General features: G+C 71.1%; 118 protein-coding genes, 1 tRNA gene and 2 pseudogenes (2 of these 121 running past the window's edge). 63 read left to right on the top strand and 58 right to left on the bottom strand.

Annotation, left to right across the window (positions count from 1 at the left end):
• The 3 genes from BKA14_RS40695 to BKA14_RS40685 all read right to left on the bottom strand — a co-directional run.
• A protein-coding gene (locus BKA14_RS40695; protein WP_184956047.1) for a VMAP-C domain-containing protein crosses the window boundary here: on the bottom strand, positions 1-1,103 show its 5' portion. 361 nt of this gene lie to the left of the window's left edge; only the first 1,103 of its 1,464 coding nucleotides appear in the window; its start codon is at positions 1,101-1,103; its stop codon lies beyond the left edge, outside the window.
• 152 nt (positions 1,104-1,255) lie between these two features.
• Positions 1,256-3,034, bottom strand: a complete 1,779-nt coding sequence (locus BKA14_RS40690) for an HEXXH motif domain-containing protein (protein ID WP_184956046.1) — start codon at positions 3,032-3,034, stop codon at positions 1,256-1,258.
• Positions 3,035-3,144: 110 nt separating this feature from the next.
• Entirely contained in the window at positions 3,145-3,321 is a 177-nt protein-coding gene (locus BKA14_RS40685) for a hypothetical protein (protein WP_184956045.1), read from the bottom strand.
• A 333-nt stretch (positions 3,322-3,654) separates the two neighbouring features.
• Here BKA14_RS40685 and BKA14_RS40680 point away from each other — a divergent pair, with 333 nt between their 5' ends.
• Both BKA14_RS40680 and BKA14_RS40675 read left to right on the top strand, forming a co-directional pair.
• Positions 3,655-4,581 (top strand): CATRA conflict system CASPASE/TPR repeat-associated protein, encoded by a 927-nt coding sequence (locus tag BKA14_RS40680; protein ID WP_184956044.1) that lies wholly within the window; start codon positions 3,655-3,657, stop codon positions 4,579-4,581.
• Between the two features lie 4 nt (positions 4,582-4,585).
• Complete coding sequence (locus tag BKA14_RS40675) at positions 4,586-5,794, top strand: CATRA conflict system CASPASE/TPR repeat-associated protein (RefSeq protein ID WP_184956043.1); 1,209 nt, start codon at positions 4,586-4,588, stop codon at positions 5,792-5,794.
• A 3-nt stretch (positions 5,795-5,797) separates the two neighbouring features.
• Here the strand turns inward: BKA14_RS40675 and BKA14_RS40670 are convergent, their stop codons facing one another.
• On the bottom strand, positions 5,798-6,310 hold the full coding sequence (locus BKA14_RS40670) for a hypothetical protein (protein ID WP_184956042.1): 513 nt from the start codon (positions 6,308-6,310) through the stop codon (positions 5,798-5,800).
• Between the two features lie 143 nt (positions 6,311-6,453).
• On the opposite strand from BKA14_RS40670, the gene BKA14_RS40665 reads away from it, so the two are divergent.
• The 3 genes from BKA14_RS40665 to BKA14_RS40655 are packed head-to-tail and all read left to right on the top strand — an operon-like array spanning position 6,454 to position 10,402.
• The gene (locus BKA14_RS40665) at positions 6,454-9,117 is read left to right on the top strand and encodes an ATP-binding protein (protein WP_184956041.1); all 2,664 of its coding nucleotides are present in this window, start codon (positions 6,454-6,456) and stop codon (positions 9,115-9,117) included.
• A 60-nt stretch (positions 9,118-9,177) separates the two neighbouring features.
• On the top strand, positions 9,178-9,729 hold the full coding sequence (locus BKA14_RS40660; RefSeq protein WP_184956040.1) for a DUF3558 family protein: 552 nt from the start codon (positions 9,178-9,180) through the stop codon (positions 9,727-9,729).
• A gap of 13 nt (positions 9,730-9,742) precedes the next feature.
• Positions 9,743-10,402, top strand: a complete 660-nt coding sequence (locus BKA14_RS40655) for a polysaccharide deacetylase family protein (RefSeq protein WP_184956039.1) — start codon at positions 9,743-9,745, stop codon at positions 10,400-10,402.
• A 25-nt stretch (positions 10,403-10,427) separates the two neighbouring features.
• On the opposite strand, the gene BKA14_RS40650 is transcribed toward BKA14_RS40655, so the two are convergent.
• Positions 10,428-11,225, bottom strand: a complete 798-nt coding sequence (locus BKA14_RS40650; RefSeq protein ID WP_184956038.1) for a class I SAM-dependent methyltransferase — start codon at positions 11,223-11,225, stop codon at positions 10,428-10,430.
• Positions 11,226-11,287: 62 nt separating this feature from the next.
• Between BKA14_RS40650 and BKA14_RS40645 the strand changes: the two genes are divergently transcribed.
• Positions 11,288-12,247 (top strand): DUF1152 domain-containing protein, encoded by a 960-nt coding sequence (locus BKA14_RS40645; RefSeq protein ID WP_239092654.1) that lies wholly within the window; start codon positions 11,288-11,290, stop codon positions 12,245-12,247.
• Positions 12,248-12,251: 4 nt separating this feature from the next.
• On the opposite strand, the gene BKA14_RS40640 is transcribed toward BKA14_RS40645, so the two are convergent.
• The 7 genes from BKA14_RS40640 to BKA14_RS40610 are packed head-to-tail and all read right to left on the bottom strand — an operon-like array spanning position 12,252 to position 19,087.
• On the bottom strand, positions 12,252-12,968 hold the full coding sequence (locus tag BKA14_RS40640) for a GntR family transcriptional regulator (RefSeq protein ID WP_203722128.1): 717 nt from the start codon (positions 12,966-12,968) through the stop codon (positions 12,252-12,254).
• A gap of 49 nt (positions 12,969-13,017) precedes the next feature.
• Positions 13,018-14,340 carry a M20/M25/M40 family metallo-hydrolase gene (locus tag BKA14_RS40635; protein WP_184956036.1) on the bottom strand — a complete coding sequence of 441 codons (1,323 nt, stop codon included), beginning with the start codon at positions 14,338-14,340 and terminating at the stop codon, positions 13,018-13,020.
• Entirely contained in the window at positions 14,337-15,134 is a 798-nt protein-coding gene (locus tag BKA14_RS45430) for a PfkB family carbohydrate kinase (protein WP_184956035.1), read from the bottom strand. The genes BKA14_RS40635 and BKA14_RS45430 overlap by 4 nt, the downstream gene beginning before the upstream one ends.
• Positions 15,131-15,886: an ATP-binding cassette domain-containing protein gene (locus BKA14_RS40625; protein WP_184956034.1), complete on the bottom strand. Its 756-nt coding sequence runs from the start codon at positions 15,884-15,886 to the stop codon at positions 15,131-15,133. Before BKA14_RS40625 ends, BKA14_RS45430 begins: the two co-directional genes overlap by 4 nt.
• A complete protein-coding gene (locus BKA14_RS40620; protein WP_184956033.1) occupies positions 15,883-16,920 on the bottom strand; it encodes an ABC transporter permease in 1,038 nt (345 codons plus the stop codon). The genes BKA14_RS40625 and BKA14_RS40620 overlap by 4 nt, the downstream gene beginning before the upstream one ends.
• A 58-nt stretch (positions 16,921-16,978) precedes the next feature.
• Positions 16,979-18,055, bottom strand: a complete 1,077-nt coding sequence (locus BKA14_RS40615) for a substrate-binding domain-containing protein (protein WP_184956032.1) — start codon at positions 18,053-18,055, stop codon at positions 16,979-16,981.
• A gap of 18 nt (positions 18,056-18,073) precedes the next feature.
• Complete coding sequence (locus BKA14_RS40610) at positions 18,074-19,087, bottom strand: SIS domain-containing protein (protein WP_184956031.1); 1,014 nt, start codon at positions 19,085-19,087, stop codon at positions 18,074-18,076.
• Positions 19,088-19,288: 201 nt separating this feature from the next.
• On the opposite strand from BKA14_RS40610, the gene BKA14_RS40605 reads away from it, so the two are divergent.
• Together BKA14_RS40605 and BKA14_RS40600 are read left to right on the top strand one after the other, a co-directional pair.
• Positions 19,289-19,951 carry a response regulator transcription factor gene (locus BKA14_RS40605; protein WP_184956030.1) on the top strand — a complete coding sequence of 221 codons (663 nt, stop codon included), beginning with the start codon at positions 19,289-19,291 and terminating at the stop codon, positions 19,949-19,951.
• The gene (locus BKA14_RS40600) at positions 19,948-21,297 is read left to right on the top strand and encodes a sensor histidine kinase (protein WP_184956029.1); all 1,350 of its coding nucleotides are present in this window, start codon (positions 19,948-19,950) and stop codon (positions 21,295-21,297) included. The genes BKA14_RS40605 and BKA14_RS40600 overlap by 4 nt, the downstream gene beginning before the upstream one ends.
• On the opposite strand, the gene BKA14_RS40595 is transcribed toward BKA14_RS40600, so the two are convergent.
• Positions 21,244-22,575 carry a hemolysin family protein gene (locus BKA14_RS40595; protein ID WP_184956028.1) on the bottom strand — a complete coding sequence of 444 codons (1,332 nt, stop codon included), beginning with the start codon at positions 22,573-22,575 and terminating at the stop codon, positions 21,244-21,246. The two genes, BKA14_RS40600 and BKA14_RS40595, sit on opposite strands and share 54 nt — an antisense overlap.
• A 120-nt stretch (positions 22,576-22,695) precedes the next feature.
• On the opposite strand from BKA14_RS40595, the gene BKA14_RS40590 reads away from it, so the two are divergent.
• Positions 22,696-22,962 (top strand): GlsB/YeaQ/YmgE family stress response membrane protein, encoded by a 267-nt coding sequence (locus BKA14_RS40590; RefSeq protein ID WP_184956027.1) that lies wholly within the window; start codon positions 22,696-22,698, stop codon positions 22,960-22,962.
• A 370-nt stretch (positions 22,963-23,332) separates the two neighbouring features.
• Here BKA14_RS40590 and BKA14_RS40585 read toward each other — a convergent pair whose 3' ends face one another.
• Entirely contained in the window at positions 23,333-23,995 is a 663-nt protein-coding gene (locus BKA14_RS40585; protein WP_184956026.1) for a trimeric intracellular cation channel family protein, read from the bottom strand.
• Between the two features lie 11 nt (positions 23,996-24,006).
• Positions 24,007-24,684, bottom strand: a complete 678-nt coding sequence (locus BKA14_RS40580) for an alpha/beta fold hydrolase (RefSeq protein WP_184956025.1) — start codon at positions 24,682-24,684, stop codon at positions 24,007-24,009.
• A 107-nt stretch (positions 24,685-24,791) separates the two neighbouring features.
• Here BKA14_RS40580 and BKA14_RS40575 point away from each other — a divergent pair, with 107 nt between their 5' ends.
• From BKA14_RS40575 to BKA14_RS40525, 11 genes are all read left to right on the top strand, one after another.
• Positions 24,792-25,433, top strand: coding sequence for a GntR family transcriptional regulator (locus tag BKA14_RS40575; protein ID WP_184956024.1), 642 nt, complete (start codon positions 24,792-24,794; stop codon positions 25,431-25,433).
• A gap of 273 nt (positions 25,434-25,706) precedes the next feature.
• The gene (locus tag BKA14_RS40570; RefSeq protein WP_184956023.1) at positions 25,707-26,039 is read left to right on the top strand and encodes a hypothetical protein; all 333 of its coding nucleotides are present in this window, start codon (positions 25,707-25,709) and stop codon (positions 26,037-26,039) included.
• Positions 26,036-28,075, top strand: coding sequence for a M91 family zinc metallopeptidase (locus BKA14_RS40565; RefSeq protein ID WP_184956022.1), 2,040 nt, complete (start codon positions 26,036-26,038; stop codon positions 28,073-28,075). The genes BKA14_RS40570 and BKA14_RS40565 overlap by 4 nt, the downstream gene beginning before the upstream one ends.
• 3 nt (positions 28,076-28,078) lie before the next feature.
• The gene (locus tag BKA14_RS40560) at positions 28,079-28,639 is read left to right on the top strand and encodes a hypothetical protein (protein ID WP_184956021.1); all 561 of its coding nucleotides are present in this window, start codon (positions 28,079-28,081) and stop codon (positions 28,637-28,639) included.
• A 96-nt stretch (positions 28,640-28,735) separates the two neighbouring features.
• A complete protein-coding gene (locus tag BKA14_RS40555) occupies positions 28,736-29,107 on the top strand; it encodes a nuclear transport factor 2 family protein (RefSeq protein ID WP_184956020.1) in 372 nt (123 codons plus the stop codon).
• A 141-nt stretch (positions 29,108-29,248) separates the two neighbouring features.
• Positions 29,249-29,788 carry a hypothetical protein gene (locus BKA14_RS40550; RefSeq protein WP_184956019.1) on the top strand — a complete coding sequence of 180 codons (540 nt, stop codon included), beginning with the start codon at positions 29,249-29,251 and terminating at the stop codon, positions 29,786-29,788.
• On the top strand, positions 29,785-30,579 hold the full coding sequence (locus tag BKA14_RS40545) for a hypothetical protein (protein WP_184956018.1): 795 nt from the start codon (positions 29,785-29,787) through the stop codon (positions 30,577-30,579). The genes BKA14_RS40550 and BKA14_RS40545 overlap by 4 nt, the downstream gene beginning before the upstream one ends.
• Positions 30,580-30,612: 33 nt before the next feature.
• Positions 30,613-31,023 carry a hypothetical protein gene (locus BKA14_RS40540; protein WP_184956017.1) on the top strand — a complete coding sequence of 137 codons (411 nt, stop codon included), beginning with the start codon at positions 30,613-30,615 and terminating at the stop codon, positions 31,021-31,023.
• A complete protein-coding gene (locus tag BKA14_RS40535; RefSeq protein ID WP_184956016.1) occupies positions 31,020-32,105 on the top strand; it encodes a hypothetical protein in 1,086 nt (361 codons plus the stop codon). The genes BKA14_RS40540 and BKA14_RS40535 overlap by 4 nt, the downstream gene beginning before the upstream one ends.
• A 143-nt stretch (positions 32,106-32,248) precedes the next feature.
• Positions 32,249-34,249: a sensor histidine kinase gene (locus BKA14_RS45425; protein ID WP_184956015.1), complete on the top strand. Its 2,001-nt coding sequence runs from the start codon at positions 32,249-32,251 to the stop codon at positions 34,247-34,249.
• The gene (locus tag BKA14_RS40525; protein WP_184956014.1) at positions 34,249-34,884 is read left to right on the top strand and encodes a response regulator transcription factor; all 636 of its coding nucleotides are present in this window, start codon (positions 34,249-34,251) and stop codon (positions 34,882-34,884) included. Before BKA14_RS45425 ends, BKA14_RS40525 begins: the two co-directional genes overlap by 1 nt.
• A gap of 45 nt (positions 34,885-34,929) precedes the next feature.
• Here BKA14_RS40525 and BKA14_RS40520 read toward each other — a convergent pair whose 3' ends face one another.
• Positions 34,930-35,577, bottom strand: coding sequence for a hypothetical protein (locus BKA14_RS40520; RefSeq protein WP_184956013.1), 648 nt, complete (start codon positions 35,575-35,577; stop codon positions 34,930-34,932).
• A 374-nt stretch (positions 35,578-35,951) separates the two neighbouring features.
• On the opposite strand from BKA14_RS40520, the gene BKA14_RS40515 reads away from it, so the two are divergent.
• The 4 genes from BKA14_RS40515 to BKA14_RS40500 all read left to right on the top strand — a co-directional run bounded on the left by BKA14_RS40515 (position 35,952) and on the right by BKA14_RS40500 (position 40,537).
• Positions 35,952-36,401, top strand: a complete 450-nt coding sequence (locus BKA14_RS40515) for a hypothetical protein (RefSeq protein ID WP_184956012.1) — start codon at positions 35,952-35,954, stop codon at positions 36,399-36,401.
• Complete coding sequence (locus BKA14_RS40510) at positions 36,398-36,688, top strand: hypothetical protein (RefSeq protein WP_184956011.1); 291 nt, start codon at positions 36,398-36,400, stop codon at positions 36,686-36,688. The genes BKA14_RS40515 and BKA14_RS40510 overlap by 4 nt, the downstream gene beginning before the upstream one ends.
• Before the next feature lie 208 nt (positions 36,689-36,896).
• On the top strand, positions 36,897-39,914 hold the full coding sequence (locus BKA14_RS40505) for an FG-GAP repeat domain-containing protein (RefSeq protein ID WP_184956010.1): 3,018 nt from the start codon (positions 36,897-36,899) through the stop codon (positions 39,912-39,914).
• 200 nt (positions 39,915-40,114) lie between these two features.
• A complete protein-coding gene (locus BKA14_RS40500; protein ID WP_311776127.1) occupies positions 40,115-40,537 on the top strand; it encodes a TIGR02391 family protein in 423 nt (140 codons plus the stop codon).
• A 50-nt stretch (positions 40,538-40,587) separates the two neighbouring features.
• Here BKA14_RS40500 and BKA14_RS40495 read toward each other — a convergent pair whose 3' ends face one another.
• On the bottom strand, positions 40,588-41,055 hold the full coding sequence (locus BKA14_RS40495) for a hypothetical protein (protein ID WP_184956008.1): 468 nt from the start codon (positions 41,053-41,055) through the stop codon (positions 40,588-40,590).
• Positions 41,056-41,539: 484 nt separating this feature from the next.
• On the opposite strand from BKA14_RS40495, the gene BKA14_RS40490 reads away from it, so the two are divergent.
• The 5 genes and pseudogenes from BKA14_RS40490 (at position 41,540) to BKA14_RS40470 (ending at position 44,608) form a co-directional block, all read left to right on the top strand.
• Positions 41,540-42,334 carry a Shedu anti-phage system protein SduA domain-containing protein gene (locus BKA14_RS40490; protein ID WP_184956007.1) on the top strand — a complete coding sequence of 265 codons (795 nt, stop codon included), beginning with the start codon at positions 41,540-41,542 and terminating at the stop codon, positions 42,332-42,334.
• Between the two features lie 152 nt (positions 42,335-42,486).
• Positions 42,487-42,957, top strand: coding sequence for a hypothetical protein (locus BKA14_RS40485; protein WP_184956006.1), 471 nt, complete (start codon positions 42,487-42,489; stop codon positions 42,955-42,957).
• Positions 42,958-43,285: 328 nt separating this feature from the next.
• Positions 43,286-43,708 (top strand): hypothetical protein, encoded by a 423-nt coding sequence (locus tag BKA14_RS40480; RefSeq protein WP_184956005.1) that lies wholly within the window; start codon positions 43,286-43,288, stop codon positions 43,706-43,708.
• Between the two features lie 64 nt (positions 43,709-43,772).
• Positions 43,773-43,967: pseudogene (locus BKA14_RS45635) on the top strand (recombinase family protein); the annotation flags it as partial.
• 95 nt (positions 43,968-44,062) lie between these two features.
• Entirely contained in the window at positions 44,063-44,608 is a 546-nt protein-coding gene (locus BKA14_RS40470) for a recombinase family protein (protein WP_184957244.1), read from the top strand.
• Between the two features lie 474 nt (positions 44,609-45,082).
• Here BKA14_RS40470 and BKA14_RS40465 read toward each other — a convergent pair.
• Both BKA14_RS40465 and BKA14_RS40460 read right to left on the bottom strand, forming a co-directional pair.
• Positions 45,083-45,157, bottom strand: a tRNA-Val gene (locus BKA14_RS40465).
• Positions 45,158-45,208: 51 nt separating this feature from the next.
• Positions 45,209-45,610 (bottom strand): TIGR02611 family protein, encoded by a 402-nt coding sequence (locus BKA14_RS40460; RefSeq protein WP_184956004.1) that lies wholly within the window; start codon positions 45,608-45,610, stop codon positions 45,209-45,211.
• Positions 45,611-45,887: 277 nt separating this feature from the next.
• Between BKA14_RS40460 and BKA14_RS40455 the strand changes: the two genes are divergently transcribed.
• The 4 genes from BKA14_RS40455 (at position 45,888) to BKA14_RS40440 (ending at position 48,147) form a co-directional block, all read left to right on the top strand.
• Positions 45,888-46,319: an SsgA family sporulation/cell division regulator gene (locus BKA14_RS40455; RefSeq protein ID WP_020514863.1), complete on the top strand. Its 432-nt coding sequence runs from the start codon at positions 45,888-45,890 to the stop codon at positions 46,317-46,319.
• Positions 46,320-46,527: 208 nt separating this feature from the next.
• The gene (locus BKA14_RS40450; RefSeq protein ID WP_184956003.1) at positions 46,528-47,382 is read left to right on the top strand and encodes a helix-turn-helix transcriptional regulator; all 855 of its coding nucleotides are present in this window, start codon (positions 46,528-46,530) and stop codon (positions 47,380-47,382) included.
• Between the two features lie 65 nt (positions 47,383-47,447).
• Positions 47,448-47,903, top strand: a complete 456-nt coding sequence (locus BKA14_RS40445; RefSeq protein WP_184956002.1) for an RrF2 family transcriptional regulator — start codon at positions 47,448-47,450, stop codon at positions 47,901-47,903.
• Between the two features lie 64 nt (positions 47,904-47,967).
• Positions 47,968-48,147 carry a DUF4236 domain-containing protein gene (locus BKA14_RS40440; RefSeq protein WP_184956001.1) on the top strand — a complete coding sequence of 60 codons (180 nt, stop codon included), beginning with the start codon at positions 47,968-47,970 and terminating at the stop codon, positions 48,145-48,147.
• A gap of 62 nt (positions 48,148-48,209) precedes the next feature.
• Here the strand turns inward: BKA14_RS40440 and BKA14_RS40435 are convergent, their stop codons facing one another.
• On the bottom strand, positions 48,210-49,106 hold the full coding sequence (locus tag BKA14_RS40435; protein ID WP_184956000.1) for a hypothetical protein: 897 nt from the start codon (positions 49,104-49,106) through the stop codon (positions 48,210-48,212).
• A 67-nt stretch (positions 49,107-49,173) separates the two neighbouring features.
• Between BKA14_RS40435 and BKA14_RS40430 the strand changes: the two genes are divergently transcribed.
• The 5 genes from BKA14_RS40430 to BKA14_RS40410 all read left to right on the top strand — a co-directional run bounded on the left by BKA14_RS40430 (position 49,174) and on the right by BKA14_RS40410 (position 54,459).
• Positions 49,174-50,748, top strand: a complete 1,575-nt coding sequence (locus BKA14_RS40430; RefSeq protein WP_239092656.1) for a fibronectin type III domain-containing protein — start codon at positions 49,174-49,176, stop codon at positions 50,746-50,748.
• Positions 50,749-50,835: 87 nt separating this feature from the next.
• Complete coding sequence (locus BKA14_RS40425) at positions 50,836-51,696, top strand: hypothetical protein (protein WP_184955999.1); 861 nt, start codon at positions 50,836-50,838, stop codon at positions 51,694-51,696.
• 12 nt (positions 51,697-51,708) lie between these two features.
• The gene (locus tag BKA14_RS40420; RefSeq protein ID WP_184955998.1) at positions 51,709-52,458 is read left to right on the top strand and encodes a vWA domain-containing protein; all 750 of its coding nucleotides are present in this window, start codon (positions 51,709-51,711) and stop codon (positions 52,456-52,458) included.
• Between the two features lies 1 nt (position 52,459).
• Positions 52,460-53,239 carry a PP2C family serine/threonine-protein phosphatase gene (locus tag BKA14_RS40415; RefSeq protein ID WP_184955997.1) on the top strand — a complete coding sequence of 260 codons (780 nt, stop codon included), beginning with the start codon at positions 52,460-52,462 and terminating at the stop codon, positions 53,237-53,239.
• Positions 53,239-54,459, top strand: coding sequence for a protein kinase domain-containing protein (locus BKA14_RS40410; protein WP_184955996.1), 1,221 nt, complete (start codon positions 53,239-53,241; stop codon positions 54,457-54,459). The genes BKA14_RS40415 and BKA14_RS40410 overlap by 1 nt, the downstream gene beginning before the upstream one ends.
• A 10-nt stretch (positions 54,460-54,469) precedes the next feature.
• Here the strand turns inward: BKA14_RS40410 and BKA14_RS40405 are convergent, their stop codons facing one another.
• From BKA14_RS40405 to BKA14_RS40390, 4 genes are read right to left on the bottom strand one after another with little or no spacing between them, the layout of a single operon-like run.
• A complete protein-coding gene (locus BKA14_RS40405) occupies positions 54,470-55,240 on the bottom strand; it encodes a nucleotide exchange factor GrpE (protein ID WP_184955995.1) in 771 nt (256 codons plus the stop codon).
• A gap of 1 nt (position 55,241) precedes the next feature.
• Entirely contained in the window at positions 55,242-55,601 is a 360-nt protein-coding gene (locus tag BKA14_RS40400) for a TerY-C metal binding domain-containing protein (RefSeq protein ID WP_184955994.1), read from the bottom strand.
• A complete protein-coding gene (locus tag BKA14_RS40395) occupies positions 55,598-56,500 on the bottom strand; it encodes a PP2C family serine/threonine-protein phosphatase (protein ID WP_184955993.1) in 903 nt (300 codons plus the stop codon). Before BKA14_RS40395 ends, BKA14_RS40400 begins: the two co-directional genes overlap by 4 nt.
• Before the next feature lie 4 nt (positions 56,501-56,504).
• Positions 56,505-57,200 (bottom strand): vWA domain-containing protein, encoded by a 696-nt coding sequence (locus tag BKA14_RS40390; RefSeq protein WP_184955992.1) that lies wholly within the window; start codon positions 57,198-57,200, stop codon positions 56,505-56,507.
• Positions 57,201-57,343: 143 nt separating this feature from the next.
• Here BKA14_RS40390 and BKA14_RS40385 point away from each other — a divergent pair, with 143 nt between their 5' ends.
• The 5 genes from BKA14_RS40385 (at position 57,344) to msrA (ending at position 63,017) form a co-directional block, all read left to right on the top strand.
• Positions 57,344-58,663 (top strand): protein kinase domain-containing protein, encoded by a 1,320-nt coding sequence (locus tag BKA14_RS40385; RefSeq protein ID WP_184955991.1) that lies wholly within the window; start codon positions 57,344-57,346, stop codon positions 58,661-58,663.
• A complete protein-coding gene (locus BKA14_RS40380) occupies positions 58,660-59,517 on the top strand; it encodes a tetratricopeptide repeat protein (protein WP_184955990.1) in 858 nt (285 codons plus the stop codon). Before BKA14_RS40385 ends, BKA14_RS40380 begins: the two co-directional genes overlap by 4 nt.
• A 305-nt stretch (positions 59,518-59,822) precedes the next feature.
• The gene (locus BKA14_RS40375) at positions 59,823-61,505 is read left to right on the top strand and encodes a DEAD/DEAH box helicase (protein ID WP_184955989.1); all 1,683 of its coding nucleotides are present in this window, start codon (positions 59,823-59,825) and stop codon (positions 61,503-61,505) included.
• A 246-nt stretch (positions 61,506-61,751) separates the two neighbouring features.
• Positions 61,752-62,408, top strand: coding sequence for a tetratricopeptide repeat protein (locus tag BKA14_RS40370; protein WP_239092657.1), 657 nt, complete (start codon positions 61,752-61,754; stop codon positions 62,406-62,408).
• A 102-nt stretch (positions 62,409-62,510) separates the two neighbouring features.
• Positions 62,511-63,017: a peptide-methionine (S)-S-oxide reductase MsrA gene (gene msrA / locus BKA14_RS40365; RefSeq protein ID WP_184955987.1), complete on the top strand. Its 507-nt coding sequence runs from the start codon at positions 62,511-62,513 to the stop codon at positions 63,015-63,017.
• Here msrA and BKA14_RS40360 read toward each other — a convergent pair.
• The 5 genes from BKA14_RS40360 to BKA14_RS40340 form a co-directional block, all read right to left on the bottom strand.
• The gene (locus BKA14_RS40360) at positions 62,998-65,124 is read right to left on the bottom strand and encodes an EAL domain-containing protein (RefSeq protein ID WP_221477428.1); all 2,127 of its coding nucleotides are present in this window, start codon (positions 65,122-65,124) and stop codon (positions 62,998-63,000) included. The genes msrA and BKA14_RS40360 overlap by 20 nt on opposite strands.
• A 70-nt stretch (positions 65,125-65,194) precedes the next feature.
• A complete protein-coding gene (locus BKA14_RS40355; RefSeq protein ID WP_184955986.1) occupies positions 65,195-65,992 on the bottom strand; it encodes an endonuclease/exonuclease/phosphatase family protein in 798 nt (265 codons plus the stop codon).
• On the bottom strand, positions 65,989-67,518 hold the full coding sequence (locus BKA14_RS40350) for a phosphatase PAP2 family protein (protein ID WP_184955985.1): 1,530 nt from the start codon (positions 67,516-67,518) through the stop codon (positions 65,989-65,991). The genes BKA14_RS40355 and BKA14_RS40350 overlap by 4 nt, the downstream gene beginning before the upstream one ends.
• A gap of 10 nt (positions 67,519-67,528) precedes the next feature.
• The gene (locus tag BKA14_RS40345) at positions 67,529-68,572 is read right to left on the bottom strand and encodes a YihY/virulence factor BrkB family protein (protein WP_184955984.1); all 1,044 of its coding nucleotides are present in this window, start codon (positions 68,570-68,572) and stop codon (positions 67,529-67,531) included.
• On the bottom strand, positions 68,565-69,479 hold the full coding sequence (locus BKA14_RS40340; RefSeq protein ID WP_184955983.1) for a diacylglycerol/lipid kinase family protein: 915 nt from the start codon (positions 69,477-69,479) through the stop codon (positions 68,565-68,567). Before BKA14_RS40340 ends, BKA14_RS40345 begins: the two co-directional genes overlap by 8 nt.
• A gap of 115 nt (positions 69,480-69,594) precedes the next feature.
• Between BKA14_RS40340 and BKA14_RS40335 the strand changes: the two genes are divergently transcribed.
• Both BKA14_RS40335 and BKA14_RS40330 read left to right on the top strand, forming a co-directional pair.
• Positions 69,595-70,371 carry an MBL fold metallo-hydrolase gene (locus tag BKA14_RS40335; protein ID WP_184955982.1) on the top strand — a complete coding sequence of 259 codons (777 nt, stop codon included), beginning with the start codon at positions 69,595-69,597 and terminating at the stop codon, positions 70,369-70,371.
• A complete protein-coding gene (locus BKA14_RS40330) occupies positions 70,368-70,970 on the top strand; it encodes a DedA family protein (protein ID WP_184955981.1) in 603 nt (200 codons plus the stop codon). Before BKA14_RS40335 ends, BKA14_RS40330 begins: the two co-directional genes overlap by 4 nt.
• Here BKA14_RS40330 and BKA14_RS40325 read toward each other — a convergent pair.
• A complete protein-coding gene (locus tag BKA14_RS40325) occupies positions 70,945-71,907 on the bottom strand; it encodes a serine hydrolase (protein ID WP_260416690.1) in 963 nt (320 codons plus the stop codon). The two genes, BKA14_RS40330 and BKA14_RS40325, sit on opposite strands and share 26 nt — an antisense overlap.
• 139 nt (positions 71,908-72,046) lie before the next feature.
• On the opposite strand from BKA14_RS40325, the gene BKA14_RS40320 reads away from it, so the two are divergent.
• Entirely contained in the window at positions 72,047-72,985 is a 939-nt protein-coding gene (locus BKA14_RS40320) for a methyl-accepting chemotaxis protein (protein ID WP_184955980.1), read from the top strand.
• On the opposite strand, the gene BKA14_RS40315 is transcribed toward BKA14_RS40320, so the two are convergent.
• The 10 genes and pseudogenes from BKA14_RS40315 to BKA14_RS40280 all read right to left on the bottom strand — a co-directional run bounded on the left by BKA14_RS40315 (position 72,982) and on the right by BKA14_RS40280 (position 82,064).
• Complete coding sequence (locus BKA14_RS40315) at positions 72,982-73,476, bottom strand: DinB family protein (protein WP_184955979.1); 495 nt, start codon at positions 73,474-73,476, stop codon at positions 72,982-72,984. The two genes, BKA14_RS40320 and BKA14_RS40315, sit on opposite strands and share 4 nt — an antisense overlap.
• Entirely contained in the window at positions 73,476-73,607 is a 132-nt protein-coding gene (locus BKA14_RS44730) for a hypothetical protein (protein ID WP_260416689.1), read from the bottom strand. The genes BKA14_RS40315 and BKA14_RS44730 overlap by 1 nt, the downstream gene beginning before the upstream one ends.
• 176 nt (positions 73,608-73,783) lie before the next feature.
• Complete coding sequence (locus BKA14_RS40310; protein ID WP_184955978.1) at positions 73,784-74,392, bottom strand: sensor domain-containing protein; 609 nt, start codon at positions 74,390-74,392, stop codon at positions 73,784-73,786.
• A 145-nt stretch (positions 74,393-74,537) separates the two neighbouring features.
• The gene (locus BKA14_RS40305; RefSeq protein WP_184955977.1) at positions 74,538-75,155 is read right to left on the bottom strand and encodes a carbonic anhydrase; all 618 of its coding nucleotides are present in this window, start codon (positions 75,153-75,155) and stop codon (positions 74,538-74,540) included.
• Positions 75,156-75,172: 17 nt separating this feature from the next.
• Positions 75,173-75,529: a methyl-accepting chemotaxis protein gene (locus tag BKA14_RS45760; RefSeq protein WP_438861955.1), complete on the bottom strand. Its 357-nt coding sequence runs from the start codon at positions 75,527-75,529 to the stop codon at positions 75,173-75,175.
• Positions 75,530-75,679: 150 nt separating this feature from the next.
• Positions 75,680-76,627: pseudogene (locus tag BKA14_RS45755) on the bottom strand (GAF domain-containing protein); the annotation flags it as partial.
• Between the two features lie 234 nt (positions 76,628-76,861).
• Entirely contained in the window at positions 76,862-77,845 is a 984-nt protein-coding gene (locus tag BKA14_RS40295; protein WP_184957239.1) for a S1 family peptidase, read from the bottom strand.
• 211 nt (positions 77,846-78,056) lie between these two features.
• Positions 78,057-79,322, bottom strand: a complete 1,266-nt coding sequence (locus tag BKA14_RS40290; protein WP_184955976.1) for an FAD/NAD(P)-binding protein — start codon at positions 79,320-79,322, stop codon at positions 78,057-78,059.
• Positions 79,319-79,819, bottom strand: coding sequence for a winged helix-turn-helix domain-containing protein (locus BKA14_RS40285; protein ID WP_184955975.1), 501 nt, complete (start codon positions 79,817-79,819; stop codon positions 79,319-79,321). Before BKA14_RS40285 ends, BKA14_RS40290 begins: the two co-directional genes overlap by 4 nt.
• A 55-nt stretch (positions 79,820-79,874) precedes the next feature.
• Positions 79,875-82,064 carry a molybdopterin-dependent oxidoreductase gene (locus BKA14_RS40280; RefSeq protein WP_184955974.1) on the bottom strand — a complete coding sequence of 730 codons (2,190 nt, stop codon included), beginning with the start codon at positions 82,062-82,064 and terminating at the stop codon, positions 79,875-79,877.
• 50 nt (positions 82,065-82,114) lie between these two features.
• Between BKA14_RS40280 and BKA14_RS40275 the strand changes: the two genes are divergently transcribed.
• Positions 82,115-82,597: an NADPH-dependent FMN reductase gene (locus BKA14_RS40275; RefSeq protein ID WP_184955973.1), complete on the top strand. Its 483-nt coding sequence runs from the start codon at positions 82,115-82,117 to the stop codon at positions 82,595-82,597.
• 162 nt (positions 82,598-82,759) lie between these two features.
• Here BKA14_RS40275 and BKA14_RS40270 read toward each other — a convergent pair whose 3' ends face one another.
• Positions 82,760-84,400, bottom strand: a complete 1,641-nt coding sequence (locus tag BKA14_RS40270; protein WP_184955972.1) for a S8 family serine peptidase — start codon at positions 84,398-84,400, stop codon at positions 82,760-82,762.
• Between the two features lie 115 nt (positions 84,401-84,515).
• On the opposite strand from BKA14_RS40270, the gene BKA14_RS40265 reads away from it, so the two are divergent.
• Positions 84,516-84,638 (top strand): ribosomal protein bL36, encoded by a 123-nt coding sequence (locus BKA14_RS40265; protein WP_133875253.1) that lies wholly within the window; start codon positions 84,516-84,518, stop codon positions 84,636-84,638.
• 173 nt (positions 84,639-84,811) lie between these two features.
• On the opposite strand, the gene BKA14_RS40260 is transcribed toward BKA14_RS40265, so the two are convergent.
• From BKA14_RS40260 to BKA14_RS40250, 3 genes are read right to left on the bottom strand one after another with little or no spacing between them, the layout of a single operon-like run.
• Entirely contained in the window at positions 84,812-85,447 is a 636-nt protein-coding gene (locus BKA14_RS40260; RefSeq protein WP_184955971.1) for a response regulator transcription factor, read from the bottom strand.
• Complete coding sequence (locus tag BKA14_RS40255; RefSeq protein ID WP_184955970.1) at positions 85,444-86,598, bottom strand: sensor histidine kinase; 1,155 nt, start codon at positions 86,596-86,598, stop codon at positions 85,444-85,446. Before BKA14_RS40255 ends, BKA14_RS40260 begins: the two co-directional genes overlap by 4 nt.
• A gap of 5 nt (positions 86,599-86,603) precedes the next feature.
• Entirely contained in the window at positions 86,604-87,521 is a 918-nt protein-coding gene (locus BKA14_RS40250) for a hypothetical protein (protein ID WP_184955969.1), read from the bottom strand.
• 108 nt (positions 87,522-87,629) lie between these two features.
• On the opposite strand from BKA14_RS40250, the gene BKA14_RS40245 reads away from it, so the two are divergent.
• Positions 87,630-88,973 (top strand): hypothetical protein, encoded by a 1,344-nt coding sequence (locus BKA14_RS40245; protein WP_203722130.1) that lies wholly within the window; start codon positions 87,630-87,632, stop codon positions 88,971-88,973.
• Here the strand turns inward: BKA14_RS40245 and BKA14_RS40240 are convergent.
• Together BKA14_RS40240 and BKA14_RS40235 are read right to left on the bottom strand one after the other, a co-directional pair.
• Positions 88,960-89,367, bottom strand: coding sequence for a DinB family protein (locus BKA14_RS40240; protein WP_184955968.1), 408 nt, complete (start codon positions 89,365-89,367; stop codon positions 88,960-88,962). The two genes, BKA14_RS40245 and BKA14_RS40240, sit on opposite strands and share 14 nt — an antisense overlap.
• Entirely contained in the window at positions 89,367-89,969 is a 603-nt protein-coding gene (locus BKA14_RS40235) for a class I SAM-dependent methyltransferase (RefSeq protein WP_184955967.1), read from the bottom strand. The genes BKA14_RS40240 and BKA14_RS40235 overlap by 1 nt, the downstream gene beginning before the upstream one ends.
• 65 nt (positions 89,970-90,034) lie before the next feature.
• Between BKA14_RS40235 and BKA14_RS40230 the strand changes: the two genes are divergently transcribed.
• A complete protein-coding gene (locus BKA14_RS40230; protein WP_184955966.1) occupies positions 90,035-90,613 on the top strand; it encodes an XRE family transcriptional regulator in 579 nt (192 codons plus the stop codon).
• Between the two features lie 166 nt (positions 90,614-90,779).
• On the opposite strand, the gene BKA14_RS40225 is transcribed toward BKA14_RS40230, so the two are convergent.
• The gene (locus BKA14_RS40225) at positions 90,780-92,114 is read right to left on the bottom strand and encodes a reverse transcriptase family protein (protein WP_184955965.1); all 1,335 of its coding nucleotides are present in this window, start codon (positions 92,112-92,114) and stop codon (positions 90,780-90,782) included.
• A 187-nt stretch (positions 92,115-92,301) separates the two neighbouring features.
• Between BKA14_RS40225 and BKA14_RS40220 the strand changes: the two genes are divergently transcribed.
• A complete protein-coding gene (locus BKA14_RS40220) occupies positions 92,302-92,946 on the top strand; it encodes a flagellar brake protein (RefSeq protein WP_184955964.1) in 645 nt (214 codons plus the stop codon).
• Position 92,947: 1 nt separating this feature from the next.
• Here the strand turns inward: BKA14_RS40220 and BKA14_RS40215 are convergent, their stop codons facing one another.
• Positions 92,948-93,664 (bottom strand): SDR family oxidoreductase, encoded by a 717-nt coding sequence (locus BKA14_RS40215; protein WP_203722131.1) that lies wholly within the window; start codon positions 93,662-93,664, stop codon positions 92,948-92,950.
• 85 nt (positions 93,665-93,749) lie between these two features.
• On the opposite strand from BKA14_RS40215, the gene BKA14_RS40210 reads away from it, so the two are divergent.
• Positions 93,750-94,580 (top strand): LysR family transcriptional regulator, encoded by an 831-nt coding sequence (locus BKA14_RS40210; RefSeq protein WP_184955962.1) that lies wholly within the window; start codon positions 93,750-93,752, stop codon positions 94,578-94,580.
• On the opposite strand, the gene BKA14_RS40205 is transcribed toward BKA14_RS40210, so the two are convergent.
• Complete coding sequence (locus BKA14_RS40205; RefSeq protein ID WP_184955961.1) at positions 94,572-95,009, bottom strand: nuclear transport factor 2 family protein; 438 nt, start codon at positions 95,007-95,009, stop codon at positions 94,572-94,574. The genes BKA14_RS40210 and BKA14_RS40205 overlap by 9 nt on opposite strands.
• A gap of 288 nt (positions 95,010-95,297) precedes the next feature.
• On the opposite strand from BKA14_RS40205, the gene BKA14_RS40200 reads away from it, so the two are divergent.
• On the top strand, positions 95,298-96,050 hold the full coding sequence (locus BKA14_RS40200) for a class I SAM-dependent methyltransferase (protein ID WP_184955960.1): 753 nt from the start codon (positions 95,298-95,300) through the stop codon (positions 96,048-96,050).
• Positions 96,051-96,059: 9 nt separating this feature from the next.
• Positions 96,060-96,596, top strand: coding sequence for a dihydrofolate reductase family protein (locus BKA14_RS40195; RefSeq protein WP_184955959.1), 537 nt, complete (start codon positions 96,060-96,062; stop codon positions 96,594-96,596).
• On the opposite strand, the gene BKA14_RS40190 is transcribed toward BKA14_RS40195, so the two are convergent.
• The 3 genes from BKA14_RS40190 to BKA14_RS40180 all read right to left on the bottom strand — a co-directional run bounded on the left by BKA14_RS40190 (position 96,584) and on the right by BKA14_RS40180 (position 99,287).
• Entirely contained in the window at positions 96,584-97,681 is a 1,098-nt protein-coding gene (locus BKA14_RS40190) for an XdhC family protein (RefSeq protein ID WP_184955958.1), read from the bottom strand. The genes BKA14_RS40195 and BKA14_RS40190 overlap by 13 nt on opposite strands.
• The gene (locus BKA14_RS40185) at positions 97,674-98,237 is read right to left on the bottom strand and encodes a nucleotidyltransferase family protein (RefSeq protein WP_184955957.1); all 564 of its coding nucleotides are present in this window, start codon (positions 98,235-98,237) and stop codon (positions 97,674-97,676) included. The genes BKA14_RS40190 and BKA14_RS40185 overlap by 8 nt, the downstream gene beginning before the upstream one ends.
• An 81-nt stretch (positions 98,238-98,318) precedes the next feature.
• On the bottom strand, positions 98,319-99,287 hold the full coding sequence (locus BKA14_RS40180; protein WP_184955956.1) for an NAD-dependent epimerase/dehydratase family protein: 969 nt from the start codon (positions 99,285-99,287) through the stop codon (positions 98,319-98,321).
• A 121-nt stretch (positions 99,288-99,408) separates the two neighbouring features.
• Between BKA14_RS40180 and BKA14_RS40175 the strand changes: the two genes are divergently transcribed.
• Both BKA14_RS40175 and BKA14_RS40170 read left to right on the top strand, forming a co-directional pair.
• On the top strand, positions 99,409-100,473 hold the full coding sequence (locus tag BKA14_RS40175) for an RNA ligase RtcB family protein (protein ID WP_184955955.1): 1,065 nt from the start codon (positions 99,409-99,411) through the stop codon (positions 100,471-100,473).
• Positions 100,470-101,111 (top strand): peptide chain release factor-like protein, encoded by a 642-nt coding sequence (locus BKA14_RS40170; RefSeq protein ID WP_184955954.1) that lies wholly within the window; start codon positions 100,470-100,472, stop codon positions 101,109-101,111. Before BKA14_RS40175 ends, BKA14_RS40170 begins: the two co-directional genes overlap by 4 nt.
• Here the strand turns inward: BKA14_RS40170 and BKA14_RS40165 are convergent.
• The gene (locus BKA14_RS40165; RefSeq protein WP_184955953.1) at positions 101,053-101,793 is read right to left on the bottom strand and encodes a dienelactone hydrolase family protein; all 741 of its coding nucleotides are present in this window, start codon (positions 101,791-101,793) and stop codon (positions 101,053-101,055) included. The genes BKA14_RS40170 and BKA14_RS40165 overlap by 59 nt on opposite strands.
• A gap of 278 nt (positions 101,794-102,071) precedes the next feature.
• Positions 102,072-102,755, bottom strand: coding sequence for an HAD family hydrolase (locus tag BKA14_RS40160; protein ID WP_184955952.1), 684 nt, complete (start codon positions 102,753-102,755; stop codon positions 102,072-102,074).
• Positions 102,756-102,932: 177 nt separating this feature from the next.
• Here BKA14_RS40160 and BKA14_RS40155 point away from each other — a divergent pair, with 177 nt between their 5' ends.
• The 3 genes from BKA14_RS40155 to BKA14_RS43390 all read left to right on the top strand — a co-directional run bounded on the left by BKA14_RS40155 (position 102,933) and on the right by BKA14_RS43390 (position 104,357).
• Complete coding sequence (locus BKA14_RS40155) at positions 102,933-103,442, top strand: GNAT family N-acetyltransferase (RefSeq protein WP_184955951.1); 510 nt, start codon at positions 102,933-102,935, stop codon at positions 103,440-103,442.
• A 147-nt stretch (positions 103,443-103,589) separates the two neighbouring features.
• Positions 103,590-104,093 (top strand): phosphotransferase family protein, encoded by a 504-nt coding sequence (locus BKA14_RS40150; RefSeq protein WP_203722133.1) that lies wholly within the window; start codon positions 103,590-103,592, stop codon positions 104,091-104,093.
• A gap of 51 nt (positions 104,094-104,144) precedes the next feature.
• Positions 104,145-104,357: a transposase gene (locus BKA14_RS43390; RefSeq protein ID WP_203722135.1), complete on the top strand. Its 213-nt coding sequence runs from the start codon at positions 104,145-104,147 to the stop codon at positions 104,355-104,357.
• A 12-nt stretch (positions 104,358-104,369) separates the two neighbouring features.
• On the opposite strand, the gene BKA14_RS40140 is transcribed toward BKA14_RS43390, so the two are convergent.
• The 3 genes from BKA14_RS40140 to BKA14_RS40130 all read right to left on the bottom strand — a co-directional run bounded on the left by BKA14_RS40140 (position 104,370) and on the right by BKA14_RS40130 (position 106,109).
• Positions 104,370-104,510: a hypothetical protein gene (locus BKA14_RS40140; protein WP_184955950.1), complete on the bottom strand. Its 141-nt coding sequence runs from the start codon at positions 104,508-104,510 to the stop codon at positions 104,370-104,372.
• Positions 104,511-104,636: 126 nt separating this feature from the next.
• On the bottom strand, positions 104,637-105,452 hold the full coding sequence (locus tag BKA14_RS45420) for a GlxA family transcriptional regulator (protein ID WP_239092660.1): 816 nt from the start codon (positions 105,450-105,452) through the stop codon (positions 104,637-104,639).
• A gap of 72 nt (positions 105,453-105,524) precedes the next feature.
• Entirely contained in the window at positions 105,525-106,109 is a 585-nt protein-coding gene (locus BKA14_RS40130; protein WP_184955949.1) for a cysteine hydrolase family protein, read from the bottom strand.
• Positions 106,110-106,225: 116 nt separating this feature from the next.
• Between BKA14_RS40130 and BKA14_RS40125 the strand changes: the two genes are divergently transcribed.
• The 3 genes from BKA14_RS40125 (at position 106,226) to BKA14_RS40115 (ending at position 108,710) form a co-directional block, all read left to right on the top strand.
• A complete protein-coding gene (locus tag BKA14_RS40125) occupies positions 106,226-107,092 on the top strand; it encodes a S66 peptidase family protein (RefSeq protein ID WP_184955948.1) in 867 nt (288 codons plus the stop codon).
• Positions 107,093-107,163: 71 nt separating this feature from the next.
• Positions 107,164-107,505, top strand: a complete 342-nt coding sequence (locus tag BKA14_RS40120; RefSeq protein ID WP_184955947.1) for a YciI family protein — start codon at positions 107,164-107,166, stop codon at positions 107,503-107,505.
• Positions 107,502-108,710, top strand: coding sequence for an RNA polymerase sigma factor (locus tag BKA14_RS40115; protein WP_184955946.1), 1,209 nt, complete (start codon positions 107,502-107,504; stop codon positions 108,708-108,710). The genes BKA14_RS40120 and BKA14_RS40115 overlap by 4 nt, the downstream gene beginning before the upstream one ends.
• Here BKA14_RS40115 and BKA14_RS40110 read toward each other — a convergent pair.
• A complete protein-coding gene (locus tag BKA14_RS40110) occupies positions 108,690-109,169 on the bottom strand; it encodes a hypothetical protein (RefSeq protein WP_184955945.1) in 480 nt (159 codons plus the stop codon). The two genes, BKA14_RS40115 and BKA14_RS40110, sit on opposite strands and share 21 nt — an antisense overlap.
• 83 nt (positions 109,170-109,252) lie before the next feature.
• Between BKA14_RS40110 and BKA14_RS40105 the strand changes: the two genes are divergently transcribed.
• Positions 109,253-110,638, top strand: the 5' portion of a protein-coding gene (locus BKA14_RS40105) for a M14 family zinc carboxypeptidase (RefSeq protein WP_184955944.1). 666 nt of this gene lie beyond the right edge of the window; 1,386 of the gene's 2,052 nt are visible here — the first part of the coding sequence; its start codon is at positions 109,253-109,255; its stop codon lies off the right edge, out of view.

Genomic DNA, 110,638 nt, shown 5'->3' with positions numbered 1-110,638 from the left:
CCCCGGCTGGCCAGCCATTCCGCGCTGCCCGGACGGTCGCGCAGGGTGCCCCAGCGCTGGTTCCACGCCCGGCGGCGACGCGGATCGCGGATCCGGTCGAGGCTGCGCACCACCACCGGATAGTGCCGGTAGAGCGGCACCGCGCCGTCGTCCGGGTCGTTCTCCTTGCTCCACTGCTCGACCGGCAGGTTGAGCAATTCGAGCGGGAGCAGGAACTCGAGGCGCAGCCCGCCGTCACCGGACGGCCACAGCGTCTCGGCCGAGGCCACGATCTCCGTCACAGCCGCCTCCAGACCGGCCCGGGGCACGAGCCGGCCCGCGCCCCGGTTGAACGGCTGATCCGGCGCCCACTGTGTCCAGTGGACCACCGAGTAGCGCCCCGGCCGATCGAAGTCGATGGCGATCAGCAGGGTCGGATCCCAGCTGTGGCGGACTGCCGGCTGCGTCAGGCCGAAGCTTGCGCGCTGGAACGGGCCGGTGATGCCCCACTGCCGCACGAGCCGGTCGAGCGTGCCCCGCAGGGGGCGGGCCCGGTCACCGGGCAGCTGACCGGTGACCAGCCACAGGAAGATCGTGCAGGGCGGCACCCGTTCGTCGCTCCCGTTGAGACCGGCCAGGTGGACGAACGCGTGCCAGGCGTCCATGCAGTGCGCGGGCAGCGGCAGGAACTCGTTGGGGCGGGAGCGCAGATAGAGGTCACGCAGGTTGGTCAGGACCAGGTCCTGCAGCCCGGATCTCAGCGCCCACCAGTCGTCGGCGTCGAAGTTGGCGGCCGCGTTCCACTCGTCGTGCAGCCGGAACAGCCGCACCCTATCGGCGGTGCCGAGCCGGGCGGCCAGGACGGCCACGAGGTCGCCCAGACATTCCGCGCCGACACAGCCCCGTACCACGTAGGTCAGGTGCACCTGGGTGTCGGCATCGCGCTCCACGGCCAGATCGCCGTAGTAACGCTCGGTCACCGCCGCGACCAGGGCGTCGCGCTCGGCCACGGTGGCGAAGGTGCCGCAATTGCCGAGCAGGGCGATGATCCCGGCCTCGATGCCGGATCGGACGGCAAGCAGGCCGCGGGGCTCCGGCCCCGGGTCACCGAACCCCGCCGTCACCGGCGCTTACTCAGCCAAGCCCGCACCGATATCTCCTCTCGCGTGCCCGAGAGCCCGTCGACGGAGAACTGAGGACGGAAGGACCGGGGATTCCGCCGGGGGACGGTCGGGAGACAGGTCGAAGACTACTGATGGTACTGATATGACGCCACTCAGCAAGACTCGAACCAGTCAACGAGTGATCGCGCCGACGCCGTCCCCCCGCGATCGGCGATCCGCCGGGCCACGGCCCGGACGAGTTCCGGCCGCGCGAGCAGCGTCTTCGGCGCCTCGCCGAGGGCCGCCAGGGTGAGGCCCAGACCGAGCCAACCGTGGGGATCGCCGGGGTTCGCGGCCAGATGCCGGTCGTAGCGGTCCCGCGCGTCGTGGTAATCCCCCGCCACATAGGAGAAGTCGGCCTCGAGTGTCCCGGCGACCACGCGACCGGCCTCGGCGGGCGCGGCCCGGAGCCGCGCAAACTCTTCCGGGTCGCCCAGCCGGATGCGGGTGAGCACGGCCCGGCTGTCGAGCCGCCCGACGCCGATGTCGACCACCGGGTCCGGGTCGGCCGCCTCGGGCACCGCGGGACAGGGCCGCCCGGTCAGCCAGGCCGTCGTCAGGGCGTCGACCGTGTCGTCCGGCACGGGCAGGTGATAGCAGCGCCACTGGCCGAAGTGGTCGGCCGCCGCGGCCTCGCCGAGCGCCCGCAGCCGCGGGTCGATCGGCTCGGACAGCCACTGCTGCACGGTCTCGGCGAGGTTGCCGACGAGCAGCCGGCCCGCCGGGGTGAGCGCGGGATGCTCGCGGAGACCGGCCAGGACCCGGTTCAGCTGGTGCCGCCACAGAGCGACCTCGAACGTAGCCACGGCATGTCCGCGTCCGCGGTAGAAGTCGGTGACGCCGGTGAAGGCGTACACGCCTTGGAGCAGCCCCGGGAGGGGGCGGGGGTCGTCGCGCCAGGGCGCGTACAGGCGTGCTGCGGGCCGGTCGGCCACGAAACGGAACAGATGCAGAACGGCGCCGAGCCGGACGTGCTGGGTCTCGTGCACCAATGTGGAGGCCAGCTGCTCCTCGTCGTCGGGCATTGAGGCCAGCACCGCCGCGAACGCCTCGTCGCAGGACGCGCTCAGCGGCCGCAGCGGTTTGCCTCGCGGGATGGGCACGAGCACCGTCAGCGTCGCCGCCACCGACTCGGCGGCCGTCCTGTCCTGCTCGACCAGGATCCGCCAGGCGCCGGTGAGCAGAGTCCGCCACCGCTCGACGTCGCCGGGGTCGAGCTGGGGCGCCGCCGAATAGCCCTGCAGGTTCCGGTACGGGTCGAAGTCGTCCAGGATCACTTCGAGGTGCGCCCCGTCGGTCTCGGCCACACAGCGCACGGCCGGATGCCAGTCCGATGCGCCCGATGCGACAGGCACCCGGCGGTCGCCGTTCGTCATCGTCACCACGCCGCTACGAGCTTCGACCTGGGCGGTCCCGGCGTCCACAGCGGGGAACGTTGCGTAACCGAGGCCCGGCAATACGGCCAGACCGTCACGCACCGGAATGTCGATAGTGAAGTCGAGACCGGCTCGGACAGCCGACGCTGCGGCCAGCGCGTGCAGATGCCCGAGGTCGAGCCAGAGCGGCGCCGGATCGGCGATCACGCCGCGGAGGCGCCGGAAGACGTGAGCGGCCCAGATCCCGGTCAGCGGATACATCATGGTCTGCTCGGCCGCCGCGCGGTCCGCGCTCTCCGCCTCGGTGATCAGTCGCCACGCCTCGGCCGGGGGTGCGAGGGGACCCACGTCGTGCCGCCCGGCGGCCAAAGTGTGCAGCAGTCCGTAGAGGACGATCATGCGGGCGCTGCGTTCCGAGACCGCCAGGCGCCGTACGGCCTCGGCGGTGCCCCGGCCGTGGGTGAGCTGGGCGAAGTCGACGGCCGGAACGCGGTGGTGAGGGCTCTCGATGATCAACGCTGTCCCCCGGCTACCAGAACATGGGCAGCCGCGATTCTCGTTGCATCCCCTGGGAACGGCAAGGGTGACACGGGCCGGGCCGCCGTCTTCACCCGGGCGGGAGAGCGTCAGTCGAGCCGCTGCGGGTTGTAGCCGTTGATGGACTGGCTGGGCTCGTCGATACGCCGCAGAAAGTCGGCCAGCGACGGCTGGAAGGTGCGCGGATCCTGCTCGGTCAGCTCGCCGAAGCTCAACCCGCTGAGGTCGGGGAGCCCGGTCTCGACGTCTGCTGACTCCTGGGCCATCCCTGCCACCTTCGAATACGGACATTTGCTGCGGACAGCCACACGGACCGGGCTATGGTAGCCCCTCGACTAGGGCGTCACGCGACAAAGGTAGGTCGCCACGCGGGGTGTCGCGACACGACGTAAGCGCGCCGTGACGGCACGCCCCTCACTCTTCGTCATTAGGATGCTAGCCCCGATGCCCCTCGGCCAGGGTCCGAATGACCGAGCCGGTACGAGACGGACGGATGGTTCGTCAGCCGGAACGCGTCACCGGATCGGCCGAGTCCGCGGATGTGCTCGTGCTGGCTACAGTCGTCAGCACAATCGCACCCCGGCGGACGGGAGGTGGCGGTGACCGAGGATCAAGAGCTGGCGGCGCACGCCTTCCTGCCCCTCAGCGGCCCCCAGTCGGCCGGCACGTGGACCGACGCGGGCGCCTTCTGGGCGCGATGCCGCAGCCTGCTCGGCCTCTCCGAGGCCACGGCGCCCGGCGTGCCGGTCGATCTGCCGGCCGCGCCGATCGCCGCCGCGCGCGACCACGCGGGCCGGTACAAGCTGACCGCCCGGTGCGAGCGGGATCTGCTGACCGTGTCGCTGCTGTTCGCCGCGCGCACGCCGGCGTCGGCCCGCCGGGTCCGCATCGGCTCGGCGAACGGGTGGGCCGACTTCACCCGATGGTGGTCGCAGCTGGCCAAGGGTGTCCTGGGCACCGCCATCGGCACCTGTCTCGTCTTCGGCGCCCGGCGCTCCGCGGCCGACACCGACGCGCGTCGCTGGGCCGCCGCGCTGCCGCCCGCGCCGGACGACGCCGACGGATGGTGGCGGCATCCGCGCGAACTGCGGCCGGGCACGCTGATCTGGGACGTCACGGCCGGGCCGCACAGCCGCAACCGGCGACTGGTGGTGCTCACCCGGCCCGGCGACGGCACCGGCCCCAGCACCCGCTCCCTGGCCCTCGCGGCCCGCCTGCGCTACGAGGCCAGGATGCACGGCCTGTCGGCGAGCCTGGTGCGCGAGGTCAGGGAGTCGGCGAGCAAGGTGGCCGGCTGGCGGCTGGCCGAGGCGCGGTGGCAGCGGGTCGACCGCGCGCTCCGGATCGCGCTGGACGCAGCCGAGGCGTCCGACGGCCACGCGCTCGGATCCGCGGCCGGGCAGCTGGAATCGCTCGGGCCCATCCGGCTGGGCCGCGTCGGCGGCAGCCCGGCGTTGCCCTGCCCACCGCCGATCCACGCCCGGTTGCGCCGCCTGTCGATCGCCCTCGACGCCGAGGCCCGGTGATCGCATGCGCGTGGTCGATCCCGAGCTGGTGGTGCACATCTTCGCCCCGTTGACCGGTCCGCGGGCCGCAGCGGCGTACGCGGAGGCGCGCCGGATCTGGCTGAACTGCCGGCTGCAGCTGGGGATGGGCAGCCCCGTGCCCGAGCTGCCGCAGCATCTGCCGGCCGCTGTCGCCGACCTGCCCGGCGGCACCGAGACGGTGCTGGCCGCCCAGGAGCGGATCGGGGCCGACTACCAAGCGGTGGCGCGGCGCGTGGACGACATGCTCAACGTGTCGGTGATCCTGTCGCACCGCGATCCGTCCCACCTGGACTGGTCCGAACTGATCAACAACTGGGTCGGCGTCGCCGCGCCCTGGCCCGACGGGCTGCTCACCCGGGCCCACCTCTATCAAGCCAAGATCGAGGACGGGACCCCGCGCGAGATCGACCCGGTGCTGGCCGGTGAGCTGACCGGTGGGCTCCCGGTCGAGCTGCCCGAACGCTGGTGGGCCGGCGGTACCCGGGTCGGCGAGCACCTGGTGACGTACGACCCGGTGGAGCAGGCCGGCCCGCAGTCGCTGCTCGTGCTGGCCCCGGCCGAACGCTCGGCCGAACTGAACGCGTGGACGTGGTCGGACGGCAGTGCCGCCCTGCCGCCCGTGGCCCGCCTGCTCGGCCGTCCGCCGCCGCCCGCCACCGCTCCTCCCGCCTTCTCGGTGCCGGTGGCGCCGACCTCCGTCAGCGAGACCGCCCGCCGGGTGCTGGTCTGCGCCTCCGACGAGCAGGTGCGCGACCGGATGCACGTCTTCCTGCGCTCGATCGGACTGAAACCGATCGAGCGCGACGAGTGCGTCGAGGCCACGCACAAGCTCATGCCGACCACGCGGGAGATCATGCTGGCCGGGTTGCACCTGGCCGCGGTCACCATCGTGGTGGCCACCCCCGAGGTGACGAACGAGGCCGGGGTGATGCGGCCGAGTCAGGACCTCATGTTCGAGGCCGGTCTGGCCATGGCCCTGGAGCGGCAGACGATCCTGGTGGTGGCGGGCGACCTGGTGCTGCCGGCCGGCATCGGCGACGGCTACATCCGGCTCGCCGACAGCGCCAAGGCCAAACAATCCCTCGTACGGCGTCTCATGCTGGCCGGCAGCGAACCGGACACCAGCGGCGGCAGCTGGCTTGAACCGGGCGTGTTCGAGGGTCTCGACGCCTACACCCGGCGGCCCCGCTGAGGGTTACGGGTTCTTGCAGGTCCACTTGATGCTGCCGGTGACGGCGTCGCCCGGGAGGCCGCCCTCGCCGGTCGTGGCCAGCTTTTTGAACGTCCACGTGCCGCCGCCCTTGTTGTCGGTGGTCACGGAGCTCGACGTGGAGTCGGGCCACGTTCCGTAGATCTTGTTATCGATGGCGATGCTGGGCCGCGAGCCCGGCGCCACCAGCTGGTCCTTGGGATAGGAACCGGGGCCCGCGTAGTCGTCGACCCACAGCTCGACCGTGACCTTGCGGCCCGAGACGTCGCCGTCGAGCAGACCGGCGATGGCGTACAGGGTCTTGCCGTCGTCCTGCCGGGTGCCGCGGGAGTATTCGTCGCAGCTGTCGAGGAACTTGCCGTTGAGCGACGGGGCGAGGGCGGTCTGCCGGCCTGAGAGAGCGGTCGCGCCGTCGAGGTCGAAGGTCAGTGTGACCTTCGGGCCGAGCGAGAAGTCGCCGCCGTTGTCCGCATCGGCCGTGATGGGTGTTTCCTCCATCCCACAAGCGGTCAGTGTCGCCAACACGATCGTGGTCATTATCGCTGCACCGGTCCGCCGTGCACTTAGCATGTCTTCACTCCCTGTCCGACCTGTGCGGGAAGCCTGACCGGCGCCGCCAAAAATCCACCAAAGAGGCGCGGGTGCGGTTCGAGGTTCTGGGGCCGGTTCGGGTGTGCGACGACGACAACGGCGAGGTGGCGGTGCCACCGAAACCGCGCGCGTTGCTGGCCGTGCTGCTGGCGGCCGGTGGCAAACCGGTGACGGTGGACAGGCTGCTTACCGAGTTGTGGCCGGACGGCGCGCCGTCGACGGCCACGGCGACGCTGCAGATGCACGTCTCCGCGTTGCGCAAGGTGGTGGGTGACCGGGTCGGCACGGGCGCCGGCGGCTACCGGCTCGACCTGACCGGGGCGGGTTTCGACGCGGCCGAGTTCGAGCGCACACGGGATCTGGGGCTGTGGCGCGGCGACCCGTACGAGGGGGTGGCCGCGGGGCCGTCCGTCGCGGCGGCTTCGGCCCGGCTGGCCGAGCTGCGGCTGCAGGCCCGGCAGGAGTGGGCGCAGCGGGCCCTGGCCGACGGCCGGCACGTCGAGGCGGCGACCGAGCTGGCCGGGTGGGTGGCCGCTCAGCCCACCGCCGAGGGCCTGGTGCGGCTGCTGATGGTGGCCCTTTATCGCTCGGGCCGGTCCGGCGAGGCCCTTTCCACGTACGACCGGACGGCCGCGGCCCTGGCCGACCTGGGCGCCCATCCCGGCCCCGAACTGGACGCGCTGGCCGCCGCCGTGCGCCGGCAGGACCCGACCCTCGACCGGCCCGCGCCCGGTGTGCCGGCTCAGCGCAACCGGTTCATCGGGCGGCGGGCCGAGCTCGACCGGGTGATCGAGCTGCTGGGCCAGGCCCGGCTGTTGACGATCGCCGGGCCGGGCGGGGCCGGCAAGACCCGGCTCAGTGTCGAACTGGCCCGTGAGGTGGCCGCCGACCACGAGACGGTGCACGTGGTCGAGTTGGCCGAGCACCGGGACGGCCCGTTGGAGATCCGGCTGGCCGCGGCGGCGGGCATCCGCGAGGAACCGGGCACCCCGATCTTGGACACGGTGACGCGGCAGCTCAGCGGGCGGGTCCTGCTGGTGCTCGACAACTGCGAGCACGTGCTGGCCGAGGCCGCGAAGCTGGCGTACACCCTGCTCGCGGCCTGCCCGGGGTTGCGGATCGTGGCCACCAGCCGGGAACAGCTCGGGCTCAGCGGCGAAGTGATCTTCACGTTGGGCGGGCTGGCCACTCCCGCGCCCGGTTCCACCGACCCGCATTCCGACGCCGTACGGCTGCTGGCCGATCGGGTGGCCGCGGCGCGCGGCGGCACCGGGCTGGCCCCGGCCGAACAGGCGGTGGCGGCCGAGCTGTGCCGCCGGTTGGACGGCCTGCCGCTCGCCATCGAACTGGCCGCGGCCCGGCTGCGCGCGCTGCCGCTGTCCGAGGTCGTGTCGCGCCTGGACCGCCAGCTCGACCTGCTCACCGGCCGCTCCCCGGTGGCCCGGCACCAGACGATGCGGGCCGCCATCGACTGGGGGTACGAGCTGCTCGACGTCCCCCAGCAGGAGCTGCTGCGCCGGCTGGGCGTGTTCGCGGGCGGCTTCGAGCTCGCGGCGGCGGCCGCGGTGGCCGGCGGGGACCCGCTCGACCCGCTGACCCAGCTGGTCGACCGGTCCATGGTCGAGTGGCGGGACGGGCGTTACCGGCTGATCGAGACGATCCGCGAGTACGCCCGCGAACGCCTCGGTCCGGCCGAGCGCGCCTCGGCGTACGGGGAACTGGTGGGTTATTGGACGACCAGGCTGGCCACGCCGCCGCCCGTGGACGGGCCCGCGCACACCGCGTGGGTGACCACGATCGGAGCCGAGCACGACACGATCGTGGCCGCCGCCGACTGGGCGCTGCGCGAAGGCGATCCGGCGCGCGGGCTGGAGATCGTGGCCGCGATGTGGTGGTACTGGTGGGTCGCCGGGCGGATGGCCGAGGGGCTGGGGTGGCTGGACCGGGCGCTGGCGGGCTCGGCGGAACCGTCCGCGTTGCGGGCCCGAGCGCTGCGGGCGGCGGCCGCGCTGGCCCGCAACTCAGGTGACCTCGTACGGGCCCGGCAGCTCGGCGAGGAAGGACTGGCCACCTTCCGCACCCTGGACGACCGCAAGGGCGTGATCGCGGCGCTGAACAATCTGCTGATCACCGCGCAGGCCCAGGAGGACTACCCGGCTTCGCTGGCCTTCGGACGGGAGGCGCTGGAGGTGGCCGAGCGCGAGAACGACGCCCGGATGGTGGCCGCGGCCTCCAACAACACCGCGGGCACGCTGCGCTGCATGGGCCGCCTGGACGAGGCCGAGGAGCTGTTCACGAAGGGGCTGACCGGGTTCCGCGCCCTCAACGACCGGCGGGGCGAGGCGGCGGCGCTGAGCAACCTGTCCATGATCGACCGGCGGCGGGGCCGTTACGAACCGGCCCGTACGGCGATGCGCGAGGCTCTGGCCATCTACACCGAGCTGGGCATCACCGAGGGGCAGCTGGACGCCGTGGAAGGCCTGGCCCAGCTGGACGTGCTCGAATCCGCCGCGGAGAACGGGCTGCGGCTGCTCGTGCTGGCCGAGCGGGAACGGTCGGCCCTGGGCGCGCCCAGTTTCACCCCCGACGAGATCGCCGACCGGGACGCCGCCGAGGCCGCCGCCCGCGCCGCGCTGTCACCCGCTCAGGTGGCCCGCGCGTACCGCGCAGCGTCGGAGACGTCGCTGGACCGGGCGGTGGCCGAGCTTCTTTAGGGATTTTTTGGCGGCCTCGCACAAAGTCTTCCCCAACAGCACTTCTCTTGAGGAGACTTCGTGAAGCACCGCCTCGTCGCCCTGGCCGCCCTCGCCGCCGTCTCCCTGACCGGGGGCTGCGGCCTCATCGAGTCCGCCGTCAACGGCACGCCCGCCCCGGCCCAGACCACCCCGGCCAAGGCCAAGCCGACGCCGGCCGGCACCGAGCCCACCGCCGACTCGGGCTTCGGCTCGGTCAAGGACTCCGGCGACATCCCCGACGTGTGCCGGCTGCTCTCCAAGCAGGAGGTCACGTCGCTGACCGGCCGCACGATCACCCAGATCGACGAGGACGGCGCCGAACCCGGCGACGCCACCCGCTTCTGCCAGTGGCAGCAGGAGAGCGGCCAGCTCGCGGTCTTCCTGAGCCGCACCACGGCGTCCGACTTCGACGTGATGATCGCCGAGGCCACCCCGGTCGACGGCGTGGGCGAGGACGCGTTCCTGCTCTCCGGCCACCTCTACGTCCTGTACGGCACGGTCCAGCTCGACATCTACTCCCGCGGTGGCTCCGACGAGCAGAACCTGGCCGAGGCCAAGAAGGTCGCCAAGGTCCTGCTGCCCCGGGTCTGACCTACGATGACTCATGGTTGACGTGTTCTTGCGGTGGCGGGAGCCGGCGGTCCGGCTGCTGTCGCGGGCCGTTCCCGGTGACGTGTTGTGGTTCGTCGAGACCGCGGAGCCCGTGTTCGGGCTGACCTTTGATGACGGGCCACATCCGCAGACGACGCCGGGGCTGCTCGCGGTGTTGCGGCGGCATCGGGCGAAGGCCACCTTCTTCCTGGTCGGCGAGCGGATCAAGGCGAACCCGCACGTGGTCGAGCAGATCGTGGCCGAGGGGCACGAGGTGGCCAACCATCTGATGCGCGACGAGCGGTCGGTGCTGGTGCCCGACGAGCAGTTCGAGCGGGAGCTGGCCGAGACCAGCCGGCTGCTGGCGGCGTACGGGCCGGTCCGGTGGTTCCGCCCGGGGTCGGGGTTCTACAAACCGCGGATGCTGCGGGCGGCGGCCGGGCAGAACCTGCGGGCCGTGCTGGGCACGGTGGTCGCGGCGAACACGGGTGGGCCGGGCGACGCGGCGATCGCCGGCGGGCTGGCCACGTCGGTGCGGAAAGGGTCGATCGTGGTGCTGCACGAGGGCACCGAGAAGCGCCGCGGGGTGGTCGCCACCACCGATGAGCTGCTGACCGCGCTGGCCGGACGCGGGCTGACCGCGGTCACGGTCTCCGAGCTGGTGGCCGGTTAGCGCCCGACGTCGGGCGCGGGTCGATTCACGATTTCTTGTGCCCGATCGCAAGCCGGGTCCGGTACTGCTTGGTGATCGCTCCGCCGTGAACCTCGTCGATCAGGTGCGCGATGCACGCCAACAGGCCGTTGCGCGCCTGCGGGGCCAGGGCTCGAGTGCCGGAGTAGGTCATGAGCAGGTTCAGATATTCACCGGCCGTGTAGGTCTGTTGCCACTCGTAGCGCCGGAAGGCGACCGGCCCGAATCGTGCCGATCGATCGAACTCTGCCGTCTCCTCCGGGGTCTCGTCATCGGTTGTCAGGCGCATGCCGGGCGGCGTCGCGGGGTCGAAACGTTCGTAGCATCGTTGCGCGTCGGCGAAGAAGGCGTTCGTGCCGCCGGCGATGTGGTGAGTCGAGACGATGCCGAGCGATCCGCCGGGCCGCAGCAGGTCAGCGACTTTGCTCATGCGCAGGCCGGGGTCGAGCCAGTGGAAAGCGGTCGCGGAGAGAACCACGTCGAACGGTCCGTCCGGGGGCGGCCAGTCCTCGAAGGCCGCCGCGACGACGGTGACGTTCGGGAACTGCGCGAGGTTCCGTCGGGCGCGGGCGGCCATGTCGGGGCTGAGGTCCATCGCGACGACCTGGCATCCCCGCCGGGCCAGGGGCAGGGTGGCTTGGCCGGTGCCGCAGCCGATCTCCAGGACCCGAGTGTGCGGACCGAGATCGGCCAGCGCGTCGAGGTCGGTGAACAGCCGGGGCGGATAGGCCGGGCGGAACCGGTCGTAGAGTTCGGCGTCCTGGCCGAATGTCGTGCGCAGTGTTTCCCGGTTGGTGTCGGTCATGGTGGCCGGTCATCCCCTCAGGTCGGGCAGCCTCGTTGGCTGACATGGTCGATCATTGGCCGGTGACGTTCTCGTTGGACACCCCGCCGCTGTTCGCTGCGCTGGCCCCCGCCCGCCGCGTGCTGATCGCCGGGGCCGGTGGCGGCTTCGACGTCTACGCCGGCCTGCCGCTGGCCCTGGCCCTGTGGCACCGCGGCGTCGAGGTGCACCTGGCCAACCTGTCGTTCTCCGAGCTCGAACTGGTCGACCGCGACTCGTGGCTGACGGAGCAGGTGGTGGCGGTGACCCCGGCGTCGGCCAGTCCGGACTGGTACTTCCCCGAGGGGGTGCTGGCCAAGTGGCTGGCGTCGCAGGACCTTCCCTCGACCGTGTACGCCTTCCCGCCGCTCGGCGTGCAGACGTTGCGGGAGGCGTACGAGCATCTGATCGCGCTGCACGACATCGACGCGGTGGTGCTGGTCGACGGGGGCACCGACATCCTCATGCGCGGCGACGAGAACGGGATCGGCACCCCCGTCGAGGATCTGACCAGCGTCGGCGCCGTGGCCGGGATCGACGTGCCGGTCAAACTGGTGACCTGCCTGGGGTTCGGCATCGACGCCAACGACGGCGTGCACAGCGTCGAGGTGCTGGACAACCTGGCCGCGCTCGACCGGGAGGGTGGCTACCTGGGCGCGCTGTCGATCCCGGGCTCGTCGCGGGAGGCGCGGCTCTACCGGGCCGCCGTGGCCGACGCGGCCGCCGCCACCCCCGACCGCCCCAGCATCGTCAACGGCCAGATCGCCGCGGCCCTGGCCGGCCAGTTCGGCGACGTGCAGTTCACCCGGCGCACCACCGGCAGCACGCTCTTCGTCAACCCGCTGATGGCGATCTACTTCACCGTCGACCTCGACAAGCTGGCCGCCCGCTGCCTCTACCTGGACCGCATCGAGAACACGGTCGGCCGCCGCCAGGTGATCGGCCGGATCGAGGCCTACCGCAACGAGGTCACCACCCGCATCCCCCGTGCCTACCCCCACTGACGGCTCAGCGGCGGCGGACCACGTTGAAGGCGATCTCGCTGCTGCGGTGGTAGTCGACGGCGTACAGCACCCGCTCGCCCTCGCGCGAGATGCACGTCTCCTCGACCAGCAGCCAGGGGTCGTATTGAGCCAAGTCGTACGTTGTGGAGTGCTCGGCGGGCAGGTTGGCCGCGGAGAGCCGGGCGATCGACGACACGACGTGGTGCCCGTGACCCTCCAAGATCTTGGTGATGGAGGCACCCCAGTTGCGGTACTCGAGCGGGCCGGGCAGCGCGTCGCGACGGATGATGTTGATGCTGAAGACCATCGGCTGGTCGTCGCCGAGCCGCAGCCGCACCAGCCGGATGACCGGGTCGCCCTCGTCGAGCTGCAACTCGCGGGCGACCCGGGCGTCGGCGGTGGACTCCTCCACGCTCAGCACCACGTTGGTGACCGTGTAGCCGAGGCCCTGCAGCAGCTCGGTGATGCTCTCGTAGATGTTCACCGGCCGCTCGATCGGCAGCGACCCCAGGGCCGACACGAACCGGCCCCGGCCCTGGATGGCGGTGACCAGCCCGTCCTGCTCCAGCAGCTTCAGCGCCTCGCGGATCTTGTTGCGGGAGACGCCGAACCGCTCCGACAGCTCGGGCTCGGTCGGCAGTTGATCACCCGGCCCCATCCCGTCCTGCGCGATGAGCTGACGGATGTCTTCCTTCAGCTGGGGAGCCATCTTGGCGGTCACGGTTCTCTCCTCGGCAGAGAGCGGCTGGGGATGAAAGGCAGGGGTCACTTTACGGTCGGTTGCACCAGTTCAGCGCGGCCCGGGCGAGGAAGGCGGCGGAGAGGGCGATGTTCTCGAGCCGCACCCGCTCGTCGGCCGCGTGCGCCCGGCGGACGTCACCGGGCCCGCAGACCAGGGCCGGGATGCCCTGGGCCTCGTAGAAGTTGGCGTCCGACTGCGCCGCCGCGGTGACCGGAGCAGCCAGCGGATGGACCCGTGGGTCGGCGCCGGCCAGCCCGGTGCGCGCGGCCATCATCTGCCGGGTGAACTCGCTCTCGGGGTCGGTGTAGGCCGGTGGCCACGTGTCGGTCCAGGTGAACTCGACCGGGTGTTCCCGCAGCCAAGGGTCAAGGTCCGAGGCCGTACGGATGTGGTGCTCGATCTCCCGGCGGATCTGCTCGGACGTGTTGCCGGGCGGGAACGACAGCAGGTAGTCGATGCGGGCCCGGTCGGGGAAGAACGGTGCCGCCTCGACACCGACGTCCGCGCGCAGCACCCCCGGATGGATGATGAACGCGCCCGGCGGGAAGGCCGGATGGCTCTTGCTGAAGGCCCACTGCTCCTCGAGCTGGCGCATCGCCTGATAGACGTAGAACGCCTTGTCGATGGCGTTGACGCCGATCGCGTCGCCGGTGCCGCCGGCCCGGATGGCCAGGTTGCGGGCGGCCCAGTGCGCCGACTTCCCCCGTACGGTCAGCGAGAACAGATAGTTGCCGGCCGCCACGTTGGAGACGTCGAGCACCCGGGGCTCGGGCGAGGTCGGCTCGGGCACCAGGGCACCGTCCACCGTGTAACCCGCCTCGAGCACGGCCGTGGTGCCGATCTCGTGGCTCATGGTCTCCTCGCCGACCACGGAGTGGATGTGCAGGTCGCCGTCGAGCGTGACGCCGGCGTCCCGCAGCGCCTTGGAGGCCAGCCACATCGCCGCGTGCCCGGCCTTCATGTCGGTGGCGCCGAGCCCGTACAGGTAGCCGTCCTCGACGACCGCCTGCCACGGGTTGTCGAAGCGGCCCCGCTGCGGGGCCACCGTGTCGATGTGCCCGTTGAGCGCGAGGGACCGGCCCCCGCCGGAGCCCGGCCGCACGGCGACCAGGTTGGGACGGCCCTCGGCCACCTCGACCCAGTTGAGGTCGAACCCCAGCGGGCGCAACGCCTCGGCCAGGACCTCGTTGGCCCGCCGCTCCCCGCCCTCGTAGTCGGCGCCGTCGACGCCGGGCTGGCGCGGGTTGACGCTGCGCACGGCGACCAGGTCGACGAGCAGCTGCTGGGCGTCGGCCGCGCCGGCCGCGATCGCGGCGTCGATGGCGGCCAGGGTGCCGTCGGGGTCGGTCATCGTGACTCCTTGTCCAGTGGCCGGTGCGGCCAGCCCGAGCGGTACGCACAGGTGGCCGCGGCGAAGCGGGCGCCCGTGGCCAGCGCCTCGGGCAGCGTGGCGCGGCGCAGGCGAGCCGCGATGAAACCGGCGATGAAGCTGTCCCCGGCCCCGGTCGTATCGACCACGTCGGCCGGCAAGGCCGCCTGCTCGTACCAGCGGCCCTCGCTCAGGCCGACCGAGCCCTCGGCGCCGCGCGTCGCCACCACCACGCCCACGCCGGAGGCGGCCGTGCCCGCGGCCAGTTCGCGGGCGTCGCCGGTCTCACCGGCCGACAGGAACGCGACGTCGAGGTCGGTCACCCCGGTCGCGACCGCGCAGTCCTGGCTGATGGTGACCCGCCCGGCCAGCGCCTTCCGCAGCCGGGTGGCCTCGGGCAGCATGCCGATGTGGACCCAGGCGGCCCCGGCGATCCGGTCGATCTCGGCGTCGGCCGGGAAGTACTCGGCGGTGACGCCGAAGTCCTCTCGGTCGAAGGTGCGGTCGCCGTTGGCGGCCACGCTGATCTCGGTGACCGCCGTCGGCCCGTCGAGCACGGTGAGGTCGCCGGTCGCGATGCCGTTGACCTCGAGCCCCGACCGGATGACGGCCGCAAGCGCGTCGGTGCCGACCGCGCCGAAGTAGCGTACGGTCACGCCGGCCCGGGCCAGCTGAACCGCCACGTTGAAGGCGTTGCCGCCGGAGTATTCGCGTTCCTCGCCGCCGGAGTAGCGGTCCACGCAGTTGTCGCCGACGACGGCGACCCAGGTGCTCACAGCGTCTGCGCTCCCGTCATGATCGCGACGGCGTCGGTCATCGAGTGGCTCTGCGGGGTGATGGTGCCCGCGCACTTGCCCAGGCGCTGGATGTGGATGCGGTCGGCCACCTCGAACACCTGCGGCATGTTGTGGCTGATCAGAATGACCGCCACCCCCCGGTCGCGCAGGGTGCGGATCAGCTGGAGCACCTGATTGGACTCGCGCACGCCGAGCGCCGCGGTCGGCTCGTCCAGCACGACCACCTTGGAGCCGAAGGCCGCGGCCCGGGCTACCGCGACGGCCTGCCGCTGACCGCCGGAGAGGTTCTCGACCGGCACGGTGACGTCCTGCAGCGTCGAGATGCCCAGCTCGGTCAGCTCGGCCCGGGCCCGCTCGCGCATGCCCTTGACGTCGAGGGCCCGGAACACCGAGCCCGTGATGCCCTTGCGCCGGATCTCGCGGCCCAGGAACAGGTTGGCCGCCACGTCGAGGGCCGGGGAGACCGCGAGCGTCTGATAGACCGTCTCCAGCCCGGCCGCCCGCGCGTCCTGGGGCCGTTTGAAGGTGACCGGCTCGCCGTTGACGAACAGCTCGCCCGAGGTCGGGATCTCGGCGCCGGTCAGGCACTTGATCAGCGTGGACTTGCCGGCGCCGTTGTCACCGATCACGGCAAGGATCTCGCCCGGCAGCAGCTGGAGCCCGACGCCGTCCAGGCCGACCACCCGCCCGTACGTCTTGACCAGGTCTTTCGCCTCGAGAACGGGGGTCATGACTTCGCCTTTCGGATCCACTGGTCGACCGCCACGGCCACGATCACGAGAACGCCGACCGTCAGGGTCTGATAGAGGACGTCCAGGCCGGCCAGGGCCAGGCCGTTGCGGAACACGCCAACGATCAGGGCACCCAGCAGCGTGCCCCAGATGACGCCGCGACCACCGAACAGGCTGGTGCCGCCGATCACGACCGCGGTGATGGAGTCCAAGTTCAGGTCGACCCCCGAGTTCGGGCTGGCCGCGCTGGTACGCCCGATCTGGATCCAGGCGGTGATCGCGATGATCGCCCCGGCGACCAAGTAGACCGAGGCCAGCACCCGGTTGACCCGGACACCGGAGAGCCGCGCGGCTTCCTTGTCGTCGCCCACGGCGTAGACGTGCCGTCCCCACGCGGTCCGCTTGAGCACGTACGCGATCAGGACGTAGAGGGCGAGCATGATGAGCACGCCGACACTGATCTTGATGCCGAGCACCGGGATGGTCTCGCCGGTGAGCTTGAGCGTGTCGGACAGCTCGGCGCCGCGCACCGTGTTGCCACCGGTGTAGAGCAGCGTCAAGGCGGTGAAGATGCTCAGCGTCCCCAGCGTCACGATGAACGGCGGCAGTTTGAGGCGGGTCACGAGCAACCCGTTGAGGCTGCCCGCGGCGATGCCGGCGGCCAGCCCGAGCACCAGGCTGAGCGTCGGCGGCACCCCGGAGGAGGACGCCGACTGGGCCATCACCATGGCCGACAGGACCATCGCGGCACCCACCGAGAGATCGATTCCCGCGGTCAGGATGACCAGGGTCTGCGCGATGGCCAGGGTGCCCACGACGGCCACCTGCTGGGTGATCAGGGACAGGTTGGCCGGGGCCAGAAAACGCTCGTTGAGCAGCCCGAACACGAGCACCGCGACGACCAGGACGACGGCGGGGCTGATGGCGGGATACCGGTGCAGCAGGTCGCGCACGCGGGAGAGCGGCGTCGAGCGGTCAAGAAAGGCCGACGACAGATCCGGTGTCGCGGTCGGCGGCGGTGCGGTATTGGTCATCCAAAATCTCCAGAACTGAGCCGGGCGGGAGCGCTCGCACGCCCCCGCCCTCCAGCCGTCAGAAACAATCCTTGCGGCCCTCGGCCGTGTTGATGCTGGTCACACCGTCCATCGGCTCCTCGGTCACGAGGCTGACGCCGGTGCTGACGAAGTCCTTGCCCTCGTCCGACTTGGGCTGGGTGCCGTTGACCACCAGGTCGTGGATGGCCTGGACGCCCTGCTCGGCCATCTTCAGCGGGTACTGCTGGGCGGTGGCCTGCAGGATGCCGTCCTTGACGTAGTTCACGCCGTCGCAGGCGCCGTCGATCGAGACCGTGATCAACCCGTCGGTCTTGCCTGCGGCCTTGAGCGCCTGATAGCCCCCGTACGAGGCCGGCTCGTTGATGCCGTAGATGACGTTGATGTTCGGGTTCTTGCTGAGCAGCGTCTCGGTCGAGGTGCGGCCGCCGTCCTCGGTGCCCTCAGTGGGGAGGTTGCCGACGATCGTGTACTTGCCGCCCTTACCCCCGGTGTAGGTGCCGGTCTTGGCCTCGTCGCCGTTGACCTTGGGGTCGGCCACGTCGATGCCCATGCCGGTCAGGAACCCCTGGTCCCGGTCGTAGTCCACGGACAGCACCTTGTCGCCGAACAGGTCGAGCAGCGCGATCGTGGCGTCCTTGCCGTCGAGCTTCTTGGCCGTCCACTCGCCGACCAGCCGGCCCGCCTCGAAGTTGTCGGTGGCGTAGGTCGTGTCGACCAGCGAGGCCGGGTCGGGCACCGTGTCGAGCGCGATGACCTTGACGCCGGCGTCGCGGGCCTTGGCGATCGCGTCGAACACTCCCGGGCCGTTCGGGGTGATCAGGATGCCTTGGTCACCGCGGGAGACCGCGTTCTCGATGGCCTGGATCTGGGTGTCCTCGTCGCCGTCCACCTTGCCGGCGGCGACGGTCAGGTTCACGCCCAGTTCCTGCGAGGCCTTCGTGGCGCCGTCGGCCATCTTCTTGAAGAACGAGGTGCCCTGCGTCTTGATGATCAGCGTGACCGACACCTTCTTGTCGTCGCCACCGGCGGCAGTGCCGCTGTCCGACGAGCAGGCCGCGAGGCCCAGCGTGAGAAGCGCCGCGCAGCAAGCGGCCAGGACCTTCCGATTCACCATGGGGGGTTCCTTATCTGGTCAGTAGTCGATGCGGCGGTAGTACCGGCGGGTGGTCAGGGGGTGGTTGCGCACGGTCGCGAGGTGCTCGCTGAAGCGCTCGAGCACTGTGGCGTGCACGACGTGGCTGACGAGGGCGCGCACGTCGGGGCCGAGGCCCGGCATCGCGAAGCCGGCGGTGTCGATGACGGTGAACGTGTCGGTCACGGTCGGGGCGAAGCGCTCGACCCGGTCGGCCAGCTCCCGCGTGGGGCCCTCGCCCTTGAGCAGGACGACGCTGACGCCCTTCTCGACGAGCTCGAGCGTGCCGTGGAAGAAGTCCGAGGCGTGCACGGGACGCGTCCGGACCCACTGCATCTCCTCGAGGATGCAAGTGGCGAAATACCAGGACTCGGTCCAGGACGGGCCCGCACCGGTGAAGATGTGGTACTTCTCCTCGGCGAACTGCTGGGCCAGCTCGGCCGCGCGGCCCTCGAAGGCGCGCTTGACCTCGAGCAGGTGGCCGGGCAGTGTCCGCAGCTCGCCGATCAGCGCCGTGTAGTCGTCCCGCTCGCCGCGGTGCTTCTGGATCGACAGGACGATCAGCAGCGACTGCAGGTAGAACGACTCGGACGAGGTGTCGTCGGCCGCCCGTACGGTGAAGTTGTGATCGGCCGCCCGGGCCAGCGGCGACTCGTCGTTGCCAGTCAGCGCGACGACCGTGGCGCCCTTCGTGCGGGCCAGCTCGTTGACCGCCAGGGCCTCCTTCGTCGTGCCCGACAGCGAGGGGATGACGACGATCGACTGCGGCCCCAGGTTCTTCGAGCCCACGGCCAGCAGTTCCGCCGCGTTCTCGAGGAACGTCGGGAAGTCCGACTCCCGCTGCAGCAGCTGCGCCGCCGGCTGCATGAGGACGCCCGCACCGCCGGCGCCGAGGAAGAACAGGTTCCTGGCCCCTTCGTCGAGCAGCCGGCCGATGAGGGTGTCGATCGGCTCGGCCAGGGCGACCGCGGCCGCCTGAATGGCCACGAAGCGGTCTTCGTCGAAGTTCAGCAAAGCTTTGGCTCACTTTCGTGTTGTCCACGACTTGCTCAGTTGTCTGATGAATCAGCAAGTTGGTGAACGACAGCTTTGTGTTGTCTGACTACGATGTCAATAGTGTGAACGACCCCGTTACCTGAGTTAACCGATAGGTAACACTCCGTCACCGACCGTGTCTCCGGAGATCCAAAACTGGGTTGTGGGAGCCTTGAAGACATGCGGGTGCTTCTGGTCGAGGACGACGACTCGATCGCGGTGCCGCTCGTGGAGGGGCTCGGCCGCTTCGGGATTCAGGCCGAGCACGTCACCACCGGTGCCGCCGCCCTGGCCGCGCCCCCGGCCGACCTGGTGCTGCTCGACCTGGGCCTGCCCGATATCGACGGCGTCGACGTGTGCTGGGAGCTCAACCGCACCCGCAACGTCCCGATCATCATGTTGACGTCCCGCCGCGCCGAGGCCGACCTGGTCCGCGGGCTCGAGGGCGGCGCCGACGACTACCTGGCCAAACCGTTCAGCCTGCGTGAACTGGTGGCGCGGATCCGGGCCGTGGATCGCCGCTCCCGGGCCACCCGGGCCGCCCCGCCGCCGTCCGACACCCAGGCCTTGGGTCCGCTCAGCATCGACCGGGCGGCCCGGGAGGTCAGCGTCGACGGCCGGCCGGTAACACTCTCCCCCAAGGAGTACGACCTGCTGGAGATGCTGGCCGCCCGGCCCGGCACCATGGTGCTGCGGCAGAAGCTGCTCGAGCAGATCTGGGCCACCACCGACAGCCGCAGCAAGACCCTGGACTTCCACATCGCCTCGCTGCGACGCAAGCTGGGCCGGCCGGACTGGATCGAGACCCGCCGCGGGGTGGGCTTCCGGCTCGTCGTGACATGACCCGCCGCCTCGTCCTCACCTACTTGTCGCTGGTGCTGGCCGTGCTGACCGGACTCGCGGTCCCTCTGGGCTACCTGTATCACCGCAGCGAGCAGCAGCAGGCGTTCCGGCAACTGGAGCGCGAGGCGGAGATCGTCGCCGCCTACGTCGACGCCGAACTGAGCGAGGACGACGGCGATCAGGTGCAGGACATCGCCACCGCGGCCGCGCAGCGCTGGGGCGGTCAGGTCGAGCTCTTCGACGTCACCGGCGCCCTCATCTACAGCACGATGCCGCCGGTCGCCGACACGGCCGACGTGCTGCCGGCGCTCGGCGAGGGCGGCCGGATCGGCCACCGCATCAGCGACATCGGCGGCGTCCGCATGATGTCGGTGTCGGTGTCGTTCCACCCCGGCAAGCCGACCTCCGGTGCCGTACGGCTGAGCGTGCCGATGGCCCCCGTCACGGAGCAGATCCGCCGGGTCTGGGCGTTGCTGACCGCGGCCTGCCTGCTCGTGCTGGCCGGCAGCGCCGCCGTCGCGCTGGCGCTCGCCCGCTGGATCGTCCGCCCGGTCAAGGCCCTCGAACAGGCCACCCGCCGGCTCGCCGACGACACCGGGCCGGCCCCCGTCCAGATCGCCGGCGGGCCCCCGGAGCTGCGCCGGCTGACCGAGACGTTCAACCGCACCGCGCAGCGGCTGCACACCGTGCTGGCCGCGCGCGGCGCCTTCGCCGACCACGCCTCGCACCAGCTGAAGGGGCCGCTGGCGGCGTTGCGCCTGCGGCTGGAGAACCTTGAGCCGGAGCTGTCCCCGGCCGGGCTGACCGGGCTGGAGGCCGCGCTCAGCGAGACCGAGCGGCTCGACCAGCTGGTCAACGCGCTGCTCGACATGACCATGATCGAGCGGCGGGACGAGGCGCCGGAGGTGGTCGACGTGGCCGCCGAGGCCGAGTCCCGCGCCGAGATCTGGCGGCCTCTCGCCGCCGAACGGGGCGTCACCATCACCGTCGACGCGGCCGGGCCCCTGCCGGCGAGCGCGATGCCGGGCGCGATCGAGCAGATCCTCGACAACCTGATCTCCAACGCGCTCCACGCGGCCCCCGCCCGCAGCACTGTCCGGCTCTCCGCGGCCCGGACAGCCGACGGCCCGGTCGAACTGCACGTCGTCGACGCCGGGGCGGGCCTGCCGGACGATCAGCGCCAGAAGGCGCTCGAGCCCTTCTGGCGTGCCCCGGGGGCGCCCCGCGGCGGCACCGGCCTCGGTCTCGCCCTGGTGGTCAAGCTGGCCCAGGCCGGCGGCGGCGACGTCCGGCTAGACGCCGCCACGCCCACGGGCCTCGACGCTGTTGTCACCTTCCCCGCTTGAGGCCGGGATCGCCTCCGGGGCTTTGCGCAGCCGGATCTGGGTGATGGCCCGGCCGATGACTTGCGTGATCTCGGCCCGGTAATTGTCAAGCGTGACGACCTCGCCGGGCGCGGTCGGGATGTGCCCGAGCCGCGACAGCACCAGACCGGCGACCGTCGTGTAGTCACCGTCCTGCAGGTCTTCCACGTCGACGCCGATGTCGGGCAGGTCGTGGATCGGGAAGATGCCCGGCAGCAGCATCGCTCCGTCGTCCTCGTGCACCACCGACTGCACGTCCCGGTCGGTCTCGTCGTAGATCTCGCCGACGACCTCCTCGACCAGGTCTTCCATGGTGACGATGCCGTCGATGGCGCCGCGCTCGTCGACCACCAGGGCCAGCTGCTGCCGCTGGGTGCGCATCTGGAGCATGGCGTCGGAGACCTTGAGGGTCTCGGGCAGGAACAGCGCCGTGAACGTGTGCTCCTTCACCGTCCCGGTCGCGTCCACCAGGTCCCGCAGGTGCACCACGCCGAGCACGTCGTCCAGCCCGGCCGGGCCGACCACCGGCGCACGGGAGTGACCGCCCGCGACCAGCCGGCCGAGGGCCTCCCGGACGGACGTGTCGGCCGGCAGCGCGAGCACCTCACGCCGCGGCACCAGGATCTCGCGCAGGATGCGGTCGGCGATCTCGAAGGCGCCGGCGATGATGGTGCGCTGCTCGGCGGAGAACTCCTGCTGCGCCTGCACCATGTCGCGGATCTCCTCCGGGCTGACCTCCTCCCGGCCCGCGTCCGGGTTGTTGCCGGTCAGCCGGACGACGACGTCGGTCGTGCGGCCCAGCAGCCACACCGCCGGGCGCGAGATGCCGGACAGCACGTCCAGCGGCCGGGCCACCAGCAACGCCCACGCCTCCGCGCGCTGCATGGCGATGCGCTTGGGGGCGAGCTCACCGATGACCAGGGTGAAGAACGTCAGCACGATGGTGACCAGGACGATCGAGGCCGGCTCGGCCGCGCCGCCGAGGAAGCCGAGCGGCTCGACCAGCGGCTGCGCCAGCGACACGGCGGCCGACGCGGAGGCCAGGAAGCCGGCCAGCGTGATGCCGATCTGGATCGTGGCCAGGAACCGGTTGGGGTCACGGGCCAGCCGGGCCAGGGTGCGCCCGCTCCGGCTCTCGCGCTCGAGACGCTGCAGCTGGCTCTCCCGCAGCGACACCAGCGCCATCTCGCTGCCCGCGAAGACCGCGTTCAGCAGCACCAGCACCACCACCAGTACGATCTGCCATCCAAAACCGCCCACTGCGGTATCTCAACTCCTCGCCTTATGGATCTTCTTTCCGATCGGCGAAATACTACCGTCAGGTTTGAATGGCGGCCGCCTCCGGGAATGTGAGGGAAACCCCCGCACTGAGGAGCTGAAGTGGAAGTAACCGGCATTATCACCGCGATCGTCATCGGTCTGATCATCGGCGCCCTGGGCCGCCTGGTCGTGCCCGGGAAGCAGAACATCCCGATCTGGCTGACCATCCTCGTCGGCGTGCTCGCGGCAGTGGTGGGCACGTTCATCGCCGCTGCTCTGGGCGTGGACGACACCCGTGGCATCGACTGGATCGAACTGATCATCCAGGTCGCGCTGGCCGCTGTGGGCGTCAGCCTGGTGGCCGGTCTTTACGGGCGCCGCCGCTGACATCCCGCCTTTACCACAGGACGCCGCCCGCATATTTGCGGGCGGCGTCCTTTATTGTTTCTGACAATTATCTGAGAACAGATGAAGGGGACGGCAAGGGGACGGCAAGGAAACGGCCAGAATTGATCTAGGAAATATCGCCGCGCTGATCGCCGGATTCAGTCACCGGCTGCTGACGACGGCGATCCGCACCCGGGCCGGGTACGCCTTCGGCGTCTCGCGCACCAGCCGCCGATCCGCCGATGCAGAGGGAACCGCGACCGATGCGCCCACCCGGCCGGCACCCCCAGCGACACGTCCCCCGGAGCCGGGAGTTGACGACCGCCAGTAGCCGCAGCATTGCCCGCACACCGGACGACACACGAGGACGCTATCGCCCGCCCGCCTCCGCGACTTGACGCTTCTTGCTCACTCCCGGCCGCTGCTCAGGGAAGGTCCAGCCGAACCGGACGGCGCCCAGCCGCAGGATCGTCGTCACGCCGACGCACACGAGCCCGGCCACCGCGACCGGGACGCCGAGGGCGACGAGCGCGATCAGCACACCGGCCCCCGCCCCCGCGGCGACGGCATAAAGCGTGCCGACGTGCAGGAACGAGATCGGCACGCTCAGGATGATGTCGCGCAGCATGCCGCCCCCGATGGCGCCGATCACCCCGACGACCAGCGCCCCGGCCGCGCCGACACCGAGGGACAGCGCCTTCGACGCCCCGATCGCTCCGAACAGTCCCATCACGACGGCGTCGAGCAAGATGATCAACCAGTTCACCCGGGCCAGCGCGCGCTGCAGCACCGTGCCGAGGACAGCCGCGGCCCCGGCCACCAGCAGATACCAGTTCTCCCAGATCACGACGGGCCGCTGATCGAGCACGACGTCACGCAGCAGGCTCCCGCCCAGTGCGACGGCCAGCCCGATCACCAGCACCCCGAGCACGTCGAGGCGGCGCTGCCTCTCCCCGGCCGCGAACAAGGCTCCCTGCAGACCACCGAGTGCCGCGGCCAGGAGCTGGATCCACAGCGCGACCTGAAACGACATGACCGGCGGTCTCAGGCGTTCTTCGCGGCCTGGTCGATCACGTCGGCCACGACGCCGGCCTGGGTCAGGAAGAGGGCGTGGCTGGCCGGGACGTCGGTGATCCGGGCCCCGATGCGCTTGGCCATGTGCTGCAGCATCGCCTGGTCGAACGCCTTGTCGTCGGTGGCGATGACGGCCCAGCTCGGCTTGTCGCGCCAGGCCGCGTTCTTGACCGGCGTCCCGAAGGCCGACATGTTGACGGGCACCTGCGAGTCGCGCAGGAAGGCGGCGTCGGCATCGGTGGCGTCCGCGGCGAAACCCGCCTGGAACGTGCCGGGATTGAGGAAGCCGTAGCCGTCCTCGGTCACGTCGATGACGAAGTCGGGCGTCGGCGCGAAGCCCTCGTACTGCTGGGAAGTCGTCTCGCCCGCGTCCGGGGCCAGCGCCGAGACGTAGACCAGGCCTGCGACGTTCGCGTGCGCGCCCGCCTCGGTGATCACCGTGCCGCCCCAGGAGTGACCGACGAGGATCGCCGGGCCGTCCTGCCGGTCGAGCACCCGCGTGGTGGCCGCCACGTCGTCCGCCAGTGAGGTCAGCGGGTTCTGCACGATCGTGACCCGGTAGCCGCGGGCCGTGAGGTTCTCGTACACCCCTCGCCACCCCGAACCGTCGGCGAACGCCCCATGCACGAGCACAACGTTCCGAATCATTTTCTCGTCCCTTCGCTCTACTGATACGCAATATATTGCGTATCCGCATGGCTGATCAAGGGGTGCTCAGGTTGTGCACGAGGCGATCTATGTGTGCAATATGTTGCATGCCGGTACCGTCTGGACCTCCCGCCGCAAGCCGTTCCCTGCTCCGCGACGACGTCTACCGACGGTTGCGGGACGCCATCGTCGACGGCACCTTCCTCCCCGGCGAACAGCTCAAAGACGCCGAACTCGCGGAGTGGCTCGGGGTGAGCCGCACCCCCGTACGGGAAGCTCTGCTGCGCCTCGGTGCGAGCGGACTGGTCGTCGCCCTGCCCGGCCGGTCCACCCGGGTCAGCTCCATCGACGCCCCCGCGGTGCGGGACGCCCGCGACGTCATCGCCGCCCTGCACGCGTTCGCCGTCCGCCAGATCACCGGCCGCCTCACCGAAGACGACCTCGACCGCATGCGCCAAGCCAACGACCGCTTCGCCGAAGCGGTAACCGCCGGTGACGTCGACGCCGCCCTCACCGCCGACGAAGAGATGCACCGCATCCCCATCACCGCCCTCGGCAACCAGGCCGTGGCCACGGTGCTCGACCAGTTCGACCCCCTGGTACGCCGAGCCGAACGCCTACGCTTCACCACCGACGGCCACACCTCGGTCGAACTCCACACCCGCCTGATCGACCTCCTCACCACCGGCGACCCCGACGCCGCGGCGGATGTCGCCTTCGACATCTGGCACACCCTCCCCACCCCCTGAGGCAACAAGCCCGCCGCCACGGTCGCCAAGAGGAACTCCAGGTCCGGCTCCTGAGGTCGCAGCCTCCAGCGCGGGCCATGGGCGTGGCTGCGAGTCGCGTGCAGCGGCTGCGGGCTGCGTCACGGTCCACAGGTCGCGTGCCGGGAACTATGGGATGCCAACCGCAGCTGCGGGCCGGGAAGCTCCAGCCGTTCAGGCAGACGGCAGCAGAGCCGTCATGCGGTCTGCGCGGCCTGCCCCATCGATGGGTTCTGATTGGTACCGTCGGCGGCTATGGGGGACGAGGTCCGCGCGGATCCGCAGGCGCTGGTGCGGCTGGCGAAGACGACTTTGGGCGGTGCCGACGGGATGACCGCCGCGTGGTCGGCCGCGCAGGGCGGGGTGACGCCGGCGGGCAGCGCGTTCGGCAACTCGCTCGAGGGCGGCCGGGGCGCGGCCGCCGCCACCGAGGCGGCCGCGGCCATGGACGACACGTGGCGGCAGGTCACGGCGGTGTACGAGAGTGACGTCGACAAGTTGTACCGGGTGGCGTTCGCCTACCAGCAGGCCGACCGGGAGGCGGCCGAGCGGCAAAGGCGCACGGGCGGAGGGCCGAGGGCGATATGACACAGCCTGACCCGTTCACGATGGACAACATCTGGGACCTCGATGCGGAGCCCCAGCTGCTGCATCAGGCCGCCCGGCAGTGGACGACCTTCGCAACCTCGGCCGGTCGGCACCGCGACGCCGTCGACAGGGCGGCCGCGCCGCTGGTCGGTGACGCCTGGAGCGGTGACGCCGCCGACACCTACCACGATCATCTGAAGAAGCTCAGCGCGACCGTGACCGATCTGCTCGACAACGCGACCACCTGCGCGACCAACTTGAGCAAATCGGGTGACGCGCTGATCGAGGCGCAGCACGCGCTCAACGGCAGCCTGGGCCGGGTCGGGGTGCCCACCGCCCAGTCCGGCTCCAGCATCACCTTCCAATACCAGACGGCCGAGGACGTGGCCCGGGTCAACACGGCGATCGCCGAGGCCGGTGACATCCGCGCCGGCCTGGACGCGGAGCTGCGCCGCTACACGACAGCCATCGACGCCGCCGGCGCCGATGTGCGGTCCTTGGTGTCGGCGTGGCGGGACGTGGCCGAGGGCAACTCCGAAAGCTGGACCTTGCCGGCCGAGGCGAAGACCACCTCGTGGATCTACGACGGCGAGTCGGTGGTGCTCAACACCGGCCCCGGCGATGACAAAGTCAGCGTGTCGGTCGACCCCCGTACGGGGGAGCAGATCGTCACCGTCAACGGCGAGACGGTGACCTTCCCGCCCGGTTACACCGTCACCATCCGCGCCGGGGAAGGCAACGACACCGTCGACGTCACCCCCGGCACCCGCGTCAACCTGACGCTGCTCGGCGGCGAGGGTGACGACACGCTGCGCGGCGGCGACGGCACCGACCGGATCCTCGGCCTCGACGGCCGCGACACCATCGAGGGCCGCGGCGGCGAAGACCTGATCACCGCGGGCGCCTCCCGCGACCATCTGCCGGGCGAGGACCAGACCAAACCGGTCGTGGAGCAGATCGACGGCGGCGCGGGCAACGACCGCCTCTACGGCGGGTCCGGCCACAACCGGATCACCGGTGGCAACGGCAACGACCTGATCGAGGGCGGCGCCGGGCAGGACACCCTCGACGGCGGTGACGACAACGACACCGTACGGGGCGGGTCAGGCACCGACAACGTGTTCGGCCGCGGCGGCGCCGACACGCTCGACGGCGGCGACGACCGCGACTACGTCGACGGCGGCGCGGGCGACGACACCCTCACCGGCGGGCTCGGCGACGACACCCTGTACGGGCTGTCGGGTCACGACACCCTCGACGGCGGCGACGGCCGCGACTACCTCGAGGGCGGCACCGGCAACGACACGCTCACCGGTGGAGCCGGCAACGACATGCTCTCCGGCGGCCGCGACAACGACGTCATCAGCGGCGGCACCGGCGACGACGTCATCTACACCGGCGCCGGCCGCGACGCGGTGCACGGGGGTAACGGCACCGACACCGCCTACCTCCAGCAGGGCGAGGACCACAGCACCGGCACCGAAAAAGCAGTCAACATCGAGATCTCCGACCAGGCCCAATACATCAAGATCACCGGGTCGCCGGAGTTCGTCGAACGCGTGCAGGCCGACCTCGACATGCTGCGCTCCTCCCCCACCGGCCAGCAGATGCTCGGCTCCCTGCAGCAGGCCCACGACGACAGCGCCAACTGGTTCTACGACGGCAACGGCCTGACGATCCGCGAACTGGCCGAGGAGAACGGCAAAGCCAACGTCGACTCCGGACTGTTCAAGGAGTCCTACCGGGTCGCCTACAACCCGTCGTTCGACACCCTGCACGACGGGCCGCCGGTCACGATCCTCTACCACGAGCTGGCCCACGTGTACGACTACGCCCACGACACCCTCGCCGAAGGCGACTACACCGGATCGGACAACGCGGGAGTGCCCAACCGCGAGCGGGCCGCCGCCGGTCTGCCCATCGACCACGACAACGACCCCAGCACCCCCGACCGGATCCAACCCGACCACCCGTACGAGCTCACCGAGAACGGCCTGCGCGAAGAGCTCGGCGCACCCCACCGCCCGAGGTACTGACCCATGCCCCGCCGTACGATCGCCGCCGCCGTGGCCGCCCTCGCCCTCATCCCGGCCGGGTGCGGCGGCAACGACGAGCCGACCACCCCGAAGGCCGGCCTGCAGGCCACCCTGACCCGCACCGACACCCAGCTGTCCTGGCAGTGGACCCTGACCAACGACGACAGCACCCCGATCGTCATCCTCGACGGCCCCGTTACCGGCACCACCGACCTGCCCCAGCTGTGGATCACTCCCGGCGACGGCGACACGGTCCAGGTGGCCTACCGCTTCCTCGCCCCACCCGAAGGCGTCGACGTCGCCCAGCCGATCCTGCAGACCGGCCACACCATCGCCGCCGGCGCCACCGCCTCCGGGACCGCCCAAGTCACCCTGCCCCTTGACGTACGGCATCCGTACGCAGGGACCTTCGACCCGCCACTGAGCCTGCCCGACGGCGACCCGAGCATCCGCTTCTGTGTCGGCGTGGTCAGCAGCGCCGACGTCACCCCCCAACCCGGCGGGGCATACGCCCACCTGGAATCAGCCGTCGCCAAGCAACGGCTCCTCTGCAGCAAGCAGTGAGCCGGAAAGCCGGCCTGACCGCACCGGTCCGAGGGGCGTACCGGCGGCGGACGCGGACACCCTGCGGGTCTGCGGCGACCATCTATCGTGCACTGCATGACGGATGCACGGGGGCTGATCGAGCGCTTCAACACCGCCTGGGAACTCGGCGACCTGGCGACGGTGTCAGCGCTGCTCGCCGACGATGTGACGTACTGCCCGAACGCCTGGGACGGGCCGGCTGTCGCCGTTCGCGGCCGGGACGAGGTCAGTAAGGTGTTCGCCGGCCAGCTCGGCCCCGGCGCGGGTCCGGCCCTCGGCCCCATCTGGTCGGCCGGCGACCGCGTGCTTTGTGAGTGGCGGTGGCCCCCGGCCGACGACGGCACGGTTCTGCGCGGGCTGGACGTCTACCGAGTACGCGAGGGCCGGATCGCCGCGAAGGATGTGTACGGCAAGATCACCTCCGGTCAGGACGAAGTGCAGGAGTAGCGCCTCCACATCGATGGCGGGCCGACCGCGCCGACACTGCAGAGTTACGGATGCTCCCTGCGACCACGATCGCCCGAGCAAGCGGGATCATCGACCCGATTGATGGGTACCGCTAGTGTCGGACTGGTAGCGGGGGGTGACGTGGGGGAGCTGGCCGATCGGCTGTCGATGATTGTGGTCGAGGCGTATTCGCCCGACAGCGGGCTGGTGGCGTCGGTGCGCGGCCGGGGTGACGTGACAGTTCGGTTCTGGCAGCGGTCCTATCGCGACTATCGGGCCGCCGACCTGGCGCGCCAGCTGGAAGGGCTGGCGGCGGTCGTCTGGGCTCGTTATCGGCGCAGCTACCTCGAGGTCGTCCGGTCCTGGGCCGACCGCGACGAGGAGCCGGCCGACACCGAGCAGGATCACGAGTTCCGACGGCGTCTTGCGACCGTACGGGTCTCGGGTGTTTCGGCCCGGGGCCGGGTAACTGTTCGCAGTCGCGCACTGGTCGCATGGGAGGTGGAGATCGCCGGTGAGCCGGTAGGGTCGCTGACCGAGCCGGAGTTCCTGGCCGAGGTGGACAGCGCGGTGGTGGCGTTGCTGGCCGACCACCGGGCGCGGGTGGCTCTGCTGACGGACGCGGTCTACGACATCGGGCTGCCCCGCTCGATGCGGGCCGGCGGACGGGGAGCGGCATGAGCGACGACCAGCGCGGGCTGCGTGGTCTGCGGGCGGGTCACTGGCTGCTGATCGGCCTCGTGGTCGCCCTGGTCGCGGCGGGCATCACCGTGGTCGTCACCCGTGGCGGCGGTGACCCGACGGTGGCCGAGCCCACCAGCTCACCGTCCGCGAGCGTGTCGGTGCCGCCGCGCCCCGACTGCGCGCCGGACATCACCGGCACCTATGCCGACGCGAGCCGGGCCAGGTTCGGGTTCGTCTACCGCAGCCGATGCGATCAGGTCGTACGCGAGCTGCGGTTCCGGGTCACCGTACGGGACGCGTCGGGCAACGAGGCCGCGACCGTCGAGCAGACCGCGTCCGGCGGGGTGCTGTTCCCCGGCGCGGAGCTTGCCACCGCCGGCGAGCTGCGGGCGGACACGAACATGAAGATCGGCAGCGTCACGGTTGCAGTAGTCAACTACTCGGTGTTCCCGCCGGAGGACTTCTCGGCGTGGGCGCGGACTGAGGTCACCGGTCTGACCCGCGGCAAGCCGGACTCGTACGGGCAATTCGACGTCACCGGCGAAGTCGAGGCCAGGCCGCCCTCGGCACCGGTCTGCGTGGCCGAGTTCGTGCTGATCATGCGGGACCGGAATGACAAGATCGTGTTTGCCGCGGCCGATCCGGTCCTCGGCGGAGGTGTGCTGAGGCCGGAGTTCCCGGTCAGCAAGGTGCCGGCCCTGGACTTCGCCCGCACCAAGATCTACGCACCGCAGACACCGCGCACCGAGCAGCCGCCGCGCGCGGGGATGGCCTGCAACGGATCCTGACTCAAGCCGTACGGGGAAACGGGGGTTCCGACGATGCAAGGGTGGCAGTTCGCCGCGGAGTTGTCGCAGCTGAGGATCGTCGGGCGGGTCGATCTGCCCGCCATGAGCGCGACATTCGCGGCGATGAACCGGGCCGTCGACAGCACCGCGGACGGCGAGACGGCGGCCTTCCAGGCGCCCGGCGGGGGCATCGCCCCGAGCCACGCCGCCTGGTCGGCATTACGTGACGACTTCCAGAACGTGCTCGGCACCACCGCGGGCAACCTCCTCGACGCGGGCAGCACCATCGAGCACATCGTGGACGCGTACGCGCTCACCGACGAAGGCGCTCCGACCAGTCTGGAGAAGGCCTGGGAGGGCACGCAGATCCCAGGTCTGCAGGAGGCCGAGGAGAGATACCGCCACGCGCCGCCACCGTCCGTCGTCCTGAAAGACGAGGCGTGACCATGGCCTTCACCTATCACAGCCCGGCCGAGCTCCAGCAGCTCGGCGAAAGGATCCGCGACAAGGCCGTCCAGGTCACGATGGACCAGGCGGCCTCGTACGCCGAAGCGCAGCAGGCCGCCAACAACGACGCCACCCGCTCCGACACCGGGCAGATGACGCAGGTGCCCACCTACAGCACGCCGGTCAGCGGGCGCCCCGACGACGAGGACAACCTTCGTTCGTACGTGGGTCAGGCCTACGCGGAGATCCCGGCCCTGTTCGCCGCTTTCGGCCTGCCCGACCCCGACGCCAGCCGGCCCATGCTCGACGCGCTCTACTCGGTGGCCGCCACCGTCGCGGTCGACCTTCAGCTGACCAGCCGCGACAACAAGATCACGGCCCCGGACGCGACCGCCCCGATCAGCGGCACCGCGCCGCTCGCCGAAGTGGCCGACCTGATCGACGGGCACCTGAAGAACTGGTCCGGCGATGCCGCCCTCGCCTTCGAGGTGTACCTGAAGAACAACATCCGGGCCGCCGCGCTGCACCGCGAGATCGCCCTCTCCCTGGCCCTCGGGCTGGAAGCCCAACTCGAGATCAACCGCCGCACCAACACCGACATCTGGGAAATCGGCCAGAAGACCTACAAGGCACTCGAGGGCCTGGACGCGTGGTGTCCCGGCGCGAACGCCTCCAAGTCGACGGCCATGCTGACCATCGCCGGCGCGATCGCCGCCGTCATCTTCGCCGGAGCCACCGCCGGCGCCGGTGGAGCCGCGTTCGCCGCGGCGGTCGGCGTCGAAGGCCTTCAAAGCCTGGCCACCACCCTGTCCAACGTCGGCCCACTGCAGAACAAGAAGGTCGACATCGGCGGCATGACCGTGCCCCCGATCATCACCGGCATGCAGAACGCGATGACCACCCTGACCAAGTCGATCGACGCCCAGCAGCAAGAGCTGGCGGCCGGGCTGAGCAGCTTCACGCAAAGCGTCCACGCCAACTGGAACAAAATCCTGATTCCCGGCCCGCGCGAGCTGAACGACGTCCGCAACGCCGGCGGCGCCGCGCTCAAGGCATCCGGCGACTTCCGGGTCCGGTGACATGGACGGGGAGCCTTACCTAGGCGCGGACCCGGTACCGGCTTGAGAGGCGCGCCCTGCGAAGTGCCGCCGAACGGCCCTCGGACCGGCAGGGCGGGACTTTGTCCCGTCGCCGCAGGACAACGAGAAGTTATGGTCAGCCGGTGGCGGGTCGGCGGGCGGTGTGGATTGCGTGGGTGCTGTGCGCCGTCACCCTGCTCGGCGGGGTGGGCGCGATCGTGCTCGGCGTGCACAACGGCGCGGCGGCGTACGGGGCCGCCAAAAGTCACCTGCTGTTCGTGGGGACGTGCGCGGTGGCCGGGGCGCTGGTGGCCGGGTCGCGGCCGAGAAATGCGCTCGGGTGGGCCCTGCTGGTCAGCGCCTCGTCGTTCGGTCTGCTCGAGTTCTTCGGGGAGTACGCGATCGCCGGGACGGGGCCGGGGGCCCGGCTGGCGGGGTGGCCGGAGAACTGGCTGTGGGTCCCCGCGAATCTGGGGATGGCCCTGGTACCTCTGCTGTTCCCCGACGGGCTTCGGCCGCGCGCGAAGCTCTGGTGGGCGTTGCTGGGACCGCTGTTCGCGGTGGCCCTGACCGCCGCCGTGCTCGGTGCGCTCCGGCCGGGGCCGTCCGGGCAGGTCCGGGACGGCGCGGGGGTCGACAACCCGTTCGGGGTGGCCGGTCTTGTCCCCGCCGCGGACGCCGTGGGCGCTGCCTTCACCGTCCTGGCCGGGCTGGCCTTCGTCGGTGGTGGCGGCGCGGTGCTGTGGCGGGCTCGCCACGCCGACGAGGTGCGGCGCCGCCAGATCAAGTGGGTGGCTTGGGCGTCGGCCGTCGCCGCGGTCGTCGTGGCGGCTCGGCTCGTGGCCGGGCTCATCGATGCCGACACCGGCTCGGTGTGGCCTCGGGCCAGCCTGGTCTGGGAGGCCGCCGGGGCGGTCGCGCTGAGCCTGCTGCCGGCCGCGGTGACCGTGGCCGTGCTGCGGCACCGGCTCTACGACATCGACGTCCTCATCACCCGGACGCTGCTCTACGGCGCCCTGTCGGCCTGCCTGCTCGGCGGCTACGCGCTGATCGCGGGCTACCTGGGCGCGCTGCTCGGCCGCTCCACCAGCCTGAGCGTGTCGGCTCCGGCCGCGGCGGCCGTGGCGGTGGCGTTCGCGCCGCTGCGCGACCGCATCCAGCGCGGAATCACGATCCTCATGCACGGCCGGCGCGAGGAGCCGTACGTGGTGCTGGCTCGCCTCGGCCGCCGCCTGGACGACGCGGTGGCACCGGCCGCCGTCCTGCCGCTGATCGCCGAGACGGTGGCCGAGACGCTGAGGGCGTCGTATGTCGCCGTGACCGTGACGGACGGCCCGGCCGCGGTGGGCTCCCTGCCCGGCGATGCCGTTCCCGCCGACCTTCCGCTCACCTATCAGGGCTCCCCGGTCGGCACGCTCAGCATCTGGCCGCGGCCTCCGTTCGACGAAGCTGTCCTGGCCGACCTCGCCCGCCAAGTAGGCGCCGCCGTGCACTCGGCGCGGCTCGCGGCCGACCTGCAGCGCTCCCGTGAGCGCCTCGTCATGGCTCGCGAGGAGGAGCGCCGGCGGCTGCGGCGCGACCTCCACGACGGGCTCGGCCCCACGCTCGCGGCCCTCACCATGCGGGCCGAGGCCGCTCAGGACGCCCGCCCGGACACCCTCAAGACCCTGCTCGCCAAGGTCGTGGACGACGCGGAGGCGGCGGTCGGGGACGTACGGCGGCTCGTCGACGGACTGCGCCCCGCCGCCCTCGACAGTCTGGGCCTGACCGGCGCCCTCGCCGCCCATCTGGCCGGGCTTCCCGCGGGCTCCCCCGCCGTTCGCCTCTCCGCGCCCGACGAACTGCCCGTCCTCCCGGCCGCCACCGAGGTCGCGGCGTACCGGATCGCGGTTGAGGCGGTCACCAACGTCTGCCGCCACGCGAAGGCGGCCGAGGCCTCGGTACGGCTCTCGATCGTCGCGGACCGCTTGGTGGTCGAGGTCGGCGACGACGGTCGGGGGCTGGACGGCGTACGGCCGGGGGTCGGCCTGACGTCCATGCGGGAGCGGGCCGATGAGCTCGGTGGCTCGCTGACCGTCGAGACCGGGACGGCAGGCACCCGGATCCGCGCGGAGTTGCCGGCGACCGCACCGGAAGGAAACTAGTGGAGACAATCCGTACGCTGGTCGTGGATGACCACGCGGCGTTCCGGGAAGGGCTGCGGGCTCTGCTCGAGGCGACCGATGACATCGAGGTGGCCGACGAGGCCGCGACCGGGGAGCAGGCGCTCGCGCTGGCGCCCGTCGTGCAGCCGGACGTGGTGCTCCTCGACCTGGCCATGCCGGGCATGGGCGGGATCGCGACGACCGAGCGGCTGATCCGGGCCATGCCGCACATCCGGGTGCTGGTCCTGAGCATGGCCGATGACGACGACTCGGTGTTCGCGGCGATGCGGGCCGGAGCGCGCGGCTACGTGCTCAAGGGCGCGCGCAAGGCCGAACTTCTGCGTGCCGTACGGGCGGTGGCGGCGGGGGAGGCGATCTTCGGTGCGGCTCTCGCGGTACGGCTGATGGGGTACTTCTCCGGGCTGGACCGTCGGCAGGCCGCCTTCCCGGAGCTCAGCGAGCGGGAACGGCAGATTCTCGGTCTCGTGGCGCAGCACCTGACCAACCCGCAAATCGCCGAGCGGCTGGGGTTGAGTCAGAAGACGGTACGCAACGTCGTGTCGAGCATCTTCACGAAGCTCAGCGTGGCCGACCGCGCGCAAGCGATCATGCGGGCGCGGGAGGCGGGGTTGTGAAGCGGGCGGGCCACCGAGCCGCCACCCGGTGACCCATCCCCCCTGTTACGCCGTACGGCGCAGCATGCGCAGACCGAGCGGGTACAACGCCGCGCCGATGAACAGCGCGCCGCTCGCCTGCACGAGCATCGGACGGTCGGCAGTCAGGAACGGCAGCGCCAAGCCGACCACCAGCAGCACCGGCTGCCACCACCGGGCCCGGCCCGCCCGGACCAGGCCGACCACCAGCGCGAGCAGCGCGGGATGGAGCAGGAACGCGGGCACCAGGAAGCCGAACGTGACGCCGGAATACCCGTACGCGAGTTCGGTGACAGCGGCGGCCTGCGCGTCCGGCAGCGACTGCGCCAGCGCCAGATCGTAGAAGTCGGCCATCAGCAGGCCCGAGCCGTTGATCGCGCCGAGCGCGCCGAACAGGCCGGCGATCGCGGCCAGGCGCGGCATCCGATCGTGCAGAAGGTACGCGAGGGCCAGCATCACCGGCACGATGACGATCGCGTTCCAGTGCAGCAAGACCCCGCTGACCTGGACCTGGGTGGCGTGCGTACGGAAGATGGCGGGGGCGTGGTCGGACCCGGGCGGCCCGGTGACGAAGCCGGCGAAGTGGGTAACCGGCCAGGCGAGAAGCCCGACGGCGCCGACCCGGACCCAGAAACGACGGGTGAAGGTCTCGGTGGCAGTGAGCGTTGTGGTCATGCCGCAGACCCAACTCAATCTTTGTCCCGGCCCGCCTGGGGCAGCGGCCGGGAAGAATGTCCCGTGCGGCTCCACCGGGGCCGGCTGCGCGACGGCGCAGCAGGCCCGGGCGCAGCGGCCCGGCGGGGTCGACGGTCGGCGCCAGGACGGGACAGCCGCTGGTGTCCGGGGTGTCCTGGAGGATGATCGGACGGCCGTCGGGCGCGACCCCGGTCGTGACGTTCAAGGCGGCGTCGCGACCTTCCCGGAACGCACCACGACCCTTGCTCTCGGCCTCTTGGCTCTACCGCCTGGGTCCCCGCGGCCGGACACAGCGCGATCGGTTCCGGCCACGGCGCTCTGCTCGTCGTCGGGGCGGACTGCTCGGCCAAGTAGTGCCCTTCGGTATCTGGCTGCGCCGCGACCGGCCCGAGGCCGCCGCGCTGCACCGCATCGCCCGCCGGCTCGCGGACTTGCTGCTCGTCCTGGTGCTCTCCTTCCTCATGTCTGCGCTGGCGGCTTTGCTTCGCCGTCCAGCCGCCTCCCGCGCCGCCGTCCGGATTGCGGCTGGCCGTCGTGGTCGGGTTGGGTGGCCTGGCTCCTGCACGCGTTTCTCTCCCATGCGCTCTTGCCCGTACGCCTGGTTCGCCGGGAGTCACGAACTGTCCAGCGGTTTCAGCCTGGTCCGGGCGAAGGAGCTCACGCCCCGCGAGGCGGTCGACCGTCTGCGGGGCTCGGTCACCGGAACGTCAGTGACGTGGGACGACGCGCGGGCGATCATCGTCACCACCGACGACCACAACCGGTCTTACCTCGGCGCATCCGGGTCGCCGACTGAGCGATGATCTTCGGCTTCAGCACCATCGTGGGCGTCGTCGACACCCCGCTGCGGGCGCTGTCGCGGGGCACGACGGTGCTCTCCCCGTTCCTCGACGTCGAGCGGGACGACCAGTACTTCTCCCTGCACAACGGCGACCTGCGCTGCGCGAGGTCGCCCCCGACGGCAACTACCTGCTGGAAGACCGAGATGGGCGCCGGCCGTTCCGGACCGGGCGGCCGCTACGACGCCTGGCGGGAAGGGTCGTTCGTGCTCTCCTGGGTGCTTGATGTGGTGGGAGTCACCCGCCGCTGACCGGAGTTCCCCGTACGGCCGGAGGCAACGCCGTTGAAACGATGGCGGCGAATGTCTACGATCCGGCTGATCGCTTCGGGACGTCCTCCTGCTGCCGCGGCATCGCAATGGACTCCCCGCATGGCGCCGGGACGGCACGTTCAGCGATCGGCCACTTATCGGCGGCTACGAGCAGCACGCCGGTCTCTACTGATCACGGGGAAAAGTCATGCGAAGAACTCTCGCGGCTACCGTCGGCGGCCTGGTCGCCGCCGTCGGACTGGTCGCACCCGGCATCGCCCAGGCGGCCGAGCCGCCGTCCGAGGTGAGGGTGATCCCGGCTCCGTCCTATCCGGTCTATCCGACCGACCGGATCGCCTTCGCCGGTGAGACCGGCTTCCTGCACCAGCGCGCCGCGAACCGGCCGTGGGTGTGGACCACCTACGCCGATCGGCAGACCACACCGATCACCAGCCTCCCGAACACGTTCTCGGCCACGCCGGCCGGCGGCGACACCGTGGTGTTTCTCGGCGGAGTGCCCAGCCACCCGGCGACCTCGACGACTCAGCCGGCGCTGAACCTGGCCACCAACACCTGGCGGGACGTGCCGGTGAGCAGCAACGTGCAGCTCACCCGGCTGCTGGGCAACTCGGCGGCGGTGGCGATCACCTCCGGCACTCCGCCCACGGCCGAGCTGCGCCGGATCGCCGCGGACGGGTCCTGGACGTCCGCACCGATCACCGGCGTCCCGGCGGGCACGACCGGACTCACCATCGTGGCCGGTGACGACACCGGCGCCGTGCTGCGGGTCGTCCATCCCGACGGTCCCCGGTACGGCCTGGTGGACGTGGCCGCCGGCCGGATGGCCCTGCTGCCTGCCGGTGTGCTGCCGGCCAACGTGACCACGCTGACCAAGGACCGGATCGGCCTGTTCACCAGCACCTCAGCGCAGAGCCTGTCGCGCGCAGCGGTGCTGGACGGCACCGCGACCGTTCCGGGGACCATCGAGTTCCTGACCACGGTCCCGCTGGGTCTGGCCCGGCTGGCCGGTGACGACGTCATCGTGACGCCGAGCACCGGAGCCACGAACAAGACCGTGCTGCGCTACTCGGTCGGCAGCAGCACCCCGGTGCAGGTCGTGCCCCGGGGCGAGCCGGTCAGCGCGCAGGCGCCGGACGGCGTGCTGTTCGTCGGCGGCACCAATATCGGCGACTACGCGGTCCGCAAGGCCACCGCGTCCGACCAGTCGGTGGTTCTGCCGCTGGTCGCCCCGCTGGTCAACGCCGGCGTGACGCTCGCCTCGGGCGTCGTGCGGCACACGGTGGCGATGCCCCTGCCGAGCGAGAAGCCCGAGTACCGGCACTTCGCCGAGCAGATCGGGCCCGGTGAGCCGACGACCGGTTCTCCGGTGGCCGACGGCGCGCTCGTCAACCCGACGCCCTGCCAGACCGACGCGGTCTGCGTCCGGATGATCGACGGCGCGGACACCGGTTCGGCCTACCTGGACGGCATCACCACGGGCGACTTCGTCACGACGGCGTACCTGCGGTCGTCGCCGGGTGGTGGCGCCACGATCAACACCCGGAGCGACGCCAAGCTCGTCGACGCCTCGCCGACCCACCGGCTGCTCAGCTTCGCCAACTACCAGTTGGCGTACCGCACCGACGGAAGCAGCATCCAGCTCACCGGCGCCCCGGCCTCCGCCCTGTGGTTCGACACGCTGTGGCGGGCCAACGCCACCGGTCAGATCGAGAACTGGAACCTGCGCGCCGACACCCCGAGCGCCGGTCCGCAGCCGATCACCACCGGTTCGAGCTGCACCAAGACCGAGGTGCAGGCGACCGGCAAGCACCTGTACTGGACCTGCGGGGCGAACGGGCCGGCCGGTGTCGTGGAGATCGACGGCGGCAAGCGCATCGACGTGCCCGCCGGGCAGTACCTGCTGGGCGACAACTTCCTGGTGCGGCACGACGCCAACGGTGCCCTGGTGCGCCTCGACCTCACCGGCGGCACGCTCGGCGAGCCGGCCACGCTGGCCACGTTCGCCCGGGGTGAGCTGACCGACGACCGCAACATCACCTGGGCCGTCGACAGGTTCGGCGGCAACGTCGCGTGGGTCGACGCCGACAACGCCGTGCACATCGTCGACCCCGGTGTCACCACCTCGGCGCCGGCGGCCGGCTCCGTCTCGGCCAGCAGCGAGACCGACCTGCCGGGCAACTTCCTGGTGATCGCGAAGCTGACCCGCCCGGTCACCGCCACGCGGCTCACCATCACCCAGGTGCGTTCCGATTCCGTCGTCGCGCGCCTCAGCGGCGGTGCGGCCCGGGTGGATACGACCTACCAGTGGAACGGCCAGGTCAACGGCAAGCCGGCCGTCCAGGGCACCTACCGGTGGTCGTTGGCGGCCACGGCCGACGGTCGCGAGGTCACGGTGGCCAACGGGACCACCTACATCGACTGCGGCGGAACGCCCACCCTGCACAGCTATGACTGCACCGGTCAGCCCACCATCCTCGGGCTGACCAGCGCGAGCACCGGCCAGGGCCGCTGGCTGCTCACCCGGGTCGGCGGCACGGTCGTGGCCAACGGCCCGGCCGAGGCGCTGTCCGGGCTGTCCGGGCTCGTGCCGTTCGGCGACATCAACGGCGACAACCGCAACGACCTGCTGATCCGTCGGTCCGACGGCTCGATGCGGGCCTACTTCGGCCGGGACGCGCTGCCGTTCAGCGGCGCCCAGTCGATCGCCATCTCGGGCAACTGGAACGCGTACGACGCTCTGATCCACACCGGTGACCTCAACGGCGACGGCTTCGCCGACCTCATCGCCCGCGACCGGGCGAGCGGCGCGCTGTTCGTCTTCGGGGGCACCGCCGAGGGCGACCTGTCCGGCTCGGTCAAGATCGCGGGTGGCTACAAGGGCTACAGCCGCTTCGTCGGCAACGGCGACATCAACGGCGACGGCAAGGCCGACCTGATGATGCAGCTTGACTCCAACAGCACCATGTACGCCCTGTACGGCAACGGCGACGGCACCTTCCAGTCCGGTCTCAAGATCGTCGGCACCGGCTGGCTCGGCTACAACACCGTCATCGGCGCCGGTGACCTCAACGAGGACGGGAAGAACGACCTGGTCCTCCGCGACACCGCCGGCAACCTGTTCCGGCGCCTGGGCACCGGTCAGGGCACCTTCGGCGACCGGGCCCAGTACGGCTCCGGTTACCAGCAGTACTCGGGTCTGTACTGACCTGTCGGCGGCGCAGGGCGACGACGGCGATGTCGTCGGCCTGTTGCCCTGTGCCGCCGAGCTGTACCGCGGCCTCGCAAGCGAACATGCCTCATCCGCGTGCTTCCGCCTGAGGTGGCCCCATGGACCCGACGACTACGAGCAGGCCGTCAGTGCGCTCGCAGCACTGATCGCCGTCTGGTGGCACGACCACCGACCCCCTGACCGCTCCGACCCCGCCGAGCCCGGCGCTGAACGCTCTCGCTGACAGAGCGTCCGGCGCCGGCCTTTCCGCTGCGCCATATGTACGCAGCGAGCACTACGCCTCTGCGGTGTTCGAGTCGGTGAAGGCCGTCGTCAACCGGGTCAAATCCATGACCGGTCTCGACAGCGACGGCGTGCCCTTGATGAACCAGGCGTTCTCTGTGCAGAACCCGCGGCTTGTCCTCGGCGGTGCGGGGACAACGACCGAGAGGAACATGCAAGCCGGTTATCGGGAGCTCTTCGTCGGTGCCGTGCAGGCGATTCGTAACACGTCTGCGCATGAGCCCTTGGGCGTCATGGAAGTAAACGAGGCGTTCGAGCTGCTCGGCCTCGCGAGTCTGCTGATGCGGTTGCTGGACGGCGCGGCGCCGTCATCCTGACCCCCGAGATGAATCGGTATCGCGACACCGCCTGTAGAGCGGGCCGGTATCTAGTCACGCAGCCAATGATCGTTGTCGAGCCAACCGACTTCGATGAGGTCCCGGATCAGCCACCGATACGCCAGGCTAGTCGCCGGGCCGTCGAGGTGAAGCGGTAGATCCAAACTCTGGAGGTCTTCGGGGCCGAAGGCCGTCCGAGTTCTGCTGCGGTGCTCTTGGCTGAACTCCCAGAATGTATGGTCATCGTCAGCCAGCTGCAGGTCAACTGTCGGAGCGGTGCTGCGCTGCGTTGCTGGGGCTGACGCCAGCCGGATGAGCATCTGGATGGGGTGGTCCTCCTCGGCGGCTGGCAGCTTGACGAGCCCATCGACGCGTACGGGGCGCGTGCTGTAGAGGCCCAGCGCGTCTCCAAATTTGGGAAACGAGGTCTCGGCGAGTTCCCGGTAGCCGATCACCGCCGCGCGCACGATACTCGTTGCCAACTCCAAGGCCAGCTCGGGCGAATAGCGGTGTGACATCCACCGGCCTCCTGGCTGATCGCCGCGCGGCCATGGCGGCAGGAGTGTATCCCCGGGCTGGACGGCCAGCCCACAAACCGGCTGCCGCGCGTCGTCTGCTACAAGCACGTCACCTGTCGAAATTAGGCTGAACTGCCAGGCCTGGCTGAAGTATAAAACGGGCTATGACCTCGAAGCTAAAACACACATCACAACGTTATTTTTGTCGCTAACCCTCGTAGGGACTAAGTGAGTTATTGCTGGTAGCGTCTACATTTTCTTATACGTCATGCAGTATCGGGGCACCCACAGGTGGCTCTGGTCGGCGTCATCGATTGTACTATTCTCGGCAGATGCAGATACCGCTTCAATGCCTTTCAGCCTGACATCGATCGCCGCACGGGCCCTCGACGCCGCCACCTAGCTCGATCGCCTTCCCGGCCTGCCAGAAGCCCACTTAGAAGCCTGCCGTGTTCACCTCCCCCACGAACCAAGGAGCCCCACGGTGGACAAAGAAGCCGCGCGCATTCGCTACCTTGAAGAACTCTACGACTACAGCCAGTTAAACCCCGGACTGATACCAAGCGCCGACGAGCTGCTGGGTGACAAAAAGGACGGCCAGAGCACCAACTACTGGCGCTCAATCATCGACGGCATGGAACACGACGGCCTGGTCCGCGCCCACCACACCATGGGGAGCGGCGCATTGAAGTCCGCCGCCGACGAGGGGCCGATGCAGAAGGTCCTCGCTAGCAATCTCCATCTCATGGCCCCTGACCAGCTTGGTTTTGGCTGCCGTTGGGTTAAGTCGCATCCGCGGCTAGCTGAAGAATTCGAGCCAGACTTTATGGTGGCTCGGTTCGATAGCAATGGCCTAAGTTGGTACATGGTGGAGCTGCAGAGTCCAGACACGCCGTTGCTCAATAAGCGAGCGGCCGATAAAGGAACTGATCGACGCTCGGGAGAGGCGTCACCCCAGCTTAGAGAGGGCATAGATCAGATTCGCCGATGGCGGGGATGGATCGCCAGGAAGGGAAGCGAAGCCCTCAGCGCAACGGGCTACCCCGGCTTGAATTCATTGGCCGTAGGCATCGTAGTGATCGGAAGGTCCGCAAGCAGAACCGAAGATGATAGTCAAAGGATCAATGAAATAAGGCTTGAAAATCCTCTCGTGTCGATCAGATCCTATGACTGGCTGGCGAGAGAAGAGGCGGCCAGAATTAAAGGCCGGGGCCCGTTTACACCACCCGAAGAATTGGGGTGTGGATTTGACCATAACAGTGGTGTTTTCGTTGATTAGCCTTAAGTCGGTGGATCACCGGACAGATCTTAGCGCCACAAATGTTCACTCTTCTCGGCAGATCCGCACGTCCACGCTCAGAGTGGGTTCATGATCGCGTGTCCGCGACTGCCGACCGTGACCGATCACTGCATACGCCTAACCTGTCCGGCATGGCAAACGACGACCAGGCGGCGTCGCAACCGCGTGCGGGCATGGTGATCAGCGTCCGTACGCGTCAAGACGTCGTCGTGATCGACCCGGACAGGTTCCTCGCCGCGGCTCGGCGGGCCTACCGCACCGACAACCCAGACGCCGACGTCCGGGAAGCAGAGACAGTGATAGCCGACGTCTATGACGCCGTTTCCGCGCTGATCGAACGGTACGGATCGCTAACCTCTGACCATCCCGATGTTGCGGGCGGGGCCCACCCACGTCCAGTCATGCACGGCGGCTTCGGCCTGTTGCCCGGCGATCGAGTTATCAATCGTCCGGATGGCCTGTCGCCGGCGGGCACGCTTCAAACGATCGAGCTGGACGTGCCGACTCTGCAGAGTTACGGATGCTCCCTGCCTGAGGACCCCTTCGCGGCTCCGGACCACGACGACGAGCCTCGGAGCGAACCTGATCATCGCCCAGATTGATCGGCGCCTATAGCGTTGGGCTGGTAGCGGGGGGTGACGTGGGAGAGCTGGCCGACCGGTTGTCGATGATCGCTGTCGAGGCGTATTCGCCTGATAGCGGGCTGGTGGCGTCGGTGCGCGGCCAGGGTGACGTGACGGTTCGGTTCTTTCAACGGTCGTATCGCGACTATCGGGCCGCCGACCTGGCTCATCAGCTGGAAGGGCTAGCGGCGATCGTCTGGGCCCGTTGTCGGCGCAGCTACCTCGAGGTCGTTCGCTCGCTGCGACGTTGGCTACCGCGGTTCTGCCCCGGCCCGGCCGGCGGGCTTACCGGGTCCTCTGGGGGCCGTTGGCCGCGCTGCGCGCCAACCACGGGTTCGCGCTGCTGGGTCTGCGGTACGCGGCGGTCGCCGGTGCTGTCTATGCGGTTCTTGGGGCTACCGCAGGACCCGACTCGCTATGCGCGTCCTTCACGGGCGCCGCCGTGTTCGCGGCCGCGGGATTTCTTGCCGGCGAGTCCGGCTGGCTGGAGTTCCGGCTTGTCCACATGACCTTCGCCGTCCGATGGCACCGGGCAGCGACGAGCCAGGGCAAACGTCACGTAGCCGATCTTCCTACTTATCTGATGCGGTTCATCACCTACGTCTCCCTCGTCGAGTTCGGGCTGCTACGCGTCAACGGCCCGTACTGGGCCTTCCGCCATCAGATCGTCGCGGACCACCTGGAGTCAGCCGCAGAGATCGCCGAGCCGCTGAAGGCGACCCTCAAGTGACCACTCCGACGACGCGTCCGGGGCGAGCACCGACCGACCTGAACTTCAGAAAGCCCTCCGCGCCGCCCGAGCCGGGCTGTTCGACACCCTGCTGGTCTACCGCGTCGACCGTTTCTCCCGCAGCCTGCGCGACCTGACCAGCCTGCTCGACGAACTCGCGGACGCCGACGTCGTGTTCCGCTCGGCGACCGAGCCGTTCGACACCGCCACCCCGGTCGGCCGGATGCTCGTCCAAATGCTCGGCGTGTTCGCCGAGTTCGAGCGCGAAACCGTCATCGACCGCGTCATCGCCGGAATGGAACGCAAGGCCGCCAAGGGCTCTGGACGGGCGGCCCGCGCCCCTTTGGCTACAGCATCGACCGCAAGCTCGACAAACTCGTTTCTAACCCAGCCGAGGCAGCCACTGTCCGCACCATCTTCGACCTCTACGCCATCGACCGGCTCGGCACCAAGACGATCGCCGGTCGCCTCAACGACCAGGGACTGCGTACCCGGCTCGGCAAACCGTGGTCGCAGCACACCGTCGAAATGACCATCACGAACCGGATCTACCTCGGCGAGAAGAACTTCCGCGACATCGTCGTCCCCGACGCCCACGAACCGATCATCGCCCTCGACCAGTTCGACCGCGCCCAGAACATCCTCGCCAAGCGCTCCACCCAGATCGGCCAGCGCGCCGCCAACCCCTCCGCCTACACCCTCACCGGCCTCATCCGCTGCCCGCAATGCGGGCGCGGCTACATCGGCACCGCAGCCAAAGGCCGCTACAAACGTATCGGTACTACACCTGCTGGTACGGCAACAAAGCCGGCTGCGACATCCACCGCTTCAACGCCGACGAGCTGGAAGCCGCGATCGGCGACGCCCTGCTCGACTTCTTCACCACCGGCCACCAGCTGATCACCGACGCGATCACCCGCTTCCAGCAGACCCACGCCGCCTCGACCGGCACCAAGCACGAACGACTCGCCAGCGTCAAGAATGAGCTCCGCGACAACACCACCGCCGTCGACCGCTACCTCACTGCGTTCGAGCGCGGCACCCTCAACGACGATGCCCCCGAAATCCGTGCCCGGCTGAACACGCTCGAGAGCCGGGCCAAAGCACTACGCGCCCGCAAAGCCGAACTCGAACTCTCCCCAGCACCCCGGCCACTCGGCCCGGCCGACCTCGCCGAGATCCAGCAAACCCTCACGAGTGACAACCACATGCTCCGCAAGAGCCTCTTCGAGGCCCTGATCCAGGAAGTCACGATCATCGCGGACGACGCCGTCTTCAAGCTGCCGCTGGCCGGAAACGACGAAGGGCCAGCCCCTGAGGGACTGACCCTTACCGACCGTGACCCGAACCAGATGGTTCGCGCACTGCCATCCGTGGTGGGCGATACTGGGATCGAACCAGTGACCTCTCCGGTGTGAACGGAGCGCTCTCCCGCTGAGCTAATCGCCCTCAACGCGTCATGACTGTACTAGATGTCGACCCGGGCAGGCCAACAGGGGGTCAGGTCAGCCAGTCGCGTCCTACTTCGATCAGGTCGATGCCGAAGCTGAGGCGGAACGAGATGTAGACGACGGCGCTGACGAACAGGAACGTGGCCAGGCCGACGAGCCCTTTCACGGGCCACGACTGGCGGCCGATCCAGTGCGTCCAGGCGAGGACGTGCTTCTTGGTGAACTCGAGCAGGTGTTTGGCCCACGCGAACTCGATGGCCCAGATGGCGAGGCCGGCGATGACGATGGCCCAGCCGGGGCCGGGCAGCGGGATCGCCACGATGCCCACGGCGACAACGATGGCGCCGAGGACTGCGACGGAGATTTTCAGGGCGAGCCGGCCTGTGGGGTTGGCTCGGATCTTCTCCAGCACACCCGCCGGGGCCCGCTCGTGGTCGGGTTTCGTAGTCATTTCATCCCCCAGTGTTCCGGAGCCCCGTCACCACCCGGGAGAAATGGACGTTACCGGAGTAAGTCAACTGCTGGACCACCCGACGCCGGGCGGAACCGAGTACTTGGGGCAGAACAGTACAAGATATCGCTTTTAGTCTTGTGCGAAAGGGTTTTCGGAACCGTCTTCCCACTACTGGGTGAGATCAGCGTATGGCGGAGCGTAACGACAGGGATCACCTGAGTATGGGAAACGCGGGGTTCACCAGCCTCGCAGCGGTGCCGGGGGGAGTTCGTCCATGAGTACCATTCGTCCAACGACCGTCGAGGTCGAGACCTCGCTGCGGCTCGTAGCGCCTGACGCCACGGCTCTGCCCGTGCGCGCCAGTCTGCGTTACGACCCAGCCGACCCTTATGCGGTCCACGTGTTGTTCCACGCAGAATCAGCCGGTGGGGAAGCCGTGAGCTGGTCCTTTGCGCGGGAACTGCTCGTGACCGGGCTCGATGAGCCTGCGGGCATCGGGGACGTCCGGGTGTGGCCGTGGGCCACGCCGCGGGGCGACTTCGTGGCCCTGGCGTTGTCCTCACCTGATGGCAATGCCCTGTTCGAGGTGCCGCGAAGCGTCCTTGTCCGATTCCTCCGGCGCACCTATGTGGTGGTGCCGCGCGGCCGGGAATCCGAACACCTGGACGTCGACGCGGCAGTGAATCGGTTGCTGGCCGGCCGATAGCGTACGAAAAGCGACAGGCGACCCAAGCGGACACTGCCGGTCCGCGGGGGTCGCCTTTTGCATAAACCGCCCCGAATACAAATAACCGGACATTCGTCGCAGAAATGCGGTTCGATCGCGCGGAGATCAGGCGGAAAGACGACAGCGGGGCCGTGGCAGCGTTTTGCCTCGTGCATCGCTGGTCAACGCCGGTTACCGTCGTGGCGCGATGTCCAGTGCAGTCACGCGGCAAGAGACCGCGACCACGTTCCGCCCGCCCGGCTGGGCGGGCGTCGGCACCTGCGCCCTGGACGCCACCTCGGCCCAGCCGCCGGTCCGCCTTCCCTATCACGTGCTGGTGCTGGCCACGGCCGGGCACGGCACGGTCGAGGTCGACTTCTTCGGGCACGCGTGCCGGCCCGGCACCCTGCTCTGGATCCGCCCCGGCCAGGCCCTGCGGGTCGGGCGCAACGGCCTGATCGCCTCCGTGGTGACGTTCGAGCCTCGGTTCGCGGAGCAGGGCGACGAGGTGCCGCTGCAGAACCGCTGGCAGCTGCGCGGCGAGGACGAGGACGCGGTGATCAGCGAGTTCACCCAGCTCGCGGTGGACAGCGAGCGGCACGCGCCGAGTTCGGTCGCCGCCGATCTGCTCCGGCACCAGCTGCGCGTGTTGCTTTTGCGCCTCGCCCTGCTCAGTTCCGGAAGCCCGGCCGGGCCCGAGAGCCGCACGTACACGCGGTTCCGGGGTCTGCTCGAGGCCGGCCACTCGCACAGCCGCCGCGTCGAGGACTATGCGGAGGAGCTCGGCTGCTCCGTCCGTACGCTCACCCGGGCTTGCCTGTCCGTCACGGGCCGCACGGCCAAGCAGGTGGTCGACGACCGGGTGTCGCTGGAGGCCCGGCGGCTGCTCGCCTGCACGCCCCTGTCGGTCGCCGAGGTGGGCCGTCACCTGGGTTTTCCCGAGCCGACGAACTTCGGCCGCTTCTTCCATCGCGAGGTCGGGATGAGCCCGGGGCAGTTCCGCGCCGAGGCCTCGGGCGAGCCCCGCGGCATCATTCCCGCACAGCGACGATCATCTGACTGAGCGTAATTCCCATAAAACCGTGGGGTATGTGCGAGTCTGTGGCGCGGAAGGGGCATGATGGATGCGTGCAGATCTCCGCGCGCGGCGACTACGCGGTCCGGGCGGCCCTGAGCTTGGCTAGGGCTTACCCGGCATTGATGTCCGCCCAAGCCATCGCCCAGGACCAGGAAATGCCGCGCAAGTTCCTCGAGGCGGTGCTGGCCGACCTGCGCCGCGCCGGCGTCGTGCGAGCGCAGCGAGGGGCCGAAGGTGGCTACACATTGTCACAGTCTCCGCGTGATGTGACGATCGGCCAGATCCTGCGGGCGGTCGACGGGCCGCTGGCCGGGGTGCGCGGCCTCCGTCCGGAGGAGACGCGATACACGGGTGCGGCGGAGAACCTGCCCAACTTGTGGGTCGCCGTGCGGGCCGCGGTGCGCGAAGTGGTCGACGAAGTCAACCTGGCCGAGCTGATCAGCGGCCGCATGCCGGCGCACGTCCGCAAGCTGACTACCCGCCCGGACGCGTGGCAACCACGCTGACGTTTGCCGATTTACGAGATCGGGAATCGAACGCCCATCCGACGAACCTGGGAGGGACGTACCGATGGGCCTCGTTTTTCGTAAGCGTAAGAAGATCGGCCCGTTGATCCTGAACTTCACCGAGAACGGCTACTCCTCGTGGAGTCTCAAGATCGGCCGCTGGTCCTGGAACTCGCGCAGCCGGGCGCACCGCTACGACCTGCCCGGCCCGTTCTCCTGGAAGCAGGACAAGAGCCGCTCCTAAGCGAGGGAAAGCAGCACAGAAGCCGCTTTCAAGCGACTTGGGAAGCAGCACAAAAGCCGCTCCTAGGCCTGGACAGAGATGACGACGTCCCCGCCGAGCCGTCCGTGTGACGGCTCGCGGGCGACCGTCCCCGCATCGACCAGCGTATGCAGCACCCGAGTGGCGTCGGCGGCCCGATACACCGTCTCGGTCAGGGCAAAGGTCCGCAACTCGGTCACCGTGCGAGATCCCGTACGTTCCAAATAGGCCAGCAGCTCGCGGCGCAGCGGCCCGGGGTGCGGCGTCAGCGAGATGTCGATCAGGTGCCGGTCGGGGTCGCCCGGGTCGCGGTAGCGGACACCGGCGAACTCGTCGACCGCCCACAGGGCCTCCTTGAAGCTCTCCAGGCTCTTGCCGCCCGTGGCCCCGAAGACCAGCAGCTCACCGGGCTCGTCCGAGTCGGCCAGCTCGACCTGGGTGAACAGGGGCCAACCCGTACGGTAGGAATCGGCTCCTGACCCCGGCGGCAGGATCAGCAGCACCTCGGCCGGCTTGCCCGCGGCCAGGGCGGCCACCGTGGCGGGCGCCGGCGGTTCGTGCGCGTTCGCCGCGTCGAGGAAACCCAGCAGCGGTACCCGTTGAGCCCCGACGGCTTTGAGGCCCACCGGCAGCATTTTCTCCGTCGCGCCGGGAATCGTGTGCACGGCCAGCCCGGCCCCGGCGCCCGACTGCCCGGCGATGGCCGACAGCCGCGGGCCGATCTCCCCCAGGTCGTCCCCGATGGCGAGCATCGTGAGTTCGCGACCCCGTACGAGGTCGGACTGCTCGGCCAGCACCCGCATCGCCGCATCGGCCGTCGCGTCGGCGTAGCCGTGGACGTAAATCACACGCCGGGCCCGGTGCAGGGCGGCCGGGGCCCAGGCCTCGAGGTGGCGGACCAGGAGTTCCCGCTTGATCTGGGCGATTGCTTCAGAGGACATATGCACGTTCTACAGTGCCCGCCCAACGAATCGATCGCAACCTTGCACTTGTACCTACAGTGGTCACATGAGCACTATGGGACACGTGGCCCCTCCACCGCTCGCCGAACTCACCGCGCGCGCCCAGACGTTGTCGTCGGCCGGCGACCTCGCGGGGGCCCGGCGGGTGCTGGACAACGCTCTCGACCCGGCTGCCGCCACCGACCCGCGGCGGGCCGACGCCGATCTCGCGCTGGCCGCGGCCCTGCACGCCCGCATCCTGATCGCGCTGGGCGACGCCCACGGCGCCCGGCTCTGGGCCGGTTACGCCCACGCCGCCGAGGACCGCCTGCACGGCCCCCAGCACCACCGCACGATCGCTGCCGCCGCCACCCACGCGGCGGTGCTGCAGCGGGTCGGTCACTTCGGTCGTGCCGCCCAGGTCTACCGCCAGCTCGTGGGCGACCTCACCGAGCTCGAAGGCGCCGACTCCCCGCGCGTGCTGGCGGCCGAGGCCGACCTGGCCACAGCCGAGCACGCGGCGGGCCACTGCACGGCCGCCCGGTCCCGGCTGCTGGCGGCGTGGCAGCGGCACAGCCGGCGCTACGGGGACGCGTCCCCGGCCGGCATCAAGATGCTGGCCCGCCTGGGCGCGATGGAACGTGAATGCGGCCGTGACGACCAGGCCCGTGAGCATCTGGCCCAGGCGCAGGAGCTGTGCGCCCGTTACCTGCCTTTCGACCATCCCCTCGTACGGCAGGTGGCCGCGCTCGTCGAAGGCTCCGCGTCGGGCAGGCACGTCTGCGGGCGGGTCGAGCAGTCCGACGGCCCCGGTGTGACCACTGTCGGCGCCCCCGGCGTACGGACGGTGCCTTTCCCGAGACGGCCCACCGTGCCCGACCCCGAGGAGTTCCCGCCCGACGACCCCGGGCAGCCGCCGCCCGACAACCGCCCGACCGATCCCAACGGCACGGTCTACCAGCAGCCGCTCTACCTGGCCGACGTGCATCAGGAGCCCGGCGACCTGCAGGGCCGGCACGCCCGCGCCGACACTCCCCCGCCGATGCCCGGCCGGCGCGCGCCCGACTACGGCCCCGACGGCCGTCCCCAGCCGGTCGGCTCGGCGCCCGCCTCGACGTACACGTTGCCGCCCAACACCGAGCGCCTGCCCGTCCGGACCGAGGCCGCGCCGCCGCCGCGCCGCCGCCAGCCCTTCGTGCTCGCCGCCGTGCTGGTCGCCGGGGTGGCCGCCGCGGTCGCCGTGGTCGCCCTGACCCTCCCCGACGCCGACGGCGCCGAGGGTCCGGCCGCCACGGCCACCACACCACCCGCCGCCTCCTCCGCGGCGCCCCCGCCCCCGTCGGCCGCGGCCACCTCCCGCCCGCCGACGGCCGACCCGGGCGCCCCCACCGGCGTCAAGCTCCGCGACAACCGCGACAACGTCCTGCTGCAGTGGACGTACCCCCGCAATTCCGAGGGCCCGATCCTCGTCTCGGGCGGCCGGGCCGGGCAGCCGCAGAAGCCGTTCCAGCAGCTGCCCGCGGGCAGCTCCGACTACGTGGTCTACGGCCTCAACGAGACCACGAACTACTGCTTCACGATCGCCGTCGCGTACGGCACGAACAACATCGACCGTTCGGCCCCGGTCTGCACCAAGCGTTGAGCCCGGCGCCGGTTCCGGCGTGGATCCTGTCCGTCAGATAAGGGCGATGCCGCGTTGCGGCACGTCGACTGTCGGGCGGTGGTGGACATGGCTGGTGCCTTCGCGGCCTTTCCGATTCTCGGGTCGCGCCGACGGCGCCTGGCGCTGACACTCGGCGTCGTTCTGCTGCTCGCCGTCATGCCGGTGCTGATCTCGCGGGCCCTGCAGAGCAGTGCGTCGGTGCGCATCACGGTGGTCGACCTCCGCGATCCGCCGGCGGCCCGCGATGCCGCCCTGGCGTCGCTGCTGCGCGAGGAACGCCGGCACAGCGACGTCCTCATTCTGCTCACACCGGGCGGTGTGCCGTCGCGGTCGTGCTCGAAGTTGCCGCTGCCGCGCTACTGCCCGGCCATCAACGACTTCCCGACGATCGGGTTGTCCCGGGCCGGCAGCGCGACGGCCGCGGTCACGCTCGCCTACGGGGACGGGGCCGCGCCGGCCGACCGAGGGCTCGGGGTCTATGCCGCCAGCCGCACGACCCGTACGGGCGCCGGGCTCCTGTCCGCTCTCCTCGTCGCCTTCGTTCTGGCCCTGGGCGTCGCCTGTCTGGTGGTGGCGCCCGAGGCCCGGGCCGAGGCGGCCCGGGCCCGTCCCTCGCGGACCGAGCCGCAGCGGACTCGGCTGCCGAGGGCCGAGCCACCGCCACGGCCCCGACCGGCGTCGAAGGTTCCCGCCGCCACTCGCGAGTTTCGCCTGCAGCCCGCGGCGGGAGACATCGGTGTCTGCCGCAGTCACTTCGGACCGGACGGTGGCTATGTGTGCTTCGGCGGCGTCCTCGTCGTCTGGGCCGAGATGGTCGCGCACACCGTTGTGCCGGTGCCGGGCGACCGCCTGCAGGTCGTCGGCACCGACCCGGACACCGGAGAACTGCACGTGACCGCGGTCGCGTCCCACCCAGCTGCACACTGAAGAGGAGGCCCGATGACCGACGCCCTGCCGATTCAGCAGGCCAAGAGCCGCCTGCTGATCACCCTCGTCGTCGACACGTCGCTCTCGATGCGGTCGAACGGAGCGATCGACCAGCTCAACGCCGCCCTGCGGAACTGGCGCCGCGAACTGCTGGGCGACGGCTACCTCACAGCGGTGGGCGAGATCGCGCTCATCTCCTTCGGCCACGACTACGTGATCGCGGTCGACCCGGCCGGACGGCAGAAGGGACACGTCGCCGCGCCCTTCCGGCCGGTTCGCGAGTTCGACCCGCCCCGGCTCGAGGCGGGCGGCGCGACGCCGATGGTCGAGGCCGTCCAGTACGCCCTGGAGATCACCGGCGTACGCAAGGACCAGCTGGCCGCGCAGGGCATCCCGCTCGCCCACCGCCCGATGATCTGGCTGGTCACCGACGGCGTGCCGACCGACGACCAGGGCGCCCGCAGTGACCGCTGGCGCGACCTCGCCCCCCTGTTGCGCCAGCAGGAGGCAGGTCGTCACCTGCTCTTCTACGCGATCGGGGTGCCCGGCGCGGAACGGGAGGTGTTGTCCGGCCTGGCCCCGAACTCCTTCTACCACCTGGACGAGCTCGATTTCATGCGCGTGATGCGGCTGGTCTCGGTCAGCCTCAACGCGGCCAAGAACGTCACCCGCAACCAGAGCTCGGACGAGGTCTACGCCGACACGCGTGACCGCTTCGCCCGGACCGAGGAGATGCGGATCTGGCTCGAGAAGAACGGCTGACATGACCGTCGAAGACCGGACGTCGTGGCGGATAGTCGAGGCGTCCGTCACCGGTCCCCATCACGTCCGCAACGGGCTGCCCAATCAGGACGCGCACGGGCATCGGGAGTTCGGGCCGGGGTTGCTGGCGATCGCCGTGGCCGACGGCGCCGGTTCCGCGGCCCGCGCCGACGAGGGAAGTCAACTGGCCGTGGCCGCCGCGCTCGACACGGCGGAGACGATGCTGACCGGCGACCGCCCGTACGCCGGGGCCGAGTGGCAGAGCTTCGCCGAGCGGTACGCACGCGGCACCCTTCGCCGTTTCGACGACTCCCTGCGCGCCTCGTCGAGCCCGGCGGAGTTCGCCACGACGCTGCTGTCGGTGATCGTGGCGCCGCCCTGGTTCGTCTGCTTCTCGATCGGCGACGGCTTCCTGCTCGCCGAGCGCGACCCCGGCGGGATACACCTGCTGGTGCCGCCGCCGCTCGACCGCGAGTTCATGGGCGGGACCGTCTTCCTCACCTCGCCCGAACGAGTGCGGGAGCAGCGGCTCGAGTTGCTGCACGACCCCCGCCTGCGGGGCCTGGCCCTGTGCACCGACGGCCTGATCGAGGGCCTGCTCAACTACGCGCAGGACCGCGGCGGCCGGGCGTGCCCCGTCGCGCCGCCCGAGACGATCGCCTACTTCGACTACGTCCGCGATCCGGCCCACGGCGCCGACGGCCTCAACCGCGCGCTGTCCTCGAACGATTTCGCGGCGACCTCGGGTGACGACAAGACCGTCGCGATGGTGGTGCGGTGATGAGGAACTTCTACCTGCCTTCCGGCACACCCATCCAGCTCGGTGCCCTGCTCGGTGAGGGCCGGCAGGGCTTCGTCTTCGCGGTCGAGGGCACCGACCTGTTCTGCGCGAAGATCTATCTCGAACACTCGGAGGAGCTCGCTCGCCGGTTGAACTCCCTGGTGCAGGCGCCTCAGCGCAACTGGGCCGGCGACGGGCCCGACCACCTGCATCTGGCGTGGCCGCAGTCGACCCTCCAGGACGAGAAGGGCGTCGTACGCGGGGTGCTCATGCCCTACATCCCGGGCGTCGTGCTGGCCGATCTGCTGTCGGGTCAGCGTGGTGACGTCCTCGACGAGCCGGGCTGGCGCACCAGCATCGCGGTGGCCGGGCGGCTCGCCCGCGTCATCAGCCTGGCCCACGAGTCCGGGCTCGTGCTCGGCGACCTCAGCCCGCGCAACATCATGATCGACCGCCGGGGCCGCGTCACGCTGATCGACTGCGACACGGTGCAGTTCACCGACACGGTCACCGGGCGCCGGCTGCCGGCCGAGCACTTCACGCCGGAGTACCTGCCGCCGGAGGCGTTCCCGAAGCCGGCGGTGCCGCTCTCCACCCGGCACGACCGGTTCGGGCTGGGCATCCTCATCTGTCAGGTGCTGATGGACGGTGACCACCCGTACGTGGGTATCCCGGCCGGATCCGCCGAAAGCAACGGGGTCGAGGACAACATCCGCCATGGGCGCAACCGCATCACCGCGCCCGGCAGCCTGGTGCCCCGTCCCGGCACACTGCCGGCCGAACTGCTGCCGGAGGACGTGCGGAAACTGGCCTTCCGGTGTTTCGCTGAAGGCGCGACCGATGCCGCGCAGCGGCCGACCGCCGCCGAATGGGCAAGTGCGCTCGGCCGGGCCGGTTTCGAGCTGATGGGGTGCCGCCAGGACGCCACCCACGCGTATCCGGCGGCGCTGGCGGCGTGTCCTTGGTGCGCTCGGGCCGAGGCGCTGCGGGTGACGCAGAATGCCGCGCCGCCCGGGCAGTCCGTGCCGCCGCCGAGGCCCGGCTCGCAGCCGGCGCAACCAAACCAGCCGGCTCAGCCCGCGCAACCGGCGCCGCCGCAGCCGTCGTGGGCGCAACCGCAGTCGGTGACACCGGCGAGGGGAACGAACGGCAAGACGGTCGCGGCCGTCCTGGCCGTCGTTCTCCTCCTTCTGCTGGTGGTCGCCATCGCGTCCGGGTGAGCAGCTTCGGTCAGGGCCGAGTGAGCGGTTCGGCCGGCGGGCGGTCGTTCCAGGCGTAGCGATACACGACCGCCCGGCGCAGGACCGTCCCGTTCCGGCCGCACAGGCCGGGCCGGATCACGGCCGCGGTGGTGCCGTGCCGCAGCGCATCGGCGGTACGGATGATCTCGTCGGCCTGGTGCAGTCGCTCGTCGAACGGGGTCTCCTCCTGCGGGCGGATCAGGCGGCCGCCGTGGCGCAGCACAAGACCGGTCGCGCGCCGCCGCACCTCGGGCAGGCCGGCCGCGTAGGCCAGGTCCAGCAGATCCCCGGCCAGCGCGTCCTGCTTGCTCAGCAGGGCGGCCCGCTCCTGGGCCAGCGCGTCGCGGGCGTCCTGCAGGGCCGCGTTTTCGCGGTCCAGCGCATCCCGGGAGTCCCGCAGGGCCGCCCTCTCCCGGTCCAGCGCCTCGTGGGCGTCCCGCAAGCCCGCCTTTTCCCGGTCCAGCGCATCACGGGATTCCCGCAGGCCCGCGCGCTCGGCGGCCAGGTCGGCGCGGCCCTTGTTCAGCGCGTCGTAGTCGCCGGCCAGGGCCGCACGTTCCTCCCGCAAGGCGGTGTGCCCGGCCGCCAGGGCCGCGCGCTCACCCGACTCGCGCTGCCCGGCCAGTCTTTGCGCGGCCGCGGCCCGCTCGACCGCCTCCCGCTCTGAGCGCCGCACTCGGGAGCGCGCAACGAGCAAACCGATCAGCAGGCCGAGCAGCAGGCCGGCCAGCCCGGCCAGAACACCGGCGGCGACGCGCATGTCACACGTCCCGTCCGGCCTGCAGACTGGTGATCTCGCCTTCGACGACGCCCGACGACCCGCACCAGGGGCAGGTGTAGACGCGCTGGTCGCCCCGCCAGCAGCCGAGCTTGCTGCAGTTGTTGCACAGCACCAGAGAGGTCGCCCCGCAGGACGTGCAGCCCGGATAATCGTCGGTCGTGGAGAAGCTGCCGTCGATCGACGAGCGGTCGTACCCCTCTTTGCCCGCGGTGCTCTCCTTGACGGGGAAGGCCCAGGTCACCATCCAGTTGCGCCGGCCCGTCTCTTCGAGCCTGATCCCGAACGGCTGCCGGGCGGTCGAGCATCGGCTGATCATCGCCACCACGTTGGGCCTGCTCATCGTTCGCCTCCGGGGTTGTCCAGCACGGCGCCGACCGCTTCGGGCAGGGAAGCCGGACGGCAGATCAGGCCCAGCGACATGTCGTCGCCGCTGCCGCGTTCCGAGATCTCGGAGAGCCACTCCTCCAGGCGGCCCTCGACCGTGTCCAGCCCGTGCGTCACGATCTGCCGGAGGATGTCGCGGCCGAAGGCGAGGAAGCCCTCGTCGCTCTCGTACGAGTTGGACAGTCCGTCCGTCGAGGCCAGCACCAGGGGGGCTGTCTTGCCCGACCACCAGGCCGACCGGAAGTAGCGGGCCGCATCGGTGCTGCACAACGACGTCGTGGCGTTCGCGAACAGGTTGGGGTCGGCCGGCAGCGGCCGGAACACACCGCCGTCGGCGCCCACCACGACGAGGTCACCGTCGCCGATCTGCCAGAACGCCATGAAGGCGTCGGTGACCACAGCGGTGACCACGGTGGAGCCGTACGCGAGGTAGGGATCGGCGGCGACCCGCCGCCGATTCTCCGGGTCGAGCTCACCGAACAACACGCACTTCTCGAAGGGGTCTTTGACCAGCTCCTCCTCGACCAGCTCGCGCCAGCGCCGGACCAGTTGTTCACCCGCGCGCTCCTCGATCTGCCGCTTGGCGACCGACCGGTCGGCACCCGTGGGCGCGAAGTTCAGCAGTTCCTGGGCCAGGTCGTGCGAGGCCTGGACGGCCAGGCGGGAGCCGGCGGCACTGCGGAAGCTGACCGCGCTGCCGTGCCCGTCCGCCACCGTCACCGCCACGCCGGCCCCGGCGCCGCCGGGCGGCAGGAACCCGATGCTGTCCTGATTCTCCCGCTGGGCCCGCACGTGCGAGGCGCCTATGGCCTTGCGCGCAACGACCCGCCAGGCCGACCCGGCCTGGTCCGGCATCGGCTCACCAGACATCGGGGTCGCCATGCGGAGGCGGCGGCGCGGGCACGGGGACCTGGGGCTGGTCGTCCTGGCGGCCGGTCGGCCGGCTCACGGGCTGCGACACGCTCTTGACCACCGCCGTGGACGCCCAGCGGATGAACTTGACCAGGGTGGCCGAGTTCTTGGCAACCATCGGCTTGATCTCCGGATGACCGATGAACCGCTGGAGCACGTCGAGGTCGGCGTCGTCCCCGACGGCGATGGCCAGGCGCACGGCCTTCTTGCCCCAGGGTTCGTCGAGCAGCTGCTTGAGCGGGCCTTGGTAGTCGTCGGTGGGGTAGCCGTCGCTGATCAGGACGAGCACCGGCTGGAGCGCGCGCGAGCTCATCGGCGGTATCTTGAGCTGCTCAGTGACGAGGCGCAGAGCATGGCCCAGGTCGGTGACGCCGGCCGCGGTGACATCGGTCCACGAGAACTGGTCGACCGGGGTCGCCTGGGCGACGTGCCACTGCGCCCCGCTGGAGAACGTCACGGCCCGCAGGAGCATTTCGGCGCCCACGTTGTCCTTGGCTACGTCCTGCATCGCCGGGATGGATTCACGGATGGCGAAGTTGAGCTGGCCGATTTTGTCCCCTTCCATCGAGGAGGAGACGTCGATAATCCAGATGAAATGCAGGGGTCGACGGGCAATATGTTGACCCGGAAGGTCGTCGGTCATGGCACGAAGTATGGAACCGCCCGGACGGATTTAGCAAGGGCGAGGATTTGATGGCCGCCGACTCTTTTTGTTGATCATCATTCGGCGTACTTTTCATTCTGGCGAGTGAGATCTCAGCCGACCCGATCGGAGAGTGCGCAAATATGGACGGAATTCTCGCTCCGGGTGACAAGGTGCGACTCGTGGGCCAGAACACCTGGTGCGTTATTGAGAAACTGCTCGGCGCGGGCGGCCAGGGGGAGGTCTATCAATCGCGGATCGAGAACAGGCCGGTCGCCATCAAGTGGTACTACCCCGAGTGGGCCACGCCCGACCAGCGATCCGCGCTGGCCAACTCGATCCGCTCCGGCCCGCCGGACCAGCGCTTCCTGTGGCCCGAGGCCCTGGTCGAGCAGCCCGGCAGCGAGCTGTTCGGCTATGTCATGGCGCTGCGCGAGGACCGCTACGGCAACATCGCCGACCTGCTCAACCGGCGAATCGGCGCCAGCTTCAGGACGTTGGCCACGGCCGGCGTGCATCTGGCCGACGGCTACTACCACCTGCACGCCAAGGGCCTGTGCTACCGCGACATCTCGCACAACAACGTCTTCTTCATGCCGTCCACGGGTGACGTGCTGATCTGCGACAACGACAACGTCGGGCCGGTCAACATGCCGGCCGCGGTCGGCGGCACGATGAGCTACATGGCCCCCGAGGTGGTGCGGGGTGAGGCACCCCCGTCGGTCCAGACCGACCTGTACTCGCTGGGTGTCCTGCTCTTCATCATGCTGATGAACCACCACCCGCTCGAGGGCGCGCGTGAGGCGAGCATCCACTGCTTCGACAACGTGGCGAAGTACCAGCTGTACGGCGTCAACCCGCTGTTCATCTGGGACCCCGACGACGACAGCAACCGGCCCGTGCCCGGGCTCCAGGACAACGCGCTCGTGTTCTGGCAGCTCTACCCGCAGTTCCTCAAGGACCTCTTCGTCGAGGCCTTCGCACGCGGCACAAGCCACCCTGACCAGCGCGTTCGTGAGGGTCAGTGGAGGCGGGCCATGAACCAGCTCCGCGACACGATCATCTACTGCGCCGCCTGCGGAAAGCAGAACTTCTACGACCTGCACCGGGTGCGAGCCACCGGCGGTGACGCCGGCACGTGCTGGAACTGCGGGGGCAAACTGCAGGTCCCGCCGCGGATCCGGGTCGGCCGCAACCTGGTCATGCTCAACCATGACGCCGAGCTCTTCCCGCATCACCTGGACGACTCGGGCGGGTACCACTTCACCGACCCGTTCGCCAAGGTCGTCGAGCACCCCAGCCGGCCGGGTGTCTGGGGCCTGCGCAACCTCAGCCGGTCGCACTGGACGACCTTCCGCGACGACGGCCAGACCCAGCAGGTCAACCCAGGTCAGAGTGTGTCTCTGAACGACGGCGCGAAGGTGCAGTTCGGCGACGTCGAGGCGGAGATCCGTGGGTCGTGACCGACGATCAGAGGTCGCGGGAGGCGTTGCGGCAGATCGCGCAGGACCCGATCGCCCTCAGTGACCCGCGCCGGGTGGAAGGGTTGCTCCGCGATCTTGCGCCCGGCGCCCGGCGCGAGACGTTTCTGCTTGTCCAGGCGCAGCGTCTGGGCCTGGTGGAGGCGTTGCGGTCCCGGTTGCTGCCCCCGCGGATGCTGGCCGCGCAGTGGATCCACGTCCTCCAGGAGGATCTGGCCCTGACCAGCGAGGCCGCCACCTGGACCGTCACCCGGTGGGCCGAGGCGCTGGCCGCGGCCGGCCTGGCCGACGCGCCGATCGAGGCCGAGCCGGTCGCTCCCCCGCCCTTGGAGATGCCGGCGCCGCCCCGCCCGCGGACCGCCCCGGCGGCCGATCCGCCGGCTCCGGCGCGGGCCCAAGCCGCCGTACCGGCCGGGTCCCGAGCGTTCCCGGCGCCGCCCCAGCCGCGCGAATCAGCTGGTCACGGCGTTGCCGACCAGGGCGTCCAGCTGGCGGCGGAGAGCTGGGCCCTGCGGCACCGCGGCGAGTCCCATCGCCGGCGAGGTGACTTCGGCGCCGCCATGCGCGACCTGAACGCGTCGCTCGCGCTCACCCCGAACGACGCGGAAGCCCTGCTGAGCCGGGGCGACACCTTCCGTGAACTGGGCCAGACCCAACGCGCCCGAGCCGATCTCGACCGGTCGATCGGCATTTCCCCGACGGCCCGTGCATTCGCCGCCCGGGCGGTTCTGCATGCGCAGACCGGATCCACCGAATCGGCGCGGCTCGACATGGCGATGGCCTGCGCCCTCGATCCGGAAAGAAAAAGTTTCGAGGAATGGTGGCGACACTTCTGAGGGGCATGCGAATAGCGCGATCCGCTCGACCGTGACATTAAGGCCGATCTTCGAAATCGCGCAGCATCGCATTTCCCACCGACCGTAGGACGGCGGGCAGAATTGCCACTGATGTCACCGCACGCGTCGCCCGCATTCAGCTCGCACCGGCTGAATACGCACCGAGGACGGTTCCCGCCCGGTGACGAATTGCTCGATGGCCTCCTCGCCCGCATCGTGTCGTCCGCTGACATCTGTTCCTGACGGACAGGACGCGGAACCACGCCGCCCGCAGCGGCGCCGAAGCGGGTTCGTATCCTGGTCGGATGGATGAGGACCAGTTGGATGCCGTTGCCGACTTCGCCGCGCTGGAGCTGCGGCCGGAGCTGCTGCGCGCGCTGAGTGGTCTGGGTTACGAGGAGCCCACCCCGATCCAGCGGGAGGCCATCCCGCCGTTGATCGCGGGCAAGGACCTCGTGGGGCAGGCCGCGACGGGCACGGGCAAGACGGCCGCCTTCGCGCTGCCGCTGCTGCAGAAGCTCGAGGCCGGGGCGCAGGACGGGCCCGCCTCGCTGGTGCTGGTGCCGACCCGCGAGCTGGCCGAGCAGGTGTCGCAGGCGGTCCACCGCTACGGGCGCGAACTCGGCGTGCGCGTCCTCCCCGTCTACGGCGGGCAGCCCATCACCCGCCAGCTGCAGGTGCTGCGGCGCGGGGTCGACATCGTAGTGGGCACGCCGGGCCGGGTGCTCGACCACATCGAGCGCGGCACCCTGCAGCTCGGCGAGGTGGGCACGGTGGTGCTCGACGAGGCCGACGAGATGCTCGACATGGGCTTCGCCGAGGACATCGAGGCGATCCTGGCCGAGACGCCCGAGTCCCGGCAGACCGTGCTCTTCTCGGCCACCATGCCGCCCCGGATCGACGCCATCGCCCGCCGCCACCTGCGCGACCCGCTGCGCATCCGGATGGGCCGGGACACGGCCGCGGCCGACACCCTGCCCAAGGTCCGCCAGACGGCCTTTCTCATCGCGCGGGCCCACAAGACGGCCGCGCTCGGCCGCGTGCTCGACGTCGAGGCGCCCCAGGCGGCGATCGTGTTCTGCCGTACGCGGGAAGAGGTCGACGAGGTCACGCAGAGCCTCAACGGGCGGGGCTACCGGGCCGAGGCGCTGCACGGCGGCATGAGCCAGGACCAGCGCGACCGGGTCATGGGCCGGCTGCGCGGTGGCAGCACCGAGCTGCTGGTCGCCACCGACGTGGCCGCCCGCGGACTCGACGTCGACCTGCTGACCCACGTCATCAACTACAACGTGCCGTCGGCCCCCGAGGCCTACGTGCACCGCATCGGCCGGGTCGGGCGGGCCGGGCGTGAGGGCGCCGCCATCACCCTGGCCGAGCCGCGCGAGCAGCGCATGCTCAAGGCGATCGAGCGGCTGACCGGGCAGCGCATCACGCCGGAGAAGCTGCCCACGGTGACCGACCTGCGGGCGCGGCGGCTGGAACTGCTCCGGACGACCGTACGGGAAACGTTGGAGGACGAGGATCTGGAGCGGTTCCGGCCGATCCTCGACCTGCTGACCGACGAGGCCGACCTCGAACGGGTGGCCCTGGCCGGGTTGAAGCTGCTGAACGAGGCCAACGGCGGCGACGTCGACGAGCCCGAGATCCCGACGGCGTTTCCTCCGCGCGAGCGCGAACCCCGCGACCGCGGCAAACCGGGCGGCCACCGTTACCCCAACGAGCGCCGGCCGCGGGGCAACACCGACGACACCACCCGGGTCTTCGTCGGTCTGGGCCGCCGGGCCGGCCTGCGCCCGCAGGACCTGGTCGGCGCCATCACCAACGAGTCCGGCCTGCCCGCCCGCGACGTGGGGGCGATTCAGATCACCGACCGTTTCGCGCTGGTCGAGGTGCCCGAGGGCGAGGCCGACCGGGTGATCCGGTCGTTGCAGAAGAGCACGATCCGCGGCAAACGGCCCACCGTCCGCCGGGAGCGCTTCGACCGCTAGGGGCCGGGATCGACTGCACCGTCCGGTCTTCCGCCTGGGCACGTTCTCCTTCCAGCACGCCCGCGGCTACGGCGCCCTCACCACCGGGCTGCCGGCCCGGCCGGTCCCACCCCGGTCCTGCTTGATCGGCTCGCCACCTGGTGGAGCTGCGGGAGAGCAGCGCGCTGCTCGTACGCGGGGGTCCGTCGGCGGCTACGGCTTGGCTAGACTGCGCCGAAGCACGCAGAGGCCATGTCAGCGGGGGCGGTGGTCATCATCGAAGACCGGATCGAACGAGCGAAAGAAGCGTACGAGCGAGCGGTTTACCAGGGCGACACGAGCATGCTCGCCGACGCCGAAGAGGCCCTGGACGCCGTCGAGGCCGATGCGGCGCTGGCCCGGGGAAAGCTCCTCCATGCGCGGTTTCAGAGCGCAGCCGGCGCCCCGGCCGTCGAGGATCCCGCCGAGCTGCCGTTGTTCGAGCGCGCCCTCGATCTGTACCGGGCGGTGGGCGACACCCGCGGTGAGGCCGCAGCCCTGTTCTGGATCGGCTGCCTCCACCAGTTCATCCGCCGTGACGACGAGACCGCCGTACCCTGTCTGCAGCGGTCCTACCGGCTGGCGGCCGAGTCCGGGGACGCGGGGATCCAGTCCGAGGCGCTGCGGCATCTGGGTATTGCGGCGCATGCCGCCGGTCGGCTCGACTCAGCTCGGGACCAGCTCGAGGAGTCGTCCCGCCTGCGCCGGGAATCCGGGAACCTCCCCGGCGTAGCGTCGAACATGATCGGGTTGGCCTACATCGCCGCGGCTCAGGATCGGCCTGCGGATGCGATCGCGATTCTCGACGAGGCGCAGGTCATCGCCCGCGCCCATCAGGCCCACGCCATCGTGCGGCACATCGAGCAGGCACGAACAGCGATGTGAGCGCGGGCCCGGTGACCGACGTGACAGTGGTCCGGAAGCGGGCGACGGGTAACGCTTGACGGCGGGCTGGCACCAGGACGGCGACGACAGGGAGTGATGGGCATGGCTGAGGAGAAGGCGATTCTGGCCGGGGGCTGTTTCTGGGGGATGCAGGACCTGATCCGCCGCCGGCCCGGGGTGGTGACGACCCGCGTCGGCTACACCGGGGGCCGGGTGGAGAACGCGACCTACTACAACCACGACGGTCACGCCGAGGCCATCGAGATCACCTATGACCCGGCGCGGACGTCGTACCGGGATCTGCTCGAGTTCTTCTTCCAGATCCACGACCCGACCACGCTCAACCGGCAGGGCAACGACATCGGCACCAGCTACCGGTCGGCGATCTTCTTCACGAGCGACGAGCAGAAGCGGGTCGCCGAGGACACGATCGCCGACGTCGAGGCGTCGGGGTTGTGGCCGGGCCGGGTCGTCACCGAGGTGACCGCGGCCGGGCCGTTCTGGGAGGCCGAGCCGGAGCACCAGGACTATCTGGAGCGCATCCCGGACGGCTACACCTGCCATTTCCCGCGCCCCGGCTGGAAGCTGCCTAAGCGCCCCGCTGCATAGGTAACTCCCCGGGGGCCGCGGCCCGGGGGCGGGTCATCAGGGTGCCGCGATGTTCGTCGTCGCCCCGCACGAGGGCGGCGATGCGCTCGCAGACCTCGGGCTCGAGCGGCCGCAGGGTGGGCCGGGCCGGCTGCTGGGTGATCCAGCCCTGCACGTGCCGGATCCGCTGTTCGTAGATCTCGCGCAGCGTCAGCGGGGACTCGTCGTCGACCCCTTCGACGATGACGACCCGCGGCGCGTGGCTGGCGTGGCGGGCGGTGTCCATCACCAGCGACAGTTCCTTGGCGGCCAGCGGATGGTGCAGGATCGCGCGGTCCACCTTGATCTGGGTGAGCGGCAGTTCGGCCATCCGGGACAGCGACGCGTAGCCCTCGCCGAAGTCGTCGACGGCGAACGCCACCCCGACGTCGCGGGCGATCGCGGCCAGCCGGTTGTGGAAGTACGCGTGCGGCGCCTCGGCCCATTGTTCGCCGCGGCGGGGTTCGATCGGGTCCTGTTCCGAGATCTCCAGCGTGATCGCGGCCGGGTCGAGGCCCAGTTCGGCGATCGCCGTGCGCAGCACCTCGACGTACGCGTCGCTCAGCAACGACCGCACGGCGACGTTGATCGACAGGGGTTTGGGCTCGGACCAGGGGCCGTCGGCGTGGGCGCGGGCGTACGTGTGCAGGGCCATCCGCAGGATCACCTTGTCCCGCTCGACCACGAACCGGTCGCCCCACACCTCGGCCAGCCGCAGCATCGCCACGGGGGCCCGCGAGTCGGCCGCCGAGCGCCGGGCCAGCGCCTCGTAGCTGTGCACCTCGATCCGCCGGGCGGTCTTGCCGAGCGTCACGACGGGCTGGAACACCACCGAGTACGACTCGAGGACGCGCCGGTAGAGCTCGAAGCAGTGCTCGAACAGGGCGCGGGGCAGCCGGCCGAACGCCTCGCGCAGCGCGGTCAGCACTTCGACCTCGGCCTCGTCGGGGGTGGCGGCGAAGTCCGTACGCCAGACGGTCTCCAGGATCTTGGCCAGCGGCTGACCGAGGCCCAGCAGTTCGGGCGCGGGGTCGACCAGGGCCAGCAGCAGGGACCGGCCTTCGGCGTGGCGCAGCGGCACGCAGAGCACCGTGCGGTGGTCGTCGTGGACGGTGTGCCCGAACCAGTCGGCGCCGGGTGGGAAGCGCAGCGTCGGGCGGATCGCGTCGAGGTCGAACCGTTTGCTCGAGTCGATCGGCTGGAACTGCCCGCCCGCGGTGTATTCGAGCAGGGCCGTCGAGTGGGCCTTGGTGGCCGCGCGCACGTATTCGACCCGGGAGGGCGCGGCCACTCCGGCGTCGGCGCGGGTGCCGGTGGAGCGCGGGGCGGCGTGCCGGGGCATGCGGGCGTGTTGCGAGAGGCGCCGGATCAGCTGCCCGATCTCTCCGGTGGCGGCGTCGAGCGGGTTCGCGAGCGGCAGCACGGCCGGCGCCGGTTCACCCGCGGACCCCACGAGCACCACGTCGTCGGTCCACGACGGCCCGGTGACCAGCGGCGTCAAACCTTGTTCCCGTACGGCCTCGGTCAGCGCCGCGATCGTGACGCGCGGCTGCCGGCGCAGTGTGGCCAGCACGTGCGCGGTGAGCACGCCGTGCCCGACCACGGGGGTTTCGCGTTCGGCCGCGTCCTCGGCGCAGGACACCAGCGCGGCGTACCGGTGGCTGCGCGGCCCGGGGAAACCGGACGGGCCGGCGGCGTCGACGACCAGCACGGCGATGCCGGCGAAGAACTCGAGCACGTCCCGTTCCAGAAACGCCATCCGCAGCCCGGAGTCGGGATTTTCGGATAGGGCGGATTCGTCCAGATCGGGAGTGACCAGATAGGTCTCGGCGCCCCGACTCCACATCGGCGTGACCGCCCGGCCCGCGAAATAGACGATCAGGAGATCGGTTTTGCCGGCCCGGGTCGCGATCTGGCGCAGCGCAGCCTTGACTTCACTGGCTGTGACATAGGGGCCCGTGAACAGCCGCGCGTCGAAGCCCTCAAGCTCGAGCAGCTCGTGGACGGCCTCGGCGTCTCGTTCGGCGAAGCGCAAGCGGGTGTAGGTGTCGTTGACCCCCACAATCACCGCGAAGCGCTGATTTGCCATCGAACGCCTCCGGTTTCGCGCACTCCCTGGCTGACCTGCTTCCGAGTGCGGCCGTCGCTGATGATAGCGATCAGTTCGGCTCAATCAAATCGATCTTTGCCGACAAATCCACTCGTACGGGGTAGTGATCGGAAGCAAACTCCGTCTCGTCCCCGCGGATCACCGTCATGGCGCTCGCGCCCTCGGCGATCGTGGGGCCGGCCAGCACGTAGTCGAGGCGCATGCGGCTGAACTCGCGGCCGCCGCCGCGCGTGGTCGGCACCGTCAAGGGCGAGCCCGAGCCGACCCGTTTCCACAGGTCGACGAACCCGGCGGCGCCGAACGCGGCCAGCGCCCGGGTGTCGGCCGTGCCGTCCGCGGCCAGGTGCCGGGCCCGCAGGAAGCCGGGCTGCGGGGCCAGCGTCTCGGTGTGGTCGGTGCCCGGGTCGAGGCCGTTGAGGTCGCCGGCCAGCACCGTCGGCACCTTGTCGGGCCGGTAGCGCGCGGCCAGCCAGAGCGCCTCGCGCATGCGGCGGTAGGGCGAGAACGGATTCAAGTGAGTGCTCACCACGCGGAGAGGGCCGGCCGGCGTCGCCACCGTCACGACCGCGGCCGCGTGGTGCAGCCGGAAGCGCACCGAGGAGCGCTCGATGATCGTCAGGGGCGGCCGGACGAGCACGGCGACCGGCTGCCCGAGGAACGAGCGGGCCAGGTGCGGCACCATGCCCACCGCGTTGGCCAGGTCGCTCATGATCCGGCCGTCGTCGCGGTCGAAGCCGCGCAGCTCCTGCAGGGCGAGCACGTCGGGCCGCTCCCGCTTGATCACCGTGGTGATCGCGTCGAGCCGGCCCTTCCCGCCCGTCTTGATGTTCCAGGTCATGAACCTCATGCCGGCACCCGCCGCTGCTGCTCCGGCTGCGGCTCCTCCAGCTGCGGCTGCTCCGGCTTCAGCTCGTGCTGCTCCTGCACGTCCTGCGCGGCCTCCGAGACGGTTCGCGCCCGCTCGTTCGGACGCAGGATGAGGTAGAGCGCACCCACCCAGCACGCCGTGAGCAGCGTCGCCCCGAGCACGTCGGTCGGGTGGTGCATGCCGCGGTACATCCGGGACAGCGCCACCATCGCCGGCATCAGCACCGCGAGGGCCAGGAAGACGTAGCGCCACCACTGCCGTACGCGGGGCATGACCACCACGGCGATGGCGACCCACACGCACATGGTGGCCGCGATGTGACCCGACGGGAACGACGAGGTCGGCATCTGGCCGTCCAGCTGCTCGACCGGCGGACGCGGGCGCCCGACGGCGGCCGCGCTGGTCAGGAACAGGGTGAGCTCGCCGGCCATGGTCAGCACGATGAACACGATCGGCCGCCACTGCCGCCACAGGGCCAGCGCCAGCGGGCAGACGACCAGGCAGATCATCAGGATCGCGTGGGTGTCGCCGGCCTTGGAGGCGAGCCAGCTCAGGTGGTCGAGCCGCTCGGTGCGGAACGTCTGCAGCCACCGGTTCACGCCCTCGTCCCACGAGCCGAACGCGGTGTCGCGCGTCCAGTTCGTGAAGACGTACCCGACGAAGTACAGGACGCCGAACGTGAACACCCAGCCGACCAGGATCTCGGCGCCCTTGGCCCACGGGTGGGGCAGCACCTTCTCCTCGGCCGGGGCGGGCGCGAGATCGGCTGCGGCCTCCGGTTCGAGACCGTCGGTGACGGGCGGGACGGTGTGGCCGGCCTCGCGGCGCCACACCCGGAACGCGTACGCGGTGACGCTGATCCAGGCCAGCCCGAGCAGCCAGCCGGCGAGCACGTCGGAGAGGAAATGCACGCTGAGCGCGACGCGGGTCAGCCCGACGGCCACGATGATCACGGCCGCGACCGTCAGGATCGCCCCCTTCCAGCGGCCCCGGGTGGCCGAGAGCAGCACCAGCGCCAGCGCGCCCCAGACGATGGTGGCGCCCAGCGTGTGCCCGCTCGGGAAACTGTTGCCCCCGCCGAACGCGACCGGGTCGGCCACCACCGGACGCACCCGCCCGACCAGCGCCTTGAGCGACGGGTCGAGGATCATCGCGCCCAGACCGGTGACCGCCAGATAGATGGCCAGGCGGGGCCGGCGGCGGATCAGCAGCCACAGCACCACCATGGTGACCAGCGGGATCAGCACGCCGCGGCCGCCCAGCGAGGTGATCACAGTGATCACCTTGACGACCGCCGGGTGCGGCGCGACCAGGTTGTTCATGCTCTCGGCGATCGACTGGTCGAGCTCGCGCAGCGGGCCCCAGTTGCCTCGTACGAGCAGGAGCAGCAAGCCGAAGCCGAGCCCGGCCAGCACGACCGCGGCCAGGCCGGCCACGCTGCGCCCGGCGAAATGCCTTACCGGCGCCCACCCGGCGCGCTCCACCACATGCTTGTCGTCCGTCACGAATCGGGCTTTACCCTGAGCGCTTCTCCCGTACACCGCGTCCGACGCGAGCCGCCCGCCGCGGCCGGGGTTTACCGCCTTTCGCCTTCGGTTCGTCGGGGCTCGGCTCCCACTTGTCCTCCAGCGCGGGCTGGTCCACGCCGACCCGGGCTGCCTCGAGCTGAGCCGCGAAGGCGATGCCGAGGAACAGCGCGATGCCGGTGAGGTTGGCCCAGAGCAGCAGCGCCATGATCGCGGTCAGCGGCCCGTACGTGGCGCCGAAGTTGCTGCCGAAACGCACGTAGCCGGCCAGCAGCAGACTGGCCAGCCACCACAGCGCGGTCGCGACCACGGCCCCGAACAGCAGCCAGGAGTAGCCCGGCTGGCGGCGGCGCGGCGAGTACTTGAACAGCAGGCCGACCGCGAACACGATCAGCAGCAGGCTCAGCGGCCACCGTACGAAGTCCCACGCCACCCGCACGTCGTCGGCCCACGGCCAATGGCGCGCGGCCGCGTCGCCGAAGGCTCGGCCCCCCACGAGCAGCAGAAAGCCGAAGAGGGCGGGGATGCCCGCGAAGAACGCCAGCAGACCGGCCCAGAGGTATTTGAACAGCGCGGGCCGGTCCCGCTCGACGCCGTAGATCCGGTTGGCGCCCCGCTCGATCTGCGCCATCGCGGTCATCAGGGCGGCCAGGCCGGTGATCAGGCCGAGGGTCAGCGCCACCTCGCCGGCGTCGCTGCTGCTCTCCGTGTCCTCCAGCAGCTCCCCCACCAGCGGGTCGCTGGCGCCCGGGGTGAGCTCCAGAATGGTCTCGGCGACCACCCGACCGCCGTCCTCGGCGCCCAGGTCGGCCGCGAGACCGGCCAGCGCGATGAGGAACGGCACGATGGCCAGGCAGAGCTGGAAGGCGAACGCGCGGGCATGGCTGAAGCCGTCGCCGTACCGGAACCGGATGAACGCGTCCCGCAGCAGCGGCCAGCGGCCGTAGTGCCAGAGCGCGTGCACGGCGTCGTCGGCCGAGAGTTCCTCCCCCCGCATGTCCCTCGTCTCGGGGACCGGCTCGGTACTACTCACGGGCCGCCTCACGCAGGTCCTCGGCCGCCTCGGCCGCCGTGCTCACGTCGTACGCCAGGTCGGCGTCGCCGGCGGGCCGCGGAACGCTGAGCAGCAGGGCCTTGGGCCGTACGGAGATCTTGAGGGTGCGGCCGGGCTCGATCAGGTCGCCGTCGAGCTGCCGGGGCTGCGTACTGCGGGAATGAATTTCGATCTTGGAGGCGGTGTACGTCTCCATCAGCGGCACCCGGTCCCGGCGGCGGATCACGCCCCAGGCCAGCGACACCCAGTGAGCCAGGTTGCTGGGGCTGAGGATCGCCACGTCGAGCTGCCCGTCGGCCGGGTCGGCCTCGGTGAGCAGCCGCACCCCGCCCTGCAGCCGGCCGACGTTGCCGACGATCACCGTACGAGGGCGGCGCGGCATGGGCGGCCGGTCGTCCAGCACGATCCGGGCCCGCATCGGCCGGTCCCGCAGGTGCTTGAGCGCCCCGCCCACGTACGCCAGCCAGCCGATCCGCTTCTTGGCCTGCTCGGAGGTGCCCTCGAGCATCTGGGCGTCGAAGCCCATGCCCGCCATCACCACGAAGCACTTGCCGTCGCAGACACCCACGTCGATGCGGCGGCGGCCGCCCTCGATGGCCACCTGCACGCCGGTCGCGGCGTCGGTGCCCAGCCCGAGGTTGGCCGCCAGCAGGTTGCCGGTGCCGGCCGGGAGCACGGCCATCGTGGTCTCGGTGCCGGCCAGCGCGGACACCACGGCCATCACCGTGCCGTCGCCGCCGCAGGCGAAGACCAGCTCGGCGCCGTCCTCCATCGCCTGCTTGGCCTGACCCTCGCCGGGGTCGTCGGGCGTGGTCTCGTACCAGGCCGGCCGGGGCCAGCCGACACTGTCCACACCCTCGTCGACGATGCGGCGAAGCATGTCCATATCGGGCACTTTGGTGGGGTTCACGACGACTGCGCTGCGGGGTCCCGTCACGCGGGACAGTTTGCCCGGGTGAGGTAACGACTGAAACTCCCCCACGGCTCTGTACCGTTGGCTCGTGGGAGCGACATCGGTCACCTGGTGGGGTCACAGCACAGTGTGGCTGGAGGATTCCGGCACAACCTTGCTCACCGATCCGGTGCTCACCGATCGGGTGGCCCACCTCAAACGGATGACCGGCCCCACCCCCGAGCTGCCCGGGGTGCCCGACGCGGTGCTGCTCTCGCACCTGCACGCCGACCACTTCCACGTCGCGTCGCTGCGCAAGCTCGGCGGCCGTCCGCAACTGATCGTCCCGCGCGGCGCCGCGCCGTTCGTGACCCGCTGCCTGGGCTCCGAGGCCGCGTCCCGCACGGTCGAGCTCGCGCCCGGCGACGAGACAACCATCGGTCCCGTACGGGTCAGGGCCGTGCCCGCGGCCCACGACGGCGGGCGCGGTCCCTGGTCGCGGGAGCGTGCCCTCGCCATCGGCTTCGTCGTCGAGGGTGCCGCCCGCACGTGGTACGCGGGCGACACCGGGTTGTTCGACGAGATGAGCGACCTGGCCCCGCTCGACCTGGCGCTGATCCCGGTCGGTGGCTGGGGCCCCACGCTGGGCGCCCACGGCCACCTCGACGCGGCCGACGGCGCCGAGGCCCTGCGCCGGGCCAAGGCGTCCTGGGCGGTGCCGGTGCACTACGGCACGCTGTGGCCGATCGGCCTGGCCCGTGTCCGCTCCCACATGTTCCGCGAGCCCGGGGCCAACTTCGCCCGCCTGGCCGAGCGCACCGCCCCCGACTCCGTGGTGCGGGTGCTCGGCCCCGGCGAGAGCCTGACGATCGGCCCCACCGCGTGATCGCCACCCTGGGCGCGCTGGCCTGGTTGTTCGCGGTGGTGGCGTTCGGCGCCATCCTGCCGGTCGTGCCGACCGGGGCCGCGGTCAGCGGTGCGGCCGCCCTGGCCTTCCACGAACACCACCCGTTGACCATCGTCTTCGTGATCGCGGCGGGTGCCGCCGGGGCGTACGTGGGCGACCTGGTGATGTACGCGATGTGCCGGTTCGGCGGCGAGAAACTGGCCCGGCGCCTGCGCTGGCTACGCGACGAGGAACACCTGGTCGCGGTGAAGGAGAAGCTGGGCCGCAGCCAGATCCCGGTGCTGCTGGTCTCCCGGCTGATCCCCGGCGGCCGCGTGCCGGTGCTGCTGGCGGCGGCCTTCCTGGGCATGCCGTGGCGCACCTTCGTGGTGGCCAACGCCCCGGCCTGCGCCCTGTGGGCAGTCGTCTACGCCGCCGTCGGGGTGGCCGGCGGCTCGATCTTCCCCGAGCCGTGGGAGGGCGTGGTGGCGGCCGTCCTGCTGATCCTGATCGTCAACCAGACGATCTCGTGGATCAGCAAGCGCCGCGAGGCCCGCGCGACGGCGGCCGAGCCTAATACTTCAGGTGCTGGCGGGTGAGCTTGGCGACCTTCTGCACCGAGGTGATGCCGCCCGACATCGTGCCGTTGTCGTGGGACAACACCGCGATCGAGATGTCCGTGCCGGGGCCCGTGACGCGACCGACCGAATTGATGATCCAGCGGTAGTTCTCGGTCGAGCGGGCCAGCCAGCCGTTCTTGACGGTGAACTTCTCGCCGCTCCTGGCCACGGCGGGCACGCCCCAGTCCTGGCTGTCGTCGACCGTGCTCATCAGCGTGTAAGCCACCTGGCGCGAGCCCGCGTCGAGCGGGCCGGTCGTGTCGACCAGCTCGGACAGCAGCCGGACCTGGTCGTTGACGGTGGTGCGGGTGAGGCCCCAGGCGCTGTTGACCTTGGTCTGGGTGAGGCCGAGCCGCTTGTTGCAGGCGCCCAGGCCGCTCGCCCGGCCCAGCTTGGCGAAAAGGGACGTGGTGGCGTCGTTGTCGCTGAGCCGGATCATCCGCTTGGCCAGGGACAACTCGGTCGCGGTGAGGTCACGGCCGGCGTCCTGGGCCTTGAGCAGCAGACACGCGAGCACCTGGACCTTGACGACGCTGGCGGTCTCGTACTTCTCGCTGCCCCGGAACGCGTAGCGCTGACCGGTGCGGCGGTCGAGCACGGCCACCGAGAACTCGGGGGCGCCGGCGGCGTACTTCTTGAGCGCGGCGTCGAGGGCCTTGACCCGCTTGGCGCGTTCCTGAGCCGCCAGCTGGGCCGCCGAGGGGCCGGTCGGCGCAGGGGCCGCCTGAGCGCGCACGCGAGCCGAACCGGTCGAGGCCGGCGCCGGGGCCGCGTTGGCCGCATCGCTGAAGGTCCCGAGCGGGCTGCTCGCGGAGTTGTCGCGCATCATGCCCACGCCGACCAACCCCGCACCTCCGAGGACCCCCACCGCCGCGATGGCCACGATCCAGTTCCGCGTACGTCGCACGCCTGCCATAGTGCCGTGTCGCGCCGGTTCATGTGCGTCCTAGCGAGCTTCGCATACGAGATTGACAGAGACTATCGACGTACGGGTGACACGCCCTCACCGCGGGTGACCACCGGCCGGACGTGACGTTCTGCCGCATGATGGAGCCATGCGCTTCCCGTTGGTGTCACCGTCCGCGATCGCCGAACTCGCCCGTTACGCCGTGGGGCAGGCGGTCGAGACCGCGGCCGCGGTGGCCACCGTGCCCGTCCGGGTGATCAGTGTCCTGGGCCAGACGGAGCTGCTGGTGAGCCGGGTCACGATGCTCGCCGACGAGGCCGAGTCCCTGATCCACCGGGTGTCCGTGGTCGTCGACGCGGCCGAGGCCACGGTCACCGAGGCCCGCACGATCGCGGCAGCCGCCTCCGACGTCGTGGGCCAGGCGGTGGCGATCAGCGCCCGCGCCGACCTCGTGGTGGGCACGGCCGAGCAGGTCAGCGCCCGCGCCGACGCCGTGGTGGGCAGCGCCGAAGAGATCAGCTCCCGCGCCGGCACCGTGGTCGGCAGCGCTGAGGAGATCAGCTCTCGCGCCGGCACGGTGGTCGGCAGCGCTGAGGAGATCAGCTCCCGCGCCGGCGTGGTCGTCGGCCACGCCGAGACGATCAGTGAGCGGGCCGGCAAGGTCGTGGTCCGCGCCGTCGGGGTGTCGGATGCGGCCGAGGGTGTCGTGGGCCGGGCAGCCGAGGTCAGCGGGCGCGCCGAAGGCGTCGTCGACCAGGCCGAGGCGGCCGCCAAGGAGGCCACCCGGCTGCTGGGGGCGTACTCGGAAACGCTTCTGAAGGCGGCCCCGCTGGCCCAGCGCTTCATCAACGAGTTGTCGCCGCAGGAGGTCACCGCGGCCATCCGCATGATCGACCAGCTCCCGGCGCTGCGTGCGCACCTGGTCGACGACGTGATGCCGCTGCTCGGCAAGCTCGACCAGGTCGGCCCCGACCTGCACAAGCTGCTCGAGGTGACCGAGGACCTGCACCTGGCCATCGCCGGTCTGCCCGGCCTCAAGCTGCTGCGCCGCCGCGGCGAGGAGCGGGTCGAGGAGGAGTCCCGCTAGGCCCGGCGCACGACGTCCAGCATCAGGTCGAGGTGACCGCGGTGCTGGGCGGTCTCGCGGATCATCTGCACGATCATCCAGCGCAGGCTGACCGGCACCTTCCCGAACGACGGCAGCGCCGCCCGCACGTCCCGATCGCCGAACGACGCCACCGCTGCCCGGCTGCGCTCGCAGGCCGCGCGATAGAGGGCCCGCAACTCCGCCACCGAGTCGTCGCGGGCCGACGCCCAGGCCCAGGTCTCGTCGTCGCGCACCGCCTCCCACGGCGGCGGCCAGGCGGCCCCGAGCAGTGTGCGGGTGAACCAGAGATCCTCCATGTGCGCGAGGTGCTTGACGATCCCACCGATGGTCATCGCGGTGGCCGGCAACAGCCGCGCGGCCGCCTGCTCGTCCCCCAGCCCGTCGAGCGCCGCCACCGTCATCTCGCGGTGCTGATCGAGGAACTGCTCCAGCGTCTCCCGCTCCGGCGGGTGCAGATGCGGATGGTCCATCAGAGCGTCCCGCCGGGTTCCGTCACCGGTTGCGCGGTGTGGTCGCGCCGGCCCCGGCAGCCGTGGTCCTGCGGGCCGGGCACGCAGAGGTGGCAGGAACGAGCCCGGTCCGCGTCGATCAGGTCGATCACGACCGCCCAGCCCAGGGCCTGTCCTGCCGATCACGTGGCAGCGAGGCGAGGTCCAGGTGGTGGCTGACGTCGGCCGGGAAGCGGCCGCATACCGGTGTTGTATGTGGCCGTTTCCCGGACGCCGTCAGACGCCGCCTGGGCCACGCCGCAGCCCCGCGTGATCGGCAGGACAGGCCCTAGAGCAGGGCGCGGGCGAAGCCGGCCTCCAGGCGGGCCGCGAAACGGGTCACGATCGGCAGGGTGGCCGTCAGGACCAGGGCCACCACCGCGTAGAAGCCGACGGCCACGAGGTAGGACTCGCCCAGCCCGAGCAGCTGCGGCAGGTCGGAGTCGTGCGGGCCGTCGGGCAGCGACCAGCCCCACACGGCGAACGTGGCGCTGCCGATTACGCCGGCCCACCAGCTGAGCACCAGCGCCGACGAGAACGTGCTGGGGATGAAGCGCAGGATCGCGTGTGTCAGATCGCGCCACGACTGCCGATCGGTGAGCACCGCGAGCACGCGGCGGCTTTCGCCGTAGGCGGGGGCGGGCAGCCGCTCGCCCAGACCGGACAGGCGGGCCCGCTCCGAGGTGGCGAAGCCGCGGGCCAGTGTCGCCGCCACGACCAGCAGGGGCAGGCCGACCCAGACCAGGGCCAGGGTCAGGCCGGCTGTGGCGACGGTCAGGCAGACCGTGAAGGAGGCCACGGCCAGCGGGAGTCCGGTCAGGACGTAACGGGTGTCGGCGGCCACGCGGGGCCAGATCCGGCGGGTGGTCGGACGCGTCTGGAGCAGGGTGGCGGTCATGCCTCGACGCTATGCGCGCGGCGGACCGTGGCCGATACGGTGAGCCGGTGTTCAGGGGGTAGGGCTGGCCCTACTACGGGGGACGCAGACCGGCCGTCCCGGTCGGGGGAACCGGGACGGCCGACTGCTGAGGGGTCTCGAGGGGTCAGGCCGCTGCGGGCACCGCCGCGCGGATCTCGGTGACGGCGCCGGTGCTCAGGCAGTACTGGGCCGCCACCGCCTCGACCGCACCGCTGCGGATGGCGTTGTCCACGACGGACGAACGCTCGCGCAGCAGGTCCAGGGTGTAGAGCGAGTGCCGGGCGCCGATCTCGTCGGGGGTCGTGGCGCCGTCGTGGCGGGCCCGCAGCACGTCGGGCGCGATGCGCTCGGCGATGTCGCGGACGTAACCGGCCGGGACAGCGGCGTTGTCGACGACCCCGGTCGCCGCGGCCACGGCGCCGCAGCCCTCGTGGCCGAGCACGACGATCAGGGAGACGCCGAGCATGCCGACGGCGTACTCGACCGAGCCCAGGGCGGCCGAGTCGACGACGTGACCGGCCGTGCGCACCACGAACAGGTCACCGAGGCCCTGGTCGAACAGGATCTCGGCCGGCACCCGGGAGTCGGCGCAGCCGACGACGAGGGCGAACGGCGCCTGCGACTGGCTGAGCGCGGCGCGGCGGTCGGCACCACGGTTGCCGGCGCCGGTGCTGCGGTCGTCGAGCCAGCGACGGTTGCCGTCGAGCAGTTTGTTCCAGGCGGACTTCTGGTCAGAGAACATGGTGGGGGGCTCCGGAATCAGTTGAGGATGGCGCCGGTGGTGGCGACCTGTTCGGTCAGGACACCGCTGATGAGTCGCTGGGTGTTGTTGATCTCCTGAACGGAGTTGTGGATCTCGGCCAGCGAGGCTGTGACCGCGTCGACGCGGGCCTGGATGGCGTTGACCTTGTCGCTGACCTCGTCGGTGGCCCGCTCGGTCTCGGTCGACAGCTCCTTGACCTCGCCGGCCACGACGGCGAAGCCCTTGCCGGACTCGCCGGCCCGGGCCGCCTCGATGGTCGCGTTCAGGGCCAGCAGCTTGGTCTGGGCCGCGATGGACTGGATGCTCTGCACGACGGCGTTGATCTCGGCGCTGGCCTGGCCGAGCGCGGCCACCTGCTGGTTGGCCTCGACGGTGAGCCGCTCGCCCTGCTCGGCGACGGTGGCGGCCGAGGTGACGTTGCGCTCGACCTCGGCGATCGAGTCGAGCAGTTCGCGGCCGGCGTTGTGCAGCTGCTCGGTCGAGGTGAACCGCTCGAGGGCCTGCCCGACGAGGAACGCCGTGTTGCGCAGCGCACTCTCCCGGCTCGCGGACATGAGCAGCGTCCGCGTGGCGAAGAAGTCCATGGTGCCGACGATTTTGCCGCCGACTCGGATCGGCAGGCAGACGCCCGACTTGACCCCCGCGGCCTGCGCGGCCGGACGGCGTACGCAGTCGGTCAGCTCGCCCAGGTCCTCCACGAAGACCAGGTCGCCGCGGGCCCAGGCCCGGCCGGACAGGCCGACGCCCTTGGCGAAGGACGCGGACATCGTCACGCGGCGGAACTCGGCGCCGGCGTCGCCCGACTCGAGCGCGAACCGCAGCACGCCCTCGTCCTCGTCGAGCTGCCAGAACGAGCCGTACTGCCAGTCGAAGTCCCGCCGAATGATCTCCAGTGCGGACCGCAGGGCGGCGTCACGGCTGGTCGTCTGGGTGAGCTCGCGGATGACCTCGGAGACCGCGTCGACGTCCTGCGCGGCCTTCTCCTGCCGGACCGCCTCGTGCAGCCGGGCCAGGGCGCCGGAGACGAGCTGGCCGACGGCCCGCAGCACGGAGAGCCGGGCGTCGGAGAGGTGCAGCTCCTCGGTGGCGAAGAAGTCCATCGTCCCGACGACCTGGTTGTCCTCGATCAACGGGAAGCAGACCCCGCTGTGCACGCCGGACCGGGCGGCGATCGGGGCCCGGACGCAGTCGGTGACGTCGCCGATGTTGGTTACGAAGACCAGGTCGCGCGAGCGCCAGGCCCGGCCGGAGAGACCCACGCCCTCGGCGAAGGAGGCTTCCAGCGTCACCCGGCGGAAGTCCGCGTTGACGCTGCCGCTCTCCTGCGCGAAGCGCAGCACCTTGGCCGCGGGGTCGAGTTGCCAGTACGAGCCGTAGGCCCACCCCAGGAGCCCGCGAACGAGGTCCAGCGCTTCACCGATGGCCTGCTCAGGAGAGGTCGCGTTCTCCATGGCCCGCATGATTGCCGTAACCGCCTGGACGTCGGCGCGAGCCTCCGCCAGTTCCGCTCCGGCCTTCTCGGCCGCCGCTCGCTTGCTGGATCGAAGCACCACAGCTCCCTCGTCATCGAGAGTGGCGCTGCGCCACTCAGGTGACCGCAAGATCGGTCGGGGAGCACGGCACTTGACATGTCATCACGTTGCAAAAAAGGAGCCCCGTACGGGGCTCCTTTTCCACCTGGTAGATCAGAAGACCTGGACGCCGTAGACGCTCAGGGGCTCGGTGACCGGCTGGAAGTACGTGGTGCCGCCGGAGGTGCAGTTGCCGCTGCCGCCGGAGGTCAGGCCGAGGGCCGTCGTGCCGGAGTAGAGCGGGCCGCCGCTGTCACCGGGCTGGGCGCAGACGGTGGTGCGGATCAGGCCGGAGACGGAGCCCTCGGCGTAGTTGACGGTGCTGTTGAGGGCGGTGACCCGGCCCGAACGGATGCCGGTGGTGGAGCCGCGGCGGGTGACCGTGGCGCCGACGGCCGGGGTGCCGGCCGAGGTGATCTCCTGGGAGCCGACCGTGCCGCTCTTGGTGATCGACGTGTTGGTGTACCGGACGATGCCGTAGTCGTTGCCCGGGAAGCTGGTGCCCGAGCGGGTGCCCAGCGTGGCCGAGCCGTTCGTCCAGGTGGCGCCGATGTTGGTGCAGTGACCGGCGGTGAGGAAGTAGTAGGTGCTGCCGGAGCGCACGTTGAAGCCCAGCGAGCACCGGCCGCCACCGGCGTAGATGGCGTCGCCACCGCTGATCTTGGTGCTCAGCGTGCCCGCGGTCTTCTCGATGCGGGCGCTGTCGCCGAGCTTGGCCACGGTGGCCTCGACGGCGGCCAGGGAGGCCCCGGTGACCGAGCTGTCCACCTCGACGACGACCTGGTTGCTGACCGGGTCGATCGCGAACGCGGTGCCGGGGGTCTTGAGCGAGCTCTTCAGGGCGTTGTCCGCGGCGGCCAGCTGGGCCCCGGTACGCGTCACGAAGCGCGGGGTCGCGCCGGCGGCCTTGACCGACTTGGCCGTGGCGGCGTCGGTGACGTTGACGACGACCTTGCCGGCGTCGTCGATGTACGAGCCGGCCGCGTTCACGCCGTACTGGGCGTCGAGCTTGGTGGCCAGGGCCGAGGGGGCGAACGAGGGGTCTCCGGCAGGGGCGGCCGAGGCGGGTGACGCGGCAAGTCCGGTGCCGACGAGCATGCAGGCAGCAAGGCCGACGATCGGCCGGCGCAGCTTCCGGTTGAGCACGGGGTTCCTCCCAGGGGGTGGGGGGTACGCCGGAACCGGCGCACCACTTGCCCTCGGAGTATTGACACTTCTCGATGCGCGTTCAAGAGTCGGCAATTGTTGCCACAACCCCGTTCACAACCGGTCTGAGCTGCTCAAACACCCCCACATAGCGCGAATCGTATTATCCAACCGGGATGGCGAGGTTATGGGCCTGAGCGCGGATCTCGGGCACGGCGGTGGTCTCCCACTTGGCCCCCCGGCGCAGCGGCCCGATCAGCCAGCGGTCCGGCTGCGCCCGCCCGTCGGCGCCGATCAACCGGCCCGACGCGTCGATGTCGAGTCCCAGCCCGTGCGGGCCGACCCGGGCCTGACCGGCGTCGAGCAGGTTGCCCACGAACGACCCGGCCGCGGCGGGCAGCCGGCCTGGACCGGCACAGTTCACGACCGCGCCGAACCACTGCACCCCCGCCTCCAGCTCGACCAGCAGTCCACCGGCGGGCGGGGCGATCATCGAGCGGACCCCACCGGCCCGCACCTCCAGGCGGCCCTCCTCGCGCAGAGCGGCCACGCGGGCGCCGACCGCGGGGGCCATCCGGTGCCGGTGACACTCCCACGGACGGGCCAGATGCCGCAGGAACGCGTCCTGCTCGTCGGGCGTGAACGCGGTCCAGAGCTGATCCAGATACGGGCGCAGGCCGTCGACCACCGCGCGCCAGTCCCCGGCCCGGGCCGCCTCGGCGCGCACCGCCCGGACGATGTCGCGCAGCGTCGCGCAGTCGTCGAGCGCCAGCCCGACCGGCGGCGCGGCCACCTCGGTATGGGTCAGCGGCAATTGGCCCCGGCGGCTGACCGCGGTGATCGGCGCGTCCCGGTCACCCTCGGTGAGTGTCAGTGCCACGTCGATCGCGGTCAGCCCGGCCCCGACGAGCAGCACCGGCACGTCGGAGGGGATCGCCTCGAGCGCGCCTTTGGCCCACGGGTCGGCGATGTAGTCGGGGTGGTCGGGGCGGGCCGCCGGCTGGGCGGGGGCGGGGTTGCCGGTCGCCACCACGACGCGTTCGGCCCTCACCTCGCGACCGTCGGCCAGCAACACACCGGCGGCCGTGAGACCTGACGCGCGCGACCGCCGCACCTCCAGGCGCGTTCCCGACTTGTCGGAAGTATCAGCGAAGACGTCTCGTAGATACTGCCCGTATTCCGCCCGGGGGCGGAACTCGTCCGGCGAGCAACCCGCCCACCTGGCGAAATGTCCCAAGTCGCGCGGGTCGGCACTCATCGCCCCGGCCCGCGAGTTGAGCAGATGCCACGGCCGCGCCGACCCGTACGCCAGGCCCCCGCCCGGCTCGTCCGGCTCGATCAGCACCACCCGGTCGTCGGTGTTGCTCAGCAGCTCCCGGGTGGCCAGCACGCCGGCACAGCCACCCCCCACGACGGCGACCGTCGTCACCGCTCGACCACCGTCACGCCGCAGTCGTCGGCCAGCCGGTAACCGAGCCCGTAGACGGTCGTGACGACCTCGGGGTCGCTCAGCTTGGTGCGCAGCCGGCTGACGTGCACGTCGACCGTGCGGTTGGTGGTGTGCGTGTGCCCCCACACCTGCGCCAGCAGCTGGCTGCGGCTGAACACCTGGCGCGGGTGCCGGGCCAGGAACAGCAGCAGGTCGTACTCGAGGCGGCTCAGATCGAGCGGCTGCCCGTCCCGCATGGCGGTACGAGCGCCGGGGTCGAGCCGCAGCCCACCCGGCTCGACGGGATCGGCGACAGTCACCCGGACGGCCTGACCCGCCGCGTCGACCAGGTCGCGCAGCGCGGCGACCACCCGCTCCCGGCCCGCCCCGGTGCCGGTGACGCTGATGGTCACGGTGACGGGCGATTCTTCGAGGTCGGGCACGGGGCGGAGCCGGCGTCGTGGGACGGCTGGGTGAGCTACGGCGAGCGCGGACATGGGGTTCTCCCTCCGGTGACGGCGGGAATAATATATCTCCTATGTGCGAGGTAGGTTAAGACCTCACCGGCGGGTCGTACGCACGGACGGGTGGAACCGGACCGTCCAACCGGGTGATTTCCACCCAGGTCAGCTGGCCCGTGCAGCCCTGAGCCAGCCGCGACGTGCCGATGTCGGTGGTCAGCGCGTTCGGATTGCCGTGCACGCAGGTCGCCACGTCCGGCGCCGACGCGTCCCACCAGGCGCCGGTGGAGAGTTGCGCTACACCGGGCGTGCAGTCGTCGCTGAGCACCGCCCCCGCCAGCACGCTGCCGCGCTCGTTGTGCAGCCGCACGACGTCACCCTCGGTGATGCCGCGCGCCGCCGCGTCGGCCGGGTTCAGCCGCACCGGCTCGCGCCCCGACCGCTTCCCCGCCTGCGAGAACGCGCCCATGTCAAGCTGCGAGTGCAGGCGGGTGCCGGGCTGATTGCAGATCAAGACGAGCTCCCCGGACGCCGGTTCGCGCGGGGCGATCCACACCGGGTGACCCGGGCACTCGGGGTAACCGAAGCCGGCCACCGTCGCCGAGAACAGCTCGATCCGCCCGCTCGGCGTGTCCAGCGGCTTGCCCGCCCGGAATTCGGAGAACAGCACCGTGTCCTCGCGCCGGTCCGGGGTCGCCATCTCGCCGTCCGCCCAGAACTCGTCGAACGGCTTCTTCGGCTCCGCGCGCCACCGGTCGTACAGGTGCCGCAGCCACTGCCCGCTCGTGCGGCCCTGGGTGAAGGCGTCGGCGTAGCCCAGCCGCCCGGCCAGCGCGGCGAAGATGTCGTACTCGTCGCGGGCCTGCTCGTACGGCTCGTCCGCCTGTTTCATGGCGATCAGGTGTGTGTCGCCGTGGCTGATCCCCAGGTCGTCACGTTCCAGCGTGGTCGTGACCGGCAGCACGATGTCGGCGTGCCGGGCGGTCGCCGTCCAGAACGGCTCGTGCACGATCACCGTGCGGGGCCGCTGGAACGCGCGGCGCAGCCGGGTCAGGTCCTGGTGGTGGTGGAACGGGTTGCCGCCGGCCCAGTAGACGAGCTTGGCGTCGGGGTAGGTGTAGCCGCCGCCGTCGTAGTCGAACGGCTCGCCCGGGTGCAGCAGCATGTCGGCGATGCGGGCGACCGGGATGAAGTCGGTGACCGGGTTCATCACCTGGGGAAAGGCCGGGAGCCCGTACGGGAGACGGCCGCCGCCGACGCCGCCGGTCGAGCCGTAGCCGTGACCGAAACCGCCGCCGGGCAGGCCGATCTGACCGAGCACGGCGGCCAGCGCCAGGCCCGCCCACATGGGCTGTTCGCCGTTGGGGGCCCGTTGCAGCGACCAGCTGACCGTGATGAACGTGCGGCCGGCGGCCATCCGCCGGGCCAGCTCGACGATCGCGGATTTTCCGATGCCGCAGACGCCCGCGGCCCACTCCGGCGTCCGGGTCTGCACCGACTCCAGGAACCGTTCGCCACCCACGGTGAAGCGGGCGAGGAAGTCGAGGTCGGCCTGGCCGTCGGCGACCAGCTGATGGGCCAGGGCGAGCATCAGCGCCACGTCGGTGCCGGGCCGGATCGGGAGCCACTCCCCTTCGGGCCCCGGCCGGTCGTCGCGCAACGGCGAGATCGAGACGACCCGGCCCCGCATCCGGCCCGGATAGGACTTGTTGGTGGCGCGGCCGCCCGGTGTCACGTACCTCGTGCTGCGGCGCAGGCCGCCGAAGGCCACGATCAGGTCGGTGTGCGCCGCGACGACCGGCCAGTCCGTGCCCTGCGAGAGGACCCCGTACGCACCCCGGCGCCCCACGATGTGCGGCAGCACGACCTCGGAGGCGCCGAAGCTGTAGGTGTTGCGCGACCGCGTGTAGCCGCCACCCAGGGCCAGGAACCGGTGCAGCTGCGACTGCGCGTGATGAAACCGGCCGGCGCTGGCCCAGCCGTAGGAGCCGCCGAAGATCGCGTTGTGGCCATGCGTCGTCCGGGTGTCGTGCAGGGCTTCGGCGACCAGATCGAGCGCGTCGTCCCAGGCGACCTCCTCGTACGAGTCGTAACCGCGGCCCTGCGAGCGCCGGCGGATCGCGGGCCGGGCCACCCGGGACCGATGCCGCTGCGCCCCGGCGATGTTGCCGAGCAGCGGCGCCGGTTCGGGGTCGCCGGGCCGCGGGACGACGTCGAGGCCACCCTCAGCCGTACGGGAGACTCGGAACGCACCCCAGTGCGAGCTGCTGGTCCACTCCATCACCCGAGAATATTTCTTGCTATATCCCGTAGGCGAACTAGGATTTCGGCATGACTCAGTATGTCGTCGTATCCGGCAACCCCCGCTCCGGCTCCCGCACCTCGGCCCTGGCCATCGCCGTGGGCACCGCCCTGGCCGCCCCGGAGGCGCCGCGGGTCATCGAGGTCGGCGATCTCGGCCCCGGCCTGCTCACCCCGGGCGACGAGGCCACCGCGGCCGCCGTGACCGCGCTCCGCGAGGCCGACGTGCTCGTGGTGGCCACCCCCACCTACAAGGGCAGCTACACCGGCCTCCTCAAGGTGCTGCTCGACCAGCTGCCGGCCCAGGCGCTGGCCGGCAAGCGGGCCGTGCCGGTGGTCACCGCGGGCGTCCCCCCGCAGGCCGCGGCGGCCGAGGCACTGCTGCGGCAGTTGCTGACCGAGCTGGGCGCCGACGTCGCCGCGGGCCTGCCGGTGGTGGAGTCCGACCTGCCGGAAACGGCGGCGATCGCGGAGAAGTACGCGGCCACCTTCAGCGAATCCACAGGTTCATGACAGGCCGCTACAAGCCGGCTTCCGTACCTTTTCGCCTGTCCGATCCCGCGCCTCCGCCAGGCCCGGTTCGGACCGGCACCAAACGCACAAACGACTCGTCCCGCCCGGTGATGCCGTGCCCCCGGTCACCGAGCGGGACGAGCCCGCGTCCGTCCGGTCGCCTCAGGCGACGGTAATAGTCAGGGTCTGCGTGGTGCGCGTGCCCCAGCCGTCGGTGAACGCGACCTCGAAGGTCGACGAGTTCGACGGGTAACCGTCGATCAGGCCGTTCGCACCCAGCGCGAGCCCGTCCGGCAGAGCGCCGCTCACGACCGACCAGCTGCCCGTGCGGCCGTCCGCGACCGTCAGCTGCTCCGAGTAGTAGGTGGCGGCCGAGCCGTCGGGCAGCCAGTTCGTCGCGATCACCGGGGCGGTCTTACGAACCGTCACGGTCAGGGTGCGGGTGGCCGCCTGGGGCACGTAGTCGGTGAAGCGGACGGTCACGGTGGCGGTGCCCGGCGCGACCGGCTTGCCGGTGATCGAGCCGCTGGGCCACAGCGTCATGCCGGTGGGCAGACGGCCCGCGGCGACGCTCCACGCCCCCCGGCGCGCGGCCTTGAGGGACAGCTTGCCCGTGTACGCCTGGCCGGTGGTCACGGTCAGCGCCGAGCTCGTGATGACCGGCGCGGCCGGCGGGGCGGGCACGAACAGCAGCCTGTCGGGCGAGCCCTTGACGTCCTTGACCTTGCTCGGGGTGGCGTTCCTGACCAGGTAGGCCGACACCTGGGCCGGGGTCAGGGCCGGGTTGGCGTCCAGGGCCAGGGCGGCGGCCCCGGCGACGTGCGGCGACGCCATCGACGTGCCGCTGGCCACGGCCGTGCCGTAGTCGCTGCCGTAGAAGTCCGAGCGGATGTTGACGCCGGGCGCGAACAGGTCGAGTGCGGGGCCGAAGTTGGAGAACGAGGCGCGCCGGTCGGAGGCGTCGCTGGCGCCCACGGTGATCGCCGCGCGCAGGCCGGCCGGGCTGAGCTTGCCCGCGCTGACGTTCTCGTTGCCCGCCGCCACCACGTAGGTGACCCCGGAGTTGATCGAACGCTGGACGGCCGCGTTGAGCGAGGCGCTGTAGGAGCCGCCCATGCTCATGTTGGCCACGGCCGGCTTCACGGCGTGCGCGGTCACCCAGTTCACGCCGCTGATCACCTGTGACAGCGTGCCCTCGCCCTTGCAGTTGAGCACCCGTACGGCAACCAGCTGCACCTTCTTGGCCACACCGAACACCTGGCCGCCGATCGTGCCCGCCACGTGCGTGCCGTGGCCGTTGCAGTCACCCGCGTCGGTGGACCGGGTGATCGCGTCGTAGCCGTAGGAGGCGCGGCCCCCGAAATCGGCGTGCGTGACCCGGATGCCGGTGTCGAGCACGTAGGCGTGCACCGAGCTGCCGTCATCGGTCGGCCGGTACGACTTCGAGCCCTTGACGGCCCGCTGGTCGATGCGGTCGAGGCCCCACGGCGGGTTCTTCTGGGTGCCCTGAATGGTGAGGATGCGGTCCTGCTCGACGTAGCGCACGTCCGGGTCGGCGGCCAGGCGGCGGGCCTGGGTCGCGTTCATGTCGGCCACGTAGGTGGTGCCGCCGTCGACGGACAACGCCGAGACCTGGCCGGCGGCCGGCTCCTTGAGCGTCACGATGTAACGGCCGGGGATCGCGCCGGGCAGGTCCGCACCGGCCACGGCCCCCTCGGGCAGGGCGGCCTGGGCCGGCACGGCGGTGCCGGAGATGACGACAGCGGCGGTGGCGGCCGCGGTGGCAAGGGTGCGCATTCGCATGGCCGCCTCATCGGCGTACGCCCTGGTCAGGTGAGGAAAAAAACCGGGCCGCACCGGGGAAATACCGGCGTTGCCCCGGGCGTTGAGCGAGACGGCTTCAAGAGAGGAACCCACCATGAAGGTCCGGAACTCGTTGCGCTCGCTGAAGGCCAAGCCCGGCAGCGTGGTCACCCGTCGTCGCGGCCGGCAGGTCGTGATCAACCGGAAGAACCCGCGCTGGAACGGCCGCCAGGGCTGACCCTCGTACGGTCGCCACGCTGACACTCCCGATCACGGGACGCGGCGGGGCGAACCGCGATATCGTGAAACAGACGAAGCCGGAGTCCCGCCGCCACGGGGCTCCGGCTTTCTTCGCGTCCAGGAGTCGGGCGATGAACGATGGCCTTGGGCAGGGCGCCCCAAACCAGTCACCTAGGGCCTGTCGCGATGGGCGAGCAGAGCCAGCCGTACGCGGTTGGGGCTGCTGGTCTTGGTCATCAGCGCGGTGATGTGCGTCTTGACCGTGGTGATCCCGATGTGCAACCGCTCGGCGATCTCGGTGTTGGACAGCCCCTCCCCCACCAGGTCGAGCACGTCCTGCTCGCGCGAGGTCAGCCCCTCCACCGGCCCCCGCCGCCGCTCGGCGCCCGCGTCGGTGGCCCGCCGCACCAGCCGCTGCAACACGTCCCGGCTGAACGGGCTGTCCCCCGCCGCGGCCCGCCGGATCCCGTCGAGCAGCTCGGCCGGCGGCGCGTCCTTGAGCAGGAACCCGCACGCGCCCGCGGTCAGCGCCGGGTAGAGGTGGTCGTCGTCGCCGAACGTGGTGAGCACCAGCACCCGGGTGGCCGGTCGCTCGGCCAGCACGCGGCTGGTGGCGCTGATCCCGTCGACCCCCGGCATCCGCAGATCCATCACGATCACGTCGGGCGCCAGCCGGGCGGCCAGGGTGATCGCCTCCCGCCCGTTGCCGGCCTCGCCGACGACCTCGAGATCGGGCTCGGCGTCGCACAACATCCGTAGCCCGGCCCGGATGAGTTGCTGGTCGTCGACGAGCAGGACCCGGATCATGCGGCGGCTCCCGTGTGGGCGGGCAGCACCGTGGCGACCCGCCAGCCCGCGCCCGACGGCCCCGCGGTCAGTTCGCCGCCCAGCACCTCGACGCGTTCGCGCATGCCGGTGAGGCCGTGGCCGCCGCCCGGAGGCTTCGGACCGGGCCCGTGGCCGCCGTCGTCGGACACCTCCCACATCACGTTGCCGTCCGCCAGCGTCACCCGCAGCCGGGCGTGGGCCGCCGGGCCGGCGTGTTTGGCCACGTTGGTGAGCGCCTCCTGGGTCAGGCGCAGCACGGCCAGACCCCGTACGGAATCGAGGGTCTCCACCCCGTCACCGATGTCGGCCTCGACCGTGAGCCCGGCCCGGCGCGCGGTGTCGACGGCCGCGTCCAGAGCCGCGGGCAGCGAACCCGGCTCGATCACGGGGGTTGTCGCATCCAGCACCTGGCCGTCGTCGCGCAGCACCGCCACCAGCCGCCGCAGGTCGGCCAGCGCGGCCGTGCCGGTGCCGTGCACGTCGTCGAGCACCTCGCCCACCCGCGGGTCGATGCCGGGGATCACGTGCCGCGCGACCCCGACCCGCAGCACCATCGAGGCCACGTGATGCGCCACCACGTCGTGCAGCTCGCGGGCGATCGCGTTGCGCTCGTCGGCCCGGGCGACCCGGCTCTCCACCGCCGCCCGCTGCTCGGCCTGGCGGCTCAGCTCGCGCGACGTGCGCACGACCAGCCCGAACAGCGTCGGGAGCCCGATGGGGAGAACCAGGCTGAAGAGGGTGTCGTTGATTCCCACGTCGCTGGGGATGACGTCGAACGCCAGATGGACGGCGGCGAGCAGCGCCGCGCCGAGCGCGAACGTGCGGGTGCGGGCGGTCCAGACGACCAGTTCGCCCAGCGCCCAGCTGCTGCCGACCACGTTGATCGTGGCGTCCTCGATCAGCACGAAGGCCAGGATCAGCAGCGTGGTCTGAACCAGCAGGTTGAGCACCGGGCGCCGGCCCAGCACGGGCAGCAGGACGAAAGCCAGGACGGCCAGGACCCACTGCTTCATCGAGGTGACGTGGTGGCCGTCGGGCGTGAAGAGCAGGTAGCTCAGGCCGGTGAGGTCGAGCAGGATCATGCGGGCCCACGTGTCCCGCTTGTCGAAGAGACGACCCAGCCAGCCCATGGCGCTCAGCGTAGGCGAGCGACCGGCCGGCGCGAACGCGTCCGCGGGGCGTCGCTCGTCCTGAGCACGACCGGCACGGCGACGGCCGTGGCGACGAGCAGGCCGGCCAGGGCGGCCAGCGTCAGCCCGTCCGGGCGCAGCAGCGGCTGCCCGCGCAACGCCTGCCAGGTCAGAAGCACAACCATTCCCGCGTACGCGAGACCGGCGACCAGAATCAGCCGGGCCCCGGTCTTCTCGCCGAGCCGGGTCCGCCGGGTCAGCAGCAGCGCCAGCAAGGGCAGGAACTGCAGGCCGTGCAGCCCGACGAAATGACCGATGCGCAGGTCGCCGCCGGTGGTGCTCCAGCCGGTGACGGGCAGTCCGGGGCCACCGTCGGGCACGCCGACCGCGTGGGCACCCGAGATCCCCTCGAGCCCGGGATCCTGCATCGGGGTCACCATCGGCACCGCGGCCGCCATGCCGAGCAACGACAGGAACAGTCCGAGACGGATCGCGTACGCGGAAACGCGGTCGGGAAGGCGCTGCCGCAAAGCGACGACGCCGATGGCGAGGTGCGCCACGAACAGCACCATGATCGAGGCGCCCATGATCGACCAGAGTCGCTCGTCGAACGGGTTGGTGTCGTTGAAGTGGCTGCGGTGGCCGCGCGCGGCCTGGAACGCGATGATCGCGACCTCGATGACCGAGACGGCGACGATGACCGTGCCCGCCCATTCGGCGAAGCGGCTGCGCCGCGGCAGGACGGCCAGCATCCAGGCCAGCGTGGCCGCGTAGACGGCGAACGAGATCGCGAACTTGAACGGCTTGAGCCAGACCGGGGCGCCGAGCAGGACGCGGTCGTCGGCCACGATCCCGACGAGGGTCACTACGGTCAGCGCGGCCATGGCGGCGGTGAGGATCAGAAGCGGTCGGTGCCATCTCATGTCGGCAGCGTCGCGTGGTTCCGGGGCCGTTTCGTCAGTCCGCCGGCCCTTCCCGCGGCCGCTGGTCCGAGGCTGCGTCCTACCCGGGTAGGAGATACTGTCACCGCCGTGATCGACTTCCCCGCCGACGAGTCCGGCCGCCGCAGCAGCGCCGCCTTCGGCCGCCACGTGGTCGCCGACGCCCTGCGCGGGGCCGACCCCGCCGCCGCCGAGGCCGCCCTGGCCGTCCCGGACTGGCGGCGCGGCTACCTGGGCCCGTTCCGCGCGCTGGTGTCGGCCGGGCGGGACGACGGGTACGACATCGCGGCGGCCGGCCTGGCCGCGGTGCGCTCACGGATGCCGGTCGAGATCTCTGCGCCCGCCCAGCCGTTCGAGACGGTCACGGTCGACGGTGACGCGCCGCGCGAGACCGAGGTCGTGCTGCCGTTCCGCGGGGAGCGGCTGCGCGGCGCCGACCTGATCCGGCGGCTCGACGCGTGGGTGACCGGGGGCGTCATCGAGCAGTCGTGCGCGGAGGCCGTACGGGAGGTCGTGGACAACCCGGACTGGCTCGACCTGTCGGATCAGCGGCTCGTCGTGCTGGGCGCGGCGGCCGAGATGGGCCCGCTGCCGGCCCTGCTGGCCTGGGGCGCCACTGTCGTCGCGGTCGACCTGCCGCGGGTGTGGGAGCGGGTCGCGGCCGTGCCCGGCGCGGGCCGTCTGATCGCCCCCGTGCGGCCCGGCCGTGAGCCCGGCGCCGACCTGCTGGTGGAGCTGGGGGCCGTCGCGCAGTGGCTGGAGGGCATCGACGGCCGGCTGGTCGTGGGCAACTACGTCTATGCGCCGGGGGCGGCGTACGCGAAACTCTCGGTGGCCGTGGACGCGCTGGTCGTGCACCTGCGGGAGCGGCGCGCGGACGTGGCCCTGGCCTTCCTGGCCACCCCGACCGACGTCTTCGCGGTGCCGCCGGGCGCGGTGGAACTGTCCCGGGAACGTTTCGCGGCCCGCTCGCGGACGGCCCGGACTACCGGGGCGCTCTCCGGCGGCCGGCTGCTGCAGCCCAACTACACCGGCGACGCGATCAACGACAGCCTGGTCCCGCAGCAGGGCCCCAACTACGCGCTGGCCAAGCGGATCCAGCGCTGGCGGGCCTCGGTCGCCCGGCGCGAGGGCGTGGTCAGTTTCGCCGTGGCGCCGCCGACCCGCACCCGCTCGGTCACCAGCAACCGGCTGCTGGCCGCGGCCTACGCGGGCGCCCACCTGTTCGACGTGGAGATTTTCGAGCCGGCCACCGCCAACCGGCTGATGGCCGTGCTGCTGGTGCACCAGCTCCGGAAGCCGCGCGCGGCCGCCCCGGCCGTGTGGCAGGACGAGGCGGTGGCGGCGGCCCACGGCGGCCTCTGGACCACGGCCTATCACCCGCGGACGGCGCTGGGCCTGGCCGCCGTACGGGGGTTGGTCAGCGGCCGGTAGCGCCGTCGATCTGTTCGCGCAGGATGTCGGCGTGGCCCGCGTGCCGGCCAGTCTCCTCGATCATGTGGACGAGAGTCCAGCGGTGTTCGTCCAGGTCCCGCCACGAGCCGATGACCCGGTTGGACTCCTCGATCGCCTCGCGGTAGCCGGCCAGGATCCCGTCCACGGTCTCCGTCCTGGTGGGCCGCAGGGTGCGGTTCAGGTTGGTGATCGGTTCGCCCAGGAAGTAGAAGCGTTCCACGTACGTCAGGTGTTTGATCAGCCCGAGCAGGTTGGTGCCCGAGGCCACCCCGGCCGTACGGACCTGGGGCTCGGGCACCCCGTCGAGCTTGCCCGCGATCGAGTCACGCAGCCCGTCCAGCACGTCCAGCAGCACACTCTTCTCGGCCGGCATCAGCTCTCACTCCGGCGCAGGATCAGCACGTTGTCGGTGACTGTGGCCGTCTGCCCGCCCGGCCCGGTGGCGCGCCGCCGCGGCATGCCGGCCCGGACGACGGGCCACCGCGCGGGATCGAGGCCCAGCCCGTCGGCGACCTCGGCCGGCGTCGGGAAGTGGGCGTCCGGGTCCTGGTTCCACGACCAGGGTGCGGTCGAGCCGTGGTCGACGATCAGCAGCAGGCCGCCGGGACGCAGGGCGTGCGCGGCGGTGCGCAGCACCCGGGGGCGATCCATCTCGTACGGGGTGTGGAAGTACTGCGCGGAGATCAGGTCGAACGTGCCCTCGGGGAAGCTGCGGTCCAGGTCGTGCACCTCACCGAGCACGTCGAGGCCGGCTGTCCGGGCCTGGACGCGCTCGACGGCCGTACGGGAGATGTCGACGGCAGTGACGTGCCAGCCGCGCCGGGCCAGCCAGAGCGTGTCGCCGCCACCCCCGCAGCCCAGGTCGAGGGCGCGGCCCGGCGGTAACGGCTCGGCCACCTCGACCAGCAGGGGGTTGGCCCGTTTCTCCCCGCCCCGCTGGGCGCGGTAGTGCTTCTCCCAGAATTCTTGGCTCATGCCGCCAGCTTGATCATCGCGGTTCCCGGTTTGCAAGAAACGTTGCGGATCCGCAAAATCGCGACGTGACTGATGACGTCCTGGCCGGTGTCGGCCCCCGGCTGCGCGCGTTGCGCCGGGCCCGTGCCATCTCGCTGGCCGCGCTGGCCGCCGAGACCGGCCTGACCACGAGCACCCTGTCCCGGCTGGAGACCGGCAAGCTGCGCCCGACCCTGGAACAGCTGCTGCCGCTGGCCCGGGCCCACGGCGTGCCCCTGGACGACCTGGTCGCCGCCCCGCCCACCGGCGACCCCCGCATCCACCTCAAGCCCGTACGCCGTTCCGGCCTCACAGTCGTGCCGCTGACCCGCCGCCCCGGCGGCGTTCAGGCGTACAAGGTGATCTATCCCCCGGCCGGCCGGGCCTACCCGGCCGAGCTGCGGACGCACGACGGGTACGAGTGGTTCTACGTGCTCAACGGCCGGATCCGCTTCGTGCTGGGCGACCACGAGTACGAGCTGGGCCAGGGCGAGGCCGCCGAGTTCGACACCCGCATCCCGCACTGGCTCGGCAGCGCCGGCACCCAGCCCGCGGAACTGCTCACCCTCTTCGGCCCCCAGGGCGAACGCGCCCACCTCACCCCCCACCCGCCGGAGGCGAGCTGAGGTGCTGCTCGGAGCGATGACGACCGGTTTCGCGCACGGCCTGCTGATCATTGCCGCGCCGGGGACCACGGATCCCCACGACGGCTGGCGATCCTGACGGACACCGAGAGCGTCACCGTGACGTTGTTCGCGGACGATCCGGAGGAGCCGTCACACGTTCAGGTGTTCATCGGGGCTGATCGCGGAGGGCCTGGGCGAGCAGGTGGTGGAGTTTGGCGGCGCGGGCCGGGTGGTGATGGGACATCCAGGCCACGCGGCCGGCCAGGTGGGCGGCGAAGTCGGCGTGGCCGTCGCGGTTGGCTTCGGCCAGGCCGTGGGTGGCGGCGTTGTGCAGGATCGCGCGCAACCGGTCGTAGTCCTCGCGGGGCACGGCCGGGCGGGTGTTGACGACCAGGCCGGTCAGGGCCTGACGCTGCGACCGGGTGCGGACGCGCGTCTTGTGCGGGTGCAGACGGAAACCTTCCTCGTCCGCGATCCGCCCGGTCAGCGCCGTGAGACGGGTGACGTGCGGGGCGCTCAGCGTGCCGGAGAAGGCCAGGTCGTCGGCGTAGCGGCCGTACGTGACGCCGAACCGGCCGGCCAGACCGCTGAGCCGGCGGTCGAGCCGGTACGCGCACAGGTTGGCCAGCGCGGGTGACGTGGGCGCGCCCTGCGGCAGGTGGGGCCGGCGCAGCAGGGCGGCCAGATGCGGGTCGGGGGCGGAGCGCAGCACGGCGACCGGCGTACGGGTGGTGGTGAGCGCGGTCAGGGTGTGCGCGACGGGCTCGGGGTAGCCGATGCCGCGGAACAGGCCGTAGATCCGGGCCGCCGTGACGCTCGTGAAGAACGCCCGCAGGTCCATGCTGACGAGCACGTCGCGGCCGGTGTGCGTACGGGCGAAGGTGTGGACGCCGCGGCCGGGGACGAAGCCGTGGACCCCGTCGTGCACGGGCACGCGGGCCAGGATCCGGTCGAGCACCAGGCGTTGCAGGTCGCGCAGCCGGGGTTTGGGCGCCTCGATCAGGCGGTGCGGCAGCCACACGTACCGGTAGTGGCGCAGCCGCTCGTCGCGGGCGTGGCGGTTGATCTCGCGGCGGTCGGCGAACCAGTCCAGGGCGTCGCCGTCGAGGTCGAGGAACGCGGCCAGGTCGGCCAGATCACCGAGGCCGGGGGTGTTCCAGCGCATCCGTACGACCCGGGTCGCGCTCACCAGCCGATGCCGGGCGACCACGTCGCGGGGGATGCCGCCCCGCGCCTGGAGGAACAACCGCAGCTCGCGGGGCCGGTCGTAGGGGGCGCGCGGATAGGCCCGCCTCACGAACTGGACGAACTGCCGCGCCCATCCTTTACGCCCGGCGGTCACCCGGCGTACGGCGATCTGCATTTTTCCGGTTTGCCAGTCCGTGGTGAGCAGCGCGTCGGCGACGGTGCCGGCGGCAGCGTGCCCCGACGAATCCCGGTCGTGCCTGCGCCGCCCTGCGCGAAGCGCTGCGGCGCGCCGGCGATGCGCTGTGGTGGTCAAGCGAACTCCCTCGGGGTTGCCCCGAAGAGCCGTCGTCGTGCGACGGCCAGCTCAGGACACGCTGCCACCGGCCAGCATAGAGATTACTGGCCGGAACCCGAATCGCTACCGGAACACTCACGTCCCCGCATCCGTGGCCGATACCTTTTTCGACCGGATCTTCCCCCAGCCCCGAGGTGCTTCCCCCATGACTGTTGTGGTCTCCGCCGCCACCGACCTGCCCGACGTCGGCACGGCGATGTTCCTCGTCCTCGGCGAGGGCGTGAACTTCCGGTCGCGGCTCGAATCGGTCGACGGCGAGACCTTCGCGGTCACCGCCCCGCTCGAGACGGCCGGCCCGGTCGCGTACACGCCCGGCCAGCAGTTCGAGGTCTTCTGGGCGACCCCGCGCACGCGCATCATGCTGCCGACCCGCCTGGTCGCGCTCTCCGACGAGGCACCGTTCCGCTGGCGGCTGGCCCCGACCGCGGCCCCGCGGCAGAGCAACCGCCGCGAATACGTGCGGGGTGGCGGTGGCGCCGCGGTCCGGCTGACCGCCGGGGAGCGCGCGCTGGAAGGCGCCCTGCTCGACATCAGCGAGGGCGGCCTGCGCTGCTGGATCGACGAGCCGGCCGCGCTGTCCCCCGGCGACGAGCTGGGCGCCACCGTGTCGCTGGGAGCGGAGGGCGAGGTCGAGGTGACCGGCACGATCCTGACCGTCCGGGAGGCCCCGCACGGCGATCCCGGGCTGCACGTCGTGCTCACGTTCACCTCGGGCGAGAGCCTGGCTCAGATGATCCGCCTCTACGTGATGACGTGGGAGATCAACGAGCGCCGCCTGCGCCTGGCCTGACCTACCAGGCCACCACCCCCTCGTCGTCGAAGAAGCCGCCGCGCGGTCCGTCGTCCGGCAGCGTGGCCAGCTTGATCGCGATCGCCGCGCCCTGCTCCGGCGTACGGGGGGCTTGGAAGCCGGTGAAGTCGGTCGCGACGTAGCCCGGGCAGGCGGCGTTGACGATGACGTTCGTGTCGGCCAGCCGGCGGGCGTACTGGACCGTGATGCTGTTGAGCATCGTCTTGGACGGGGCGTAAGCGGCCAGGATCGGGCCGGTCTGCAAGGTCAGCGAGCCCATGTTGCTCGACATGTTGACGATGCGCGGCGACTCGGCCTTGCGCAGCAGCGGCAGCATCGCGTTCGTCACCCGGACGACACCGAGGACGTTCGTCTCGAGCACCGTGCGCACATTGTCGAGGTCCAGCGTCGTCGGGTCCTGGGCGCCGGAGCCCAGGCGCCCCGCAATGCCCGCGTTGTTGACCAGAACGGCCAACCCTTCCCCCGTACGGCCGAGGGTCGCGGCCGCCGCGGCGACGCTCTCGTCCGAGGCGACGTCGAGGGCGACCCCGAACACGTCGGCCCCGCAGGCCCGCAGCTTCTCCACTGCCGCCGTCCGCCGCGCGTCGTCCCGGGCCCCCACCGCGACCCGGAACCCGGAAGCCGCGAGCCCCTGTGCGATGGCGTACCCGATGCCCTTGTTGGCGCCGGTGACCAGCGCGATCTTCTTGTCGTTCATGGTTCTCATGCTGCTGCGCCCACCACCGCGGAGTCCAAGACCAACCCCGTACGCTGTGATACCCGCGCGGTATTACTGTTGGCCCGTGGACGATCTCGAAACCCGCGAGCTGCGCTACTTCGTCGCCGTGGCCGAGGAACTGCACTTCGGCCGGGCCGCCGCACGGCTCGGGATCGCCCAGCCGCCGCTGTCCCGCGCGATCGGCCGCCTCGAACGCCGCCTCGGCGTCAAACTGCTCGACCGCAACCGCCGCGGGGCCGCCCTCACCGACGCCGGCCGTGTGCTGCTGCGCGAAGCCGGCACGGCCCTGACCGCGGTCACCGCGGCCGCCCACCGCACCCGCCGGGCCGGCGCCCCCGCCCGGCCGCTGGTGCTGGTGACCAAGGCCGGCGCCTCGCACGAACTCCTGCAGAAAATCCTCGCCGTGACGCCCGTCCCGATCGAGGTGCTGCTGTGCGAGGTCGGCGAGCAGGCCCACCGCCTGCGCGACGGCCAGGCCGACGTGGCCGTCATGCACCACCCGTACGACGACCTGGCCGGCTTCGACACCGCCGACCTGCACACGGAGAGCCAGGTGGCGATCGTCCCGGCCACCCACCCGCTGGCTGCACGCCCCCGGGTCACGCTGGCCGAGGTGAGCCACGTGCCAGGCCTGCCGATGGCCCGCTGGCCCCGGCTCGACGGCACCTACCCGCCCGGCCCCGGCCCCGAGGTCCACACCCAGTCCCAGCTGGCCCAGCTGGTCGCCCTCGGCCGCACGCTCCTGGTGATCCCCGCCTCGAGCCGCGCCTGGCAGTGGCCCGAACACGTCGCCGTCCCGGTCACCGACGCCCCCGACGTCACCACGGTCCTCGCCTGGCCGCGCGACAGCCACTCCCCCGCGGTGGCCGCCCTCGTCCGGGCCGTATCAGTCTAGGGCCGGCTCGACGCCGCGCCCGGCCTCCCGGCGCGGGGTGACCGTGCGGTGCCTGATGCGCCAGCCCGCCGGGGTGCGGACGAGCTGGTCCTCATAAATGTAACTGGCCGGCGCGCCCTCCTTTTTCACCGCGAGCCCCTTCGACCAAGCCCGGGCACCGTCACCGTCCGCGCGGACGACGACGTTGGTGACGTGGTGGGCGATCGGGCCGTCGGGCCCGATCCGGTACGAGGCCGCGATGTAGCCGTCGAGCCGCGGCCGGGACGGGTCGGGCGCGGACACCGGCGCATAGCCGAGGGCGCCGGCGTCGACCACGAGATCGGACGTGAACACCTCACCGAACCGCTCATAGGCACCCGCGTCGCTCAGGTGACCGTGCAGCGCGATCACCTCGTGAATCTCCAGCCGGTCGGCAACGGTCAAACTCATGGCAGCTCCAGACACGACAGTGGAAAGGGCAACGGCCGACGATAGCTCCGTCGCGCACGTTCACCCTGCCCCCAGCGAACGCCCGCCGACGCCGCGGTCTACCGGTCGAAGCCGGCACCGCTGAGTGCGTGGCCGGGACCGCGGCGCCGCGGTTCGCGAACGTGGCGTGGGCTTCCTCCCGGACACGGGCCTGACGCCACCGGCCGCCGCGACGTCGAGGGGAGGCGTGCCACTCCCCAGGCCGGGCCGTCGCGATCACGGATCGGGCGCCGTGCCAGGCTGGGCGGCGTGGTCGACGCAGTAGTGGAGCACTTCGACGGGGTGGCTGAGAGCTACGACGAAGTGCTGCCGTTCTTTTCCGGGTTCGCGAAGCTGGCTGTCGAGAGGCTGGCGCCGCCGAAGGGCGTACGGGCTCTGGATCTGGCGGCCGGGCGTGGGGGGATGACCGGGGCTTTGCTCGCGCGGGGTGCGGTGGTCACGGCCGTGGATGCGGCGCCGCGGATGGTGGCGTTGTTGCGGGCCGCTCACCCCGGCGTGGCGGCCTCCGTCATGGACGTGAGCCGGCTCGCGTTGCCGGATGCCAGTTTCGACCTCGTTGTCTGCGGGTTCGCGATGCACATCGTGAGCGACCCGGAGGCCACGTTGCGGGAGGCACTGCGGGTGACCCGGCCCGGCGGGCGGCTGGCTTTCACCGTGCCGGGCGCAGCCGGGGACGGGCCCGACCCGCTGGTCGAGCTCTACGCCGAGTATCGGCAGTATCAGCAGGACGGCCACGGGCGGCACGGGAACGACTTCGACTTCGCGGACGGGTTTCCCGGGCTGGCCGGCCTGACCGCGACCGACCTCGAGATCGCCATCCCGGTTCCGGACGGGGAGACCTACTGGCGGTGGAGCCGGTCGCACGGGTCGGGGCGGTTCATCGACGGTCTGACGCCGTTCCGCCGGGCCGAGATGCATGCGCGGCTGTTGGAGCAGATGGTCGAGCGGCCCGGGTTCGTGCTGCGGCGGCCGGCCGTGTTGTGGACCGGCCGCAGGGGGTAAGAGCAGGTCATGCGCAGACTCGTGGTGACCGAGAACATCACCCTGGACGGGGTCGTCTCGCCGATCGGTGACTGGTTCGACCCGAGCACGACCGACGATGAGCTGGCCGCGGTCAACCAACGCAACGGCGCCGGCTCCGACGCGCTCGTGCTGGGCCGCACGACGTACGAGGAATTCGCCGGTTTCTGGCCCCACCAGCAGGGCGAGGTCTCGGCGTACCTGGATCAGGTGGCCAAGTACGTGGTGTCCAGCAGTCTGGACAAGGCGGACTGGCAGAACACGACGATCCTGCGCGGGCCGCTGGAAGACGAGATCGCCGCGTTGAAGGCCACCGACGGGCAGGACATCACCGTGACGGGGAGCGCCACCCTCGTACGGTCGTTGATCCCGACGGGGCTGGTCGACCTGTTCCGGCTTTTCGTCTACCCGGTGGTGCAGGGGCACGGCACACGGCTGTTCGAGGAGCACTCGTTGCGGCTGGAACCCGTACGGGCGCAGACTTTCGCCTCGGGTGTGGTGCTGCTGGAGTATGCCTACTCGGGGTGAATGCGGCCGGCCGTCGCGGTCAGCCGGGCCCCGGAACCGCCCCAGCGCAGCGCCACGATCTCGGCCGCGATGCTGACCGCGGTCTCCTCGGGGGTGCGCGCGCCCAGGTCGAGCCCCACCGGGGAGGCCAGCCGGGCCAGGTCGTCACCGGTGAGGCCGGCTTCCTGCAGGCGCTTGTTGCGGTCGTCGTGGGTGCGGCGCGAACCCATGGCCCCGATGTAGGCGACCGGCAGCCGCAGTGCGACCTCCAGCACCGGCACGTCGAACTTGGGGTCGTGGGTGAGCACACAGAGGACGGTCCGCTCGTCGATCCGGCCCGCGTCGGCCTCGGCGGTCAGGTAGCGGTGCGGCCAGTCGACGACGACCTGGTCGGCCTCGGGGAAGCGACGCGCGGTGGCGAAAACGGGCCGGGCGTCGCAGACGGTCACGTGGTAGCCCAGGAACGAGCCGATGCGGGCGGTTGCCGCGGCGTGGTCGGTGGCGCCGAAGACGAGCATCCGGGCCGGCGGCGCGAAGGACGCGACCAGCACGGAGAGTCCCTCACCCCGGCGCTCGCCGGACGGCCCGTAGTGGAGCACGCCGGTGCGCCCCGCGGCCAGCAGCCCGCGCCCGTCGTCGGTGACGGCGTCGTCGACGCGGTCGCCGCCCAGCGTGCCGGTGCGCTCCTCCGGGGTGATCAGCAGGTGGGCGGCGGTGTCGAGCCGGGTCAGCAGCGCGACCGGCCGGGACGCCGCGATCGCCGCGGCCAGCTCGGGCAGCTGGGGGAACGACTGCCGGTCGACCCGTTCGACCAGCAGCTCGATGATGCCGCCGCAGGTCAGGCCCACCTCGAACGCGTCGTCGTCGCTGATGCCGTAACGAACCGTACGGGCCTGGCCGGTCTCGATCACCTCGAGGCACTGCTCGTAGACGGCGCCCTCGACACATCCGCCGGAGACGCTGCCCACGACCTCGCCGCCCGGGCCGACGACCATGGCCGCGCCCGGCTGGCGGGGTGCGCTCGACCACGTCGCCGTGACGGTCGCCAGCCCGACCGGCTCACCCGCTTCCCACCAGGCCACCAGCCTGTCCAGCACATCACGCATGAGGGTTCGGCTCCGGAACGTCGAGGTCGAGATCGTCGGCCACGTCGTCGACGGGCACCACCCGTACGGGATGGTTCTTGAGATAGCCGCGGGCGCCCTGATCACCGACGGCGGCCTCGATGACGCCCGGCCAGTGCTTGCGGCCCAGCAGGACGGGATGCCCGCGCCGGCCCTGGTAACCGCCCATGACCAGCGCGTCGGGCGTGGCGTGGGCGATCACCCGGCGTACGGCTTCGGGGGTTGTACCCGGCATGTCGACCAGCACGACCACCACCGCGTCCGCGTCCACCGCCCGCAGCCCCGCACGCAGCGACGACCCCATGCCGGTGGGCCAATCAGGGTTGATCACGGTGCGCGGCAGATCGGGGGCGGCCGCGATGACCCGCTGCGCCTCGGCACCCAGCACGACCACGATCGGTGACGCGCCGGCCTCACGCAAGGTGTCGGCGGCCCGCTCGACGAGCAACCGGTCCGGATAGCGGATCAGGGCTTTGGGCATGCCGTAACGCCGCCCCGCCCCCGCGGCAAGCACCAACCCGGCCGTGACCCACGCCATAGATCGAGCCTAGTCGGCAATCCGCCGACGATCCCGACCGCGAATCGAACGACGTTCCCGGTCCGGCCACCGGCCGGGCTCTCAGAACGGCTGGCCGCCCACGTCGGCCTGGTTGTGGGCGACCATCCACAGCAGGGAACCGTGCATGGCTTCCAGCGAGGTGTAGCGCGGGGCGTAGCCGAGGACCGCGCGGGCCTTGCCGATACTGGCGGCGATGCCGCGTTCGATGTGTTCGCGGCTGACGTCGGCGTGTTCCTTACCGGCCCGCTCCTCGAACTCGGGCCAGTCGACGTACTCCAGTTCGGGGGTGCGGCCGAACCAGGCGGCCACGCCGGTGGCCAGGCCGCGGGACGTCATGGCCTGCTCGGCGACCACGTGGAAGCTGGAGCCGACGGCCGCGGGCCGGGTCAGGGCGAGCTGGAAGGCCTGGGCCACGTCGTCGGCGTGCACGTGGTTGAGGATGCCCATGCCGAACGCGGGCAGGGGCAGCGGCTCCCCCACGGCCAGGCGGCGCCACACCTCGGCGTCCATGTTGCCGGCGGGGTTGATCGCGCGGCGGCCGGGCCCGCTGATGTGGCCGGGGTGCAGCACGATGCTGGGGACGCCGCCGGCCAGGGTTTCGCGGTGCAGCAGTTCCTCGATCGCGGCCTTGCCGATGCCGTAATCCCCGTACGGGGTGCGGGGTTCGTCCTCGGTCAGCGGCACGCGCCGGGCGGGGCCGTGGACCCAGATGCTGCCGCAGTGCACCAGCAGCGGGCGGGTCGGGCGCAGGGCCTCGACGAGCTGGCGGGCCGAGTCGGGGGTGAAGCAGATCATGTCGATGACGGCGTCGGGGCGCAGGGCGGCGATGCGCTCGCCGAACGTGCCCGCGGCGTCCTCGGCGCGGCGGTCGGCGGTCACCCGCTGAACGGCCTGCCATTCGGGTCGTTCCTGGTGGGGTTGCCGCTCGGCCCGGCTGACCGCGATCACCTCGTGGCCCGCCTGCACCAGCCGGGGCACCAGATAGCTGCCGGTGTGCCCGGTCGCCCCGATCACCACTACTCGACGCATCAGCTCAGCCTAGCCAGCTAATTCGGTTGCCGTACGCGGCGGGACCGGACAAGCTCTTGCCATGACGTACTGACGGAACGCCCGCAGAGCCCCGCCACTTCGTCATTCCCGGAGTCTCGTTTTGTCTGAGCACGCCTCCGTTCGTGTTTTCGCCTCGCCCGGCAGCTGGATCGAGTCCGACGCGCTCGACCAGTGCCACCGTGTCGCCGCCCTCGACGGCATGCGACACGTCGCGGGCATGCCCGATCTGCACCCGGGCAAGGGTGCCCCGATCGGCGCCGCCATGTTGTCGTCAGTGCTCTACCCGTTCCTGGTGGGCTCGGACATCGGCTGCGGCATCGCCGTCTTCCCCATCACCATCAAGCGGCCCCACCGGGAACGCCTGGCCGCCCGCTTCCCCGACCTCGACCGGCCGCTGACCCCGGACGACGACCTGTGGCCGGCGGACATCCCGGCCGGTCACCCGGAAAGCCTGGGCACGGTCGGGCGGGGCAACCACTTCGTCGAGCTGGCCCGCGTCGATGCGGTGCTGCGGGGGGGCCGGGTGGCCCAGGGCGACCTGGTGCTGATCGTGCACAGCGGTTCGCGCGGGCTGGGTGAGAGCATCCTGCGGGCGCACACCGAGGTGCACGGGGCCGGCCCGGCCGCCGATCCCGCGGCCTACCTCAAGGCGCACGACGACGCCGTACGGTGGGGGTCGTTGAACCGGCGTCTCATGGCCGAGCGGGTCGCGGACGCGCTGGGGGCCGAACCCGCCGAACCGATCGTCGACGAGTGCCACAACTTCGTCGAGGTGCGTGACGGGCTCTACCTGCACCGGAAAGGTGCGGCCGGCGGTGACGGGAAGGACGTGCTGATCGCGGGCACCCGCGGCACACCGTCCTATCTGGTCGCCGGGCACGCGGGAGCCGAGGCGAACTTCTCGGTCGCGCACGGGGCCGGGCGCAAGATGTCGCGTTCCGACGCGCTGCGGCGCAACAAGGTCAAGCACACCGTGGCCGAGCTCCGCCGTACGGCGGTCGGATCGCTGGTCGTCTGCGGCGACCGGCAGCTGCTGTTCGAGGAGGCGCCGACGGCCTACAAGCGCATCGAGCAGGTGGTCGGTGATCTCGTCGCGCACGAGCTGGCCACGCCCGTAGCGGTGACGATTCCGCTGGTCACCTACAAGACGCGGGAGCGGTCGTGAGCGTGCATCTGCTGCTCTCGGCCGGGCGCGGGCCGCGGGAGTGCGACTGGGCGCTGGCCGAACTCGTGCGGCGGCTGGAAACGGAGGCGGCCGGGCTCGGGCTGACCATCGCGAAGACCGCCCGGCAGCGGTCGGTGGTGGTCGAGATCGACGGGCCGGGCGCGGCTTCGTTCGCGCGGGGCTGGACGGGCACGTTGTGCTGGCAGGCCCCGAGCCCTTTCCGTACGGGCATCGGGCGCAAGAACTGGTACGTCGTGTCGCAGCCGTGCTCGACGGAGGTCCCGCGCACGACGTTCGACGAGGGCGACGTGGAGGTTGTCGCCACGCGCACCGGTGGGCCGGGCGGCCAGCATCGCAACAAGGCGAGCACTGCCGTCCGCGCCACTCACCGGCCGTCCGGGCTGGTCGTCGTGGTCGACACCGAACGGCAGTTCAGCGTGAACCGGCGGCTCGCGATGCGGCTGCTGCGGGAGCGGCTCGCGTCGGGCGACGCCGCCGCCGAACGGGAGGCGATCACCGCCCGCTGGCGTGTGCACGACACCCTCGTACGGGGAAACCCGACCCGGACGGAGCGGCCGGCTACTGAAGCGAACGCCCGCGCAGGAACGAGACGGCCTCGTCGAGCCCGCGGTCGGTGAGCTCGGGGTCGTAGCGGGGGCCGACATCGCGCATGAACGCGTGCTCCCCGCCGGCGTAGACGTGCAGTTCCAGATCCTCGTGACCGGCCTCGTAGAGCGCGGCCAGGATCTGGGCGCGCGCCGCCGCGGGGACGTGCGGGTCCCGCGACCCAAAGATGATCATCAGCTGGCCCCGGATGCGCGCCGCCGCGGCCAGCGAATCGGCGTGGTCGGCCCCGAGCGCGCCGTTGTGCAGGCCGGTCGGATAGAAGCACACGGTCGAGGTGACCCGCTCGTCGAACGCCGCCCGGAAGGCGAGATGTCCGCCCAGGCAGTAACCGGCGGCGTGCACCGTGGTGACGTCGGGGCGGGCGGTCACGTAATCGAGAACCGACACGCGGTCCTCGTCGAACTCGGCGGTCGACATCGCGGCGGCGCCGGCCAGCCCGGCCTGCTTGCCCGCGTCGTCGAACTCGAGCGCCACCCCGGCCAGTTCGCCGCGCGGATAGATCTCGGGCACGCAGACGATCAGCCCGGCCGCGGCCAGCCGGCGGCACGTGCGCAGCGTCGACTCGGTCAGCTGGAAGATGTCGGAGTAGAGCACCACCCCCGGCCAGGTGCCGCCGCCCACCGGTGTCAGCACCTTGGCCCGGATCTCGTGACCGGCCCCGGGGATCCGTACGTCTTCCTCGCTCACCTTCATGAACCCGCACCCTACTGGGAAGATCACGACCCGCACGTGGTGTGGCGTGTGACCGATGGCGTGTCGTCCGGGGACAAGCGTGCTCATTGCGGGCGATGCTGGTCGCCGGCGGTCCAGGGTCTGTCCTGCCGGTCACGTGGCAGCGAGGCGAGGTCCAGGTGGTGGCTGACGTCGGCCGGGAAGCGGTTTCATACCGGTGTTGTATGTGGCCGTTTCCCGGACGCCGTCAGGCGCCGCCTGGGCCACGCCGCAGCCCCGCGTGAGCGGCAGGACAGGCCCTAACGGGACAGCGCCGCGGCCAGGCCGGTCAGTGTGGTCAGGCGGTCGGGCTCGTCGTGCGGCCCGGCGTCGCGCCGGTCGAGATGGATGGCGCGCAGCCCCGCCGCGCGGGCGGGCAGCACGTCCAGGTCGTGCCGGTCGCCGACGCTGACGACCCGGGCCGGTTCGAGCCCGATGCGCTCACAGGCCAGCCGGAACGCGTCGGGCGACGGCTTGGCCACGCCCAGGTCCTCGACCGTGAACAGCGGACCGACCCGGCCCTCGAGCCCCGCCTTGGCGAGTTTTGCGCGTTGCTGCTCGACCGTGCCGTTGGTGAGCACCGCGGTGGTCAGGCCCGCGGCCCCGAGCGCGGCCAGCGCCTCGTCCACGTCGGGGAAGCGCCGCCACGAGGACTCGTACGCCCGCAGATAGCCCTCGAAGATGGGGTCCAGGTCGTTTTCCTCGTACGGGATCCGAATCTGCGGCAGGAAGTCGCGCAGCCGTCGCCGCCGCTGCTCGGCAAAGCTCACCCGGCGCTCGCGCCAGGCCACCATGTGCCGCTCCTGCACCTCGTCCCAGAGCGCAGAAGTCTCCGAAGTCGACGCGACCCCGAGCTCGGGCAACCACAGGTCGAGCGCCGCCCGCACCGCTCCGTGGTGATCGATCAGCGTGTCATCGAGATCAAGCAGTACGCCACGCAGCACGCGCGCCAGTCTATGGGCGAACGCCCGTGCAAACGCGCAACCCGCAACCCCTCCGCGGCGTCGACACCGGCCGACGTCGGCTACGTTCGCGAATTCGGGATTCTGTTCCGCGAATGGTGATCGATCGGCGTCGAATATCGCTGTCGTGCACCGTCAGCGGCTTCCTATGGTCCTCGCATGAGGATCACGCTGCGAGCCTTGACAGAAGAGGACGTCGAGGCGCACAACGCCGGTGAGGACGAGCACACCGTTCGCTGGCTGAACGGTGCCCCCGGCACCGCCGAGACGACGGCCGCCCACTTCAGAAAGCTCGCCGGCAACGCTCGCGCGGGGCGCGGCAAGCGAGGCTTCGGCGTGTGCCTTGACAACCGCCTCGCCGGATACGTCGACTACGACCCGGATGTCATCGACGGCCTGGAACCCGGCGACGTCAACATCAGCTATGCCGTCCACCCGTGGGCCCGTGGACGCGGAGTCGCAGGGGAAGCTGTACGACTCATCCTCGAGCACATGCGCGAGAACCGCATCGGAACACGCGCCGCCATCCGAGTGGACCCCGACAATCTTGCCTCCGTACGCGTCGCCGAGAAGAGCGGCTTCACCTATATCCGCACCTTCACGTCCGATAGCGACCAGCAGCCTGATGGAACCCCGGCAACGCTGCGGCTCTACGTGCATGACGTGTAGGTACTCGGCGCCTCGCCCAGCCCCTGGACCCGGAGACCCATCACTCGTCGCAGCCCGGGGCCCGAGTGGTGTCCATCGCGAATCCCGGCGGCCCGGTGGTATCAGGCGCCGGTCGGGGCGCGGCGCTGGGACGAGCTGGTCGAGCAGTTGCGAGCGGCGGGAGCACCGTTCGCCGGCCGGCTGGCCGATCTTCGGGATGAGCTGGTGGCACCGGAGTCCTGGATCCAACCTCCCGAGATGCTGCGGATCTGCCATCGGGACCTGTGGGCCGACAATGTCCTGCCGACCGGGCAGGGCGGCGTGTGCGTCATCGACTGGGAGAACAGCGGACCGGCTGATCCGGCCCAGGAGCTCGGGTGCGTGCTCTTCGAGTTCGCCCGGACCGACCCGGGCCGGGCCCGCGCGCTGACCCGGGCGTATCGGGACGCCGGCGGGCCGGCTCAAGTGAATCGGCGCGGACACTTCTCGATGCTCATCGCACAACTGGGGCACATCACCGAGATCGCTGCCGCCGACTGGCTGATACCCCATGTTCGCTCTCCCGAGCGCACCGACTCCGCTGCCTGGATCGGCGAGACCCTCGACGCACCGCACACCCGCGAACTGCTGGACAACCTCGTGCAGGGGCTGCGCGGACGTGACACCCGGTGATGGCGAGCAGCGGAGATCTGAGCCGCGCCTGAGCGGGCCGACCTGTCTGGCATGGACCGCTTCGTCAACGGCGTGACCTCCGACCTCGACGCTGTGACCGGCGCGCACGAGCGCTGCGGGGCCGGCCGCGACACCGGGCTGAGCCTGCCCCTCAGCTCCGGGCCGGTCGAGGGCAACGTCAACCGGATCACCATGCTCCAACGACAGATGAATAGCCGCGCCGGCTTCGTCCTGCTCCGCAAACGTGTCTTGCCGGCCCCCTGACCTGAAAATCAATCACTCTTCAGGGGACACAACCCGGAACTCACGCCCCAGAGCCGGATGAGCGTTGACGCACACAAGGCCGGCCAGCACGGTCAGCCCGGCCGCGTCGGCCAGTCGCTCGGCCGGCGCAACCGGCACCCAGTGAGCACCCACGCGTGGCGAGCGTGGTTGCACCTGCCCCCATCGAGCGCGCAATGATGCGCACGCACGCGACGGTATTCGCGCAACCGGTGTCTGATGACGCGTCAGTGCGCGATGAGTGGCGGGCGGGACGGGCCGTCAGGTGCGGGCGCGGAGGCGGCGGAGCATGCGGGCGTCGGTGAAGCCGACCGCGCGGGCCGCCGATTCGATCGTGGCGCCGTGGCCGATCAGGTATTCGGCTCGTTCGACGCGTAGTTGTTGCTGGTAGCGCAGCGGCGTGCGACCCGTGGCGGACTCGAAGAGGCGGGTCAGGGTGCGTTCGCTCACGCCCGCGCCGGTGGCCAGGGCACCCAGGGGCAGTGGGCGGGTGAACTGGGCGTCGATCCGGTCCTGCACGCGATGCACGACGTCGCTCAAGTGGGCACGATGGCGCAGCATGGCCGACGCCTGTTGTTCGTCGCCGTTGCGGCGTGCGTAGACGACCATTTCGCGCGCCACCCGGGCCGCGACCGCGGGGCCGTGCCGCTGCGCGACCAGGTGCAGGGCGAGGTCGATGCCGCTGGCGATGCCGGCCGAGGTGACCACGCGGCCGTCGCTGACGAACAGCACATCCCGGACGACGGAGGCCCGCGGGAACTCGCGGGCCAGCCGGTCCTGCAGGTCGTGGTGGGTGGTGCAGCGCCGCCCGTCGAGCAGGCCGGCCCGGGCCAGCGCCTCGGCGCCGGAGCAGACGCTGGCGACGGTGCCGCCGGCCGCGTGGTGATCCGCGATCCGCCGCAGCAGGGCGGGACCGACCGGGCCGTAGCCGTCGCGCCAGCCGGGCACCAGCACCAGGTCGTCGGCGGTCAGCGTGGGCCATTCGACGGCGGCCTGCAGCGTCACGCCCTGCCAGGACGGCACGGTCTCGGTCTCGGCCACGTAGTCGAGCCGGTAGCCGGGGGCGGTCGAGAACACCTGGGCCGGGCCGGCAGGTCGAGCAGGTGCAGTCGCGGCGTGAGGACGAACACCACCCGGCGCACGATCCGGTCACTCCCCCAGGTAGTCGTCCACGGTGCGCACGGCGGCGAACCGGCCGGCCAGCGCGTATTCGGTGCGGGACACGACGTCCGCGGCCGCCAGCGTACGCGGGTCGGCCAGCAGTTCCGCGACGGTCTGTTCGGCCGGGGCCGTCCAGTGCGGGATGGGGAACGTGCCGGTGGCGTCGGTGACGAACGTGACCTCGTATCCGAAATCGGACGCGACCCGGGTGGTGGTCTCGACGCACTGCTCGGTGCGCAGCCCGCACGTCGTGACCGAGGTGACCCCGTACGAGGTCAGGTATTGCTGCAGATTGGTCGTGCTGAACGCGTTGTGCGAGGTCTTGACGACGACGTGCTCGTCGGGCGCGGGCTTGAGCTCGTCGACGACCCGTACGTGACCGGAGGCGGGGTCGAAGAGGTTGCCGGTGCCGGGTTCGGCGTGCAGCACCCAGACGACCAGGTCGCCGGCGGCCCGGGCGGCCTCCACGAGCCGGCTCACGTTGGCGATCAGGGCCGGGTTGTCGAGGGTCGACCAGAGCGGCCGCTGCCGGAACGATTCCTGGACGTCGATGACGAGAAGTGCGGTAGTCATGACGTCCAGGATTCGCCTTCCAGCGCGCCCGGAACAGACACCATCGCGTCCCGAGGCGGAACGATCCGGTCGTACGCCGGAAGCGGCTGGGCAAAAGTGTCGCGATAATGCCAGACGTGCAGAGTGCATACGAGTATGTCGATGTCGTCCGGCCGCCGCGGCTGCGGGCCGGTGACCACGTGCGGGTGGTGGCGCCGACGGGCGCACCCGAGCAGGCGGAGGTCGAGCGCGCGACCCAGTGGCTCAAGGACCAGGGCCTCGAGGTCTCGGTGGGCCCGCGCGGGCTGGACGCGGCGGACGACGGTGACCGTGTTGAGGACGTCAACCGGGCCCTGCGTGACCTGTCGATCAAGGCGATCGTCGCGGTCGGCGCCGGGAGCGGGGCGCATCGGATCGCTGACGACCTCGACTTCACCACCGCAGCCCACCTGCCGACGCTGCTGGTCGGGTTGCGCGAGTGCACGATTCTGCACCTGGCCTTCTGGGAGCGGGCGGGGCTGGCCGGCATCTACGGCGGGCCGGACCAGTCGTTCGTGGCGGCCGCCTTCGGCACCGAACCGGTGGTCGTGCGGGCCGAGCCCGACTCGCACACCGGCGAGTTGACCACCGGCGGGCGGGCCTCGGGGGTGCTGCTCGGCGGCGACCAGGAGCAGATCGCCACGGCCGCGGGGTGGGTGCTGCCCAGCCTGCACGGGGCGATTCTGCTGCTGGAGGCGTACGGGTTGCGGCCGGGTCAGATCGATCGGCAGCTCACCATGCTGCACCGCACCGGGCGACTCAAGGGCGTACGGGGCGTGGCCGTCGGTCGTTACACCGAGTGCGGGCCGGGCAATGTGCTCGACGTGTTGCGTGACCGGCTGGCGCCACTGGGCGTGCCGATCCTGGGCGGCCTGCCGATCGGTCAAGGGGCAATTCCGGTCGGCACGCCGGCGATGCTGGACGCCGATGCGGGCACGCTCACGATCGAACCGGCGGTTTCCTGAGATGCTGTCGATTCTCCGGCGGCGCCGTTCGTCGGTGGGGTGAGAACCACCGACCGGCGAGAGGATCCACGATGACGAAGTACACCCTGCTCATCTACGGCGACCCGGCCGAGTGGGAGGCGATGACCGGGGAGCAGCGCGCTGCGCACGACGCCGGGCACGCGGAGTTCCGCGCGGCGGCCGGCGACCGGATCATCGGCGGGCAGGAGCTGGAGCCGGCGCCGACCGCGACGACGCTGCGCGGGACCACCACCTCGGACGGACCGTTCCTGGAGACCAAGGAGGCGCTGGGCGGGTTCTACCTGCTCGAGGCGGCCGACCTGGACGAGGTGCTGGCCCTGGCCAAGCTGCTGCCCGAGGTGCGGGCCGGGCACAGCGGGGTCGAGATCCGGCCCGTCGTCGACCACGGATGACGTCGGTCGCCGACGCCCTGGCCCAGGCGCACCGCCGCGACTGGGCCCAGGTGCTCGCGACGACCGCCCAGGTGACGCGCGATCTGGATCTGGCCGAGGAGTGCACGCAGGACGCGTACGCCCAGGCCATGGAGACGTGGAGACGCGACGGGGTGCCGTCGCGGCCCGGGGCCTGGCTCACCCGGGTGGCCCGCAACCGGGCCCTCGACCTGCTGCGACGGGAAGCCGCTTGGCGGCGCCGGCTCCCTTTGCTGGTCGCGTCCGATCCTTCGCCGGGCGACGACCGGCTCCGGCTCGTCTTCACCTGCTGTCATCCTGCGCTGTCCCGCGAGCATCAGGTGGCGCTGACCGCCCGGCTCGTCTGCGGGCTGTCGACGGCCGAGGTGGCCCGCGCCTTCCTGGTCTCGGAGCCGACGATGGCGGCCCGCCTGACCCGGGCCAAGAAGAAGATCGCCACGGCCCGGATCCCGTACCGCGTGCCACCTCCGGAGGCCTTGGCCGAGCGGCTGGAACCGGTGCTCGAGGTGGTGCACCTGCTGTTCACGACCGGGCACACCGCGCCGACCGGTCCCGCGCTGACCCGGGCCGACCTGACCGCGAGCGCGATCGAACTGGCCCGTACGTTGCACCTGCTCATGCCGCGGTCGGCGCCCGTGACCGCGCTGCTGGCCCTGCTCCTGGTGATCGACGCCCGCGCGGCGGCCCGGGTCGGTGCCGATGGCCGTCTGTTACTGCTGTCCGACCAGGACCGCACGCTTTGGAATCACGATCGCATCACTGAGGGTGTTTCGCTGCTGACCGAATCGCTGCGCCGCCACCCGCCGTCCCGCTTCGCGGTCGAGGCCGCGATCGCCGCCGTGCACGCCGAGGCCCCGTCGTGGGAGCAGACCGACTGGTCCGAGATCATCGGTCTCTACGCGGTGCTGCTGCGGCTGACCGGCAACTCCCCTGTGGTCACCTTGAACCGGGCGGTGGCGATCGGCTTCCGCGACGGCCCCGCGGCGGGGCTGGCCGCGCTGCAGCCTCTGACCGGCGAACCGGCCCTGGCCACCTACCCCTACCTGGCCGCGGCCCGGGCCGACTTCCTGCGCCGGCTCGGCCGGGTCGCCGAGGCGGTCACCGCGTACGAGGAAGCTTTGGCCCTGACCGCCAACGAGACCGAGCGCGCTTTCCTCACCGCGCGGCTACAGGGCCTCGAGGAATGATCGAAGACTGGTCACCGGGCTGAGCAGGGTGACTGCGGAACCGTCGGTGAAGTCGAGCCGGAGGCGGCCGTTGCCCTGGCCGGTCGCGGACTTGAGGTCCGTACGGGGGCATTGCCACCGCACCTGCAGCCGCGTGGCGGGCCGGAACCAGACTTTCTGTTCGGCCAGCACGAGCAGGCGCTGGTCGGTCAGGGCGAGCACGCGGGGGTCAGTGACGATGCGGATGTGCTGGTCGAGGCCCACGGCGAGGCTGCCGGGAACGCCGTGGACGCCGCGCCGGTCGCCGGGACGGTCGGGCACGGGCCGGCGGAACCGGAACGGGTTGAGCTCGCTGCGGGTGGTCCCGGCCGCCGTACCGCCGTCGGCCCGGCTCACCCACACGGCGGCCCGCAGCGTCTCACCGGAACCCAGATGCGCCTGCACCCGGGCCTCGACCTGGGTGTCTGTGCTGTCCGCCATGAGGGGAAGCCTAACTTCATTGACAAACGCCTATGCGATAGATGGGGTGGGGAGCGACATCCTTCAATGAAGCAGGGGGTTCGATGTCGTCTCGTGCTCGATGGGTGGCGGTCGCCGCCGCTCTCGCATTGACCATCACGCCGGCCGCGCTGCCGGCCCGGGCGGCGCCCGGCGAGCCGGCGCTGACATTGGCGGCCGGGGAGGCCGCGCTGGTCCGGTTCCGGCTGCCCGACGAGGCCGCGCTGCAACGACTGGTGCATCAGGGCGCCGACCTGGCGGCCCGGCCCCGCACCGAGCAGGGCGCGGTGCTGGTCGACCTCGTCGTGGACCAGGACCAGCTGACCGGGCAGGGGGCCGTGCCGGTCCAGGTCATCCAGCGGTCGGCGCAGGCGCCGCGGACGTCGGCCCACCGGCAGGCCATTCAGGCCGACACGCTGCAGTTCCTGCAGGCGTACTGGTGGACGACCGGCGGCCGGACGTTCCTGCAGACGCAGGTGGCCACGACCGCGACCGACGACCCGGACGTCGAGATCACGGTGACCTGGCGGACGGCGGACGGCGCGACCGGGTCGTTCCCGCTGGTGCGGTTCTCCGACTCGGGCGAATACCAGTACCACTACACGCTGCCGCGGCCCCTGCCGGCCAAGCCGGTGCAGGTCACGGCCTCGTCCAGCCTGGGTGGGACGTCACGGGCGGTGACGCCGGCCGCCTGGCCGGGCGCCACCCCGCCGGCCGCCCCGAGCGGATATCAGAAGGACTTCGTCGACGCGTACATGACGCCGGTCGACGTGCGGGCACGGATCAAGCGACTGGCCCGGCAGTACCCGGCGCTCGTCGACGTGCTCGACCTGCCCAACAAGACCCAGGGCTATCGCCGTACGGCCGTGGGCTACCTCGGTGATCCCGCCGCGGCCGCCGTCGTCGTGGAGTCGGTGCGGTTCGGGGATCAGGGCCTGAACGGCGTCCAGGTGCGGACGGTCGATCCGGGCCTGCCCAACCGCCCCCTGTCAGCGACGTACCGGGATCGAGTCTTGACCTTGCGCCTCGCCACTGACGCCGGCGGCAAGGTCATCAGCACGACCGATGATGTGGCGGCGTTCATCACCGCGCGTTATCCGCAACAGTTCCGGGCGTTCGTGGAGGAGGGCTCGGCCGGGATTCCGATGCCGGTGACCGGTCCCGTACGGCTTGACGACGGGCTCAAAGGCACCGAGGTGCCCCGCGCGCCGTGGACCGTGCAGGCGCTGCGCATCGGCAAGGTCCGCGACGGGTCGAAGCCGGGCGTGCTGGCGTACTCGCAGGAACACGCGCGCGAATGGGCCACGCCGCTGGTGACGCTGGAGTTCGCGGAACGGTTGCTGGCCAACTACGCGACCGACGCCGCCACCCGGGAACTGGTCGACGCGGTGGACGTGTTCGTGATCCCGACGGTCAACCCGGACGGCGCCAACTACTCGTTCAACGACTAC

Source organism: Paractinoplanes abujensis (genome assembly GCF_014204895.1).
Classification (GTDB): Bacteria; Actinomycetota; Actinomycetes; order Mycobacteriales; family Micromonosporaceae; genus Actinoplanes; species Actinoplanes abujensis.
This window is presented reverse-complemented; position numbering and strand designations above follow the sequence as displayed.

Bases quoted from the DNA above. Each gene is read 5' to 3' on its own strand.
- BKA14_RS40360 (WP_221477428.1), bottom strand. From the start codon at position 65,124: ATGGCAAATCAGCGCTTCGCGGTGATTGTGGGGGTCAACGACACCTAC.
- BKA14_RS40120 (WP_184955947.1), top strand. From the start codon at position 107,164: ATGACGAAGTACACCCTGCTCATCTACGGCGACCCGGCCGAGTGGGAG.
- BKA14_RS40405 (WP_184955995.1), bottom strand. From the start codon at position 55,240: ATGCGCGTCGCCGCCGGTGTTCTGGCCGGGCTGGCCGGCCTGCTGCTC.
- BKA14_RS40495 (WP_184956008.1), bottom strand. From the start codon at position 41,055: ATGTCACACCGCTATTCGCCCGAGCTGGCCTTGGAGTTGGCAACGAGT.
- BKA14_RS40395 (WP_184955993.1), bottom strand. From the start codon at position 56,500: ATGCCGGACCAGGCCGGGTCGGCCTGGCGGGTCGTTGCGCGCAAGGCC.
- BKA14_RS40420 (WP_184955998.1), top strand. From the start codon at position 51,709: ATGACCGACGCCCTGCCGATTCAGCAGGCCAAGAGCCGCCTGCTGATC.
- BKA14_RS40545 (WP_184956018.1), top strand. From the start codon at position 29,785: ATGAGCGACGACCAGCGCGGGCTGCGTGGTCTGCGGGCGGGTCACTGG.
- BKA14_RS40340 (WP_184955983.1), bottom strand. From the start codon at position 69,479: ATGGACATGCTTCGCCGCATCGTCGACGAGGGTGTGGACAGTGTCGGC.
- BKA14_RS40305 (WP_184955977.1), bottom strand. From the start codon at position 75,155: ATGTTCTCTGACCAGAAGTCCGCCTGGAACAAACTGCTCGACGGCAAC.
- BKA14_RS40570 (WP_184956023.1), top strand. From the start codon at position 25,707: ATGGGGGACGAGGTCCGCGCGGATCCGCAGGCGCTGGTGCGGCTGGCG.
- BKA14_RS40165 (WP_184955953.1), bottom strand. From the start codon at position 101,793: ATGAAGGTGAGCGAGGAAGACGTACGGATCCCCGGGGCCGGTCACGAG.
- BKA14_RS40430 (WP_239092656.1), top strand. From the start codon at position 49,174: ATGAGCACTATGGGACACGTGGCCCCTCCACCGCTCGCCGAACTCACC.
- BKA14_RS43390 (WP_203722135.1), top strand. From the start codon at position 104,145: ATGGACCGCTTCGTCAACGGCGTGACCTCCGACCTCGACGCTGTGACC.
- BKA14_RS40385 (WP_184955991.1), top strand. From the start codon at position 57,344: ATGGACGGAATTCTCGCTCCGGGTGACAAGGTGCGACTCGTGGGCCAG.
- BKA14_RS40115 (WP_184955946.1), top strand. From the start codon at position 107,502: ATGACGTCGGTCGCCGACGCCCTGGCCCAGGCGCACCGCCGCGACTGG.
- BKA14_RS40260 (WP_184955971.1), bottom strand. From the start codon at position 85,447: ATGATCCGGGTCCTGCTCGTCGACGACCAGCAACTCATCCGGGCCGGG.
- BKA14_RS40415 (WP_184955997.1), top strand. From the start codon at position 52,460: ATGACCGTCGAAGACCGGACGTCGTGGCGGATAGTCGAGGCGTCCGTC.
- BKA14_RS40510 (WP_184956011.1), top strand. From the start codon at position 36,398: ATGATCTTCGGCTTCAGCACCATCGTGGGCGTCGTCGACACCCCGCTG.
- BKA14_RS40325 (WP_260416690.1), bottom strand. From the start codon at position 71,907: ATGGCAGGCGTGCGACGTACGCGGAACTGGATCGTGGCCATCGCGGCG.
- BKA14_RS40250 (WP_184955969.1), bottom strand. From the start codon at position 87,521: ATGAGATGGCACCGACCGCTTCTGATCCTCACCGCCGCCATGGCCGCG.
- BKA14_RS40355 (WP_184955986.1), bottom strand. From the start codon at position 65,992: ATGAGGTTCATGACCTGGAACATCAAGACGGGCGGGAAGGGCCGGCTC.
- BKA14_RS40425 (WP_184955999.1), top strand. From the start codon at position 50,836: ATGGCTGGTGCCTTCGCGGCCTTTCCGATTCTCGGGTCGCGCCGACGG.
- BKA14_RS40255 (WP_184955970.1), bottom strand. From the start codon at position 86,598: ATGGGCTGGCTGGGTCGTCTCTTCGACAAGCGGGACACGTGGGCCCGC.
- BKA14_RS40455 (WP_020514863.1), top strand. From the start codon at position 45,888: ATGAGTACCATTCGTCCAACGACCGTCGAGGTCGAGACCTCGCTGCGG.
- BKA14_RS40270 (WP_184955972.1), bottom strand. From the start codon at position 84,400: ATGCGAATGCGCACCCTTGCCACCGCGGCCGCCACCGCCGCTGTCGTC.
- BKA14_RS40110 (WP_184955945.1), bottom strand. From the start codon at position 109,169: ATGGCGGACAGCACAGACACCCAGGTCGAGGCCCGGGTGCAGGCGCAT.
- BKA14_RS40670 (WP_184956042.1), bottom strand. From the start codon at position 6,310: ATGGAGGAAACACCCATCACGGCCGATGCGGACAACGGCGGCGACTTC.
- BKA14_RS40400 (WP_184955994.1), bottom strand. From the start codon at position 55,601: ATGAGCAGGCCCAACGTGGTGGCGATGATCAGCCGATGCTCGACCGCC.
- BKA14_RS40450 (WP_184956003.1), top strand. From the start codon at position 46,528: ATGTCCAGTGCAGTCACGCGGCAAGAGACCGCGACCACGTTCCGCCCG.
- BKA14_RS40605 (WP_184956030.1), top strand. From the start codon at position 19,289: ATGCGGGTGCTTCTGGTCGAGGACGACGACTCGATCGCGGTGCCGCTC.
- BKA14_RS40655 (WP_184956039.1), top strand. From the start codon at position 9,743: ATGGTTGACGTGTTCTTGCGGTGGCGGGAGCCGGCGGTCCGGCTGCTG.
- BKA14_RS40625 (WP_184956034.1), bottom strand. From the start codon at position 15,886: ATGACCCCCGTTCTCGAGGCGAAAGACCTGGTCAAGACGTACGGGCGG.
- BKA14_RS40615 (WP_184956032.1), bottom strand. From the start codon at position 18,055: ATGGTGAATCGGAAGGTCCTGGCCGCTTGCTGCGCGGCGCTTCTCACG.
- BKA14_RS40185 (WP_184955957.1), bottom strand. From the start codon at position 98,237: ATGGCGTGGGTCACGGCCGGGTTGGTGCTTGCCGCGGGGGCGGGGCGG.
- BKA14_RS40320 (WP_184955980.1), top strand. From the start codon at position 72,047: ATGCGCTTCCCGTTGGTGTCACCGTCCGCGATCGCCGAACTCGCCCGT.
- BKA14_RS40390 (WP_184955992.1), bottom strand. From the start codon at position 57,200: ATGACCGACGACCTTCCGGGTCAACATATTGCCCGTCGACCCCTGCAT.
- BKA14_RS40280 (WP_184955974.1), bottom strand. From the start codon at position 82,064: ATGGAGTGGACCAGCAGCTCGCACTGGGGTGCGTTCCGAGTCTCCCGT.
- BKA14_RS40285 (WP_184955975.1), bottom strand. From the start codon at position 79,819: ATGTCCGCGCTCGCCGTAGCTCACCCAGCCGTCCCACGACGCCGGCTC.
- BKA14_RS40220 (WP_184955964.1), top strand. From the start codon at position 92,302: ATGACTGTTGTGGTCTCCGCCGCCACCGACCTGCCCGACGTCGGCACG.
- BKA14_RS40585 (WP_184956026.1), bottom strand. From the start codon at position 23,995: ATGTCGTTTCAGGTCGCGCTGTGGATCCAGCTCCTGGCCGCGGCACTC.
- BKA14_RS40435 (WP_184956000.1), bottom strand. From the start codon at position 49,106: ATGTCCTCTGAAGCAATCGCCCAGATCAAGCGGGAACTCCTGGTCCGC.
- BKA14_RS40265 (WP_133875253.1), top strand. From the start codon at position 84,516: ATGAAGGTCCGGAACTCGTTGCGCTCGCTGAAGGCCAAGCCCGGCAGC.
- BKA14_RS40410 (WP_184955996.1), top strand. From the start codon at position 53,239: ATGAGGAACTTCTACCTGCCTTCCGGCACACCCATCCAGCTCGGTGCC.
- BKA14_RS40650 (WP_184956038.1), bottom strand. From the start codon at position 11,225: ATGACCGACACCAACCGGGAAACACTGCGCACGACATTCGGCCAGGAC.
- BKA14_RS40315 (WP_184955979.1), bottom strand. From the start codon at position 73,476: ATGGACCATCCGCATCTGCACCCGCCGGAGCGGGAGACGCTGGAGCAG.
- BKA14_RS40180 (WP_184955956.1), bottom strand. From the start codon at position 99,287: ATGCGTCGAGTAGTGGTGATCGGGGCGACCGGGCACACCGGCAGCTAT.
- BKA14_RS40440 (WP_184956001.1), top strand. From the start codon at position 47,968: ATGGGCCTCGTTTTTCGTAAGCGTAAGAAGATCGGCCCGTTGATCCTG.
- BKA14_RS40565 (WP_184956022.1), top strand. From the start codon at position 26,036: ATGACACAGCCTGACCCGTTCACGATGGACAACATCTGGGACCTCGAT.
- BKA14_RS40600 (WP_184956029.1), top strand. From the start codon at position 19,948: ATGACCCGCCGCCTCGTCCTCACCTACTTGTCGCTGGTGCTGGCCGTG.
- BKA14_RS40215 (WP_203722131.1), bottom strand. From the start codon at position 93,664: ATGAACGACAAGAAGATCGCGCTGGTCACCGGCGCCAACAAGGGCATC.
- BKA14_RS40580 (WP_184956025.1), bottom strand. From the start codon at position 24,684: ATGATTCGGAACGTTGTGCTCGTGCATGGGGCGTTCGCCGACGGTTCG.
- BKA14_RS40460 (WP_184956004.1), bottom strand. From the start codon at position 45,610: ATGACTACGAAACCCGACCACGAGCGGGCCCCGGCGGGTGTGCTGGAG.
- BKA14_RS40240 (WP_184955968.1), bottom strand. From the start codon at position 89,367: ATGCCGGCCGAGAAGAGTGTGCTGCTGGACGTGCTGGACGGGCTGCGT.
- BKA14_RS40295 (WP_184957239.1), bottom strand. From the start codon at position 77,845: ATGCTCGTCGGCACCGGACTTGCCGCGTCACCCGCCTCGGCCGCCCCT.
- BKA14_RS40540 (WP_184956017.1), top strand. From the start codon at position 30,613: ATGCAAGGGTGGCAGTTCGCCGCGGAGTTGTCGCAGCTGAGGATCGTC.
- BKA14_RS40310 (WP_184955978.1), bottom strand. From the start codon at position 74,392: ATGACCGCCACCCTGCTCCAGACGCGTCCGACCACCCGCCGGATCTGG.
- BKA14_RS40505 (WP_184956010.1), top strand. From the start codon at position 36,897: ATGCGAAGAACTCTCGCGGCTACCGTCGGCGGCCTGGTCGCCGCCGTC.
- BKA14_RS40685 (WP_184956045.1), bottom strand. From the start codon at position 3,321: ATGGCCCAGGAGTCAGCAGACGTCGAGACCGGGCTCCCCGACCTCAGC.
- BKA14_RS40155 (WP_184955951.1), top strand. From the start codon at position 102,933: ATGAGGATCACGCTGCGAGCCTTGACAGAAGAGGACGTCGAGGCGCAC.
- BKA14_RS40190 (WP_184955958.1), bottom strand. From the start codon at position 97,681: ATGCGTGATGTGCTGGACAGGCTGGTGGCCTGGTGGGAAGCGGGTGAG.
- BKA14_RS40235 (WP_184955967.1), bottom strand. From the start codon at position 89,969: ATGAGCCAAGAATTCTGGGAGAAGCACTACCGCGCCCAGCGGGGCGGG.
- BKA14_RS40620 (WP_184956033.1), bottom strand. From the start codon at position 16,920: ATGACCAATACCGCACCGCCGCCGACCGCGACACCGGATCTGTCGTCG.
- msrA (WP_184955987.1), top strand. From the start codon at position 62,511: ATGGCTGAGGAGAAGGCGATTCTGGCCGGGGGCTGTTTCTGGGGGATG.
- BKA14_RS40635 (WP_184956036.1), bottom strand. From the start codon at position 14,340: ATGACCGACCCCGACGGCACCCTGGCCGCCATCGACGCCGCGATCGCG.
- BKA14_RS40555 (WP_184956020.1), top strand. From the start codon at position 28,736: ATGACGGATGCACGGGGGCTGATCGAGCGCTTCAACACCGCCTGGGAA.
- BKA14_RS40130 (WP_184955949.1), bottom strand. From the start codon at position 106,109: ATGACTACCGCACTTCTCGTCATCGACGTCCAGGAATCGTTCCGGCAG.
- BKA14_RS40520 (WP_184956013.1), bottom strand. From the start codon at position 35,577: ATGACCACAACGCTCACTGCCACCGAGACCTTCACCCGTCGTTTCTGG.
- BKA14_RS40560 (WP_184956021.1), top strand. From the start codon at position 28,079: ATGCCCCGCCGTACGATCGCCGCCGCCGTGGCCGCCCTCGCCCTCATC.
- BKA14_RS40375 (WP_184955989.1), top strand. From the start codon at position 59,823: ATGGATGAGGACCAGTTGGATGCCGTTGCCGACTTCGCCGCGCTGGAG.
- BKA14_RS40275 (WP_184955973.1), top strand. From the start codon at position 82,115: ATGACTCAGTATGTCGTCGTATCCGGCAACCCCCGCTCCGGCTCCCGC.
- BKA14_RS40575 (WP_184956024.1), top strand. From the start codon at position 24,792: ATGCCGGTACCGTCTGGACCTCCCGCCGCAAGCCGTTCCCTGCTCCGC.
- BKA14_RS40485 (WP_184956006.1), top strand. From the start codon at position 42,487: ATGGCAAACGACGACCAGGCGGCGTCGCAACCGCGTGCGGGCATGGTG.
- BKA14_RS40675 (WP_184956043.1), top strand. From the start codon at position 4,586: ATGCGCGTGGTCGATCCCGAGCTGGTGGTGCACATCTTCGCCCCGTTG.
- BKA14_RS40195 (WP_184955959.1), top strand. From the start codon at position 96,060: ATGCGCAGACTCGTGGTGACCGAGAACATCACCCTGGACGGGGTCGTC.
- BKA14_RS40205 (WP_184955961.1), bottom strand. From the start codon at position 95,009: ATGAGTTTGACCGTTGCCGACCGGCTGGAGATTCACGAGGTGATCGCG.